This window comes from Pseudoalteromonas sp. P1-30 (assembly GCF_001400005.1).
Taxonomy (GTDB): domain Bacteria; phylum Pseudomonadota; class Gammaproteobacteria; order Enterobacterales; family Alteromonadaceae; genus Pseudoalteromonas; species Pseudoalteromonas atlantica.
In genome coordinates this window covers 115,343-230,685 of record NZ_LKBC01000003.1, presented here as the reverse complement: position 1 = coordinate 230,685, position 115,343 = coordinate 115,343, and the positions used below count along the sequence as shown (strand labels likewise).

Sequence of the window (115,343 nt, the reverse complement as noted above, 5' to 3'; positions counted from 1 at the left end):
CTGTTTAAAGAGCGCTTACAAAATACTGCTGGTGTTAATGGCATAGACGATAATTTAAACCCAGGTCAGCCACAGCTTAAATTTACCTTAAACGCACAAGGGCGCGCTTTAGGTATGGATACGGCAAGCCTATCAGAGCAGGTTTTACAAGCTTTTGGTGGAGCAATTGTACAGCGTTACCAGCGCGATAAAGACGAAGTAAAAGTACGTGTACGTTACCCAGAAAACGCCCGTAAAACACCAGCCGATATAATGCAATCGCGTATTAGGTTACCCGATGGCACCGTAGTACCTTTGGTTAACGTAGCCAATATAAGTAGCGAATATCAGCAAGATGAAATAACCCGCATTGATGGCCTACGTGCAATTTACTTAAGCGCACAAGTAGATAAAAACATTGTGGCATCTAACGAATTAGTTGCTAACTTAAGCCGCGATTTAGTACCTGAGCTTAACGCGCAATTTCCTAACTTAAGTATTCACTTTGCCGGAGAAGCCGAAGAGCAAGATGAAACAACAGGCTCAATGGCCACTATGTTTATAGCCGCGTTATTAGTTATTTACGTATTGCTGGCGATTCCGCTTAAATCGTACATTCAACCTATGTTGATTATGGTGGCGATTCCCTTTGGTATTGTGGGGGCTATTTTAGGCCATTGGTGGAACGACTTAACCATCAGCATACTTTCTTTAAATGGTATTTTGGCGCTCAGTGGGGTGGTTGTAAACGACAGCCTATTATTGGTATCGCGCTTTAACGAGCTGGTAAAAGATGAAGGCATGAGCACGCACGATGCCATTGTAGAGTCGTGTACAAGCCGCCTGCGCGCGGTAATGCTTACCTCAATTACAACCTATGCGGGCTTAGTGCCGTTATTAAGCGAAACCTCAATGCAGGCACAGTTTTTAATCCCTGCTGCGGCATCACTTGGTTATGGTATTTTGTTTGCCACGGTTATTACATTAATCCTTATTCCGGCATTATTAATGATTCAAATAGACATTAAGCGCTTACTTGCCAATGTGTTAGACTTTTTAAGTGGTAAACGCACCCAAGGAGCTGCCTCTTAATGATAAACGTACTACTGGTGGAAGACGACATAGACCTGGCAACAACAATTGTTGATTACCTCGATATAGAAGACATTGAGTGTGACCATGCAAGCAACGGCGTTTTGGGCTTAAACTTACTGCAAATTAATGATTATCAGATGATTATTTTAGATGTAAACATGCCCAAAATGGACGGCTTAACAATGTGCAAAACATTGCGTGAACAAGGTAAAGATATTCCGGTATTAATGTTGACCGCACGCGATAGCCTCGATAATAAACTTGAGGGCTTTGCCGCCGGTAGCGACGACTATTTAGTAAAACCCTTTGCCATGAAAGAGCTAGTAGCGAGGGTACAAGTACTGGCAAAGCGCAAAAGTGGTGAGGCAAAACGCCTCACCTTAGCTAATTTAAATTTAGATTTAGCAAAGCGCAGTGCCGATGTAGAGGGGCAAACATTAAAGTTATCGCCCATTGCATTTAAATTGCTAGAAACCTTAGTACGCCATGCGCCGCAGCCTGTTACGCGCAGTAGCATTATGCAAGCTATATGGGGCGAAGAGCAGCCCGACAGCAACAGTTTAAAAGTGCATGTGCATCATTTGCGCAAGCAATTAGAAGCAACCACACACCAAGTTACACTTGAAACCATTCCTAGTGTGGGCTTTGCAATAACAGCAAACGAAGGGCAACCACAATGAAAATAAGGCCTAGTTTAAGGCTCTACTTTTTTGCCAGTATGGTAGTGCTTAGCTCTGCTATGGCCATTGGCTTTTCGTTTTTAAGTGTAAATTACTTTATTGATGGGCTAGATAAAGGCTTAAACGGAGTTATGTTAAAGCTTTCGCAAACCACTGAAGTAAAGCCTGGGGAAACAAAAGAGCTGGTGGGCTTTAATATAGCAAGTCGCTGGGAAGACATGCCTGCGTCAATTCAGCAGCGTTTTAAAAAACCAACAGAGGTGGGGCTTTTACATAAAACAAAAGACAGGCCATCGATGTTTTCTATGCCGCAAAATTTATTTTTTGTGGTGTATTATCCAAACCCCGAAGGCGAGCCGCGTTATATATCGCGCATTATGCTCGAAAAAGACAAACCAAAATTGCTCGCTAATATAGAGCCCGAACAACGCATGCTATGGATTGCCATTACAGGCATTGCTGCCATTGTATTATTTGCGTTTTTTTTGTTTATGGTAATGAAAAAAATAGCCAAGCCAGTGGAGTCGTTAAGGGGTTGGGCTAAATCGTTAAACCAAACTAATCTGCAGCAAACACCGCCCGATTTTACATATAACGAACTAAACACTTTAGCCACATTAATACGCAGCAGCTTACTTTCGGCAAATGAAAGCGTAGAGCGCGAGCAACGCTTTTTAAGCTATGCCAGCCACGAGCTGCGTACGCCAATTTCGGTTATTCGCAGTAACGTTGAGCTACTCAATCGGCTGAGCGAAAAAGCCCCGTTAAGTGATAAACAACAGCTTACACTTGAGCGTATAGAGCGCGCCGGTTTAACCATGAGCGATTTAACCGATACGTTATTATGGCTAAGCCGCAACGAAGATCAGCAAAGTAGTCCAGAACCTGTAAACCTTAGTGATAAAATAACGACCCTGAGTAATGAGCTTAATTACCTGCTTAATGCTAAGCACGTTGAGGTGGTTTTAAACACCCAGCAAGAGAGCGTTATTACCACCGATGCTACTGCGTGCCACATTGTACTGACTAATTTAATTCGTAATGCCTACCAACATACCCAATTTGGCCAAGTACACATTACGCAGCAAGGCGGTAAAGTGACTATTGTTAATTGTAGTAAGCAAGACTATGCCCCTAAAGGGATCTCGCCTTCAGCAAAACACGCCAGCATAGGGTACGGACTAGGCCTGCAATTAAGCGAAAAAATAATAAAACGCCACGGCTGGATTTACGATGTAAACGACAAGCCAGGGCGCTATGAAGTGGTGGTCGATTTTAGTTAGTTATTTGGTTAATTAGGTTTCAAGTATTAATAACCGCGCTAAGGCTTTTTATAAAGTGTTAGCGCGGTTTTTTATGTGAAATTAAACATTTGATTGAATAGTATGCGATAGTGGAGTGTGAAACTGGGAATGGGAAATTGCTCTATAGTAATCAGGGCAATCCAGTACAAACTAGTTGCGATTATTGAATGTTTTATTTTAGGAGATGTATGCAGATACTTTTAGTTTTTATATTACTTTGCCCATTTTGGGTATGTAGTGCTGAAAACACATCGCTTGTTATTGCTGAAAATGTACTGAGCTCAGATGAAGCAAAAAAATTACACATTCATCGACTAGTTGATGGAAATAGTGAAAATTTGGACGATAGCTGGATAATACTAATGTATCCCGAAGTTGATCAGCAAGGCCAACCAATATCTGAGTTATGCATAAGTATTAATAGTGGTCCAAAGAAGTTAGCTTCGTTGTGTGCTGCTATAAACAAGTCTGAAATTAGCGGGTTTAATCGTTCTGATTTTGAAATAGGGGAAAGTGTTTCTGTTTCAGCTGATTTTACATATGGTGCGGCTAGTTATACTTTACAAAATGTTTTATTACTTGAAAGCGAAGACTATGAGTCATTCAAAGAGCGATATAACAAACGCGGCGACCCAGAGAATGATTAATAGTCATATATTTAGCAAACAATACAAAAAACGATACCAACATATTTAGTGTTGGATAACATGGAGTGTTTATTTTTATGTTCAAAATTATAATTATTTTAATATCAATTATTTCTTTTAATGCCTTGGCAGCAGAAGAAGTGAAGCTTGGAGTTGTAGGGAACGTTGGAGCGGATGGCTTTTTTAGCCCAAAAGTAATGTCATTTATTATTGAAAACGTAAAGCCTAATTCACCCGCTGAAAAAGCAGGGATTGTTGCAGGGCAAAAAATTATTTCTATAGAAGGCTGTAAAATTCCGGGCTGCCCTGCCAGTAAAGCAAAAAAATTAATGCGAAAGGAGTCAGGGGACATCTTACAGTTAGTTTTAGAAAATGAGGATGGTAGCCAAGTTCCTTTAGAGGTTCCTATGAATGCTTGGTAAGACTAATGAGCTTTAAGCGCCGTTAATTGTCGGACGGTGCTGCGCTTCCGACCTACGTTTTAAAACGGTTTAAAAGTCTATTAAAAAAGCGGCTTAACGTAGTAAACGTTAAGCCGCTTTTTTGTGATTGCTGATAGGATAATACTTGTAAATGATTATTCGGGGGCAGCTTGTTTGGTTTTTCTAAACATAAACTCAAGCGGAATGTGTAAGCGTTTTGCCCACGCGTTTTCGGTGTGATCTTCACCCGGAAAAAACTGGCTTTGCCATAGCTTTGCTGGGTAGTGTTGCGCCATAAATAAATCATCAATTTGCGCTTGTAGCTTAGGGTACATGGCATCTAAAGTGCTGTCGCCGTAATCAAAATACACTTTTTGGTTACTCAGCTTTTCGATGTTGTTGGCAATGTAATTTTTAAACTCGGCAAATACTTCGTCGTCGTGGCTAAAAATACCTGGCCAGTGGGTCGACATACAAATAGCGCCTGCAAATTCGCTAGGATAATTAAGTAGTGTATACCACGATATAAGCCCACCCATGCTAGAGCCACCAATATAGCGATGCTGCGCGCCTTTATTTACGTTGTAGTTAGACTCTATATAAGGAATAACTTCTTTAACTAAAAAGCGTGAGTAGTTGTCTGAGTACACCTTAGAGGCAAATAATTTGTGGCCTGGGTATTTTTCTAACTGGTATAGGGCATTTTGCTTTTGTTTGCTCAAGGCCTCAAACGGTTGTTGTGGGTAGTATTCGCTGTGGCGGTTTTCAACGGCGTTTGGAATGCCTACCACAATAAATGGGCGTACTTTGCCTTGCTCTATTAATGAGCCGGCTACTTCATCTACGCGCCATTCTTGTTTGTTCCATGTGCTATTGGCGTCAAACAGCATGCGGCCATCGTGCATGTAAAGTACATCGTAGGTGGTGTTTTTGTTGTAACCTGGCGGTAGCCATACATTTAAAAAACGGTTTTTTACAAACTGTGATTCTATATTGTCGATCACCTCAATGTGGCCCTTGCTTACTTGCACTTTGGGCGTATTTGCATAGCTGGTATGCACTACAAATATTGATAAGCTAAACAGTAAAGCAACTAATTTCATGGTGGCGCCTTAGCATACAAAAAGTGCACTATCACAAGCTTGCGTTGTTAATTCAATGTGAATACGTATGCACTTGTATTTAAGCTATAAATGCATACACATACAATTTATAAATCGCTGCGCCAGCCCATGCCCGACTCTTCCATAAGGCGCTCGTATACGCCCTCAATATTAAGTGGCAGCCATGCTTTATATTGCTTTAAATCTGAAAATTCATCGAGCTTAACGTTTTGTTTTATTTGCTCTAGGCTTTGCCCTGCAAGTGCGCCTGCGGTTACTTGGCTGTAAAGCTTCTCTATATAGCGTAAGTAACGTGCTACATCGGCTTTATTACCCATATCGGCATGGCCGCCCACAAAGGTATTAAAGTCGTAATTTAATACCGCTTGGGTTGAATTAATCATACCTTGAATATCGTAGCTCCACAGTTTTTGCCATGGCATTCTGCCAATGACTATCCAGTCGACCACAAAGAGTGTTTTTTGTTTTTCGAACAGCATACTTACTGAGCCTCGGCCATCGTTAGGGCCGTGGTAGTTAAGTTTTAAAGTTGAGCCGCCAAGGCTAAGTATTAGTTCATCATCAAAAGTAAGGTTAGGCATAACCGTTTTTATTTTCGTGTTTTTAATATCTTGCGCGGTAAGTTTGTGCGCAACAAAGGTTGTGTACGGGCTTTTAAATACCTCTGCGCCGTAAATATGGTCGCTGTGATTATGGCTATATACAACGTATTTAACGGGTACGTTATAGCGAGTTTTAATTTGCTCCTTTAACCACGTGGCAGCTTTTTTATTAAGTGGGTCGGTAACTATTGCACCTTGTGGGGTGATTAAAAATACCGAGCGGTGTCTGTCGTCAATAAAGCGGTGGAGGCCATCGCCTAAATCTTCAATTTCGTAACTTTGCGCCATAAAACCTGTAAATAGTAGGCTGGTGGCAAGTAGTGTTTGTAATAAGCGAAGCATGCACAATCCTGTTTAATGTTCTAAGGGTCTGTTGACCTTTGCGGATTAAAATTTGTTCAAACTAGGGGCTATTTAATCGCGGCGCGAGGTTTGTAACCTAGTGGGCTAAGTAAAAGCCGAGCAAAGCTTCCGCGTCCTGCTCACGCCCTTTACCTACATCCATGTAGGCAACAAAGAGTAAATAGCCCCTAGGAAGAACCCTTTGAGCAGCGCCTGTTTGGCATTAATGCTACGTTATCGCCTATTTGTGGGGAACAACCACACTATATAGGCTCTGCCTTGCCTAAATACCAAACAGACAGCTGCAAATTTAACCTTAAAAGATCAACAGACCCTAGCATTAAGTAAGAAAGTGCTAATGAGTATAAAATTTCAGTCAAAGTAAAAGCCATTTTATTTTAAATATAAAATGGCTTTGTTAGGTTGGATTTAACGCAGGGTGAGCTGCTGGTTTATTTCTTCAAAAATACCAGCATCATCTATGGTTGAAGGAATTTGTAGTTCGTCGCCATCGACCAATTGGCGTAAATTTTTGCGTAGTATTTTACCTGAGCGAGTTTTTGGTAATCGCTCTACGCTTACTATCGTTTTAAGGCACGCTATAGCGCCTATTTGGTTGCGTACTGTTTGCACAAGCTCTTGCTCTACATCGGTAGGGGAGCCGGTAAAGTCGTTTTTAAGTACGATCATGGCCATCGGTAATTGGCCTTTTAGTGTATCGGTAACCCCAAACACCGCGCACTCTGCAACGGCAGGGTGGGATGCGACTATTTCTTCCATTTCGCCAGTTGAAAGCCTATGGCCTGCTACGTTTATAACATCGTCTGTGCGGCCCATTATAAATAGGTAACCATCGTCATCTATGTAACCACCATCACCGGAAAGATAATACCCCGGGTACTGAGTTAAATAACCGGTTTTAAAGCGCGCTGTGTTTTGCCAAATGGTGGGTAAGCAACCTGGCGGCAGCGGCAATTTTATAGCCACCACGCCTTGCTCGTTTGGTGCGCATTGCTCGCCTTGCATATTCAATATTTGCACATCAAACCCAGGGGTTGGCACGGTAGAGCTACCTGGTTTTGTTACTAATTCTTCTATGCCTACGGGGTTACAGGCAATGGCCCAGCCGGTTTCTGTTTGCCACCAGTGATCGAGTATTGGCAGGTTGGTTTTTTCTTTTAGCCAGTTGTACGTTGGCGGGTCGAGCCGCTCGCCAGCTAAAAATAGTCGTTTTAAACTACTGGTGTTGTACTGCTTAAAGCCCTCTGCATTTGGGTCTTCTTTTTTGATGGCTCTAAACGCAGTGGGCGCTGTAAATAATGCAGTTACTTGGTACTGCTCTACTACTCGCCAAAATGCACTGGCATCAGGTGTGCGAACTGGTTTGCCTTCAAACAACACTGTTGTACAGCGATAAATTAGCGGGGCATACACTATGTAGGAGTGCCCAACGACCCAGCCTATATCTGAGGCAGCCCAAAATACGTCGCCGGGCTGCATGCCGTAAACGGTTTCCATGCTGTAGTGCATAGCAACACCATGGCCGCCGTTTTCACGCACTACGCCTTTAGGCGTGCCTGTAGTGCCTGAGGTATATAAAATATAAAGAGGATCACGCCCACTTACAGGTACTGGCTCTACTGCAGTGGCTGTTTGCATTGCCTCATCCCAGTTAATATCTCTTGTGGGGATAAGCGTGGCAGCTACTTGTTCGCGCTGGTAAATAACGCAGTGATCTATTTTATGATTGGCAAGATCTATGGCGTGATCAATCAGCGGTTTATATTCTATTACGCTATCTACCTCTACACCGCACGAAGCGCTCAGTATGAGTTTAGGTTTAGCATCGTCTATACGTACGGCGAGTTCATGCGCTGCAAAGCCACCAAATACCACAGAGTGTATAGCGCCTAATCTGGCGCAGGCCAGCATGCCTATTACAGCTTGGGGGATCATGGGCATATAAATAACAACGCGGTCACCTTTACTAACGCCTAACGATTGCATTACACCGGCAAATTTAGCTACCTCTTGCTGTAACTGGTAGTAGCTATACTTCTGCTGCGTGTTGGTAACGGGGGAGTCGTAAATAAGCGCGGTTTGCTCGCCAAAACCGGCAATAACGTGTTGGTCGAGCGCTAAAAAACTGGTGTTTAGTTGGCCATCATCAAACCAATGGTAAAGGCCGTCAGTGTCTTGTGTGTAGGCGTGTTCAGGATTTTTATACCAAGGTAGGCGCTTTGCTTGTTCAAGCCAAAATTGTGCTGGGTTTTGTTTAAAGCTTTCGTATTGTTGTTTATATGGGCCTAACATAATGGGCTCCTAATACTAAATGTGTGTGAGAGACCTTACAAAAGGTAGGCTTTTTTTTAACCGATAGGTATTCGACTATGGTCGGCTAAAAGTTAAACAACACTTTGGGTTTTAAAATACAAAATTGACAATACAAAGCGTGTGGCTCAGCATGGCGAGCAATTAAAATAAGAGAAAACGCAATATGAGTAACGTAGTAAGAGTAGGGGTTGCGGTTATTATAATGCGCCAAAACACTATTTTATTAGGTGAGCGAATAGGGTCGCATGGTGCAAATACATGGGCAACGCCTGGTGGACATTTAGAATTTGGTGAAAGTGTTGAGCAGTGCGCAATACGCGAGGTATTTGAGGAAACAGGGCTAAATGTGAGCAAAATTACTAAGCTTGATTTTACTAACGATATTTTTAGTGCTGACAATAAACACTACATTACCTTATACGTAAAAGCCGATTACGAGGGCGGCGAGCCTGTGCTAAACGAGCCAAATAAATGTATGCAGTGGCGCTGGTGCGACATTAATAATTTACCATCGCCACTGTTTACATCACTTAAAAACTACTTAACTACAACAACGCTTACGGCTTAGTTGATGGGCTTAATACTAATTTTTTAAAGCTCACTTGGGCGTAATCACCATTTTGCTTGTCGGTGGCCCAATCGCCAGTGCCTAAACAACCTGGGTACCAAATGCCTTTAGCGCTTTTGGTGCTACATTGGTTATAAGCACCCGCTTTAAAATAATGCCAATCGGCAGCATAGCCATTAGGGTGATCTTTTTCATCTACCTTGCCATAGGCATCGATGTTATTGCCTAAGTTAATTGCGTAATTAACGTCTTTTTTGCCTTGGGCGCTAAAGGTTAAGTACATCATGTTTTTATGCACGTTTACTGTGTAACTAAAGTCTTCGCCAAGCGCTATGCCCGCCACACCGGGATCGTCTGAGTTTTCCCAGGTATTCCCCCACACAGGGTATGTAATGTCGGTACGGTTAGGATCTTTTTTTGGTAAGTTACGTTCGTAGTTCCAAAAAACAGATCCGGTTTTATGGCCAGGCCATTTTTTATAATAAATTTTAAGTGGTTCGTTACCCCAGCCAAAACCCAGTTTTGTATCTATTAGGGCTTGATCTTTACCTGCGTGAATTTGCCCTACCACCACAGAATAAGCGGCTTTTTTATTAGGGTCGTTAGCGCGTAGTGCAACATGATCCACCTTTAGGGTGGCTTCCATTTTTCCGCCTACCGAGCCAAAACGCTCCGATAGCGGGTGTACAGCTAGGGCAAAATTATTCTTTGAATTTTTAGTTTTTATTTTGGTATTGGTGCCGCGGATCATTTGTCTTAGTTCACTGCGGGTATTGGTTGAATTTGCACTGGTAAGCGCTTTATTTGGCGAGGTAAATACCATATAACCTTGATCATCAAGGTAGAAAAAATCAGGGTGCGCATAGGTTTGGATCTCTTCTACGTCTACGGTATCTATTTTTCCATCGTTATTGAGATCTACAGGTACGTTTATTTTCCATTGCGATAAATCAAATTTTGACGCAGGTACTACGACATTACTATCAACAGGTGTACTTGTGCTGGCACACCCCATAAATAGCAAAGGGGTAACAGCAGCCAGTGCTGTGAGTTTAAAAGTAGATGTTAGATTTTTCATTGTTGTCTCTGTGTGATGATATTAAAAATGAGCGATATTAACTTCGCTTAACTTTAATCTAACATACCAATTTAAAATATCAACATTACCAATTTTTTGTTTTCGTAGTTTTTTTGTTGTCTTTTTGGTTATACCAATGTGGTTTTTTGTTGCTGTTGTTTTTTGCGTTTTTTATTTAGGTGTTTGCGCTGCGCTTTTTTTACATGCTTAACTATCCACTTTGTCATAATGGGCATAAGTTCTGGCGCAAAGTTATGGCCCATCCCAGGGACTACTCTTAGCTTGGCTTTTTTTATAAGGCTTGCCGTTTTTTTCCCTGCACTTACGGGTATTACCACATCGTCGCTGCCATGAATTACTAAAGTAGGCGTTTTAATTTTACGAATTAAATGTTGCCTGTCTTTACTCGCGGCCATAGCAATAAGCTGGCGTTTGTAGCCACTTGGATTATGCGAGCGCTCTACAATTTGCGTTGCATGATGGCGAAGTGCGTCTTCTGATTGAGGGTAAGCGGGGCTGCCAATAAGTTGGTTAAGTTTAATGTTGTAGTTTATTGCCTCATCACGGCTGGATGTTTTGGGCTTTAATTTGGCAAGCTTTATAAATACGCCAATGCTTTTGGCACTCAGCCTTGGCAGGCTAGAGCTTGACATAATAGTGGTTAAACTTAGCACCTTTTTTTTATGTTGAGCTGCAATTAGCTGAGCAATCATACCGCCCATAGAAGCACCTACAAAATGCGCTTTTTTTATTTTAAGCGCCGCCATAAGCGCCAATACATCGTTTGCCATATCATCAAGTAAATAGGGGGTTTGCGTGCGTATGGGTAGGCGTTTACTTAACCACGATTTAAATAAACTCGGGCTAGGGTGATGCTCTAAATGGGTAGATAGGCCAGTGTCGCGGTTATCAAAGCGTATAACCCTAAAGCCTTTTTTTACTAAGGTGTAGTAAAGCGAGTCCGGCCACACGGTCATTTGTGCGCCTAAACCCATAATAAGTATGATTGCAGGGGCTTTTTTATCGCCTTCGTCTTGGTAACTGAGTGTTATACCCTGAGGTGTTTTAATTGTTCGCATAGCCAACTAGCAGTGTTTGCGTTGCTAAAATTATAGACCCTGTTTATTACAACTTGTTGGCAGTAGCTGGAAGCGGTAGTTGCCACTTGGTTAAAATAGCCTGATATTCGCCGTTTTCTTTTAGTGTGTTAAGTGCATGGCTAATAGCGCTTGCGGTGTGTTTATCTAGGGTTTTGTTGGCACTAAAATATAATTTTGAAGGGTAGTCGGTTAAATGAATTCGCTTAGTTATTAAATTGGGATTTAGGCCTGAGCGCTTTAGCTCGTTATTTAACGTAAGTGTGTTGGTTAGTACAAAGTCGATGCGTTTTTTATAAAGCATTTGCCACAGTTGCTGATAGTAGCTTACAAGAACTAGGTTTTTGTCTTCGGTAAAACCGGCGTTTTTTAAATAGGTGGCACTTGAATAGCCACGTATTGTGGCCACTTGGTAAAATTTTGCGTGATTAAGGTGGGTAACTTCATCAGTACGGTTTTTTAAGCTAACTAAATAAGCATCGGCAAAGTATGACTCACCTAGCCAGGTGTATTGCCTTGCTCTAAGGGGGGTTTTTAAAAGAGACAACGCAATTGCATTTGGGTTGTTTTTAAGCATTGTAAAAATACGCGCCATAGGAATTATTTCAAACTTGGCGGATAGCTTTGTATGTTTAATGGTGGCTTTGGCTAAATCGACTAATGCGCCGTCGGGTTCGTTATTTTCATTTATAAAATGATAAGGCGGGAGATCTTCTGCTACAAAGGTAATGGTCTGTGCGTTGCACATGGCGCTATAAAGCATAAACACACAAATACTTAATACTACACGCACAAATTTAACCCACATTTTTAATTATTATGCGCTCTAGTTTAAAGAGTGTTGATTAAAAGGTATACCATAAATGTTTATTTAATGTGAATAACACTGCGGTTCATTTACGTTTTAAAAATTGTGTGGGTGTGCAATGGTGCCATCGTAAAAAAGCACGATTAAACGAGCTCTGATCTTTAAAGCCTAACAGGTTAGCTAGTTCGCTAAGTGGGAGCGTACCAATTAACGTGCGGGAGCGGTTTTTTCTTTCTTGTTCGAGCAATTGCGCAAAGGTTACATGTTGTTTTTTTAAATGTCGCTGTAGCGTGCGCGGTGTTACGTTTAGTGCGCTTGCAACTGCAATAAGCTGGCAATTTTGTAATGTTGTTTTTGCTATAAGTAGCTGTTTAACTTTTTCTGTTAGGCACTGCTGACTTTTAAAACGCGATAGCTGCTGTTGTGAAAGCTGCTTAAATGTAGCATTTACAATGGCGTTGTCGGTTTTAAAGGCAAGGTTTAAATAACTGCTCGGAAAGTTTATTTGGTTATGCGCTGCGCCGCTTATAACGGGGCATTTAAACCACGCCTCTAACTGTTGTGTGTGCCTTTTAGGCCAATTATGTATAAAGCTGATACTGCTTGGGCAAAGTGATGCGTTTATCAATTGGCGAATAACGCTTACCCAAGCAGTCATGTTTCGTAATACTACTTGTTCATTACAATGAGGATGAGCATGCCAGCGCACCGTAGCGGTGTCTGCAGTTTGTAAAAACTGCGCTTTACCAATATCTGCCACTAAGCTGTCGTAATTTAACAGTGCCTTTATAGCGCTACTTAGGGTATCGCTCGATTCTATTAAATAGCCCAATATACCGTAATCTGCGGGGCGAATGTGCATACCTAAAGTAAAACCAAACAGCGGATCGTTTAGCGCTTTTTGACCATACACAAGCAGCACATTGTAACTTTGTAAACTAATACGGGGTGCTAATTGCTGACTATGCTGGCGACTAAATTCAGTAAACCCGATTGCCTTAAGAGCCGTATTAGAATCAATACCTTGGGTTTGCAAGTAATCTAAAATGCTCGAAAAGTAATGATCAGCCAGTGTATGCATTTGTCGTCTAAAGCTAAAAAATGGTCGTGTATGAGCAAGCTTGCCATGTTCAATTTTTATATGCTAGTTACATGAGTAATTATCTTCGCTGTAAACAATGATCTTTATATCAATAAAGCAAACGCTTAATGCAGATCCTTTGCAAATAATAACCACCTTGTTGGATCATCAACAGTTAGATCGCTTTTTTAATGCCAAGTTTGAGCTAATAAAAACAGCAAATAGCGGTGAGCTAAAAGGCGGGAAAGGCGCTATTAGGCAAGTGAAAATGGCAAATGCTACGTTTAATGAGCGTATAATAATGGCTAACCCCAGCCACATTTGCTACCAAATAGAAGGTAATAAGCCTGTGGCAAACCATCAAGGTGATATTTATTTAGTTGCTAATACAGGCGCTAAAAGTAACACTACCGAGCTTAATTATTGTATACGCTGCAAAGCGCCGTGGTGGCTGCCAAATGCTTTGCTAAAACACCTAATTAGTAAAGATATAACCCAGGCATTAAATAAACTGCAGCATTACTTTATGGTGGGCAAAGTATGAACTCAGAAATTATTTTACTTGCCCTAAGCCCTGTTTTTTTAGTGTTTGTATGCTTTGAATTTGTAAAATTTAAGCGCTATTACAATATAAAAGACAGCCTAGCAAACACCGTTTTAGCCTTGTTGCACCAAGGCGCAGATGCAATGGCACTGCTGCTACTTATGCCATTTTTTTACATGCTTTACGAGTACCGCTTATTTGATATAAAGCTGAGTGTATTAAGCGTTGCTTTTGCATTTTTACTGCAAGATTTTTTGTACTATTGGTTTCATCGTGCGTCGCATCATATTCATTGGTTGTGGGCTGCGCATGTGGTTCACCACAGCTCCACTAAAATGAATTTTACCACTGCGTTTAGGCAAAGCATAATGTACCCAGTAGCCGGCATGTGGGTATTTTGGCTACCTATGATACTACTAGGCTTTGACCCTTTAACCGTATTTAGTGTAGTAGCACTTAATTTGGCGTATCAATTTTTTGTGCACACGCAAATAGTGGCTAAGTTAGGCTGGTTTGAAAGCGTATTTAATACGCCATCGCACCACAGGGTTCATCATGCAATTAATAAACGCTACCTTGATAAAAACTTTGCTGGTGTGCTTATTATTTGGGATAAATTATTTGGCACATTTGTAGAAGAAGACAAAAATCAGCCCTGTAAATACGGCATAGTAGGGCAGCTAAATAGTAATAACCCACTAATAATAACGTTTCATCAGTGGGCTTATTTATTAAAAAGTACCTATACGGCGAAAGGGTTAATAGCTAAATGCAAAGTGCTATTTGGCTACCCAACCAGTAGTGTTAAAGTTAAAAACGAGTGATTTAGCCAAGTGGCTTTTTACTTCTTGGCGCTCCGAGTAAAATAAACATGTGGCAAATACAAATAGATAAAAACGCACTCACACCTAAGGCACCGCCATAACCATCAAGCTTTGGTACTAGGTATTCAAATAAAAACGAAAATAAAATAGATGAGCTGGCAACGGTATAAATACCAAATCGATGTGGGGCGCTCATGCCTATAAATGTGCCGCCAAAAAACACGACTGAGTATAAGTCGGGGTTTAGGTTTAAAGCACTTAATAGTAAATAAGCAATAATAGAAAGCGAGGCCGATGCACGTATGCCGTCAAAACGATTATGTTTGGCTAAGTAAAACGTTAAAAACGCACCTAGTAAGGCTATAAATGGGTATTCTAAATTCATAAAACCATTCCTTTGGCCAACATAAATAAAGCCACGCTTGCAAAGGCAACACTACCTAGCTTACCGCCAAAACCGGTAAACATATTTATGGTAAGCACATATAAACTGGCGCCAATAACAGAAATTATGGCTATTTCCCAATAACTTGTAATTAAGTGTGTAGAGCACATACCGGCAAAACTACCTGCGTAAATAGCCGCATAGGGATGATTTTTAAACCGAGTAGGAAAAGGAATAAACGAGCCAATTAGCCCTGTAAGCGCCGCCGAAATAACTAAAGGCAATGCAAAAGTTGTGTGCATGGCAAAGCAGGCTACAAAGCCTAAAAAGAAGGTTATAAACTTTAAAAATAAGAATTTAATCATAGCAGCGCATTTTAAACTAATCCTTTTACGCTTTCTAACTATCTCTAATAAATAAAATGTGGGTGTTAGCGTTAAATGTTATTAAGGCTACTTTTTAAGCTGGGTTGGTATTAACTATGCTTATTTGTGGCTGTTAATGTTTCATAAATTATATTTTATGTATAATAGAGGTTATTAATATACAAATTTAAAAGATTAAAGGTAATTTATGTCTAACTGTTTGCACTTGGCTATACCCGCTGGCGATTTAAAAGTAGCGAAAACGTTTTACTGTGATGTGCTTGGCTGTAAAACAGGGAACAGCGAAGAAGGGCGCTGGGTAGACATAGACTTTTGGGGTAATGAGCTCACCTTACACCAAAGCGAAGAGCGCTTACCCACTGTTCGCCACGATGTAGATATGGGCGCAGTGGCGGTACCGCATTTTGGTATTCATTTATCAGAAGATGAATTTAACGGTTTAAAAAAACGTATAGAAGATGCGGGGCTTGAATACCTAGATAAACCGTATCGCCGTTTTGTTGGTGATGAGTTTGAACAAGAAACCTTTTTTATTGAAGATCCAAACGGCAACGTGCTTGAAATGAAAACCATGGTAAACCCTGAGGTTTTATTTAAAAAAGCGTAAGCAATATTTATTAAAGAATAGGCCACTTTTGTAGTGGCCTTTTTTGTACCTATAGATGAAAATAATTACACCGTATGAGTGATATTTATTCACTCTACAGTACGGAATTTTAAACGTAGACTAACGCGCAACTCTCATACTTTATAGTTATTTATGTTGCTGTTAAAACTCACCATTGCGCCATTACTTTTATTATTTATTCACTTTGCTCAAAAACGCTTTGGCAGTTTTGTGAGCGGTATTATTCCGGGCTTGCCTATTACATCGGGCCCTATTTCGTATTTTATTGCGCTTGAGCAAGGTAAGTTATTTGCTAGTAACTCGGCTGTGGCGTCGTTGTATGGCATGAGCGGTATAGGCTTATTTTGTTTTTGTTATGCTGCCATGCTTGCAAAATATGGGGTAGTTAAAGCGCTCTTTGCTGCATTAACACTATGGTGCGCTTTTAGTGCATTTACTTTGTTATTGCCGGTGAATATTGCCTTTGCATCGGTGCTCTCGCTTAGTACTTTATTGGTGCTTGCGCTGGCATCGAGTAAGTTAAAATTTGCGCCCGATGCCAAACCTTTTACCGCTGCGTGGGAGCTGCCGCTAAAAATGTTATTGGTCAGCTGCTTTATTATGTTAGTTACGTTTATATCGGCAAAAATAGGGTCAATGTGGAGCGGGTTACTTTCTACTTTTCCGGTAATTTTGGCGGTTATGGGCAGTATTGCGCATGCAAGTGATAAAAAATACTCGGCGTATAAGGTGCTTAACGGCGGCATTATTGGCTCGTTAGGGGGCTGTGTGTTTTTTGCTGTGATTGCACTCGCGCTTAAGTTTGAATTTGTGATTTGGCAGGTATATGCAGCGGCTGCAGTGTGCTCAACTTTATTTACCATTATTATGAGCCACTATGTAAACCGTAAACAATTTGCCAAACCGGCTACGGTTTAATAGCAATAAGCAGTCTTGCTAAAATTTAGCCATCTACTAACGTGAGCGGTTTAACCTTTCGTTGTATTTTTTCGTGGTACATGGCGGTGTCGCCCGCTTTTAAAATTTCATCAATAGAGTGGGGCGGTTCACTAAATACGGTAGTACCCATACTCGCTTTAATGGCTATAGGGTCGTTGTTGTGATTTATTGTGAGCCTATTTAAGGCGGTTTTTAAATGATGAGTTTTAGGATTTACCTGCGCATTAGTATAAAAATGTGCAAGTACGACAAATTCATCACCGCCTAAGCGCCCTACAGCATCGCTGCTGCGAACACTGCTTTTTAAGCAACGGGCAACGTTGCATAAAGCGTCATCGCCTACAGCATGGCCGTAGCTGTCGTTTATTTGTTTAAAGTCGTCTAAATCTATATACATCAAACATAATACGCCGCCTTTTTTGGCGTGCATATTGATAAGCGCGGATGATTTTTTAGCCCAGCCCCTGCGGTTTAAAATACCACAAAGGGGGTCGTAGTCGGCTTCGGTTTCGGCGCGCTTTTGTGCAATTCGCATTCGGCTTATACGCCTTGAAACCGCAACAGCTAATAAAAATGATTCAACCGCAAACGCTAACACAAACCCATAACGCTGCATAAACGGGCTTTGGTTAATAAGCAGCACCCTAAAAATCATACTTACTAATACAAAGCTAAGCGCTACAAATACGAGTGTTGCCTCGCGTACACCTTTGAGGGCTTGCATGGCTGCTAAAGTAAAAATAACAGCCACAATAAACAGCGAAGAATAAGCCATAATATGCCCTGCTATTGTCCAAAATAACAGGTCGGTAACGAGCATTTTAAGTACCGCGCATAGCATTACAGTACAGGCCAATGTTTTGAGCAGCTTAGTTAATTTAGGCCAGCGTTTATTAGTCTCGAGTAACGCAAGCATAAACCACGTGGCACTTAGTACGGTTAAGCCAATGCTAAGTAGGTATAAGTTAAAAATAACGCCAGATACATGCTGCGTTACAAATAAATACAGTTGCCCTTCTTGGAGTAAAATAAAGCTGCCAATACAAAAAATGTAAATGCTGTAGAGCTTAAATACACTTTCGTTAAGTCTATGTCCCATTATTAATACATAAAAAATAAGTGTAATGCACAACCCATAAAATGAGCCCATAATCAGCGAATGTTGCTGTGCTTTTTTAAAATAAATATGAGTTGGCTGCCATTTAAACCGCGGTGTGTAATTAAGCTTTGATTCTAATGTTATTGTGGCTGTAAAAGCCCCCGAGTCCATTAAGTAGGCTACTTGCCCTGCTTTTAAGGGCGCTTTTACAGTGTTGTTTTGCTGCCAAGTAAAGCTATCTAGCCCCGGGCGTAAAAAGCTTAGTACGCCACCATTTTTAACAGAGCAACTTATTTGATATTGATTAACACCGCGTTGAGCAGTGAGTTCAGAAGGAGTATTTACCTTTAGCACAGAGGCAGGTGTGGGTGAGTTTAAGTGCTTTATTTTACATGTATCGGCAGCATGAGAATCAAAAGTAATAAATAACGCGAGCAAAGTAATGAAAACAAAAAAGAGCGCCCCCTTATTTTTAGGTGGGAAAAACGTCAACCTGTTACCTATATAGCTCATAAGCGGATCCAATTTTTACTACTTTTTTTATACTAGCAGAGCCGGACTATTTAGCTATTAGTTTACTGTTTAATAACGCTTAAAAGTGCGCTATTAAACTAGCTCTTGAGGTGTTTATGCCCGCTAAGTACAAAATAGCCGCAACTTAGTTAAACAATTAAAAACACCATGTTGATAATTTGACAATAATGTTCGTATTAATTGTTTTAAATGATGATAGTAAACTGTACTCATTGGTTACTAGCCTTATTAACAATAAAACAGGATCACACTATGAAATACTTACACTCATTATTAAGCTCTAACGCAGGCATGGCAGCACTTATTTTACGTGTACCCGTTGGTTTAATTTTAGCAGCGCACGGTGCACAAAAATTATTTGCTTGGTTTGGCGGCTACGGCCTTGAAGGCACAGGGCAGTGGATGGCAAGCATTGGCCTTGAGCCTGGCTACTGGCTTGCAATGATGGCAGGCAGCGCTGAATTTTTTGGCGGTATTGCTTTAGCCATTGGTTTATTAACGCGCCCAGCGGCTGTAGTTACGGCGTTTACTATGCTGATTGCGATATTTAGCGTGCACATTAGTCATGGTTTATTTGTAGCAAACAACGGCTATGAGTTCGCACTTACTTTGTTAGTTGCCACGGCTGCACTGGCTATACAAGGTGCAGGTAGCTTATCGGTTGATAACGTAATTGCTAAAAAGTTAGCGAATAAATCGCTGCCTCAGTAGTAGTAAATAACAATTCAGTATTAAAAAATAGCGGCTAAATTAGCCGCTATTTTTGTATGGGTTAAGCGCTGTTTTATTTAGCACTAAATTTTAAAGAGTAGTTGTATTGCTTTTGCTCTAGTAAATACTCTTTATGGGTACTTGGGCTCCACGAGTCATCGCCGCCAACCCCCATATGTTGATGGTCAATATGTACATGTAAGCAATCATCAGCGACTAGCTCATTGGTGTGCTTTGCTTGCGTTAACATGCTTTGTGAGTACTCACTGGCGGCGAATAAAAACGTACCAGTCACGTTTAAGTTATTAATGCTTAGTAATTGGCAATCACTACGTACGCCATTATCGGTTGGGAATATATACGGAGTATGTAGCTCATTATATTGTGCGCTGTAATACCCTAAGCGCGCAGCCGCTTTACGATCTGGGTAGTTTTCAAATGGGCCTAAACCAAGCCAATTTACTTGTGTATCGCTTGGTTTATTAAGCGTTGTGCTTAACCCTATGCGTGGCATGGGCGGGAGAGTATCGTTTAGTTGTACATCAACTTTTAAGTTAATTTCACCGGTATTATTAAGTGTATAAAGCCAAGTTGTTTTTGCTTGTACTGCGCCATTAAATTCATAACTAAATACACAGGTAATACGTATATCTACTTTTGATTGCACTACTTCAAACGAGCGGCATGTACGCTGCCACTGCCCAATACCCGCTCTTAACCAGCGTGCTTCCCATGCGTTAGGGTCTAGGTTGTCTACTTCGCTTACGCCTATGTCGTTATCAAGCGGGGCGCGGTAAAAATTATCAACCAATGGGCTTTTAATAACTTGGGTTTGATTGTGTAACCATTGCTCAATAAGGCCTGATTGGCTATTAAACACAAGTTTAAAGCTATCGCCTTCAATATTTAGCTGTGTGTTGGTTTCGCTAATATTTAGTGCGCCGTGCGTTGAGGCGTCTGCTAAAGCAGGCGAAAATGTATCAGCGCTTAAACTTTGGCTATTTATAAGCTTAAATTGCTCGGTGTTTAATACATGTTCGGCACTTGCAAAGCTTGAGTCGTTAATCAGTGCAACATCTAAATTAAGGTGGTATTGCGCACCTGCTTTAAACACCGTTTTTGTATTAATAGTTAGCGTTTGCGTACTTTGCGGAGCAATATTAATAACTTGCTCGCCTTGCTCTACACATTGGCCATTTTCTATTAACTGCCAAATAAGCTTTTCGTTATCGGTTGCTCTAAATACATAATCGCTAAATACATCAACGGTGTATTGGTTTTGAGTTTGCTCTCGCAGCGTAAATTGTAAATATTGCTGACTGTATTTAGCTTCAAACAGGCTTGGGTGCGGTGTACGGTCTGGAAATAATAAGCCGTTAATACAAAATTGGCGGTCGTTTAGCTCATCACCAAAGTCGCCACCGTAAGCCCAGTAATGCTTACCGTTTTTATCTGTTTTAGATAAACCTTGGTCTACCCAATCCCAAATAAAGCCGCCTTGCAAACGCGGGTATTCTCTAAATGCTTGCCAGTAATCGTCAAAGCTACCTAGGCTGTTACCCATTGCATGGGCGTACTCACATAAAATAAGTGGGCGCGTTTCACCCGGTAGGCTTAACCACTTTTTAATAGAGTATTTAGGTACGGCGTCGTCGGCAACATGGGTATCTACACGGGCATACATAGGGCAAATAATATCGGTTGCGGTGGTATTTGCGCCGCCACCTTCGTATTGCACTGGGCGCGATGGGTCAAAGCTTTTAGACCAGCCGTACATCGCATCGTGGTTGGCACCGTGCCCGCATTCGTTACCCAGTGACCAAATAATAATAGAGGGGTGGTTTTTATCGCGCTCAACCATTTGCGTATAGCGCGACATAAATGCGCCAGCCCATTGCGGATCGCTGGCAAGCCTACCCATAGGAAACATACCGTGAGTTTCTATATTGGCTTCGTCTACTACGTATAAACCTAGCTCGTCACACAGCTCGTAAAAACGAGGGTGGTTAGGGTAGTGAGCGGTACGTACAGCATTAAAGTTATTTTGCTTCATCAGCTTAATATCTTCAATCATATCGGCGGTAGTAACTGCATGACCGTTTTCTGGGTGGTGCTCGTGGCGGTTAACACCGCGAATAAGCAGGGGCTTGCCGTTTAAGCAAAGCTGCCCGTTGAGCATTTCTACTTTTCTAAAGCCAATGTTGTAGGCTTCTACATCTACTGTGTTGCCTTGCTCATCTAACAGGCTTACAACACAGCGGTATAAGGTCGGGGTTTCAGCGGTCCACTTTTTAGGGTTTTGTATATCAATTGTTTGAAATACGACATCGCTCCAACCGCCTTTTTCATCAACGCGTTTATTGTTAGTGCTTTGTATGTGTGGCTCACACAGTGCTTGTTCACCATCAAAAACCTGTACGGCTACTTGGTAGTTATTTGGCGCATCTATTGCGGTTTTTATATGTAGCGCTGCATCGCGGTAGCAGGCGTCTAAATCTGGGGTTATAAATACATCACGTATTTGGTGTTGCGGTTTAGTAAGTAAATTAACATCGCGGAATATACCGCTTAGCCACCACATGTCTTGATCTTCTAGGTAACTGCCATCGCTCCAGCGAATAACCATAACCGCAATGCGATTAGTACCTGCAACTAACAGCTCGCTTAAATCAAATTCGCTGGGTAAGCGGCTATCTTGCGAGTAGCCCACCCATTGACCGTTACACCAAAGATGAAACGCCGAGTTTACGCCTTCAAAAATAATATGGTTACGCTGAGCTAATTGATCCGCCGTAACAGTAAACTCAGTGCGGTAGCAACCTGTTGGGTTATCGCTTGGTACAAATGGCGGGTTTACTGCAAAGGGGTATTTAACATTACAGTAAATAGGTTTATCAAAGCCGTGTAGTTGCCAGTTAGAAGGCACTGGAATACTTTGCCAGTCGCTGGCGAGTGTTTCACTTAGCAATGACTCATCAACCGCTTCGGGTTTATCAAATAATTTAAAATCCCACTGGCCGTTTAAACTTTGTTTTTGTGATTGTGTGTTGGTACGGGCATGGTCAACGCTTTTAAAACCATTAAGTGGGCTGTGCGCTTTTACTTGATTAACTTGCACCGAAATTGGGTTTTCCCAATCGCGGCGGTTAATTATGTGCTGTAGTGAGTTCATTCGTGTCCTATTGCATGTGTGGCAATTATAATGGCTTAAATATAGCTAAAATAGCGCGTTGCGGTTATGCTTAAAGCTCTCTTTTATTTATCCAAAACTATCATTTTAAATTATGCGCAACACCATTGTAGATGTACTCGATATTGGCCCAGAGTGTACAGAGCGGTTTATTGATTTAGCCACGCTTTCGCAAATGCCAAGCCTTGAAATAGAGCTGGCAGGTTGCTCAAATTTATTGGGTGATTATTGTGTTGCGCGTACTAACCCGCTTGAACACACTCTTTTTTATACCTTGGCTGGCCAGGGCACGCTAAAAACCATTAATAACCAATATACACTTGCCGAAAATAGCTTAGCTATATTGCCTGCAAGGCAAAGTTTTGAGGTTAAAATAGCGAGCGAAAAATGGGATGTGATTTGGCTAAACCTTGCAAACACCAAGCGTTGGCAACATTTAAATTTAGCGCAGGCTAAAGTATTAACTAATCAGCAGTTAGCGCCATTACATTTAGCGATGGAGCTTTTATACAGCGAGGCAAACGCTACTTTGCGCGAAGGCGTAATGCCTATTTTAAGCCACTACTTAAATACTACGCTTCAAAGCGAGCCGCAAATAGGCGGGCAAAATAGATTAACCAGCTTGTTTTTAGAGGTAGAAGAACGCCTGCAGTTTGATTGGACAATAGAGGCTATGTGCGAACAAGTACATTACTCAGCACCGCATTTACATAGGTTATGCCAAGCGCAATTTGGTAAAAGCCCAATGCAGCAGCTTATTTACTTACGTATTAAACGGGCTAAAAACTTGCTACTAAATACCCGCTGGCCTGTTGCCTATATTGCTGCTTATGTGGGGTATCCTAATATATTTAATTTTTCTAAACGGTTTAAAAAATCAGTGGGCGTGTCACCCACTGAGTTTAGAAAAATGAGCATTTAAAAAATAGCTTGGTATAAAAAGCCTGCACCAATAGCCATAGTAATAATGACAAACAAAAAGGCGGCTATCATTTGGTTTTTAAAAATTGATTTAAGCAAAATAACTTCTGTTAAGCTTGCGCCCGCGCTGCCAATTATTAATGCCATTACCGAGCCAAGCGCCATGCCTTTTTTGACCAATGCGGCACTTAGCGGAATAACGGCTTCGGCTCTAATATAAAGTGGAATACCAATAATGGCTGCAATAGGAATGGCATACCACATACCATCGCCCGCATATTTAGCAATTAGCTCGGTAGGAATAAAGCCATAAATAAACGAGCCTATAGCTACCCCTAGCATTAAGTACGGAAACACCTGTTTAAAGTCTTTAAAGGTTGCATGCCACACTTTTACCCAGCGATTAGGCTGCGCTTTTTTAGTAGGCTCTATTGCTTTAGGTTCGCCGCAGCTTGTGGTTGCACAGCTTGGCTCAACTTCTTTAGGCTCACTACAGCTTGGTTTTGCGCAGCTACTAGTAGATTCTGTGCTGTAAGCTTCTGGTTTTACATACCTTTCAAAGCCTAGCTTTTCAAGGGTATAGCCTGCTACAACCGACACCACCATAGCCACTAAAAAGTAAAATAAAGCGACCTGCCAGCCAAAGGTAATTACAAATAACCCAATGATCACCGGGTTAAGTAGCGGGCTGCCAAATAAAAATACCATCATAGGGCCAAAGCCCGCTCTCGCTCTTAATAATCCTTTTAAAAACGGAATGGTTGAGCACGAACAAAATGGTGTAATAGCCCCCAATAAAGCAGCAACAACGTAACCCTTACCGTTTTTTGAACTTAAAATGGATTGAATTTTTTCGGGTGTTATAAATAGCTGTAAAACACCTACTAAATAACTAATAACAATAAATAAAATAGTTAACTCTGTGGCTAAAAAGGCAAACATGCCTAACGCCTCTTTTGCCATTGCTAGCATTTCATTACTCATAACGCACTCCAAAGTACACAAGGTATAACTTACGTTAAGTAAGTTATATTTCGAATTTTATAGAAGTATATTGATGAGCAATAGCATCGTCAATACTTTATTTCTAGATATATAGAAATGATTTTTATACCCTTGTTTTTAAATGTTTTATTTTTAACTTTTAAGGTAACTTGCTAATAAAGCTGTATTTAAAGATTCAAATTGTTATTATTTCTAATAATTTAGAAATTACGAGGTTGTAATGGAAATTATCGACGTTGCAAAAGCATTAAAAGAATTAGGCCATCCTACGCGTTTAACTATATATAAGCGTGTAGTTAAAGCTGGGCACACTGGAATTAGTGTTGGCAATATACAAGAAGAGCTAAGCATGGCGGGCTCTACACTTTCGCACCATATATCGGGCTTAGTTAACGCTGGGCTAATTAGCCAAAGGCGCGAAGGGCGCACGCTTTATTGCGTGGCTATGTACCAGCGCTTAGACGATGTAATTGGTTTTTTACAAAACGAATGTTGTGTAGACGAAGGGCAGTAAACTTTTATCAACGGTTTTGCGCGTTGTTTATTGACCTCAAGACGCGTGCGGGTTTAATATGCCGCTGTTCCTAGTTTGTAAAATAGGAACCTACTTTAAATTTAATTAGGTAATGGATGCGCTCAAACTACTTTTTAGTCGTGATACTTCTTGTGCTTGTACACAGCTTTATTAGCTGTGATGCTGCCGCGTATCATTTACAAGAAGAAGTCGATCATGCTTCGCACATTCAGTCTGTGGCCGATACAAACGATGAAGACGCGCAACCACCTACTGAAATTCATGCCCATCAACATTGCCACTGTGGTTACTACAGTACACTAAATCACTCTATAAACCCTGAAAAAAGCCAAGCAGCTCAGCCTGCTTGCTACAATGGTTTAAATTACCCACCAGATGTTCCGCCACCCAATTTTTATAGCTAGTTTTTAATTTTAAACACTTTGTATATAACTGCCTGCGCCTGTTCGCTACAAGGCTAGTTATGTACATATTTAGGTTGCTTAATCGCGCTTGTTTTTAAAATAGGCATAGTGATTAAGCCAACTCTGTTTGTTAAAACGGATATGCTATATGAACAAAAAACTACTTATGCTGGTGGCGCTACTGTGTGCATTACCAACATTGAGCGCTTTGGCAAAAAGCGAGCCTCAAAACGTATTAACGCTAAAGCAAGCGCTTAAAAATACCGAGCAGCAAAACTTACAGCTTAAACGCTACCCTTACCATCAAAAAATATTAACCGCGCTTAAAAGCCAAGCCGCGCTTTCACCTAACCCTGAGCTGAGCTTTGAAGCTGAAAACATTTTAGGAACTCATGGCTCTCATGCGTTTTCGGGGGCGCAGTACACGCTGGCTTTGAGCCATTTAATTGAGCTTGGCGATAAACGCCAAAATCGTATTAATTACGCTACTGCAAATATAAAAGCGCAAACAATTGAGTATAAAAATACTCGGTTAGCACTTTTAGCAACCACCGCTGAGCGTTATTACCAAGTGCTAAAATTTCAGGCGTTAATTGCACTAAACAGTGAGCGTAAAAACACTGTTAAGCAGGCACTCAACGCAATTGAAAAACGCGCTAAAGCCGGTGCGGTCTCAAGTGCTGATGTAACCCGCATGCGTTATGCATTAAGCCAAGTAGATTTAAACACGGCCATGCTACAAAGTGAATTTGAGCGCTCTCGCTTAGCACTCAATGAGCTTTGGCAAGAGGAGCAAGTGAGTGATTACTATGCGGGCGATTTATCACAAATAGCTGCTATTAAAAGTGAAGCCGCGCTACTTGATATGGTAAATGCAGCACCAGAATTTGCACTGCTACAGCAGCAATACATGCAACAAACGGCTAATTTAGCACTGCAAAAATCAACGGGTCAAAGTGATTTAACCCTTGGTGGTGGTGTGCGTTACAACCAGCAAACTGATGCCAGCTCGTTAGTGTTTTCGTTTTCAATGCCGCTGCAATTAAGTAACGCTAATAGCGGGAATATTGAGGCGGCGAAGCATCAACTTACGCTACTTAATGAGCAACAAGGGCAATTACGTATTCAGTTACGTAAGCAAATACGCACGCTCTATGCGTATTACCAAGGCAAAGCGGTGCAAGCACAGCTTTTAACACAGCAGGTTATTCCACAAGCGCAAACGCTCATAAAACAAAGTTTAAAAAGCTATCAACAAGGGCAAATATCGGTATTGCAATTACTCGACGCACAGCAAGCTTTATTTGATTCTAAACGCGCACTTATCATAACGCATAGCGAGCTATACCAAGTGCTCCTTACCCTTGAGCGTTTAACTGGCCAACCTTTAATTGAGACTCATCAATCATGAATAAAACTCTTATTGCATTATTAATTACGCAATTACTTACACTCCCATTTTTGAGTAGCATGGCTATGGCGTCGGCTAATCATCACGTAGAAGGTCACGAAGAAGGCCATAAAGACGAACACACACAAAAAGGCCCACACGGCGGCTTTTTACTAACCAATAACGCCCTTGATTTAGAGCTTAAATTAACCCAGTTTGCCGGTAATACCGAGCTGCGAATATATGGGTTTAAGAACAATAAAACCTTTGATATAAACCAGTTGGACGTAACCATAAACGTGCAGCGTTTAAGTGAAGCGCCACAGCTAATTCGCTTTAAAGCTGAAGATGACTATTTAGTAAGTACCGTGAGCGTAAACGAGCCGCATTCTTTTAAGCTTGATGTAATGGCTCGCTATAAAGACGCTGAAATAAATTATCATTATGAGCAAGAAGAAGGGCGCACAACGCTAAGCGAGAAAGCAATTGAACGCGCTGGTATTAAAACTGACATTGCGAAAGCAGGTAGCGTTGAGCTAACCGATACTTTATTTGGTGTTATAGCACCCACTGCGCAGAGCACCGTTGAAGTAATGGCGCCTTATACCGGCTTAGTTAACGATATTTTTGTAAGCATTGGTCAAAACGTTAAAAAAGGCGATAAGCTTGCCAGCATAACCAACCGCGAAACCCTACAAAATTACACCATAAAAAGTCCAATTACAGGCGTTATTACCGAGCAATATTTAAAGCGCGGCGAGCTTGCCAGTAGCGCTTTAATGCAAATAGTAAACCTTGAAACCGTATGGGTTGAGCTGTCGGCCTTTCCCGATAACATTGAAAAGCTCGCCATAGGGCAAAGCGCTACAGTGTACGACTTACATCATCATTTAAATGCCCAAGGTGAGGTGTTTTACATAGCCCCAATGATGAGTGGCGGGCACATTGCACGTGCGCGAATCGAGCTTAAAAACCCTGATGGCCATTGGCGACCAGGTATGCATGTTAATAGCGACATTAGTACTGCAAAAGTAGATGCGGCTGTACGCGTCAAAGCGATTGCTGTTCAAGAGTTTAACGGCAAACCTAGCGTGTTTATAAAAAGTGGCAATGTGTTTGAAGTACGCCCAGTAAAACTCGGTGCTAAAAACAGCGAATGGGTAGAAGTGCTTGAAGGGCTTTCGCCAACCAGTGAGTACGTAACTGAGAACAGTTATGTAATTAAAGCCGATATTTTAAAAAGCGGCGCAAGCCATTCACATTAGGAGGCAGCATGATTAACTGGATAGTTTCGTTTGCGGTTAAGCGCCGCATGATGGTGCTTGCACTCACACTTTTATTTGCTGGGTTTGGCGTCTACAACACACAAAATTTAGCCGTTGATGCCGTACCCGATATAACTAATGTGCAAGTGCAAATAAATACCAAAGCGCCGGGCTTTACCCCGCTTGAAGCCGAGCAGCGTATTACGTATTTAATTGAAACTGCAATGGCGGGTATTCCAAAGCTTGATTATACCCGCTCAATTTCGCGTTATGGGCTTTCGCAAGTTACCGTTATTTTTAATGAAGGGACCGATATTTACTGGGCGCGTCAGCAAATATCAGAGCGCATTCAAAGTATTCGTTCAGACCTACCAGCCAATATTGAACCAAACTTAGGGCCAATTGCCAGCGGGTTAGGGGAGATTTTTACTTATTCTGTGCATGTAAATAACGGTGCATTAAAAGATGATGGTACGCCATTTAATGCAGAAGATTTACGCACCCTGCAAGATTGGGTTATTCGCCCGCAGCTATTAAAAGTAAAAGGCGTTACCGAAATAAACAGCCAAGGAGGTTTTGAGCGCCAATATCAAGTAGCGCCCATGCCAGAAAAACTACTCGCTTATAAGCTCACGCTAAGTGATGTTATTACAGCACTTAAATTAAATAACAGTAACCAAGGTGCAGGGTTTATAGAGCGTTTTGACGGGCAATATTTAGTGCGCTCACCAGGGCAATTAAAAACCATTGATGATATAGCCAATACCGTGGTTGCTAAGCGCGATGATGCACCAGTACGCATTAAAGATGTAGCAAATGTGCGTTTAGGCAAAGAGCTCAGAACCGGCGCCGCTACTTATAATGGTAAAGAAACCGTGCTTGGCACCGCCATGATGCTCATTGGTGAAAACAGCCGCGTAGTGGCAAAAGCCATGGCTGAAAAACTTAAAGATGTACAACTTAGCTTACCAGCTGGTGTAGTGGTTGAGCCCGTGTACGACAGAACAACCCTTGTTGATAAAACCATAGACACTGTAAAAACGAACCTGTTTGAAGGTGCGGTGTTGGTGGTTGTTATTTTACTGCTACTACTGGGTAACGTAACTGGCGCATTGATTACGGCCATGGTTATTCCGCTTAGTATGTTATTTGCCATTACCGGTATGGTAGGTAATAGAGTGTCGGGTAACTTAATGAGCTTAGGCGCAATCGATTTTGGTTTAATTGTTGATGGCGCAGTAATTGTGGTTGAAAACTGTTTAAGGCAACTTGGCCTTGCGCAGCATAAACATGGCAGGCTACTTACACTAAGCGAGCGTTTAAGTGTTGTAACCGCCGCCACTAAAGAAGTGTTCAGCCCAGCAGTATTTGGCATTTTAATTATTATGCTGGTGTATTTACCGCTGTTTGCACTAAGCGGGGTTGAAGGGAAAATGTTTCAGCCAATGGCGTTTACAGTGGTTGCTGCACTAGTTGGCGCACTTATTTTTGCCGTTACCTTTGTACCTGCCGCTATTGCGGTATTCGTACGTGGCAAGGTGAGTGAAAGCGAAAATGCAGTTATGCGCGGTATTAAAAAAGGCTATAAACCGCTACTTGGTCTATCGCTTAAGTTACCGTGGGTGATGGTTAGTATTGCGGGTGTGCTTGTACTTGCGCTTGGCTTTAAAGTTAAAAATATGGGCGCTGAATTTTTACCGCAGCTTGATGAGGGCGATATCGCTATGCATGCGCTGCGCATTACCGGCACCGGTATTGAGCAATCGGTAAAAATGCAAAAAGAGCTAGAGCAAGCCATTTTAGCTAAGCCGGAGGTGGCAAAAGTATTTTCAAAAATAGGTACTCCCGATGTAGCAAACGATCCTATGCCACCTAACGTTGCCGACACCTTTTTAATGTTAAAACCTCGCGATCAATGGCCAAATCCTGCTTTACCTAAAGAAGAACTGGTTAAGCAAATTCGTCATTTAGTCAATGAAGTACCCGGTAATAACTATGAGTTTACCCAACCTATAGAAATGCGCTTTAACGAGCTAATTGCAGGCGTGCGCGCCGATGTGGCTGTGCGTATTTATGGCGATGATTTATCAACATTAAAACAGTTCGGTGAAAAAGCCACAGCCTTGGTACAAAATATTACTGGCGCAACCGATGTACGCCTTGAGCAAATGGAAGGCCTGCCTACGCTTTCGGTTACGCCGCTTCGCGATCATATGGCGCTGCTAGGTTTAACCGTGACCGATATACAGCAAAGTGTAAGTGCTGCTATAGGTGGTGTACAAACCGGGCTAATTTATGAAGGCGACAAACGTTTTTCGTTATTAGTGCGTTTAGATGAGCGTTGGTCGAGGGATATAACACAGCTTGCACGTTTACCTGTTGCTGTGCCAAAAAGTGCTAATCCCGACCTTGCATTTGTACCGCTTGGCGAAGTTGCAAATATTAGTATTGAAAAAGGGCCTAATCAAATAAACCGCGAAAGCGGTAAGCGTAATGTTGTAGTAACTGCAAACGTAGAGGGGCGCGATTTAGCAAGCTTTGTAAGCGATGCGCAAACAGCTTTAAATTCAGACCTTAATTTACCTAGTGGTTATTGGATTGAATATGGCGGCACGTTTGAGCAGTTAGAATCAGCAAGTAAGCGGCTATCGCTGGTGGTACCGGTTACTTTATTACTTATATTTGGCCTGCTTTATAGCGCGTTTAATTCACTGCATGATTCGTTTATTATATTTAGTGGCGTACCACTTGCGCTTAGTGGTGGTGTGCTTGCGTTGCTTTTACGTGATATGCCGTTATCAATATCGGCAGGTGTGGGGTTTATCGCGCTAAGTGGTGTAGCGGTATTAAATGGTGTGGTTATGCTGTCGTTTATTAAACAGTTAAGAGCTGATGGGCTTAGTTTGATAGATGCAATACAAACCGGTGCGCTTTCGCGCTTGCGACCAGTACTTATGACGGCTTTAGTGGCGAGTTTAGGGTTTATTCCTATGGCGCTAAATACAGGCACCGGCGCTGAGCTACAAAGGCCGCTGGCAACGGTTGTGGTTGGCGGAATTATTTCATCAACTCTACTTACGCTATTAATATTGCCTGCACTTTATAAATTAGTGCATGCAAAATTTAACAAGCAACTTAGTTAGTTGCAGCTCAAAATACAACGTAAAAAGCAGCTGAAGTTTCAGCTGCTTTTTGTTGTTAAGTAAACCATGCAGGTTAATTATATTGAAAAAGATTATCCCAGCGCTCATCCAAAATAGTTTTTGCATGATCTAAATTTATTGCGCTATACACATTGTTAGTGCAGGTTACTAAACGCATCCGGGTGAGTTTTTCAAGCGCATCGCTAATTTCAAAGTCGAGTTCGCATTTATACTTTGTTTTAAACCACGCCTCTATTTGCTCATCAAGCGCCTGTGCGCTTAGGCCACTTTCTGATTTTAGTAAAAATGTATAGGCCAGCAGAGCTTCTTTTATGTCTTCTTCTTCGGCTGCGTCTATAAGGGTATGAAAAACACCGGCGTTGTTATCAAGGTTTTTAAAGTAAAGGTTATCGCTTAGCGCTTTCATAAATTTAATTTTACGGTTTTTAAATTTACTCCATTCTTTAAAAATAAAGCTGCCAAAAACCCCCATTCCAATAGCAAAGGTAATAAAGTGTTGTTGGGTCATTTCTACGGCTTCACTTCTAAAGCCACCCCAAAAAGCAAATAAAGCAAATAACAATAAAATAGATGCGCCAAGCTTAGTGATTAATACCACAGCACCGCCTACTAAAGCCGATGAGCCAATAATCACTTTATCTATAGGGCGCATACGTACTTCGCTATTTGGAAATAGCATTTCAAGGTCGGCTTTGGGTACATTTTGAAACAGCTTAACTATGGTAGAGCTTGGTTCAAACCCTAAAGGCGTTTTATTTTTAGCCTCAAAGTAGGCTTTATCTTTAAAGCGAATAAACACTGCAACGCGGTCGTAATTGGTAAAGTGCAGGGGCTTTTTACGCAAACCCCAAAAGCTGGTTATGGTTTCAGTGAGTTGTGATTCGCCACGGCGGTAAAAAACCACTTCTTCAAAGTCGTCAAACTCTACCTCAAGGCGTACTTTAAAAAGGGATTCTTCGTTGAGTGCATCTTGCAGGTCTTGATGGGTGATCACTTCAAAGTTAGCTGCATTAAGTACCTTAGCAAAATCTTTAGCAAATTCGCGTTGGCACTGCGCTTTTTGATCAGCTGATACTGGCGCTAAAGATCGCGTATCGCTATTGGGATCAAAGGGCGCGTAGTTATTTTTGAGCGACTCAAGTGTTGAATGGTAATCGTAATGGATAAGGCTTGCTAATAAATCGCAAAATTGTTTAAACGATGTTTGCTCTGAGTTGTTTGTGAGCTCAGCGCTACACATATCAACAATATCTTGTTTTCTAAAGGGAATAAAACGTGCACTTTGCATAAATTTTAACTGCTTTGGTAGGTATTTAACTGCATTGGCACATAATAAAATATTCTTATAAATATTGCTAATTTGTTAACAGTTATGTGGCTGTTAAATCTTTAAATGTTTTCAGCGTGTATTAACGTAAATATGTAAGAATTAACCCATTGAGCAACGGCTTATCCTCACAAGCAAAAAGGGATTTACATGGCTATTCAAAAAAAACTAAAAGAAAAAACACGGCACTTTATAGATTCTAAACATATGCTAACAGGCATTACCGTAGCGTCGTTTTTAGAATCTACGATAGTCCCTATTCCGCTTGAAGCAGTGCTTGTGCCTCTTATGCAAGCACGTCGTGAAAAGCTTTGGTTAATAGCGCTTATGGCAACAGTTGGGTGCGTGATTGGTGCTTTATTTGGTTATGCGCTGGGTTATTACCTATTTGACGCTATAGGTGACTGGGTTATTGAAATGTTTTCAAGCCAAGAGCAATTTGAAAATGTTAAGCAGCAAATGCAAAGCCAAGGTTTTTGGTTTGTAATGACGCTGGGAATTGTGCCCATTCCGTTTCAAATTGCGATGCTTGCCGCTGGGGCTACAAAATACTCTATTGGTTTGTTTTTATTAGCCTCAGGTATTGCTCGTTCAATTCGCTATTTTAGTTTAGCCGTTGTTGTATATTACGCAGGTAATAAAGCCGAGCAAATAATCAGTAAACACAAAACTAAAGCAATGATTGCTATTACTATTTTAATATTAGCTTTATGGGGCCTTAGCACTTTAATATAGTTTTATACTTAGTTGTTATAAGTAAGCTGCTCAGCGCGACTAAAACTGTGTGGACACTAATGCAAATGTGGGTTTTTAGCTTTGCATTGTATTTGTGTCTGCTTTGCTCAACTCTTGTATTCAAGGTGGTGAAATAACCCTGCAAGTACAGGGTAAGTTAACCTTTTATAGCGGTTTTTTCTGGTGTGCTATAGTTGGTTAATAACGCATTAAAAAGCGCCACCCTATGATTGAAACTGTAAAACTTACCGTTAGGCTGTCTAACTTTTATAAAATGAGTTGGATAAATAAGGCGGTAAGTATAGCGTTACTTCTCTACATTATTGTTTTTTCACTTTATGCTTTAAATACTTTCCCCCCTTTAAACGTGCAAAACAATGTGTATGGTTTTACTACCGATTTTTGCAATCTCATCGTGCTCGTATTTTTATTTTGGATAGTGCAATGCTCTGAGCTTTCAAAACAAGCGTACGTGTTTTCTACTTTAGGTTTATTGCTATGGAGTATGGGTACAACGGCTGATGTAATAGATGAATTAGTTGTGCAGCCTTATTGGATGAGTGTTTATTTTGAAGACTTATGCAGAACCATGGGAATGCTTTTTACCGCCTATGGGTTATTTAAGACCATGCGTTTTGTACAAAGTATACATAACCGTTTAGCGCACGAGTTGATAACGGACGATCTTACACAAGTACATAATAGACGCTATTTTTATCGGCATGTTAAAACTGCCCCTAGTACGCCTTACGTTATTTTAATTATAGATATTGATCATTTTAAGGCTATTAATGATGAGTTTGGCCATGATGAGGGTGACTTAGTACTACAGCAGTTAGCTACTAAGTATAATAGTGCATTTGTTAATAATGCAGTATTTGCTCGTTTAGGCGGTGAGGAGTTTGGCGGCTATTTGCCTACCGGTAATATAAGCCAAGCGGCTGAATTTTGTGGGCAACTAATAGACATTGCACACAATATTAAAGTTAAACAGGTCAAACAGCTTACCGTAAGTATTGGTATGGCGCTGCAAAGCGCTAACGAGCCCCCCGACAAGGTAATGAAGCGGGCAGACATGGCTTTATACGTTGCTAAAAATAATGGCCGAGATCAATATAAAATAGCCCCTTAAGCTTTCTACGCAAATATCCTTATTATTTGCACATTTATTACACTTTTAAACGTTTTCGTAAAGAACTGTCAGCGAGGGTAATACTTTGTAAACTATGAAATTAAAATGCAGCAAAGAAGTCATAATAGTGATTTTAATAATAAGGAAACTTTAATGACCAACTCTCTGTTGAAAGCTGCTTTACCTCTAAGTTTAATGTCTATTTTAGTTGGTTGTGGCGGCAGCGACGGCTCAAGTGATACAGGCTACGTACAATTATATAACGGTTCATATAACAGCCCATATACGCGTTTATTTGTAGACGAAACTGAGCGCTCAGGCACTGATTTTGCTGATGTAACCACGCGTCATAATTACAGCACCGGCACTTACGATTTAAGCTTTGAATACTTAGATGCAAACGACAGCTACATTACAATTAGCGAACAAGAAGTATCAATCAAAGGTGACAAAACCGAACTAATTGTAATGAGCGGTAACTTTGACGAACCTACGTTCACAGAGCTAAGCGTGCCCATTTCAAGTGATACAGATGAGTTTAACTTAGGTTTTTACAATATCACCAGTGAAGACACTAGCTACGATATTTACCTAGCAACCGATGATGGCGTATTTGAAAGTGCTGAACTATTTACATCAACACAGTATTTAAGTGAACTAGATTTACAAACCCTTGATGAGGGTTACTACACAATTTATATCACTGAGGCAGGTAGCACTGATGTAGTGTATGAGTCGGAGTCGGTTTATTTTTACGATGAAGAAAGCTACGTAGCCATGATCCGCCCAAGCTATGCAACAGAAGAAAACGGTATCACGCTCGATATTGTGACTGACAATAACTATGTTACAGCGCTAAAGCACCAATCAGCGTTAGGCCAATTGCGCTTTATAAATACCGTTGACGATTACTCGCCAGTTAGCTTTAGCACGACCCGTGGCACCACAGTTAACGATACCAATACGGTCGCAAGCGATACCTACACCGATTACGTTGAGCTTTCGCCAAATAGTTACAGCGTTGCAATGTACGACGAAGAGGGCACTAAGCTTGCCGATAACTTTTTAATGACCCTAGAGCGCGAGCAAAGTGCGGTAGGCGTTTTTTACAACGATGTCGATAATGGTTTACGCATGATGAGTGTTGAGGAAAACCTAACACCGAGCAGCTACAGCCATACTATTTCGGTTGTTAACCTAATTGAAAGCTACGCAGGGCAAACAGTAAGCGAAGTTGACGTGTACTTTACCTTAAATGGTGAAACTGTTGATGACGCCACCAATGTAATTGATGGCTTAGATAGATACGATCAAGAAGAAATTGATGTAGATGATGAAGCTTACACTGTGTATGCCGTATACGAAGATAACGGCCAACAAATAGTGTTAATTCAACAAAGCGATATAGATTTTACCGAAGAAGGTAACTATATCTTAATTTTAGAGCACGATGAGACAACCAGTTCAGGCTTTAAAATGAGTGTAACGCGCACAATTACAGACAGCGTAGAATAAGTAACATGTAACACGTTCTAGAAAGTAAAAGCCCTAAGCATTATTGTTTGGGGCTTTTTTTTTCCTAGCTGTAGCGTGATTTTGTTTACATTAAATAAACCCATATATAAGCAGATTGCTATAACTTTTAAAAATTTTAGGTACACTCATAACATAATAAATAAAAAGAGCGTGCCATGGATGAGTTTTTAGGAATAGTGGGTTTATTTGCATTTGCAATAATGGCCGGTGCTATTTGCGGTATTGTCGCAATTGCACAGCTTAGTAATTTAAAGCAAGAAATTACCCAATTAAAAGCAAAAGTACTTAGTTTAGAACTAGCTAACAACGCACAAAGGCACGCTGGAGACGCCGATAAAAGCACCGATAAAAGCACCGCTTGCTCCACAGCTGAACATGCATACACGGCCCAAGCAAATAGTAATGAGGCGACTTTTAATCAAGTTAGTCCTAATCAATCCAATCAGCCAAGTCAGCCTCGTGGGCAGGTAAAAACGCCAGCTTCAGCAATAAAGCCTCCCGCTAATGCTTCTGCCAGTAAACATAAGCAAGGCAGTAAAAATCTCAAACCCACACTATTTACTTCTTTTTTTGAAAAACTGCGTAGCGACTTTGAACAAAACTGGATGACCTGGATAGGCGCAATCGCATTGGCGCTAGGCGGTATATTTTTAGCAAAGTACAGTTTAGAAGCCGGGTTGCTCTCTCCTGCAATGCGATTAACTCTAGGCGGTTTATTTGGTGGTGGCTTAATTGCAGCCGCAGCTTATATGCATTACAAAAATAGTGTATTTGAAGGGTTTAATAACTATATACCTGCAGCGCTTGCCAGTGGGGGTTTTATTACGTGCTTTGCACTGACCTTATTAGCGTATAGCAGCTATAACATGATCAGCCCTTTAACAGCATTTGTTGTACTTGGGGTTATTGCCATCAGTGCGAGCGCTATGGCAATAATGCTTGGCCCAGTATTAGCCGTACTAGGTATTATTGGTGCTTATTGTGTCCCCGTGCTGATTAATACCGGCAGCAATAATTTATTTGCGCTTTATATGTACATTGGGTTTGTGAGCTTATCTGCTGCGCTGGTCGCGCATAAAGTACAGCGTGCATGGCTGTGGTATTTACTTTGGGCGGGGCATTTGAGCTGGTATGTTGTTGGCTTTACTTTAGCTAACAGCAGCACCATTTGGCTTATGGGCACGTATGGGCTATTAAGTATTATTGGTTTAATTGCCGTGCCACGCTTGGGGTTAAAACTTGCGGTGGTTGAAACTCGCCCACATAGTTTAAAGCGCCTAATAAGCGCACTCCCTAGTAACCCTTTAATGCTTGCCTGTATTGTCCCTTTGTTACTGGCTATGCTTTTTGATAGTACTAACTACTTACAGTGGCAAATAATAAATGCGTTAAGCATATTAACACTGCTGTTTTTAGTGCTTAAAAATAGCCGCTGGGATTTATGGCAAGGGGTGGCGATGTTAATAGCTGTACTCTGGCTATTAAGCACGCCTTCTTATTATGCTGATTATTCTGACTCGCTATTTATATTTAGGCACCAATATGGTGGCGCTATATTTTTAGGGTTAGCGCTCAGCGTATATGGGCTTTATTTTGGTATAAAGTGGCAACCTAAACGATTGGCTTTTCATATTACTGCCTCGTTTAGCGTATTTATAATGATTGCCACCTTATACGCTATAATCCCAAACCATGCGTTGGCCACAGTCTATCCATTGTGGGCAGTGATACTACTTACAAGTAGCGCCATTTTAATTAAGTGCGCAATAGGTGGCGCAACGCTTTTTCAGCGCTTCACATATTGGGTGGGGGCAAATGCCAACATCACGCTTGCTATTACTATGTTATTAAATGACAGCGGGCTAACCATTGCACTGGCTATTCAAGTTTTACTTATTAGCGTGTTAATAAACCGCTATCGGGTGCCTATGCCACATTGGCCAATTAAAGCGCTGGTGGCTGCATTACTACTTCGCCTTACATTGTCACCGTGGACCCCAAGTTACGAGGCGCTTAGTGTGTTGGGTGTGCACTGGAGCTTAGTAGTTTATCCTTTGTGTGTGGTGTTATTTTACACTGCAGCCAAATGCTTTAACGCATCGCAGTTAAAAGTTTGGCTTGAAGGCGCAGCGCTGCATTGCTTGGCGTTATTTATTACCACCGAAACCAGCTATCAACTGGTAGGGCACTATCCGCAGTTTGATTCTTTGAGCTTTTACGAACAAGCTTTACTCACCTGTAATTGGCTTGCGCTGGGTTGTGTATATTTACACCGTGCTCGTATTGCCGGTAGCTTAGCTAAATTATACCAAGTGGCAGGCATAGCATTAGCAGGTGCTGCGGGTGTTACTGCACTGAGCACCTTACTAAACGCTAATCCATTTTTAAGCTCTATTTATATTGGCGAATATTTTGTATTTAATTGGCTATTTTTGCTTTGGTTAGTGCCTGCGGGTCTCGTGCTTTGGCTTTATACGTTAATTAAACCGCTGTATACAAAAGCTGCGCCATTTATACTCACAGTAGCGGGTGTATTGAGTGTGTTGGCAATTAATGGCTTTATACGCCAATACTGGCAAGGCCCTTATATTTACTTATCAACAGGTGCAAGCAACGCAGAGCTTTATAGCTACTCGGTTATTTGGCTTGTGTTAGGGGCTATTACTGTGGTGCTAGGGCATTTAAAAAATCAGCTATTAATCCAAAAAATAGGGTTAGGATTATTGGCAGCGGTTATTTTAAAAGTATTCTTAGTGGACATGGCTAATTTAACGGGGCTTTTAAAAGCGCTGTCGTTTATCGGCTTAGGCTTGTCGTTAGTGGGGCTTAGTTGGTTATTTCAAAAACTGCGAAGCCAAGCCAAACCAGCCTAATAATTTAGGGTTCCAACGCTTTGTTAAGCACATAAATAAGCCCAGCTAACGCTGGGCTTATTTTTTGCTGCTAATTGGCAATTACGTGCTGTGATTAAGTAAAGCTTTAAGCTTACCCGGCTTAATCGGCTTACTTAAATAATGAATATTAGCCGCTTTAGTTTCTTGTTTAAGCTCGGTGTCGCGTACGGCGGTTATAAGTATGGCGGGCACTTCGCTTTGCCATGTATCACGCAGTGTTTTTATAAGCGAAATACCATCGCAATCATTACCTAATTGGTAATCCATTAAAATTACATCGGGCGCTGTGTGCTGTTTAGCGTGCGCGAGTACTTTATTTACATCGTCAAACAAGGTGTAATTGGCTTGCCACTTTTTAAGTAAACTGGCCATTGCTGCTAGGTTTTCGGGGTCATCGTCTACCGCGACTATGTTAATCGCGGCGCGGTTTTCTACTAAGCTGCTGGCCGTTGCTTTTTGCTGTACAAACTGCGCATCTCCATAGGGTACTTCAATACTAAAGCGGCTGCCTTTACCGGGCTCTGAGTGCACATCAAGCTCTAAGCTAAGTAAATCGGCCATACGTTTTACAACGCCAAGCCCTAAACCAACGCCTTTGTTATCACCGGCTTCTATACGGTAAAAGTCGTTAAATATTTTAGCTTGTTCTATTTGGCTAATACCTGGGCCGGTGTCCCATACTTCTATACGTAAATTATGTTTACGGTTTCTGCACGCTATTAATACTCGCCCTGTTTCGGTGTATTTAACCGCATTAGACACCAAGTTTTGTATAATTCGGCGCAAGTAGGTGATGTCGCTATGCACAATTTGTGCGTTTGAACGCACGGTTAGTTTTAAGCCTTTATCGCTTGATAAAATAGCGTACTCGCTTTGCAGTGGCATAAGTATATCGTTTATACAAAAGTGGCGTGGGGTAGGGGTCATTGCGCCTTGCTCTAACTTGGCAATTTCTAGTAAGGCCGACATTAAATGCACGGTTGAGTCTAAACTGTGGCCAAGCTTATTAAAGCTATTTTGGTTAGTTGTATCAAGCTGCTTTTCATCAATGGCTGCAAGGTATAAACGTGCCGCGTTAAGGGGCTGTAAAATATCGTGGCTAGCCAGTGCTAAAAATCGCGTTTTACTGTCATTGGCTTGCTCTGCTTCGCGCTTGGCTAAAGTAAGTGCTTGCTCTGTTTTTACTCGGCTATCTATTTGTGCTTGTAAGTCTTTATTAATGGTTTGCACTTCTTGGGTTCGCGCTTCAATGCGGTTTTCAAGATCCATGTTAATTTCTTCAAGCGCATTTTGCGTACTTATATGGTTTGTAATGTCTGAAAAACTCGTTACAAAGCCGCCATCGGGTAGGGGGTTACCTATCATTTCGTACACTTGGCCATTACGGCGGTGACGAATAAAGTGATGCGAGCTACCATTTTTTAAATGCTGAACGCGTTTTTCTACTTGGCGCTCTATTTCGCCTGGGCCACATTCACCGCGTACTGCGTTGTACCTTATTATATCTTCTATGGGTTGCCCCACTTCTAAAAAGCCGTCGGGGTAGCCAAACATTTGGCTGTAGCGCTTATTCCATGCCACCAGTTTTAAGTCTTTATCGACCACCGAAATACCATGGCTTAAGTTTTCGAGCGAGGTATACAGCAAGTTTTGGTTAAACTGCAGTGCTTGTGTGGTTTCGTCAAAAAAGTTAACCACCTCTTCAAAGGCCATACGTTTACCCGATGAAACCGTACGTATTAGCGCCTGCGCCGAAGACGCCCCTAATACCCCAGTTAACGCACGCTCGCAGTAGGCTATAAATTCGGGCTCGGGGTGGGCATTATTGTCACTTAGCTGGTGCGAAAGTGAAAAGTGCGCCAGTACTTGTTGGCTGCGCTGAATACCTAAAAAGGTTTGCAGCAGTATTTTAAAGTCGTAAACCGTGGCTTTAACATTTTTGTTTAAGCGGCGCGATAAAATAGCCTGATCTTTAGGGTTAACAAATGCAGCGGCCTGGATTTTATCTATCAAGCGCTCTTCTGCCCCTAACGAAAAACTAATATAACAACCAATGTTAGCAAATAAGGCTATCAGAGTGCCGCGTGTAATAAGGGTTTGCTGAAGCTCGCTATCAAGAGCGCTACCGGCATCTAAAATTGGCATCATTAAAAATAATACCCAACAAATAAAACCCGCTAATAGCCCCGCATATACACCATAAGCATGGCCTTTTCGCCAGTAAAGCCCACCCACAATAGCCGGGAGCAGCTGCGTTACTAACGAAAACGCCACCAGCCCCATACTGGCCAGCGCACTACCATGGCCAAACCATTGCTGATAAAAATAAGCCAATATAAGTATGCCGGCTATGGTAAAGCGCCTGACTAATAAAATTTGCGATTTATAACTGCTGGTAATTAAGTTGCGCTTAAATTTACGGCGTAGCATAAGCGGCAGCACTACATCGTTAGAGATCATGGTGCTAAGCGTAAGTGTGGCCACCACGATCATGGCGGTGGCTGCAGAAAGCCCGCCAATAAATACAAAGGTACTTAAAAAAGCTTGGTCGTGAATAAGCGGTAACGCTAATACAAAGCTGTCGGGTGAAAAACTGCTACCAATACTTGGGTGAATTGCGGCAGTAGCAATAGGAATTATCATCGCGGCGGTGAGTAATAAATACAGCGGAAAAGCCCAGCGAGCAGTAAATAAATGGCGTTTGTCTTGGTTATCTACCACGGTGACATGAAATTGTCGTGGTAAACAAATTATTGCCGCGGCAGCCATAAGTGACTGGCCAATAAAGTTAAAACTAAAAAAGTTAAAGTTGCCCCAGTGTTGCCAAATCGACTCTGTGACTTTGTCGCCGCTAAGGGTGGGTAAATTAAATAAGGTGTACAAGGCTAAGCCAGCGACGGCAATAAGCGCAATGAGCTTTATCATTGACTCAAAGGCGACTGCTAGCATAAGCCCAGAGCGGTACTCGGTAACATCTACCTTACGGGTACCAAAAAATATTGCAAACAGCGCCATAATTAACGTGGCGGTGAGGGTAAGCATTTCGCCAGATATTTGATTGCTGTTTTGCAAAAGCAAAAAGCTGGTACTGAGTGCTTTTAACTGCAGCGCAATATAGGGAATGGTAGCAAGTAGGGCAATAACAGTGACCAGTATTGCACTGGTTTGACGTTTACCATAGCGGGCAGAAATAAAGTCGGCAATGGTGGTAATGTTTTGTTTTTTACTTACTAATACCAGTTTGCGTAAAAAGCCTTGGCCAAAAAAGAACAACAAGGAAGGCCCCAATAAAATGGGTAAATAGCTCCAACTACTGGTGGCGGCGGTACCAACCGAACCATAGTACGTCCACGAGGTACAATAAATCCCTAACGATAACGAATACACAAAAGGATGATGGCTAATCCGTTTAGCAAGTGGTGTTGTTTTATCGCCCCAATTAGCGAGCCAAAACAGCACCCCAATATAGCCTAATGCTACAAAAATCAGTACAGCAGTCATGTTGTTATTAAACCTTATTATTTATACCCACACACAATACCAGAGATAACTTTAAGTGTGCGTGCACAATTTTATGCAAAATATTAACGTTGTTTTTATTGTATTGATTTTAAATGATTATTTATATTGTTGATGATTTATTAGACTAATGTCGCATTTTTACACAAAGCCACTTAAATTTTGCCGTTAACGCGCTTAGGCAAAAGCTAACCTACTGAAAATTATGTGTAATTGTATTTTTAAATACAATTGCATTTGCAGTTTACGTAAACGTTAACAGGCTGTTACGACTATGGTCTCACTTCACTCTTCACGCCGCGTTGCTAAATTAATAACCGACTATAAAAAAACCACTCATTGCAATTATGCAATGCTTAAAGGGGAAAATAAAAATGGCTTTTAAAGATGAAGAACAAGCAAAAGCTTATTGGGCAGAAAACATTTCACTACTGTTTAAGTTACTAGCAGTGTGGTTTGTGGTCTCATTTGGCTTTGGCATATTACTGGTAGATGTACTGAATGAAGTACGTTTTTTTGGGTTTAAACTTGGCTTCTGGTTTTCACAACAGGGCGCTATTTACACCTTTGTAGCTTTGATTTTTGTTTACGTTTTCAAAATGAACACGTTAGATAAAAAATACGGCGTAGACGAATAGGAGCTAGGTAATGGATGTTCAAACACTCACATTTATAATTGTTGGTTTAAGTTTTGCGCTTTATATCGGCATTGCAATTTGGGCGCGTGCAGGCTCTACAAATGAGTTTTACGTGGCAGGGGGCGGCGTACCTCCGCTTGCCAATGGTATGGCAACCGCAGCCGATTGGATGAGCGCAGCGTCGTTTATTTCAATGGCGGGTATTATTTCGTTTGCAGGTTACGATGGCGGTGTTTACTTAATGGGGTGGACTGGCGGCTATGTATTACTCGCTATGTGTTTAGCGCCTTACTTACGTAAATTTGGCAAATTCACTGTACCTGACTTTATAGGCGATCGTTACTACTCACAAACAGCACGTGTTGTTGCTATTTTGTGTGCAATCTTTATTTGTTTTACTTACATTGCTGGACAAATGCGTGGCGTAGGCGTGGTATTTTCGCGCTTTTTAGAAGTAGAAATTGAAACCGGTGTTTACATTGGAATGGTGATTGTATTCTTTTATGCGGTACTTGGCGGCATGAAAGGCATTACCTACACGCAAGTAGCGCAGTACTGTGTGCTTGTGTTTGCCTATCTTGTGCCCGCTATCTTTATTTCAATGATGATGACAGGCCACTTCTTCCCGCAAACCGGCTTTGGTGCCACATTGAGTGATGGCTCAGGCATGTATGTACTTGATAAGCTAGACGGGTTAAGCGCAGAGCTGGGCTTTGCACAATACACCGAAGGCTCTAAAAGCATGATTGACGTATTTGCTATTACCGGCGCTTTAATGGTGGGTACTGCAGGTTTACCGCATGTAATTGTTCGCTTTTTCACTGTACCACGCGTTAAAGATACCCGTATTTCAGCAGCGTGGACACTGGTATTTATTGCTATTGTTTACACTACTGCACCGGCGGTTGCCTCGTTTGCACGTGTAAACATGATTGACACCATTAACGGTAAAGATGGTAGCGGTACAGAGTACGCTCAAGCACCAGCGTGGATCAAAAACTGGGAACGCACGGGCTTAATTACCTTTAATGATAAAAACGGCGACGGCAAAATGTTTTACACCGCCGGCAAGGTAGAAGACCCAACAAGCGCAAACGAAGTAAAAGTAGACCGCGATATTATGGTACTGGCTAACCCTGAAATTGCTGATTTACCAGCATGGGTAATCGCATTAGTTGCGGCCGGTGGTATTGCTGCTGCGCTTTCAACCACAGCGGGGTTATTGCTGGTTATTTCAACCTCAGTGTCGCACGATTTACTTAAACGCACCCTTAAACCCGACATAAGCGATAAACAAGAGCTACTAGCTGCTCGCTTAGCTGCGATGATTGCCATTGTTATATCGGCTTACTTTGGGATTAACCCGCCTGGGTTTGTTGCATCGGTGGTCGCCTTTGCCTTTGGTTTAGCGGCGGCGAGTTTCTTCCCAGCAATTATTATGGGGATATTCTCTAAAACAATGAATAAAGAAGGCGCAATTGCTGGCATGGTGACCGGTATAGGCTTTACCGCTGCGTATATTATCTTCTTTAAATTTGTAAGCCCTGAGCTTAATAGCCCAGAAAATTGGTTCTTAGGTATTTCACCCGAAGGAATTGGCTTAGTGGGAATGATAATTAACTTTGTGGTTGCTGCAACCGTACTTAAATTAACAAAATCGACACCGCTTGAAATACAACAAATGGTGGAAGGTATTCGTAATCCTAAAGGGTCAGGTGAAGCACACGCACATTAATGCGCTAAGCCTACTTAAAAATAAAGCACCAAAAGCCCGACTTTAGTCGGGCTTTTTATTTGTTCAAATAATGAGTACATTAGGTTTTGTGTATACTTTTTAAGAGTACAGCAATGAGTGTAGAGCAGCAGGAAGTTGCCCAGTTTGTGTGTATGCAGGCGCCATTTAGCATGCTACACGACAGTGCGTGTGAGTATTTTGTAAGCCATATTGATAGTATTTATTTAACCCGAGAAAACCAAGCGCAGTGGCTGCAAACGCAAACCCCAAAGCTTTTTTTAATTCGCTCTGGTTTATACGACCTAGTGGATGCAAAAGGCGATGTAGTGAAGCGTTTAGCGCAGGGGGATTACTTTGGCTATCCTTCTTTGTTAACAGGAGAGGCGATTCAAAATAGGTTACAGGTACAAAAAGAGGGCATAGTGTATATGCTTGCGCAAACGCATTTTGATTTTTTACGTCATCAATACAAACCGTTTGAGCAATATTTTGTACGCGCGCACGCCAATCGTTTACTTTCATCACATTATAAAAGTAAAAACGATAGCTGGTCTGAGCGTAGAATATCTGAGCTGATGACCCGCACCGCCATAACCTTAGCCCCCGATGCCAGTATTAGGCAAACCGCTAAAAAAATGAAAAAACACGGTGTATCGTCAATTATGATCACCGAACACGCCATTTTAGTTGGCGTAGTGACCGACCGCGACTTACGTAACCGTGTACTGGCCGACGAAGTCGACCCGCAAGATGCGGTTAGCAGCATAATGAGTGCAAAGCCTAAATTTATATTTGAAAACAATCGGGTGTTTTCTGCTTTGCATTTAATGCTTAAATACAATATTCATCATTTACCTGTACTTGATGAAAACCACAAGCCTTTGGGTATGCTTACCAGTACCGATTTACTGCGCCAGCAAAAAAGTGACCCTGTGCAGCTTATTGGTCGCATTTATAAAGCCCACAGCATTGCCGATTTAAAACGTTATGCAGGCGAAATCCCTGAGTTACTGCGAAGTTTTTCATACAACATAGAAGACATATCGCTAATTGGTAAATTGCTCAGCGGCTTAACCGATGCACTCACCTCGCGTCTTATTCATTTATTTCAAGAAGAAAATGGCGCAGCGCCCACCAGTTTTTGCTTTATATGTTTTGGCTCGCAAGCACGCGAAGAGCAAACCCTACATTCAGATCAAGACAACGGCTTATTACTCCCAGATGATTTAAGCGAGCAACACCAAGCTTACTTTAAACACATGGGGGAGTTTGTTTGTGAGCAGCTAGTAGAGTGCGGCATTAGGCGTTGCCCCGGAAATATTATGGCCAGCAGTGATGAGTGCAGAATGAGTGTAAGCCAGTGGTGCGAGCGCTTTTTTAAATGGATAAAAAGCCCAACCCCAAGTGCCATGCTTAACTGCAAAATATTTTTTGATTTGCGCTTTATAGAAGGCTCCAATGCCCTATACAGCGGCTTTTGCGAGCAGCTAAACAGAATATCGCGCGATGAGTTGTTTTATGCTGCTATGGCAACCGACATAAGAGCCAGCTCAGTGCCTATTGGCTTGTTTAATAAGCTTAAAACGCAAAAAAATGATAACAACCATAAGTACATTGATTTAAAAAAGCGTGGTGTGGTGATCATTAACGATATAGTGCGTTTATATGCGTTAAAAGCAGGTATAAAACGCGCCAATACCCAAGAGCGTTTAGATGCTTTACTTAAGCATTCACTGCTAAATAAAGACGATATTTATAATTTAAAAGATTGCTGGCGATTTTTAACTCAGTTGCGTTTTAGTACGCAAATAAACGAAGAAGGTTTGCCAAGTAACTGCATAAACCCCGATAAATTAAGTTCATTAGAGCGCCATCAGCTTAAAGAGGCTTTTTATTTAGTAAAACAAGCGCAACAAGCCGCGGCGTTTAAATTTGCCCGTGGCAGTTTGTAACAAGAGGTAAGCGCTGTGGTAAAGAAATGGCTCAGTAAGTATATAAAAAGGCGTAATTTATTAAGTCAAAATGCGTTAACGCAACGCTATTTAGTGATTGATTTAGAGCTTACTGGGCTTGATGTAAACCAGCATGAAATTGTCTCAGTAGCCTGGGTAAAAATAGATAACCAATGTATAAAAATGAGTGAGTCTCAGCATTTAATTAATAAAAACGTTAAACGCTTAGACCAAAGCCCTGTTTTTCACGGCATTATTGACGACACTGTGGCTAAAGGACAAAGCCTGCACACTATATTAACGCAGCTAAGCCGTGATTTTAGTGACCATATTTTGGTTTTTCATAACGCCATACTGGATTGGGGGTTTTTAAAAGCAGCCCTTAAAAACGCTAATATAAGTGCGCAACCTAAGTTAATACTCGACACCCTCCACATAGAAAAAAAGCGCCTTATTTGCCAAGGTGCAGAAATAAAACAAGATGATTTAACCCTAAGTGCGTGTCGCAAACGTTATGAGTTACCAAGCTATCATTGCCATAACGCACTTACAGACGCACAGGCCACCGCCGAATTATTATTAGCCCAGTGCTACCAAATAAACCGTGGTAAAGAGCTAAAAGTGGGTGAGTTAACCTAGGTTGGCTGTAGGCGCGGCTTTATGCCGCGCGAGCTAAACTCTGCTTATAATAAAGCGCAGTTTACTAATTATTTTGTTAAGATAAGAATTTTAAAAGGATTTATTATGGTAATTGAAGCCGCCAGTAAGTATTACAACCAGTTAAACAATGACCTTAAAGCAGTTAAAAAGTACATTCACAATAATTTTGGTGTGTTTCTTACTATTCTTTACTTACTGGGTAGTTTATCAGGCGTTGTGTATCTTTACGTTTTACTTAATAACTTCTCGGTTGATATATTCAATTTCATTGAAATAAGTGACTTTTTACTGGCACTGATTTCAAATTTTTTACTTATTACTCTTTATACTACGATCATCGTTTTAACAGCTATTTATTTAAATTGGCGCTCAGGACACATGCCAGATCCTAGTAAAACAACCGTGTTAAAAAAACTTTATTATGGCTTTGGTTACCCGTTCTATTTATTAAAACCTAGTTACTCATTAATGTTATTTTTAGCACTTATAATATCTACATACCCTACTATGTTGGCGCATTCACACAGTAAAGATATAATAAATGAAAGAACAATGAATTATCACTTGTCATTAAATTATCCAATTGCTCAGAGTAAAGTAACTCAACTTCAAAATGTTCAAATAGTAGCCTCAACAATGCGGAATTTATTTGTTTATGATAATAAACAAGATGAGTTACTTATTATTTCACAAGAAAATATCTCAGCTTTGATACCTAATCTACACCAAGAAAAAACGATTAAGCCAAAGTCAAAAGCTGCATCAAGCACACAGTAATTAAACATTCGCTGAAACACGATTGGCTGCTATTTATTAGTATGGACGCATAACCAAGCATGGCACTTATTCAGGACAAATTATGAGACTCATTACCACTATTCTTCTAACCTTATTCCCTGTGATCGCTTGTGCTAATTCGAGCTTACCTGCCAATCGTCATATCTCAGTGCAAGGCACTGCTGAGGTATTAGTTGAGCCTGACATGGCTAAAATACTATTTAAGGTGAATAGTGTTAAAAATGAGCCAAAAGCCGCCAATAACGCGCTTGAGAATAAAGTGAAGTTATTAATAGATGGGCTCAATCAATTTGAAATAAGCGCCGATGACGTAGTTGCCTCAAACGTTAAAATTGAAAAAACAGGAATGGATTATATTGAAACAGGGCATCAGGCACTTAGCGAATACGCAGCGATAAGAACGTTTGAAGTAACGCTAAACAGTATTGAGCGTGTGAGCGATTTAACCGATTTTTTATTGAACCAAGAAGTAAATGCGATTCAAAATATTGCGTTTTTATCTTCAAAATTTGAGCAATTACAAGCGCAAGCCACACAGTTAGCAATTGAAGATGCAAAAATAAAAGCGGATTTACTTGCTGATTCATTCAATGCAAAAGTAGGTGAAGTACGCACTATTCGCTCAACTAAAAACAACTATGACAGTGGTTTTAGTACAGCCATAACCAAGATGCACAGGGCGCAGCATGATAATAACTCTTTTCCTCAAATACGTAGTAACGATTTACAGGCAACAATAAGCTTTAAATCATCCATAAACGTGGTGTTTGATTTAGAGATAACTGATTAAATTAATAATTTCATTTCAAATACATGTTCGTACTGTAAGCTAGTTTTATGTTTTTGATTAATTTGAAGGTAGCAATACTATGAGCGATGAAAGCAACACATTAAAAGCACAAACCGAAGCAAAAATAGCAGCAGGGCGAAAAGGTAATCCTGATTTTATGAAAGGCGTTGATGAAACCATTGCTCAGGCAAAAGCGTTTCAAGAAGGGGCAAATGCACTTAATTTAGATCAAAATGCCCCACGCTTTGAACTGCCTAACCAGCACGCTGAGCAAGTTTTATTAGATGAGCTACTTGCAAAAGGGCCTGTGGTTATAGCTTTTTATCGTGGTAGTTGGTGCCCTTATTGTAATTTACAGCTAAAAGCGTTGCAGTCACGCCTAGCTGAAATTTACGCATTAGGCGCACAGCTGGTGGCTATTAGCCCACAAGCGCCCGATGGCTCAATGAGCGAAAACGACATACGTAATATGGATTTTGTTGTGCTGAGTGACCAAAATGCAGATGTAGCAGCAAGCTATGGCGTAGCGTGGCAAGTACCTGCATTTTTATTAGAGCATATGCGTGAAGACCGCGGCCTTGATTTAGAGTCGCTTAATAACGGCAACGGCAGTATTTTACCTATTCCTGCCACGTTTGTTTTAGATAGCCAAGGTAAAGTGACGTGGCGCTATGTTGATGTTGATTACCGCACCCGCTCAGAGCCACAAGATATAATTAATGCTTTAAAAGCACTACAGTAAGCACTCAAGCAAGCTCGCTTTATGCCCAAAAGTAGCCAAGTAAATTAGCTACTTTTGGGTTAATTTAAAGTTTCTAATCGCTCCCTCTTATAAAAATGTTCAAGGTCGATTACAATACAGCCATCTAAAAGGCATCGATGCCTTTGTCTGCACGTAAAGAGAGTGGATTTTATATTTCATGGCAATCAAACTTGCAATTAATGGTTTTGGTCGTATTGGTCGAAATATTGTCCGCGCGTTGTACGAGTCAGGTTTGAGCGACGAGATAAAAATTGTTGCGATTAACGAACTTGCTGACCCTGAAGCTATTGCTCATTTATTAAAATACGACACGTCCCACGGTCGTTTTTCTTTTCCTGTAAAACTTGGTGAAGACACCATTAGCGTTGCAGGCGATACCATTGCACTATTTTGTGAAGAAAACCCAGTAGAATTACCTTGGCAAACCCTTGATGTAGATGTAGTACTTGAATGTACCGGTGTTTATCACTCGCGCGAGCATGCACAATTACACATTACTGCGGGTGCTAAAAAGGTGTTGTTTTCGCACCCAGCTGATAACGATGTAGATGCCACCATTGTGTATGGCATTAACGACGATGAGCTCAAACGCGAGCACACTATAGTATCTAACGGCTCATGTACTACAAACTGTGTGGTGCCTGTTATTAAAGTGCTAGATGATGCGTTTGGCATTGAATCGGGCGCTATTACCACTATTCACGCGTCGATGAACGATCAACAAGTGATTGATGCGTACCATCATGATTTACGTCGTACCCGCGCTGCGAGTCAGTCTATTATTCCGGTTGATACAAAATTAGCACGAGGAATAGACCGCATTTTACCCAAATTTGAAGGGCGCTTTGAAGCCATTGCGGTTCGCGTGCCGACAATTAACGTAACGGCAATGGATTTAAGTGTTACAGTAAATGCCGATGTAGATTTAAAGGCGGTAAATACGGCACTTAAAGCCCAAGCAAAAGACCGCTTAGAAGGTATTTTAAGTTACACCGAAGAGCCATTGGTATCGGTTGATTTTAATCACGACCCACATTCTTGTATTATTGATGGCACGCAGACACGTGTTAGTCACAAACGCCTGATAAAGTTACTTGTTTGGTGTGATAACGAATGGGGTTTTGCCAATCGCATGCTAGATACAGCACGTGCGATGATGGCTAAGTAAGCATTTTATAATAATTTTAAAATTTATTTTTCAGGTTCAAGTATCGTTAACTAAGGAGATGTTATGTCGGTCATAAAAATGGCAGATTTAGATTTAAACGGCAAGCGCGTATTAATTCGTGAAGATTTAAATGTACCAGTTAAAGCAGGTAAAGTGACCTCAGATGCACGTATTCGTGCTGCACTGCCTACTATTAAGCTAGCTCTTGAAAAAGGCGCTAAAGTAATGGTTATGTCGCACCTTGGCCGCCCAACAGAAGGCGAGTACGATGACGAATTTTCACTTGCCCCTGTAGCCGATTACCTAAACGATGCACTTGAGCAAAATGTACGCCTTGAAAAAGACTACTTAAACGGCGTTGAAGTTGCCGATAACGAAGTGGTTGTATTTGAAAACGTACGATTTAATAAAGGCGAGAAGAAAAACGACGAAGCCTTATCAAAACAACTTGCTGCACTGTGTGATGTGTATGTAATGGATGCATTTGGCACCGCTCACCGCGCACAAGCGTCTACTCATGGCGTTGGCTTATTTGCAGATGTTGCCTGTGCTGGCCCGTTATTATCAGCAGAACTTGAAGCACTAGGTAAAGCACTAGATAACCCAGCACGCCCATTAGTGGCAATTGTAGGTGGTTCTAAAGTATCAACTAAATTAACTGTTTTAGACTCGCTTTCAACGATTGTAGATCAGCTTGTAACAGGTGGCGGTATTGCTAATACCTTTATTGCAGCTGCGGGTCATCCGGTTGGTAAATCACTTTATGAAGCTGATTTAATGGATGAAGCAAATCGTTTATGTGCAGCAGCTAAAGCAAACGATGGTGAAATTCCGGTACCGACTGATGTTGTGGTAGGTAATGAATTTTCAGACTCTGCAGTCGCTACGCTTAAAGATGTAAGCGAAGTAACAAGCGATGACATGATTTTTGATATTGGCCCTGATACAGCCAGCCAGCTTGCAAAAATTATTGCAAACGCCGGTACTGTTGTATGGAATGGCCCAGTTGGCGTATTTGAGTTTGATCAGTTTGGTAATGGTACACGTGCTATTGCTCAGGCAATTGCTAACTCTAATGCGTTTTCGATTGCAGGCGGTGGTGACACTTTAGCGGCAATTGATAAATACGGCATTGCCGATAAAGTATCTTACATTTCTACCGGTGGTGGTGCGTTCTTAGAGTTTTTAGAAGGCAAAAAACTTCCTGCAGTAGAAATGCTAGAGTCGCGCGCTAAATAATAATTTTTAGCCGCATTAGGTGAGGGGAAACCCTCACCAACGATTAATTATTAAATACCTCTCACCCTTATTTAATAGTTAATTAAGACAAAACTGAGCAGTGTAAATTGCTTTATTTTGTGGCGCAGTGATTGCGTCAAACTAACATATCCGTTCAAACTAGATGGCAGGAGACTGCTGTCGATAAATTGGAGAATACCCAATGGCTTTAATCAGTATGCGACAACTTTTAGATCATGCAGCTGAACACGGTTACGGCGTTCCAGCCTTTAACGTGAATAACCAAGAGCAAATGCGCGCAATAATGGAAGCGGCTGATAAAACAAACAGCCCAGTAATTGTTCAAGGATCAGCAGGCGCACGTGCTTATGCTGGTGCTCCATTTATCCGCCACATGATTTTAGCAGCCGTTGAAGAATGGCCGCACATTCCAGTAGTAATGCACCAAGATCACGGTACCTCACCCGGTGTTTGCCAACGCTCAATTCAACTTGGCTTTTCATCAGTTATGATGGATGGCTCATTAATGACTGACGGAAAAACCCCATCAAGCTACGAATATAATGTAGAAGTAACACGCGAAACCGTGGCTATGGCACATGCATGTGGTGTATCGGTAGAGGGCGAGCTAGGTGTACTTGGCTCACTTGAAACCGGTGAAGCGGGCGAAGAAGATGGTGTAGGCGCAGAAGGTAAACTAACTACCGATCAAATGCTTACTGACCCAGAAGAAGCCGCTGATTTTGTAAATAAAACCCATGTTGATGCCTTAGCAATTGCTTGTGGAACATCGCACGGTGCGTACAAATTTACGCGCCCACCCACAGATGACATTTTAGCGATTGATCGTATTAAAGAAATTCACGCACGTATCCCGAACACGCACTTAGTTATGCACGGATCGTCGTCTGTACCACAAGAATGGTTAGAGATCATAAATCAATACGGTGGCGAAATTCCTGAAACGTACGGCGTACCTGTTGAGCAAATTGTAGAAGGGATCAAATACGGTGTACGTAAAGTAAATATTGATACCGATTTACGCCTGGCCTCTACCGGTGCTATTCGCCGTCATATGGCGCTTAACCCATCTAACTTCGATCCGCGTAAATACCTAGCAGAAGCAACTAAAGCAATGACAGAGATTTGTGTTGCGCGTTACAACGCGTTTGGTACAGCTGGTCAAGCAGGTAAAATTAAGCCAATTTCACTTGATGACATGCACCTTAAATATTTAAGTGGTGAGTTAGACCCACAAATTAAATAATGATCTTTGATTAATAAAATACCGTTATAAAAACCAGCTGGCGTAATCCAGCTGGTTTTTTTATACCGCAAGGCACTGGGATCACTGTTGTACCAACTTAATAAAATGGGATCACTGATTTACTAACCGCCCCGTATTCGGATCATTTATTTACCAACTAGCGCATAAATTTACGCCACGTTAGGCGCTCAATCAATCAGATCGTTTTTTATTTGTACAATAGATCAGGTGCTTAGTTGTTTGACTAAGTATAACCGTGATCCCAAACCCGATCGGCTTAGTAAAAATCTGATCTTTTTATAGGCTGCTTAGTAAAAAACAGATCTATTTTTAACCACGTAATCACATCTTTCAGTGCAAACTCAGTTTCGTATCTGGTTTTTTTACTGTGTTAGTAAAGTAATGATCCCGCCATGAATATCTACTCAGAAATAAAACTGTCATCTTTTTGTAAATATGTTTTGATTAACCGTAATTTGCAAAATAGTTTTAAAAATATGACGTTAATGAGGTTTTTTGTCACTATTTTGTGTTTTTTTTACCAGGATTTTAATTTACACGTTACACTTTCATAAAAATGTCATACTTAGTCATAATAATGAAAACTAATTCGATAGCGTAAGAGATAATTTGGAATGTCACGTAAAGTACTAGTCGTAGATGATGAAGCTCCTATCAGAGAGATGTTAGTTTTTGTTTTAGAGCAAAATGGATTTCAAGCAATTGAAGCAGAAGATTACGATTCTGCAATTGCAGCTATGGTTGAACCATACCCAGATATGGTTTTACTCGATTGGATGTTACCAGGCGGTAGCGGTATTCAAATTGCTAAGCAATTTAAGCAAAGTGAATACACACGCCAAATTCCAATCATTATGCTTACAGCCCGCGGCGAAGAAGAAGACAAAGTACGCGGCCTAGAAGTAGGGGCAGATGACTACGTCACTAAACCTTTTTCTCCTAAAGAGTTAATGGCTCGTATTAAAGCGGTTATTCGCCGTGTATCGCCTACCTCATTAGAAGAAGCCATAGAAGTACATGGCTTGCGTTTAGACCCAATATCGCACCGCGTTACCTCTGAGGGAAGCGAGCTTGATATGGGCCCAACCGAATTTAGATTATTACATTTTTTTATGACTCACCCAGAGCGTGTTTATAGCCGTGAACAACTGCTTGACCATGTTTGGGGAACTAATGTGTACGTAGAAGACCGTACAGTTGATGTGCACATACGTCGTTTACGCAAAGCGATTGCACCGCTGGGGCATGATCGCTTAGTACAAACAGTACGTGGTGCAGGTTATCGTTTTTCTAGTAAATTATAAGGTACCGCAGCTAGGGTGTGAGTACGCATAAATTACTACTCAAAGGTAAAGTGAGTGTATGTATCGAGTTATTAATAAACAGGCGTTAGTAAAACGTCTGTTTATCTATTTTTTACCCCTGTTATTAGTTGGTGTGCTTATTGGTGCACCTTTTTTGCTTTTATTTTTAGGCACTTCTTCTCTTTTAGTCTGGCATTATCATCAACTTTATCGCTTAAGCGATTGGCTTTTAAATCAACGTAGCTTTAACCCACCAGAGGGCGAGGGTGCCTGGGAACAAGTATTTGAAGGCATTTATCATTTACAGCACCGTAATCGTAAAAAACGCAATGAACTGGCCGATTTAATTCGTCGCTTTCGCGATGGAGCTGAAGCCGTACCCGATGCCGTAGTGGTGTTGCAAAGTGATTTAAGCATTGTTTGGTGTAACCAACTTGCACTTAAAGTATTGGGGCTACAATGGCCGACCGATCATGGCCAGCGCCTAGATAACCTAATACGCGAACCTAAATTTGCCAAGTACATGCTGCGGGGTGAATTTGAAGAGCCATTAGAGCTTGATAACGGGCATATTGTTGACCAAGTGCTTGAATTTAGGGTAATGCCGTATGCCAACACGCAGCTTATGGTGGTAGTACGTGATGTAACACGCCTAAAGCAACTAGAGCAAATGCGCAAAGACTTTGTTGCCAATGTATCGCATGAGCTGCGTACGCCGCTTACGGTTGTTACTGGCTACCTTGAAATGATGGATGGCGATATGATGCCACCGCCTGCAATGTGGAATAAAGCGCAAAATACCATGCTTGAGCAATGTAAGCGTATGGACAGCTTAGTTAATCAGCTTTTATCTCTTTCGCGTATTGAAGGGGCGCGTAGGCAAGACAACGACAAAGCCATTAATGTGCCGCAAATGCTCAACTACATTAAAACCGAAGCGCAGTCTATAAACCAAGACAAAGGCCATGAGCTTATTTTTGATATAGATAATGAGCTTGATATTAAAGGCTCTGAAGATGAGCTACGCAGTGCATTTTCTAATTTAGTGTTTAACGCTATACATTACACTAAAGCGGGCGGAAAAATTGTTGTTACCTGGCAGCGTAAAGAGGGGCTTGCGCACTTTAGCGTAAATGATAATGGCGATGGTATTGCACCAGAGCATATAAATCGTTTAACTGAGCGCTTTTACCGCGTAGATAAAGCAAGGAGTCGCACAACCGGTGGCTCAGGTTTAGGCTTAGCAATTACTAAACATGTACTTACACGTCACGATAGTAAATTAAATATAAGCAGTGAGCTTGGTAAAGGCTCGTGTTTTTCTTTCGACTTTTCAAAGGATAAGCTTGTTAACTTAGCAAGTTAAAGGCAATAAAAAGCAAAGTCATAAAAGTGTCATTTAAGAGTAATGTAACTGTCATCTACTCACTTTACAGTAGACGACAGTTAGGAAATGGGACGAACAAATCGGAGAACCCCGCATGAAATTTAAAAACTTAGTTGCCGCAATGGGTGTGGCTGTTACAACATTAGTATCTGCACAGGCTGTTGCTCTTGACGACGCAATTCCTGAATATCAAAAAATTAACGGCGTTTCAGGTAACTTTTCATCTGTAGGCTCTGATACTTTAGCTAACATGATGACTTTTTGGGCTGAAGAGTACAAACGTATTTACCCAAATGTGAATATTCAAATTCAAGCGGCAGGTTCGTCTACTGCTCCACCAGCGCTTACCGAAGGCACCTCTAACATGGGTCCTATGAGCCGTAAAATGAAATCAAAAGAAATCGAAGCGTTTGAAAAACGCTACGGTTACAAGCCTACAGAAGTGCGTGTAGCGATTGATGCATTAGCGGTATTTGTACACAAAGATAACCCAATTGAAGGCTTACGTATTGACCAAGTAGATGCTATTTTTTCATCTACTCGTAAATGTGGTGCGTCTGAGCAAGTTAACCGCTGGAGCGATGTTGGCCTAACGGGCGACTGGGCTGCAAAAGACATTCAATTATACGGACGTAACTCTGTATCAGGGACTTACGGTTACTTTAAAAAGAAAGCACTGTGTAAAGGTGACTTCCGTAACAACGTAAATGAGCAACCAGGTTCAGCCTCTGTTGTACAGTCAATCTCATCTTCATTAAACGCGATTGGTTACTCAGGCATTGGTTACAAAACGTCGGGTGTACGTACGGTTCCTTTATCTAAAAAAGGCACTAACTACGTAGATGCAACGCTTGATAATGTTGCTAAAGGTAAATACCCACTTTCTCGTTTCTTATACGTTTACGTGAACAAGCACCCTAATAAGCCGCTTTCACCAATTGAAGCTGAGTTCTTAAAAATGGTACTTTCTAAAGACGGTCAAAAAATCGTTGAAAAAGATGGTTACGTACCACTATCTGCTAAGTTAGTAGAAGCAGAGCTTAAAAAGTTAGGTTTATAATTTAAACCCAACCAATAAAAAAACCGCTCAATGAGCGGTTTTTTTGTGTGTAAAATTTTAAAGCGTAAAACAGATTAACTTACTAAAAAGCGATTACAGATCAGTCAGCTTTTGCGCTTGTGCTTTACACTGATTATAGCTCTCTACACACTTAGCAGAGCACACTTGCTGTTTTAACCCTTTGTCAATTGATTGCTGATCGCAACTATTTTCGCACTGATAGTTTTGTTGTGCGCATTGGTTTAACTCAGGGTTTTTCACTTGATTTTGGCAAGCTGCTAACAATGAAAATGAAAGGGCGAGGGCGCTCGTTTTAATAAATGTTTGCATGCTTATCCTTAACGTTGAACTGCGCTTTTGTTAAATCTCAACTTGTAAGTTGTCGATTAATCTAACATTGCCTAAAAAGGCGGCAGCTAAAATAACAAGTTGTGTATCATCAAGTGTAGCAGCTTTTAATGTATCTCGTTGAGCTATCTCAAAATAATCTGGCTTTAAGCCGGCTTGCTCTAAACTAAGCTGTGCGCTTTGCTCAAGTGCTTTGTAATCGGTATTACCTGCTTTGAGCTGCTCAGCGCAGCTGTTTAGTGTTTTAAATAATGCGGTAGCCGTGGCTTTTTGCTCTGCAGATAAATAGCCATTTCGCGAGCTCATAGCTAGGCCTGAAACTTCACGCATGGTCGGTACACCAACAATTTCAACCGGAATTGATAAATCGCGTACCATGGTTTTAATCACTTGCAGCTGCTGAAAGTCTTTTTCGCCAAAGCATGCGTAATCTGGTTGTACTAAGTTAAATAACTTAGTCACTACCGTGGCAACGCCTCTAAAGTGTCCTGGGCGCGTGCCGCCACAATACCCCATAGATACGCCTGGTACATCTACAAAGCTTTGCTCACCAAGTCCATTTGGGTAAATGGTGTCTACGCTTGGGGTAAACACAATATCGGTGTTTAAGTCGGCTAAGCCTTGTTTGTCTTCGTTTAATGTACGCGGGTAGCTATCTAAATCTTCGTTGGCACCAAATTGCATTGGGTTGACAAAAATACTCACAACCACCTTATCGGCCATTGTTTTTGCCTTTTCAACCAATGAAAAGTGGCCGCGGTGTAAGTTGCCCATGGTTGGCACTAAAGCCACGCTTAAACCTGCTTGGCGCCAAGCTTTAATTTGACTACGTAATGATTTAATTTCAGTAATTGACTGCATTATTTAAACTCATGTTCGGCGCTTGGAAATGCACCACTTTTAACGTCTGAACAATATTTTTTAACTGCATCTGGCATGTTGCCAGTTTCCAGTAAAAAGTTTTTAGAAAATTTAGGAATGTATCCTGCCGAAATACCGACTAAGTCGTGCATTACCAGTATTTGGCCATCCGTTACATTACCTGCGCCAATACCTATGGTAGGAATGGTGACGGCATCGGTAATGCGTTTAGCGAGCGCACTTGGGATACACTCAAGCACTAATAATTGGGCACCTGCGGCTTCTAGCGCTTTTGCATCATCAATCATTTTTTGCGCTTTGTCGTCTTCGCGGCCTTGAATTTTAAAGCCACCAAATACGTGTACTGATTGCGGCGTTAATCCTAAATGGCCACAAACAGGAATCCCTTGCTGCGTTAAACTTTTAATGCTGTCGTAAAGCCATTCACCGCCTTCAAGTTTTACCATATTAGCGCCTGCACGCATTAACTCTGCTGCATTTTTACAGGTGTCGCTAACGTTTGAATAGCTCATAAAGGGCATATCGGCTATTACAAAAAGCTCACGGCTGCCACCGCGTACACAGCGGGTATGATAGGCTATATCTTGATTGGTTACGCCTAGGGTATCGTCGCCACCTTGCAGCACCATGCCCAAAGAGTCGCCCACTAAAATAACGTCCACACCGTTATCATGAAATAACTTAGCAAAACTGGCATCGTAAGCGGTTAATGCGGTGATTTTGTTATTTTCTGCTTTCATTTTATTTAAAGTAGAAACGGTTATTTTAGACATAATATCCTCGCAGGCATAAGCCTTGGTTAATTACAGAGGTAATTGTTGTAAGTCGTTGAGCGGTAAGTCTTGCGCAATGGTTTTTAATGCAATGCCGCTTGGTAAAATCAGTTCTGGGGCAAGCTCAAGTAAAGGGTAAACTACAAACTCACGTTCGCACAGGCCATAATGTGGCACAGTTAAGCGCTGGGTATTAATCACTTGCTGACCAAACAGTAAGGTATCTATATCGAGCGTACGCGGCCCCCAACGTTCGGCTTTTCTTACCCGTCCATGTTCAAGCTCTATGGCTTGAGTTAAATCAAGTAATTGCTCAGGTTCAAGCGCGGTTTTAATACACGCTACGGCATTTACATAGTCGGGTTGATCTTGTGGGCCCATTGGTTTGCTTGCATAGTAATGCGATACACTTATAAATTCACAATGAGGCAGCTTTTTAAGCGCACAAACGGCGTTATCAAGCTGCTCTTTGGGTGAGTTTAGGTTGGCACCTAAACCCAAATATACACACTGCATGCAATTACTCGGCTGGCTTTTTAGTGGTGCGGCGGCGCGGACGTTTACGTGGTTTAGGCCCACCTTGGTGGCCTAGGTTTTTTACCATTTCTTTTTGGCCATTAATATCTAGGCTCAAGTATTGTGTCCACCACTGGGCAAGCTCACTATGTTGGTGCTCACCGGCATCCACTCGCAATAATAAAAAGTCATAAGCGGCTTTAAATCGTGGCTGCTGGGTAAGTCTGTAAGCGCGTTGGCCGGCACGTTTATCTAAACGTTGCTGTATATGCCAAATGTCGCGCGCGCCTAAGGTAAAGCGTTTAGGTACTGCTATATGCTGGGCATTTTCGCTCAGTACTTTATTCATGGCTTGAGCAAAGGCATCAAAGTAAGACAGCTGTTCTTGTTGTTTAATTTTAGTTGTGCGCTCAAGCAGCGGAAACCACATTAAAGCAGCAAATATAAACGCAGGCGTTACTTTTTTATCTGCATTAATGCGTTTATCGGTGTTTTGAAACATTTGCTGAATAAACGCCGCTTCTAAGCCGTCAGGGTTTTTATCTAAAATTTTATCAAGCACCGGAAATAACGACTTAAACAAGCCGTATTGGCGTAGCATTAAATAGTTAGCTTCGGCTTTACCGTTTAAAAACAGCTTTAGAACTTCTTCAAATAAACGCGCTGGCGGTATGTTATCAAGTAGGCTGGCAAGCGCAGTAATTGGCTTTTCACTCTTTGGCGCTATGCTCATATCAAGCTTGGTTGCAAAGCGTACCGCACGTAGCATACGTACAGGGTCTTCGCGGTAGCGTGTTTCTGGGTCGCCAATTAACTCAATTTGTTTTGCTTGTATGGCCGCTAAGCCATTGGCGTAATCGTATATACAAAAATCGTTAATAGAGTAATACAGCGCGTTGATAGAAAAATCACGGCGCTCGGCGTCTTCTTCAATGCTACCAAACACGTTATCGCGCAGTAACTGCCCGTGCTCGCTTGATTGGCTAATTTGGTTTTTGTCTTCTTGCGCTTCGTGGTGCCCGCGCATGGTGGCTACTTCTATAATTTCGCGACCAAAAACAATATGTGCTAATCGAAAACGACGACCAATTAGGCGGCAATTTCTAAATAGTTTTTTAACTTGCTCTGGGGTGGCATTGGTAACAACGTCAAAGTCTTTTGGTTGTTGACCTAACAATATATCGCGAATACAACCACCTACAAGGTAAGCGTCGTAACCACCGTCTTTTAAACGGTAAAGTACTTTGATTGCATTTGGGCTAAATTGTTTACGTGAAATACCATGTTCGCCGCGTGTTACAACAACCGGTTCATCACTTGTTTGAGTGCTTTGCACATCGGCATTTGGGCCGATTATTTGCCTGCAAAATTGAAAAAGCTTGGAAATAATAATCTGTCTCCTACAGAAATGATGATTGGCTGGTCATCGCAATCAAAAAGCACATAAATTAGGTATTATAGTGCGGTGCTTTGTATTTATTGTAAATAGCCTCTATTTAGGCGGCTATCATATACCAGCGCGGTATAAAAATTAAGTTGATGGACTGAAATTAAGCCGTTTTTAAGTTTTTTATTTGCTTAAATGCGTAAATTTAGTGCTGTTTGGATGCTGACCTTGCGAAATTTGAATTTCGGGTATGTTTGGCACCGCTGTTAAGCTAAATTCGTTAATAGCCCACACCATTAATTGCTCTACAGACAAATCATTCAATTGGCTATGCACAGGTAAGTTTAAAAATTCAAACGCATCAATAAGCGCGGGCTTTGGGTTGTCTGTGCTAATAGCGGGCGCATAATTTTGTTTAGAGAGTTTAAAACCAGGCTCGGCCACCGCAAGGGGGAAATGTGCGTATTGGGGAATGGGCGCATTAAGCTGTTTAAATAAACTGATTTGCCGTGCTGTAGGCTCGATTAAATCGGCGCCACGTACCACACGATTAATACCTTGCTCAATGTCATCAATAACCACCACTAGTTGGTAGGCAAATAATCCGTCACTGCGCTTTATTATGTAATCTTCATGGGCTAATGCACTATTTACAGTAATATCGCCTTGAATCAAATCGTTAAAATGGCATGTTGGGTGCTGTTGGCTAAGACGAAGTGCGCCTTGCTCTGTTGATAAGTTAAGTGTTTTGCAGTGACCTTGGTAAATGCCACCCATGGCTTTTATTTGTTTGCGAGAACAGCGACAACCATACACACATTGTTGGTGGATCAGCTTGTTTGTTACCTCTTGATAAAGAGGTAGGCGCTGAGTTTGATAAACAACGGATTCGTCCCAGTAAAGGCCGTAGGCTTGTAAGGTATTTAGAATATGGGTGTCGGCATTTTTAACCACGCGGGTGGTGTCTATATCTTCAATGCGCACTAACCATTTTCCCTGATTTACTTTAGCATCAAGGTAGCTGCCCACAGCCGCCACAAGTGAGCCAAAATGAAGTGGCCCAGAAGGAGACGGTGCAAATCGACCGCGATAGTCACGCTTTGGCGTGGTAACGGCTGTAGGAGACATAGTTAACTAATTTAAATTAACCGCGCCCAGCTTGTTTTTCTTTAATTTCTGCAAGGGTTTTACAGTCTACGCATAAATCTGCAGTTGGACGCGCCTCTAAACGACGAATACCAATTTCGATTCCGCATGACTCACAAAAGCCAAAATCATCTTCTTTAATTAAGATAATTGTTTTTTCAATTTTTTTGATCAGTTTACGTTCGCGGTCGCGAGTACGAAGTTCTAAAGAGAACTCTTCTTCTTGCGCAGCGCGGTCAACTGGATCAGGAAAGTTGGCAGCTTCGTCTTGCATATGCGATTTTGTGCGGTCAACTTCATTACGTAAGTCGTTACGCCACGCTTCTAAAATCGCTTTAAAATGAGCACGTTGTGCTTCATTCATATACTCTTCGCCCGGCTTTTCTTGGTATGGTTCTAAACCGGCTTGAGCCAATAAACCATGTCTTTGTTGGTCTGGCATAACTCTCTCCTAAATCCTTAATTTAATGCCTCAGCATTAGCCGGCGGTATAAATAGCAGAATCTTATACCCTAGGCAAATTTATTTTTTAATTAATCGAATTAGCTTCAACCAGTGTGTTGACTAAAAAGGCTCATATTTTAATTTTGATGCTTTATTAATCGTTATTTCGGTATTTAAACTTGCCTAGTTATATGGGCATAAAGTTTAAAAGCAAGTTAAATTTTTTATTTAAAGGCCACTTTCTCACTAAGCGTTACTTCATTTGGTGAAATAGATGCCTTATAAGCGTATACCTCCACGCCTTTTTTAATCGCGTGGTTTAATAAGTCGCTGTATTTTTTATCTATGTGGCTTGCTGCACTCACCGTATTAATACCTTGGTGCAAAACAGCGAACAGTAATACTGCGCGGTGGCCTTGTTCGATCATTTCTATTAATTCGCGAATGTGTTTTTGCCCACGCACGGTTTGCGCATCCGGAAAGTAGCCTTGCCCACTTTGTGGTGCGGTTTCGCTTAACAAAGTGACTGACTTTACCTCTACATAGCAAGCGGGTTTATTGTCGCCGGTGAGTAGAAAGTCGATACGGCTGTTTTCGCTGCCGTATTTTACTTCACTTTGAAGCTGCTGATAGCCGTTAAGCTCTGTAATAACCTGGTTGTTGATAGCCTCTTCGACCACTTTATTTGCCACGGCGGTATTAACACATATTAACTGCGAGAGGGAGTTTTGAGTGAGCTCTAACGACTGAGGGTATTTTCGTTTACTGTTATCGCTGGTTGAATAAAAAGCGCTAAAGCCAGGCTCTGCGCAACCTGTCATTTTACCGGTGTTGGCGCAATGGGCGGTAAATTCAGTTCCATCGTTAAGTTGGAGGTCGGCTAAAAAGCGTTTATAGCGTTTTAATAACGTGGCGGGCTGTAAAGCTGGGATGTATTTCATTTAAATTCCAATGCTAAACGCTGCAGATGCGTTGGTTTATGTTATTTATCTCAAGCTGTTGGGAACTTGTACTCACTATAGTAAACTCGGTGGCACATTTAAGTGTAAGGGTATTCTAACATGAGTGAAAAATTTGTTGTTCAACTAAGCGAGCAAGCAGCACCAAGCCATTGGGGCGAAAACGCGGCGTTGTCTTTTAACGAGCAAGGCGCAACGGTTCATTTATCTGAGCAAGAAACATTAAAAAATGTTCAAAAAGCGGCGCGAACAATTGCAAGCCAAGGTGTTAAACAGGTTGAGCTTGCGGGCGATACATGGTGCACAGAAAGCCAATGGGCTTTTTACCAAGGGTTTGTAACACCTAAATCATTACATGGTGTTGAATTTGTTGATAACGCACAATCAGATCTAAACGAGCTGGCGCATTTAAAAGCCTCAGCTACGTGGGCACGAGAAATGGTAAACGGCACAGCGGATGACATTTACCCTGAAAGCCTTGCTGAAAAAGCCGCCGAATTTATTCAATCGTTAGCGCCTGAACACGTAAGCTACCAAATTATTAAAGGCGATGCGTTATTAGAGCAACAGTGGATTGGTATTCATGCTGTGGGCCGTGGCTCTGAGCGTCCACCTGTTTTACTTGAGCTTGATTACAACCCAACAGGCGATGAAAACGCACCGGTAAGCGCAGCGCTTGTAGGTAAAGGTATTACGTTTGACTCTGGCGGTTACTCAATTAAATCTAGCGAAGGTATGCTAGGAATGAAGTGCGACATGGGTGGCGCGGCAACGGTAACAGCGGGCTTAGCACTGGCTATTAACCGCGGTATAGAAAAACGCATTAAGCTATTTTTATGCTGTGCAGAGAACTTAATTTCGGGCCACGCTTACAAACTAGGTGATATTTTAACCTACAAAAATGGCACAACCGTTGAAATTGTAAACACCGATGCTGAAGGGCGTTTAGTGCTTGCCGATGGCCTAATGGCTGCAGGCGAAACAGGCGCAGAGCTAATTATAGATGCGGCAACACTAACCGGTGCTGCACTCGTTGCTGTAGGGCAAGAGTACAACGCATTATTTGCCCTTGATAAAGAGCTGGTACGCGAAGTAGAAGACTTTGCATCGCAAGAAATGGAAGCTGCATGGCCTCTTCCGCTTGAAAAATGGCACCAGCAAAACTGCCCATCTCCATATGCTGATACGGCAAATAGCCGCGCTCAAAAAGGTGGCGGTTACGGCGGCGCATCAAATGCAGCAGGCTTTTTATCTCGCTTTGTACCAAACGATGGTAAAGGTTGGGTACACATTGATTTAGCTGCGGCATTTAATATGGGTAGCACTAGCCAATGGGCTGCAGGTGCAACTACGCAAGGTATGCGCACAGTGGCACGTACATTGTTAGAAAAAGCTTAATAGTACGTAACTAGGCGTTTAATACATAAAATAGGCACCAATTGGTGCCTATTTTGCTATTTGCAGGCAAGCAATTTATTTTTATTTACGGTAAAATCCTTCGCCAATACCTGTTTGGGTGTTTAATTATTGGCTAAAGTGCCTTCACTCAAATGTTATACTCACCACTGGGGTTCTAAACTATGTCAGATAAGTGCTACATCACAGCTCAACAGCTACTTGAAGATTCATTCCGCGTAGCGGCACAAGTTTATAAAGATGGCTTTCGTCCAGACTTTATAATTGGTATTTGGCGAGGTGGTGCACCTATTGGTATTGCTGTGCAAGAATACTACGACTACAAAGGCATTGAGACTGATCACATTGCGGTGCGTACGTCGTCTTATTACGGTATTGGCAAGCAATCTAAAGAAATAAAAGTACACGGCCTACACTACATTGTAGAAAACGCTAATGCTGGTGACTCACTGCTTATTGTTGATGATGTGTTTGATTCTGGCCGCAGTATATTTGCACTAAAAGAAAAGCTTTCTGAGCTTATGCGCTTAAACTTACCACGCGATATTCGTGTGGCATGTCCGTACTATAAGCCTAAAAACTCAAAAGTAGAGATGGTGCCAGATTACTTTATTCATGAGTCAGAAGAGTGGTTAGTGTTCCCGCATGAGTTATCGGGTTTAACGCCAGATGAAATAATTGAAGGTAAATCTGATTTAGTAAATATTCAAGATATTTTATTAGATAAGTAATTGCCTAAGCGTTAAGTAGGAGTTTATTTGCGCGGGGGCATGTTTGTGTACTCGTTTTAAATAAATGACTGCTATAGCGCAGTGCTAATAAATACCACAAAAACTAAAAAAGGCCATTACGGCCTTTTTTTGTGTCTGATTTTTTACAGCTGCGCAAAACTGTCTACGTAATCACTTAAACTTTGTGTATCGACCGCTTTTAGCCCATGGGAGCTGCGCTGCACTAAGCCTTTTTCAACAAGCTCGGTTACTACGCGGCGATAAGCTCGCTCAGTGGTTGCAAAGCGCTCTGCTTCGGCATTAACGGTTGGGTATGCGCGCAGTAGCGTTGGGTTATTGTTCTCGGCTCGTAGTAAGCAGTCTTTAGCTATGTTGTAGCTTAAAGGCAGCAGTAACTTATCTAAATTAATTTTTTGGTTTTCTTGAAACTTAGCCGCAATGGTTTGCGCGGTATATAAGCTCAGCTCTGGCTTTTCGAGTAGTAATGCTCGCCAATGGCGAAGCTCTATTAAATTATAGGTTACATCGCTAAAACAGGTGACCGTATAAATACATGGGTTATTGTTTAATGCTTCTATTTCACCAATTAGGGTGTTGTTGCAATCTAATTGGCCTAATAATAGGCGGCGTCCGTTTCCTACGTCATAACTAAATGAAATAGTACCGCTGCGCACCAGCACAAGTTTACTAAGTGGTTGATCTTGGTGGATCAGCACTTCTTTTTTTGATTGTTGATAGCTACTCCCTGCAAAAGTGAGTAATTGTTCAACAAGGTAACTAGAAAAATGGTATTGAAACATCAATATGCTCTTCGGACAATTGTCCTATTTATTACACCTTAATGACGATATTATTAAGGCTCTAAGAATTTACGCTAACTTGCTACTGTATTTAGCCTTGCTAAGTACGTAATACCTTCATTTCCCGTGTAATGATTTAGGAAGCTATTGGCTACAACCAATATACTTTTTAAGGTTTTTTAAGCAAGTTAGTTTTTTTATTTTATACCAATCAGCCTAATGAAGTGATCAATTTTAAGGCTAGGAAAACGTGTTGATAGCTAGGCAAAAAATCGCTATTTAGTCGTTCTCGGCAATTGCTCCTGCATTGCTCTACCTTCTGCATTCATGCAGTCGTAAATGAGCATTTTTTAACACAGGTAGCGACTCATTTAGCCCCGCAAAATGATTGAGTATTATTGCGCATTGGTATTAAACGTTGTAACACTGACAAGTGCCACACGTTAGCATTAGCGTAATGCTAACCTAAAGGGTAGGAGAGAACAATTGAGTTGGGAATATTTAGGTTATATTGCATCAGCTTTCTTGGTTGCATCGTTAACAATGACCGATGTAGTAAAACTGCGTTGGTATAATATGTTTGGTTGTATTGTATTTACTATTTACGGTGTGGCTATTGGTGCAGTGCCTGTTGCGTTTACTAATGGCTTATTAGCGCTGGTAAATGTGTACCATATTATAAAGCTCTACCGACAGCCTAAAGTCAAAGAAGCGTGAAGCTAAAAATTCAAAAAAAGGGTTAACATTTAAGTTAACCCTTTTTTGTTTTAAAGCACCGCGTCTAAAACAATGCCATCAGTTCTACGAGTTGGATAAAGTGACTCAACAACAAAGCTTGGGATAAATCCTTTAGCCGATGAGACCACTACTTTAGACTTTGCCCCAATAATACGAGCGTTAACTATTACACCACGATTCGTGTAAGTTAGGGTGCCTGATAGAGTGTAATCAATATGCGGGTAACCTTTAATTTCTTTACCATTACGACTAAACGAGAAATCACCTAACGGGGTTACATGCACAGCGCCCGTGTGTTTGTAATCAACTACCGATAAGCCAAACTCCTGCATTTCAGTAATAAAGCTTTCAGCCAAGTGATTACCAAATATATTCGTGGTTTGTAAATTGTCATCTAAATTCACAAACGAAGTAATTGCAACAGGCGTTCCACTGTTGATGTAGTTCATATTCTCAATCAGCTTCATTGCTAATTGTTCTGTATAGTTACTTAATAATTTACTGCTGTTAATAGGGCGGTAGTTATTTTCTGGGAACTGCCAGTTATTTACGCGTGGCTGATGAACGTCTGTGTAACGATTATGGTTATTGTGATGGCCAATATTATTATGCGAAGCGTGACCATTATAAACCGGGTGAGTAGAGCATGCACTAAGTGATAAAGTAAAAAGAGCCGATAAAGTAAGAGATAGTTTTTTAGAAAACATGTTTTCTTCCTGAAACATAAGAGATTTTTAAATTCCCTCACTTATCGACACACTTTTTAATTACTTTAGTAAATATCCATAATTACTTTGTTTATTTTTAAGTTTGTATACTTTGTAAGCTATTCTTTTTTAAAGCGTAATTCTCCAGCTACCCAAGTCTGTAAAACCTGTGTTTTATAAATCTCATCGACAGGGGCTTTAAAATAGTCTTTGTCTATTAAAATAAAGTCTGCCCATTTTCCGTTTTCTAAGCTGCCTATTTTAAACTCTTGGTGTGCTGCATACGCGCCGCCGAGGGTAAACGCTCTTAGGGCTTGTTCGCGGCTTAGCACTTCGCTTGCGCGCCAGCCGTTCTCAGGCAGCATATTATGATCCATACGGGTAATGGCTGAATACAGGCCATCAAAAGGGTTTGCCAGCTCTACAGGGTAGTCAGAGCCTGCTGCAATCACAGAGCCTTGCTTTAAAAATGTTTGCCATGCATATGCGCCTTGTAATTGGCTATCGGTTAAGCGCTGCTGAGCCATATGCATATCTGAAGTGGCATGCACAGGCTGCATAGATGGAATGATTTTAAGAGCTTTAAAACGCGGAATGTCATCAGGGGTGACTATTTGCGCGTGTTCAATACGGTTACGCAGTAACATACCGCCCGTTTGCTTAAACACGTTTTGATACGCATCAAGTACCACTTTATTTGCCTTATCACCAATTGCATGAGTGTTGGCGCTAAAGCCATTTTTGAAGCTTAAAGTAAATAATTCTTCAAGCTTGGCTTGGGTTTCTAGCATTAGGCCGTGGTGGTTTTTTCTATCTGCGTAGTCATCAATTAGCGCAGCCCCGCGCGAGCCTAATGCGCCATCGGCATATACTTTTACACTGCGGATAGACATAAACGATGCTGCATCTTGATAGCGCCCTGCCTTAAGCATGTGCTTTAAATCGGGGCTAGCAGCACTTAGCATGGCGACTATTCTTAGTGGCAAATTACCTTGCTCGCTGCGCTCTTTGTAAACTTCCCAGGTGGTTTTATCAATACCGGCATCGTGAGTAGAGGTAATGCCTAAGCTTAATAAGTGCGCGCCTGCGGCATCTAACGAGTCGCTTATAGCTTGTTTTGAAGGAGCGCTCATATGCTGGGTAATTAACGACTCGGCCTTATCAACAAAAATACCGGTTGGATTACCAAATTCATCTTTAATAATTTCGCCGCCGTCAGGGGCTTGAGTGGCTGCGGTAATACCGGCCAGCTCTAAGGCTTTGCTGTTAACCCAAATTGCATGGCTGTCAACGCGCGAAAGTACCACTGGGCGGTCATTGACTACTTTGTCTAAGTCTTTGGCGGTAGGAAAGCGCGTGTCGCTCCACAGCTCTTGGTTCCAGCCTCGCCCTAGTATCCAGCCTTGTTTATTTTTCGCAAATTGTTCTAGCTTTGTGGTTATTTCAGCGACCGATTTAGCGCCGCGGACATCAAGTTGCGATAAGTTATCGCCAAGGCCAATTACATGCCCGTGAGCGTCAATCAACCCTGGCAGTAACGTATTACCTTTGGCATCAATAAGTGTGGCATCAGGAAAAGTGTTTTTAAGCGTATCATCTCCAGTTTTAACAACTTTACCGTTTTTAATCACTAAAGTAGAAAACGTTTGAATACCACCTTGGTATAAGGGAGTGTAACCATTAGCGTTGTAAATGACCTGCGTTTGCGCAATCGCAGTGCTGCTTACAAATAAGCCGGCAAGCAGTAGTGAGTTAAATAGTTTTTTGAGTTGCATAAGTTGGTTATTTTTTATTGTTAGTAAAATAACACTAGCAAACTCACTTTTAGAATACCAATATGTTGAGGTAGATAGCTTAAAAGCGTAAGGGCTGTTAAAAATTTAGCGCTTACGCTTATAAAAAAGAGTTACTTACTGGCGTATATGCCATATTCCGAAAGGGTAAGTCTGCCGTCTTTATCTTTATCATAGCTTGAAAAACGCGACCAAAGGGCGGGGTCAATGGCGGTTTCTGAACGGGTTAAAAAGCCATCGTGATTACGGTCAAACTTTTCAAATTTATCAGCAACTTCTGTACTTTGGCCAAGGCTTACATCGCTAAAAAGGCCCAGCGCAACAAGCGCTAAATAGCTTACGGTCTTCATACTTATACTCAGTAAAGGTTATTGGTTAAATAGTCTTTAAACTCAAGAAGCGAGATTTGTTTGTCTTGGTTTTTATCCCAGCGAGTAAAGGTGCTGAGTAGCTGAGGCTGTGGCTCTAATTCGTCTTCTGTTAAGAAGCCGCTTTTATTGGCATCAAGGTGATCAAAACGTTGTTTAACATCTAACGCAACAGCATTAAAGCTGATCATAGTAATAGCGATAACACTAAAAAAAACACACTTCATGGTTTTCCTTCCAACATACAGTGTTTGTAGATTAATAAAAAAAGCACTTGCCATAATTTAACTTCCCAACATTAAATCCGTTTACACATTCCCTCAGGGATTATGGCAAATGCTTTTGAAACCTACCTTACTAGGTAAAAGCTTAAGTAAAACTTAATTAACTTCAGCTGTGGATAATAAATCTATTTTAAGCAGCTCGTTTTAGCGCTAACGGCTTAAAATTTCTAGCCACAGAAAAAGACTTAAACATCGTTACTATTGAGTTTGTTATTAAAGCGCTTAATCACAATTAAGGTTTAAAATTTTGAAACTCTTCTTTAGAAATTTTCTTGTCTTGGTTTTCGTCTAAATCGGCAAATTGCCTCATTACTTCTTTATCTTGTTTGGCTTCTACAAGCGATACTGCTCCATCCATATCTTTGTCTAAATGAGCAAAGCGAATGTTGACAGAAGAGGCTAAAGCCGTGGCGCTAATGGCTAAAAACATTAATGCAAATGCTGCGATAAGTTGTTTCATAATCATGTTCCCTAATTAAATGAATTTACTGAATAAACTTTTTGAATTCACTTAGCGACAACTGGCCATCTTGGTTAGTGTCTATTTGTGAAAAGTTTTCGTGTAGTACGGCATCTTCACCCGCTTCTGATTCGCTAAGCGTGCCGTTACTGTCTTTATCTAGCTCATTAAATGTAGCTTGAACGTCCATAGCTATTGCATCTGTGCCCATAAACCCAAAAGCCAGCATGGGTAAAATTACTAAAAAGCGGTTGTTCATTTAATTTCCTTATTGATTAAAGTTGCACTCACTATTACAAAAATGGTGCCAATTTAAATAAGTGTTTAAAATCAATGGTTTATATTGTTTGAGGGGCGCTGGTCGGAATTTTTTACTTAAATGTGTGTTATTTTTGCAACAGGCGGTACGTACTATTAGTAGTTAATAGAGTTATCAATAGCTTAGTGTGTTGCTAAATGGCAACAGGTGGATATATTGGGTTAAATATAGAAGTTGATTCAGCGAGAGTATAAGGTAAGTAACTAAAATAGGGCGCTTAAAATAATAAAAGGAAATGATAATGCCTGTAACGTTGGCTAAAAAGTATCGTGCAATGCTTAATTGGCGGCCTAACTTAATAGGTCAGTTTATAATTAGTATGTTGCTGTCGTTACTGCCGCTTAGTTTAGTGGTTATTGTTTTTTTAAATGCGTTAAACAAACAGCTCGCTGTTACCCAGCTTATCGTCAGTAATAATTACCAAGTTACTAAGTCGTTTAATTTTTTAAAGCAAGAGCTTAATAGCCTAGAGCGGGCAACGCGACAAAACTGGGTGTTAAAAAGCGAGTCGCTCGACACGTTAATAAACGAAAAGTGGCAATCCTCCTTACAAACAATCGACACGCTCAGCCAAGCTAGTGCCACACAGCAATACACTATGCAGTGGCGCCGCTTAGCAACAACATTGCGTAGTACTCATCAAGCTTTAATTGAAAATAACCAACAAGATGCTGCATTGTTTGTGCCTATTAGCGATTTAGTGGCTGAGCTTACTGTGTGGTTGCGCGATACGAATGCAGCACAAATTCAAAACAACCAAAGTGAATTAAGTACTTTACAAAGCTCGTTTATTAACTGGTTAGTGGCGCTTATTCCGCTTACTTTACTAGTGGGCGGGGGCTTTTTATGGCGCATAAGTCAGCGTTTAAAAGGGCTTACGTCGGTAATAGATAAACTAGGACAAGGCCACTGGCAGCAAAAAATTGCAGTGCAAGGCTCAAGTGAGCTGGTGGAATTAGGCGAAAAACTACAATGGGTGCAAGAGCAGCTACATATGCTTGAGCAACAAAAAGATACCTTTTTACGCCATGTAACCCACGAGCTTAAAACGCCGTTGGCTTCAATGGTCGAGGGCACCGATTTACTGAGCGATGAAATAGTCGGCCCCATTACAAAAGAGCAGCAAGCCGTACTTGAGCTTATTAGCCAATCTATGGTGCGTCTGCGCACTATGATTGACAGCCTACTTAGTTATAACGCTATCAGAACCAGTAAAGACAGCGTTAGCGAAGTCGAATTTGGCAATTTAATAAATAAAATAAACAGCCATTTTGAGCACCGCTTAACGGCTAAGCAGCAACGCTTAAATTGGCATAACAGCATAACAAAACAGCCACTTGCATTACCCGCAGAGCTGATAGAAATGACCCTCATTCAGCTCATTTCTAATGCGTTAAAATTTTCAAATACAGGGCAAAGTGTTGATGTAACCTTAGCGCTTGAGCAAAAGCTATTAATAATGCAAGTGCGCGACGAAGGCTGTGGTATTAAAGAGCAAGAAAAAACCCAGATATTCAGCGCATTTTACCAAGGCAAGCATAATAAAGATGTTACGCTGCAAGGCAGTGGCTTAGGTTTAACCATAGTAAAAGATTCGGTTGAGCAGTTACAAGGCCAGCTTAGTGTTGAGCATAACCAGCCCCAAGGCTGCTTATTTACAATAAAAATACCTTTAAATAATCAAGGAGTTTAATAGCATGCGTACGCGTTTAATAGCTATTTTATGTGTGCTCAGTAGTACGGTTGTTTTAGCTGGGTGTGAAACAAATAACATACAAACAGCAGCAGTGTCGCAGGAGGTAGAGCCTGCAAAAAATGCGGTGCCAAATCCTAAAAAGCGCCCTAAAAGTGACCCCGTTTACCCCAGCGCAGAACGTGTTGTTGCATGGCATGCTAATCAATGTGGCGGTTTTAAAGTAAAACCAAGCCTACATACTTATTTAGGTGAAAAAGAGCTAAAACGTTTTTTTAAATTCATGTGTGTTAACACCTCAAGTGCACCAGAGGAGGTAATGACACGATTACAAAAACTCGATTTAGCCTACTTTTGGCCTGAGCCAATAAAACAATATTTATGGCTTCAAAAGCAGCATGTTACTCGGCAAATAAATGCCCTAAAAGAGCAGCAGGCGTTAAATGACAAAATGCAGCAAACGTTATCGTCTTTAGCCACCATAGAGCAGCAGCTGTTACTACGCGAAGACACTAAGGAGCAGTAATTATGGCAACACACACACCACAAGGTGCAAAAGTATTACTCGTTGATGACGATGCAAGTTTACTTAAATTACTCGCGCTAAGAATCGAGTCTAAAGGGTATGAAGTAACAACCTGTGAAAGCGGCATACTTGCATTACAAATTCTTAAAAACCAAGTGTTTGATGCAGTTATAACAGACCTGCGTATGGACGAAATGGACGGCATGGCCTTACATCGCCAATTACAAAGCCGCTACCCAGCACTGCCGGTTATAATGATGACAGCGCATGGCTCTATACCCGATGCGGTGGAGGCGACAAAACAAGGCATTTTTGCGTTTATTACAAAACCGGTAGATAAAGACGAGCTGTTTGACAGCCTAGCCAAAGCCATTGAAATACATGGCGTAAACGCAGAAGAATCGCCCCAAAAAAGCAATATAGTAACGCGCAGTGGCGCTATGTTACACCTCCTTGAGCAAGTAAAATTACTGGGGCCAACCCAAGTAAATGTACTTATTTCTGGCGCCAGCGGTACCGGTAAGGAGCTGCTGGCTCAGGCGATTCATCAACACAGCCATGTAAGCGAAGGACCTTTTGTGGCCATTAACTGTGGCGCAGTGCCTGGGGAGCTTTTAGAGTCAGAATTATTTGGCCATAAAAAAGGCGCCTTTACAGGGGCGGTGAAAGATCACCAAGGTTTATTTCAGCAAGCTCAAGGCGGCACCTTATTTTTAGATGAAATTGGCGATATGCCGCTTAATTTACAAGTTAAGTTACTGCGTGTACTGCAAGAAAAAACCATACGCCCGGTGGGCTTTCAAGAAGAGATTCCTATTGATGTGCGCATTGTATCGGCCACTCACAAAAATTTACCCGATGCGATTAGTAATCAACAATTTAGGGAAGATTTATACTACCGGCTAAATGTTGTTAATTTAAAATTACCGCCGCTGTGTGAGCGCCGAGAAGACATAAGCCTGCTCGCCCAGCACTTTAGCGCAAGTATTGCTAAACGTATGAACCAAAAAGAAAAGCGCTTTGCAAACGATGCCATGCATGCACTAGTACGTTACGACTGGCCTGGGAATATACGCCAGTTACAAAATGTTGTAGAGCAAGTGGTCGCATTGAGCGCCAGCGAGGTAATTTCTGCACACTTAGTGTTAAACGCACTTAACTCAAACCAAGCCAGTGCAGAGCCGCTTTCTCTAAATGATGCCAAAAAAGAGTTTGAGCGCGATTATGTAATAAACACCCTAAAAATGGCCGGTGGTAACGTAGCTGAAGGTGCAAAGCTTGCCAAACGTAATCGTTCGGATTTTTATAAGTTAATAAAAAAACACAATATTGATGTCGATAATTTAGTGTAATTTAAGAGTAAGGTTATTAAATGCAGTTATTTATGGTGTATCTGGGCGGGCGAATTCAAGGCTGCCACATAGAAATGCACGATATTCGCTTTGTCGTAGGGCAAAGCATTGAGCAAACTTATTCAAAGCTAAAAAGCCAATGGGTGGGCGATAAAAACAATGTGCATATGGACAGCTACATGGCAATTAACCATATCGACGGTTATAAAGTAGAAGTTGTTGATACCTACGTTGAGCAAAATAAGCAGCTGTATTTTGTTAATTTAGGCGCTTACAGAAGCGACTCTATGGCTGAGCAACACGACTTTGCATTGTATGTTGCCAGTAGTGCTGCAGAGGCCAAGCAGCGCGCTAAAAGCGATTTGCTTGCAGGCCTTAGCCATATTCATAAAGATGATTTACATGATGTAGATGACTGCTTTGCTATAGACCTGCTCGACAGCCAACTAAATATTAAGCTTACGCCAAGTGGGCATGCTCAACCAATAAAACCAGATTGGTTTGGGTATTATATTCTTTAACAGTAAAATTAAGAGTCTTGCTCGCTTTGCTCATTGGCTTCGCTTTTAGCTGCCATTTTAAATGCCACAATAACTAGGCCAAACATCGCAAAGGGCAGCGCTGCCAACATGTATTCAACCATGTTGCTATCTTGAAAGTTAGCCTGTAGTAAAAAGTGACCCGCCACGCACATTACAATAACCACAAGTAATATAGGCAGTAGCATAAGTTCTTTTTTTGATGAATGATTTTTCATTGAATGTAAGGCTATGGCTTAAAATAAAGCGCTATTGTAATGAGCTTATTTAAGCTTGGCAAACTAGGGTGATTTTAATGGTATGATCGACATCAAATAACCACCCAGTGTGATTAGGATAAACAGTGAAACACAACCTTAAGCAAGTTTACCTTGTTGGTGGCGCGGTACGCGACCAGCTACTTAATATAGCATCAAAAGATAACGACTATGTTGTTATAGGCGAAACACCCCAAACTATGGAGTCGCTTGGTTTTGTGCCTATAGGAAGTGATTTTCCGGTTTATTTACACCCAAAAACAAAAGAAGAATACGCCTTGGGTCGCACCGAGCGAAAAAGCGGTAAAGGCTATACCGGCTTTGTGGTAGATGCCAGCCCTAATGTCACCCTTGAAGAAGATTTAGCACGGCGCGATTTAACCATAAACTCAATGGCACTTGATGAAAACGGCACCGTTATTGACCCTTTCAATGGCCAAAGCGATTTACACAATAAAATACTGCGCCACACCACAGAAGCCTTTGTAGAGGATCCGGTAAGGGTATTACGCATAGCGCGTTTTTTAGCGCGCTACGGAAGTGAATGGCGTATTCACCCAAGTACTTATGCATTAATGCGCGAGCTTAAAAACAAAGGTGAGCTTAATCATTTAGTGCCCGAGCGCGTATGGCTCGAAACCGAAAAAGCGCTGGGTGAAAAACACCCTGAACTGTATTTTCAAGCATTACATGGCTTAGGTATTTTCCCTGAAATAGAGAGTATGCAAGGGGTGCCGCAACCTGCAAACCACCACCCTGAAGGCGATGTGTTTGTTCATACTATGTTGGTACTTAGGCGCGCTGCCGATTTAAACTTTAATTTAGAAACACGGTTTGCGGCATTAACTCATGATTTTGGTAAGGCCTTGAGCTTTAAAAAACGCGGTAATTTACGCGGTCATGAACGCGAAGGGGTAGCCGTAGTAGAAAAGTTTTGTGAGCGTTTAAAAGTGCCTAATCGTTTTCGCGATATTGGCGTACTCACCAGCGATAATCACACCTTATGCCATACGCTTGAGCAATTAAGGCCACAAACGATTCATAAATTAATTGTTACTAATTTAAATGCTTTAGTGCACCCAGAGCGATTTATTGCGTTTACCCAAGCATGCCAATGTGATGCGCAAGGGCGCGGAGAAACGCTCGTAAATAAGCCCTATCCGCAAGGGGCTAAGCTGCGTGCAATTTTTAATGAATTACAAAAAATGGATAAAAAACAGGTAGTGCAAACTGCACTTAAAAATGGCAAAAAAGGCCCAGAAATAGGCGAAGAGGTAAAACTGGCAGAAATAAACTGCATCAAAGCATTTTTACAAAACGAGCAAGCAACGCAATAGGCAATACCCTAGCTAAGGTATTCAGACACGCCTTCGTTTTTAACTTGTTCTGGCTGTCGTAAGTTTTTATATGTAGAGGTGGCAGGCTCTGAAGGCAAGCTAGGTGCTTGCTCTTGGGGCCTGTATAGATCAAAAATAAATTCGATCTCTTCACGCTCAAGTGGGTTGTTCATGATCTATTCTCCTTAATTAGCGTTCAGGGTATGGCCGTTTGACTGAATTAAAAGTGAATAGTTACATTTTAAGTTGTACTAATTTGTAATCGATGTGCAAAAAATAAGGGCGGCTCAGCAAGGCACCACTTTATGCACAGTCTAGCTTTGCAAAGGTAGCGTTACTTTAAATACCACGCCATTACCGCGTTGGTTATTTTGTGCAGTGACGCTGCCTTTATGGTAATCACATACTAGCCTTACAATATAAAGCCCTAACCCTAAGTGCGGTTGTTGCTGCATTTGCTGGCTACGCACCGACACCATAGAATCAAAAATATGCTCAGTTAGCCCTTCGGGCAGGGCGGGGCCAGTATTACTCACTGTTAATATTGCTTTATTTTCGCTCTGCTTAAGACCTAGATTAATAGCCGTATTTGCTTCACTAAATTCCAGCGCATTATTAATAAGCTTATCAAGTAGCTGAGCTATAAATTCGGGGGCTCCTTGCATAGGTAAAGGATTTTGGCATACATCAAGTTCAAATAACTGTTCAGGGTAAGTAAGCTGGTAGCCTTGCATGCAGCCATTAATAACCTTTTGTAAGTCAAACGGCTCGCTCTCGTTGCTTTGAATACTTTGCTCAAGGCGCGTGGCTTCGCTCATGGTGGTTATTATTTTACCTAAGCGCTCAACCCCTTCACTGGCGCGCTCTAAGTATTTTTGGCTTAGCTCGTTTTGTGGCAGGCTTTGTAAGTTTTCTAAAGAAGAGCGAACCACAGCCACAGGTGTGCGTAGCTCATGAGATAACCGCGATGACATATTTTCTAAATAGTTAGTGTATCCACCCAATCGGCCAACAATATTGGCAAAGCTTCGTGAAAGGTCGCCAATTTCATCGTTTGAGTCGCTGTAATCAATACTGCCGGTAATGCGCCCTTGGGCATCAATGGCTTGCTCTGCGGTGTCGCGCAATCGCCTAATACGGCTCGAAATACGCGAAGCAAAAAAGAACAACGTAACGGTACCAATTAGCATCACCGCTAAAATAACGTTAAAGAGCTTTTCGAGCGATTTATTACGCAGTGTGCGTACACCATTAGTAGTTTCCTCGGCGATGACTGCGCCAATGACTTTGTCGTCAATCCAAATAGGGTAAGCCGCCGATAAAATAACGGCTTTACTGTCGGGCGTTAATCGCCAAGATGACGCTGGTTGCCCTTTGAGTGCTTTAGCTAAATGTGTGCCCTGCATTGAGGCAACATCGTGCAGGGTATCTAAAAATTCGTTTTCGGGGCGAGTTAAAATTTTATAATAAAGCGGGTGCAAATACGTTTGCTCAAAGCGTTGCCAGGCATTTTTAGGCGGCTGGTTTTTAAGGCCGTCGGCCCATACGCCATCGGCATTTTGAATTGTGCCCGACTGCGCTAATACGCGATGATGATTATCAACCACCCAAATACGGCTACCACTGTGACCCATACCTTTTAAAATTCGGTTAATTTCTGGTGAGGGCACCAATACCGAGCCTAAATCGCTTGGGTTATTTAAATTAGAGGTCGACATTGTTTTAAAATCGAGCGGCGCTTTTTTTGTGTCAATATCGATCACGGCAAAGCCTAGCTTGTTACCAAGCATATTTATAGGAAAGCGCAGCTCTACGTTGTATCCCGATTCAGTGCGTATAAAATAGCCCTGAATTTTTGTAAACGGTGTTTTGGTATTAGCATCAAACGCATTTACCCAGCCATCTTGGCGTGGGGCAATAATGTACGTATTAAAATCTCCGGCTGGGCTTTTTAGGCCAATTATTAAATGGTCGTTATTAGTAATGCTTAAACTATTTTTAGCACGATATACAAGGTGATCGTCAGTTACTTTAAACACGGCATATAAATAGTTATCAAACTTGCCAACCATATGATCAAACGATAAATCCTCAGCTTTATGCTTCTTGTCTGCTTTTTGTAAATAGCGTTTATCGTAATGCCAAAGGAGTGGTTGATAGCTTTGCCAGTCGCTCAGTTTGCCATCGAGTTGAATGGCATTTTTAAGATTGTACGCATATAAGTCGCGCCCTTTTACTACCTGGTCTAAAAAGTTGGTTTGCTCATCAAAAAGGGCTGGGCGTTCATGCAGGGCGGTGGCGAGCGCCCGTGTGGTGCCTACGAGGGTTTTTTCTTGGCCTTGGCGTAAAAACTTTTCCATTTCCCACACGTACTCGTAGCCAAGCCAAGGCAGTAAAAACAAAAAACACGACAGTAATATAAATTTACTGCGCAGGCCAAATCGTAACATTAGCGTTGTTCCCACCTGTAGCCCATGCCGTACACCGTATCTATGCAGTCAAAGTTGTTATCAAGGGCGATAAACTTTTTACGAATGCGTTTTACATGCGAGGTGATAGTGCTGTCGTCAACGTAAATTTTTGCATCGCTCATTAAATCGTTACGGCTTTTTACATGGCCTGGGCGCTGCGCAAGTGAGTGCAACATCCAAAATTCGGTCACGGTTAAATCAACCAATTGCTGCTGCCAAAATACTTGCATGCGCTGGGTGTCGAGCGTTAACTGGCCACGTGTAATTAATGCATTGGCATCGGCGGGTTGCTCAAGCGCTTCCATGCGTCTAAATAGCGCGCCTATTCTGGCAGCCAAGTGGGCTAAACTAATATCTTTTGTTAGGTAGTCATCGGCGCCCATACGCAGGCCACACACGGTATCTATTTCGCTATCGCGGGCGGTTAAAAAAATAATAGGCAGTGTTTTAGAAAGCGTACGCAAGGTTTGGCAGAGCAAAAAACCGCCGTCTATTTCGTGGCCTAAACCAATATCAACAATGGCTAAATCGGGTAGGGCGTCTTTAAATGCAATCTCTGCGCTGACGCGATCAGCAAAACCACTTACTTGGTAACCTTGGGCGCTAAGCATTTCAATATAGTTTTCGCGGATGGCGGTTTCATCTTCAATGATGGCTATTTTTTTCATTCTACTCACCCTTATTTATTTTAAAACGCACTATATCGAAGTTTTTCAGTTATGTACGCTTAAAAAGGCAATTGCCATTTTTTTGCCACAATTGCTCAGCGGTTTGCCATTTTTGCTCCCCTTTGTTGCCATTTGCAGCTGTTTTAATACAACCATCAAAACAAAACATCACAAATTAAAACAAGTTTAAGGATTACATTATGAAGAAGACATTAATCGCATTAACCCTAGTAGCCACAGTGTGTACACCTGCATTTGCAGCAGCCGCTAACACCCCTTCTAAAGAAGCACATAAAGAAACCGCCATCGGCTTAGGTACTGGCGCCATTATTGGTGGTGTCGTTGGTGGGCCAATTGGTGCTTTTATTGGCGCATTTGCCGGGGGCTTAATTGGTGATTCAAAAGTAGCTGATGACAAAATTGCCCAGCAGCAGAGAGCAATAACAGTGATGCAGCAAAAAACCAGTGACTACCAACAGGTACTTAATCAAAACAATAGGCTAGAGCAGCAGTTAGATGTACTGACTAATCAAAATGAGCAGTTAACACAATCACAAATAAATAACTTACTTGCCATGACAGTACAATTTAAAACAGGCTCAAGTGCTATTGCCCCGCACTTTGCTACGCAGTTAGACCAGCTTGTGGTGCTGTTAAAAAATCAGCCGCAACTAGCATTAGATTTAAGTGGCTTTGCTGATCAGCGCGGTGATGAGCAAGCGAATCTTTTATTGTCTAAAAAACGTGTAAACGCAGTGCAAAGTTACCTTATAAAGCACGGCATTAGCCATACACGTTTAAGTGCGCAGGCATTTGGCGAGCAACAAACATTAGCGCGCAGCAATACCGTAGAAGATAACTTTTTTGATCGACGCGTAACACTTACTACCCGCTCAATAAACCCAGTAAATGGCCAAACGGCAAGTAACTAAAGCCACTTTTATTTGTGTAAAGTTAAGCGTTCGATGGAGTGATTTTATGTTGAGTAACCCAACCAAAATGCTTACTAAAGTAAGCATTTTTATTTTCTTAGTGGCTGTGCTTCTACTTAGTTTTAATAGCCGTGCACAGTCGCCCAAGCTTGAACTTTTTGACAGCAGCGGTACACCTGTCGCGCCGGCAATTATATTAAAAAGCGATGCTAACATGACCCTAACCGGGCTGATAAATCACGTGGTCGTTAAGCAAACTTATCAAAACGATAATCCGTTTGCGGTAAATGCGCGTTATGTGTTTCCGTTACCTGATGAAAGCGCCGTACATGCGATGACGATGCACATAGGTGAGCGAGTCATAAAAGGCCAAATAGATAAAAAAGTAGAGGCCGAAAAAAAGTATCAGGCAGCTAAAAATGCTGGCAAGCAAGCCGCACTTGTACGCCAGCAGCGCGCTAATATGTTTATTACTAACGTGGCAAATATAGGCCCTGGCGAGCAAATTGTGATAGAGCTTGAATACCAAGAGATCATTGATTACAGCAATGGCACATTTGCTATTCGCTTCCCAAGTACCATTACGCCGCGCTATCACACAATAAGCGCAAATATTGAAGCTGAGCAAACTAGCCTAACCCATGCTCCTCAGGGGTGGTTAAGCCCTGTGTATAGCAAAACGCAGCACAGTGAGGCGCCAAACAGCCAATTTAGTTTAAATATTGATATAGATGTAGGCTTAGAGCTTGTAGATATAACGTCTAAATTTCATCGTGTAGAAGTACAAAACCCGGCCTTTGGGCAATATACGGTTGCTTTAAATGAGCAAGCGGGGGCCAATCGCGACTTTGTACTTGAGTTTAAACCGCTGCAAAAAGAAAGCGCACAAGCAGCATTTTTTACCCAGCAGTTTGAAAATGGCGACCGATACGGGCTTGCTATGCTAATGCCGCCAGCAGATCACTTTACACAAACGCAGCGCCTACCACGCGAAATGGTGTTTGTTGTAGATACCTCTGGCTCTATGCACGGGCAATCTATGGAGCAAGCTAAAAAGGCCCTGTTTTATGCGCTGTCTTTGCTTGATAGCGACGACAGCTTTAACATTATTGGCTTTGATAACGTGGTTACCCCCATGAGCGATAAACCCCTTATTGCTAGTGACTTTAACTTACGCCGCGCTGAGCGCTTTATTTATAGCCTAGAGGCCGACGGTGGTACCGAAATACAAGGTGCGCTTGATGCGGTACTTGATGGCAGCAGCTTTGAAGGCTTTGTACGCCAAGTGGTGTTTTTAACGGATGGCAGTGTAAGTAACGAAGATGCCTTATTTAAAAATATTCAGCGTAAATTGGGTGATAGCCGATTATTTACTGTAGGCATTGGCAGTGCACCCAATAGCTTTTTTATGCGCCGCGCAGCTGATATAGGTAAAGGGTCATTTACGTTTATTGGCAGCACCCATGAGGTGCAGCCTAAAATGCAGCAGTTATTTGATAAGCTTGCTCATCCCGCTATCACTAATTTAGCACTGCGCGATGAAAGCACTCATAGTTTAGATTTTTGGCCATCTCCTTTGCCCGATTTATATTTTGGCGAGCCAATAATGGTGGCTATAAAACTAAATGATACGAATCAAATTACGCTTAGTGGGCAAACCGCTCAAGGCCCTTTAAATATAAAACTAAGCGCACAAAATAGCGCCAACGCAAAAGGGATTGATAAGCTGTGGGCGCGCCAAAAAATTAAATCGTTGCTTTTATATAATGACCGACAGTCAGTTAAAAATGAGGTGCAAGGGCTTGCGCTCACACATCAACTACTGAGCCCGTTTACTGCTTTTATAGCTATTGAGCATACTCAAATTAACGAGCCTGCAAAGCAAACGGCACTGGCTAAGAACGCAGCGCCACAAGGACTGGCTATGCGTTTACCACAAACCGATGGGCAAAGCCGACTGTACATATTGCTGGGCTGCATTTTATTACTTGGCTATGGCGCGTTTAAAATAAACCGAGGGCTTAAATGAAAAAGTGGCTAAGTGCGGGCTTATTAATCGCCGGGCTGGGGCTGTTTTCTCATGGTGCTTATATGCAAGCCAAGGCATGGCTTGCCCAAGTATTAATAGAGCAGGCCTGGCAAGAGGCGCTTATTACGCCACACGCTCGCGTTAAACCGTGGTTTTACGCCGACAGCTTTGTAACCGCGCAGCTTAACTGGCCTGTGCATAATAAAGTGCTTAGCGTTTTAGCTGGGGCAAGTGGTCGTAATTTAGCATTTGCACCAAGCCACTTTTTGCCAGGGGCAAAGCTTGGAGATAAACATGGCGGTGCGTTAATAGCGGGTCACAACGATACCCACTTTGCATTTTTAAAACACACCAAAGTGGGTGAAACGTTTACGCTGCAGCTGCAAAGCGGCGTAATACAGCATTATAAAGTGAAGGGGATTGAGGTTATTCATCAATCCCAGCAGGCGTTTTTACAAACCCCAGGCCTTTATTTATTAACCTGTTACCCTTTTGACTCGCTGGCATCGGGTACTGATTTAAGATGGCTTGTATCGGCTGAGTTGATAGGGTCATCGCCAGCTTCATTAAGCGGTATATCTACCACCAGCTCTTGATGTCGTTGGCTTATCATCACCCCTGCAAAAACAACAAATATACTCACCCATTGCCAAAAATCGAGTACCTCACCCAGAATAATGGCCGATAAAATAAGTGTAAAAATAGGAATTAAATTTGAATAAGCCGCAGCCGTTAATACCGACACTTTGCCAATTGCATAGTTATACATACCATAGCCACCTAAGGTGACAAACGAGCCTAAATACAAAATGCTCATAAGGGCGGTTAGGTCATGCTGGTTTTCGCTGGGTAAGTCGATAAAAAACAAAAACGGTGCAAAAAACACACTGCCGCTTATGCCTTGTAAAGCGATTAGCGTTAACGGCGAGTAGCGATTGGCCAAGTGCTTAATGCTAATGGTGTAAAACGCCGCGCATACCATGGCCATAAGCTCTAAAAAGTTACCCAATAATGGATTAGGGGCCTGATCGGTATTTGGTGAAAGCAAAGTAAGTAAAATACTGCCGCCAATACACAGGGTAAACCCAATCACAATGGCTTTACTTATATACTCTTTAAGCATAAAAAACGCCATCAACGCCACAATAATAGGCAAACACGAAACAATAACTCCCGCCTGAGAGGCCGAGGTGTATTCCATTGCGTGGCCTTCAAATAAAAAGTACAAGCATGGCTCTGCGAGCGACATACCTAATAAGTACTTCCAATCGCCTTTTAAATACTCAAACCTAATTACGTAACGCCATAAACACAGCGATAAAACTAAGGTGGTTAGCATGCGTAAAAATATAACTAGTGCTGGGTCGTAAACGGCAATAGCATACTTAAGTGCAATAAAGGAGCTACCCCATAAAAAGGTGGCAATAATTAGGCATAAACTGGCTGGCATAAATGAAATTTTATCAAATTAAATTAACGCCGATCCTAGCATGAATAATTTTAACTTGTTCAAAAATACCGAGCTGGTATAAGTTTATTTATCTTTCATTTTAATAGTAAATAATAATGCGTAGGGAACAGGTAATTGTTGTTAAGCTTGGTACAAGTGTACTGACCGGCGGCACCGATAAGTTAGATAAAGCCCATATGGTTGAGCTGGTTCGCCAATGTAGCGAACTTAAAAAGCAAGGCCACCAAGTTATATTAGTATCAAGTGGCGCGGTTGCTGCGGGTCGCGAACAACTTATTAAACCCTGTGGCCGCGGCCTAATAGATAAACAAATGTTGGCAGCCGTTGGGCAAGGTCAGCTTATACATATTTGGCAAAGCTTATTTGCCTTGTATGGCATAAACGTAGGGCAAATGCTGCTTACCCGTGCCGACGTAGATGACCGCGAACGCTATTTAAATGCGCGCGACACCTTAAATGCGTTATTAAGCCACGAGGTGGTGCCTATTATTAATGAAAACGACGCGGTAGCAACCGCCGAAATAAAAGTAGGCGATAACGATAATTTATCAGCGCTGGTGGCTATTTTGGCTAATGCCAACAAGCTATTACTACTTACCGATCAAGAAGGTTTATTTACCAGCGATCCGCGCACAAATACCGACGCAAAACTGATTGACGAAGTCACTCATATAAACGATGAGTTACGCCAACTGGCTGGTGGTAGCGGTACAAGTTTAGGCACCGGCGGTATGGCCACAAAACTACAAGCCGCCGACGTAGCAAGGCGCGCAGGGGTAGAGGTTATTATTGCAAAAGGCGCTGGCAACAACGTTATTTTAAAATGCATGAGTGAGCAATTACCCGGTACGCGGTTTTTAAAACTTACTGCGCCAAAAGATGGCCGTAAAAAATGGCTAATGGCTGGGCCTAAAAGTACCGGCCAAATAATGATTGATAAAGGGGCTATTTCGGCGCTACAAAACAAAGGGGCGAGCCTGCTGGCAAAAGGCATAACTAATGCGTTTGGCCGTTTTGAGCGGGGCGACTTAATAGATTTAATAGACGCCAACAACCAAGTTATTGCACGAGGGTTAACACGTTTTAATCAAGTTGAAGTAAATAAAATTAAAGGTGCTCATTCAGAGCAGATAGGCGAGCTACTCGACTTTGATAGTGGCGCTGTGGTGCTACACAGAGACGACTTAGTTTTGCTTTAGTTTTATTTAGCTTTTTTAAATAGCGCGTGTTGCGTATTGGTTATTAGTATTGCGGCTGTAGTTAGGTATTTAAGCAAGGCAGGGCCTATGTTGTGTTTAGTATAACTGGTTGTACAAAAACATAAATACAAAGCATAGGCTGTTTTAGGCTCTGCTGTATGTAAGTTATTAAATAATACCGCAGTAGTTATTGAGCTCACTAAGTTACTAAGCTCGCGCTACGATTTAATAGCGCTTAGCTAAAACAAACTTTAATCCACATAGCTCAATGCGACCTAATTCAAAAGTATTGGTTAATTAATTAGCAAAGTTGATGATTTTGTCTAAACTGATTGAAGTTAAAACAGTTTAGGCAAACTAATGAAGGCAAACAATTGCGGGCACGAATGGATAATCAGTCTAACTCAGCAAGAAGAAGAAAGTGATTTAGATGCATCATTAGTGCAGATTATTGGCGACCTACTCGAAGTTGAAAATTTTGCTATTTATATTAATAAGCACTTTAGTGCGCAATTACCGCCTACGCTTATAAACACCCACACCCGCCTTGAAGTATTAGAGTCTAACGAAGCCCTAGCGCTGCTTAATAAAGTAACCCAAAACAAAATAAGAGTAAGCCGTGCCTTAGGTGTAGTAACAACGTATGTGCCAGTGTATTACTTTGGTAAAGTAATTGGCATATTACTAATAGAAACCACTAAAGAGTTAGCGCAAACCACCACAATGCTCGCCGTGCATATTTTAAATATTTATGCCAACCAGCTAGGGCTATTACATAAATCGCGGTTAGACCCTTTAACCGAGCTTTTAAATAGACAAACCTTTGATAAAAAAGTGATCGAAATTGTCTCAGGCAAAGGCTTTTTATTACCCCGTGATGATACAAACGAAAAGCGACGATGGTATTTAGCCATTGCAGATATCGATCACTTTAAACGCGTAAACGACAGCTACGGCCATGTAATAGGCGATGAAGTTATTTTACTTGTGGCGCGGTTGTTAAAAAATAACTTTAGGCTAGAAGACTACGTATTCAGATATGGAGGCGAAGAGTTTGCAGTGTTATTTCAAACCAAAACCGAGGCACAAGCACATATAGCACTTAACCGTTTACGCTCAAATATTGCTGAGTATCCTTTTCCGCAAGTTGGGCAGCTTACAATAAGTATTGGCTTTTTAGAGCTGGCAAGTATTGATACTGTATCTAGTATCGTAAACCAAGCCGATATGGCGCTGTATCATTCTAAAAATAGCGGCCGTAATAAAGTGACTGCTTATAGCGAGCTTGAGGTAAATGAAGAAGTGACCACCGATAATAGTATTGAGCTTTTTTGATTGTAAATTTGTGCTAAAATCTGGCTCCTTAAATTGTTGTAGGCAGGCACAAAACATGAAATTCGTTCGTTGGTTTTTAGGTTGTATAATTTTATTCTTTAATTTTGTATTTACTCCTCGCAGTAAAAAGCGTGCAAGCGATGTGCAAGCGCAGCTTGATCAGCAAACCTCACAATTTAAACTTTATCAATTTAAAGCATGCCCGTTTTGCGTAAAAGTACGCCGTGCAATTAAGCGCGAAGGCTTAAAAATAGAAACGCGTGATGCAAAAAATAATCAACAATTTCGTCAAGAGCTGTTAGAGCAAGGCGGCAAAATTAAAGTGCCATGCCTTCGTATAGAAAAAAATGGCCAAGTAGAGTGGCTATACGAATCTAACGATATTATTGCTTACTTAAACAAAGTAGCGGCTTAAACGACCCCCTTAATTTTTATCTCACTTATTAAAAGAGACATTATCATGACAATCCGTACTCGTGTTGCCCCATCTCCAACAGGTGACCCGCATCTTGGCACCGCTTATATTGCTTTATTTAACTACTGTTTTGCTAAACAACAAGGCGGCGAGTTTGTGCTTCGTATTGAAGATACAGACCAAGTTCGTAGCACGCCAGAGTCAGAACAAGCGATTATGGATAGCTTACGTTGGTTAGGTCTTGAGTGGGATCATGGCCCTGACGTAGGTGGCGAATTTGGCCCTTACCGTCAATCAGAGCGTAGCGATTTATACAAAAAATACGCACACCAATTAGTTGAGCAAGGTAAAGCATTTTACTGTTTTGCAACCAGCGAAGAGCTTGACCAAATGCGTGAAGAGCAAATGGCAGAAGGTCTGCGCCCTAAATACGACGGCCGTGGCTTAAACCTCACCGAAGATGAAATTAAAGCAAACCTAGCCGCAGGCAAGCCTTACGTTATTCGTATGAAAATACCAAGCGAAGGCACTTTTAAATTTAACGACTACCTACGCGACGAAATTGAGATCCCGTGGGAAAACGTAGACATGCAAGTGCTATTAAAAGCCGATGGTTTCCCTACGTACTTTTTAGCAAACGTAGTGGATGACCACCACATGCAAATAAGCCATATTTTCCGTGGCGAAGAGTGGATTAACTCAGCACCTAAACTATTAAAACTTTACGAAGATTTAGGTTGGGAAGCACCCGTACTAGGGCATTTACCACTACTGCGTAATCCTGATAAATCAAAGCTTTCTAAGCGTAAAAACCCAACGTCTATTAATTACTATAAAGAAATGGGTTACCTACCAGAGGCCGTGCTTAACTACTTAGGCCGTATGGGTTGGTCAATGCCAGATGAGCGTGAAAAATTCACTCTTAACGAGATGATTGAACACTTCGATATGAAGCGTGTATCACTTGGTGGCCCAGTATTTGATGTTGATAAGCTAAGCTGGTTAAACGGCATGTGGATCCGCGAAAACCTAACAGACGAAGAGCTTGTGCAGCGCTTTGTTGATTGGAAGTTTAATGGCGAAATGCTAGCTAAAGTATTACCAGAAGCTAAAACGCGCATTAATACGCTTTCGGACATGGTTGATTTAGCAGGGCATTTTGTAGGCGGCATTCCAACTTACGACCCAGCACTGTTAACGGCGGGCAAAGCTGACGAAAATGTAATACGCCAAGCGTTACAGTTTTTTGTATGGCAGCTTGAAGGTTTACGTAGTTTTGATAAGCCAGCTATTTTTGCCATTGCAAAAGAAGTTGCTACATTCCACGAGCTTAAAATTAAAGACTTTTTAGAGCCAATATTTGTAGCAATCACGGGTAAAACGTCTTCAACGTCAGTACTTGATGCAATGGAAATTTTAGGCTCAGACTTATCACGTGCGCGTTTACGTGTAGCGCTTGCTCATTTAGGCATTTCTAAAAAGCAGGCTAAAAATATTGAGCGTGCGTACCGCACATACCCAAGTGCATAATCTTTAGTCATACTTTATAAAAAGCCGAGCTTATTAATTAAGCTCGGCTTTTTTGTTTCAGGCCGTTTGGCTATATGTCATCGCGTTTTGATATTGTTTAGCGCAAGCCGTGGCGCCTTAGCAAATGCTACAATGCTGCATGTAAATTAAAAGGAGGCAGCATGATTGCACCTGTAAAAAACAAAGCTTTATTTAGCAGTAATGCCTTTTCAATAAACCTAGTTACTTACCCTACACATCACAGTGTGATGAACCATATAGATCCAGTACAGCAAGGGCGCTACTACAAACTTAATTTTGTACTAGTAAAACCTAAAGCTGGTGGGGTTTTTAAATGCTCAAAATGCATTATTAATTGGTTTAACCGCGTGTATTTATTTAGACCCGACAAATACGAGCATAGCGTTTCTAAAATTGAGTCGGGAAAGCGCGTACTACTTAGCTTTGCGCTTAATATATAATTTATTAATAGTCGTAGGCCTGTCCGCTGCATAAAACAGACAGGTCACAATACGATACAGAGATTTCGCTACAAGAATTTATAGTAAAGGCGTTACCGCCTCTGCGCATTGCATCTGCTTTAAGTAAATCTATAGCATTTGATTTTAAGCGATTGTAGCTTATATTATTGTCGCCTCTACCGTCGCCATTGCAGCTTTCGCCTTCAATTCGGCCTAAAAGTGTGGCGCCACTTTCGTGTGCTTCTTGGTCGCTATAAAACTGTTGTAAATCTCGTTTTTTAACGTACGTACCAATTTCCTCAGATAAAACATCGTTATCTATATCGGTATGAAAAGTCACGCTAGAACATCCAGCCAAAGTAGTGAGTACGCTTATTACTGCAAAAACACGTAACATAATAATTAGTCCCTTATTTAGTTTGGTACCTAAATTACTAACTAAAACAGGTGTGCGCAACATTTACTCTTAAGTTAATTGTATGAATTTGTAAGTGATTCGACCTCTCTTTAAATTTTTTCTGGTAGTATGGGCAGGTTATAAGCAGTTTAAGCAGTGAACAATCTATGTTAAGTCCTTACTTTCAGCAGCATGCTGATTATGTTTCTATCTCTCGTGAGCAAGGGTGTCGTTTCGCAAAGTGCGTTGCCGATGATTACAACCCACTTCATGACAAAGATGCCAAAAAGTTTTGCGCGCCAGGAGACTTACTTTTTTCTTTAGTGTTAGACCGCTACGGTATAAGTGAGCGAATGGAATTTACCTTTGCCGGTATGGTTGATGAAAACACCAAACTTAATTTCCCAGAAGGGGATGATGAGTTTGATGTAACCAACGGCGACAAAGTAATTTTAAAGGTAAAACGCGAAGGTAAAACCAGCAAATGCCCAACACTTACTAATAGCTTAATAAAAAACTATGTTGAGTTTTCTGGTGCTGCATTTCCGCACGTAATTATTCCGCTAATGGGTAAGCAAAATGTAATGATTAACCCAGCGCGCCCTATGGTTATTTACGAGTCGATGATCATTAACCTTGATAACATTAATATTCAAACGCCAACGCTTGAGTTTGCTGAGCCAAGTTTTGAGTACACGGGTAAGCGCGGCAAAATTACCTTGCGCTTTAATTTACTAGAAAACGGCGAAAAAGTGGGTTTTGGTGAAAAGCACATGGTGGTGTCGGGTATTCGTGAATACTGCCAAGCAACGGTTGATGACTTAATCGCGTTTTATAATGAGCGAAAAGCCACGTTAAAACCGGCCTAACGTCATTAAATTATAATACCAATCCGCAATAATACTTAATCACTATCTGCGTTAAAAAATTCTCATTTAGAACAACTAAATAGCGAATTTATTGCCTAGCTATCAACACGTTTATCTGTCCTCAAAATAGACCACTTAATTAAGCGGATTGGTATAAAAAGGGCGCTAAATACATTGTTATTTTGCGCCTTTTTTATTGGTTTAGAGAATGCAGCTAGGCTGAATACTTTTCTGAGCTGGTTAATTTACGCAGTACCGTAATATGCGTACAATAGCGCTCTTTGTTATTTTAAAGCTAAGCCTATGTCTGTCACATCGTTCTCATCTCTTAAACTCGATTCGTTATTACTAACCGCAATTGAGCAAAATAATTACAACACGCCTACCGCAATTCAGGTTAAAACTATTCCGCACATATTAGCGGGCAGCGATGTAATGGGCAGCGCGCAAACAGGCACAGGTAAAACAGCCGCCTTTGTATTACCACTACTACATAAGCTTTTAAATACACCAAAAAAAGATGAGCCAGGCATAGCCCGAGTGGTTATTTTAACGCCCACGCGTGAGCTTGCTCAGCAAGTGTTTGCAAGCTTTGAAAAATACGCCCAAGGCACAAATATTCAAGGCGCTTTAGCGTATGGCGGTGCAAGTATTGGCCCGCAAATTAAAGCGCTTAAAACGGCGCAAGTGATAGTCGCAACGCCTGGGCGTTTACTTGATCATATTGTTAAAGGCAGTGTGGTGCTTTCAAGTATTGATTCGTTAGTATTTGATGAAGCCGACCGCATGCTGGATATGGGCTTTATTGATGAAATAAAACGTATTTTGCGCCACATTCCAGGCGATCGCCAAACCTTATTGTTCTCAGCCACATTCGATGACAGCGTGTTTGAGCTGAGTAAAAAACTACTTAAAAACCCCGAGCTGATTGAAGTTGATAAACGTAACTCAGCCGCCGTTGAAGTAGAGCAAGTTATTTACGCAGTTGATGAAGAGCGAAAGCGTGAGCTTGTATCGCACATGATTGGCATGAAAAACTGGCGCCAAGTACTTATATTTACACGTACCAAACAAATGGCCGATAAACTTGCCAAAGAAATGTGTAAAGACGGCTTAAAAACAGAGTCTATCCATGGCGATAAATCACAAGGTGCGCGCGACCGTGCATTACAAAACTTTAAAGAAGGCACAACGCGGGTTTTAGTTGCCACCGATGTAGCTGCCCGCGGTTTAGATATTCCGGCGCTTAAATATGTAATAAACTTTGAGCTACCTTACATAGCAGAAGATTACGTACACCGAATTGGCCGTACGGGGCGCGCTGGCGAGCAAGGCCTTGCCATGTCGCTGGTAAGTATTGACGAGCAGTGGTTACTGGAAGAAATTGAAGTACTACTGGATACCCGTTTAGCACCACAATGGCTAGAAGGTTACGAGCCAGATTTAAACAAGCCACCTAAAGATAACCGTAAAAACACCAACAAAGCGCGTAAAGATCGCGATAAAAAGCGCATTACCGGGCAAAGAGCACCAAGTAAACGCCGCAGAAAGTAGCCTTAGACATATTTATTTGGCTATACTAAGGCCACTAAATAGCTGAGGTATAGTTATGTTTGAAACAGATCAGTGGGCGTTTTCTGGTATCGATGGCCAAATATCATTACATAAATGGCAAAAAACCATTGATCTTATTACTGGGCTTTTTTCGGCCCCCTCTGGTTATATAGTTCAGGCTACTAGTAAAGGTTATCGTGTAGTTATTAGAGCTAATGAAGGTGGCTCACACTTTGAAACCAACCCTATACTCCCTCCCGAAACTCCCTTATTTTGTAAATATGTAGCCGAAAACAACAACACTTTGTATGTTAGCGATACCCGCAGCGATACGCAGTGGAATACCATGCCCGAGGTTATTGAAGATGGCGTTGAATCCTACCTAGGCTTGCCAATTCACTGGCCTGAAGGTGAAGTATTTGGCACCTTGTGTTTAAAAGATTCAAAAAAAACCAGCTACACCGATGAATATTTTGAGCTAATAGAGCAGCTTCGTGATTTAATTGAAGACGATTTAGCCCTTATTTATAGCTTTGAGCAAATGCGCGAAATAGCCATGCTTGACCCGCTTACCAATATTTATAATCGCCGTGCACTTAGCTTACTTGCCCAACACAAACTTAATTTAGCGCTGCGTTTAGGTTTTGATGTGTGTTGCTTGTTTATTGATGTAAACGACTTTAAAAAACTAAACGACACTTATGGCCATGAAATAGGCGATCAAGCGTTAATCCTCTTAGCAAATACCTTAAAAACACATTTAAGAGAGGCTGATATAGTAGGGCGTTTAGGCGGCGATGAATTTGTAGCTGTGATGCAAATTAGTGATAGAAGTAAGCTTAGCCATATTATTGATAAAATAAAAATTGAGTATAAAAACGCACTATTAGAAAACAACGTGTGCGCGCTGACACTTAGCATAGGCGAAAGTTTTACTAACAAACAAAAGCAACCTTTTGATACGTTATTAAATTTGGCCGATCACCAAATGTATAAAAATAAACAAGCGTACAAATTGGCTAAAAAAGCATAATAATAAAAGTAATACACTTAAACATAGCAACAAAAAAGCAAGCCATTAGGCTTGCTATAAACGGTGTGAATTAGGCGTTAAGCGATTTGTTTTTCGGCTAGGTTTAATTCCATAATGGCTTTTAATAAACGGTATAAGTTTATTGATGCGTCAATTTCTTCTTTACGGTTTGTTAAGCTTTCAATATTTAAGCCCAGTGGCACATCTAGGTGCGCACAGCTTTTGAGTATTAGGTCGAGATTTTCTCGGCAAATACGTACAGATTCACTTAAGGTATTGTCTGCATCAAGCATGCGCCATTTAGTGGCCTCTGGCACTGAGATACCCAACCATTGCATAAACTCTAAGGTTTTATCGCCACCGCATGGCGTAAACGTTAAAATAATCCGTTTTGGTGTAATACCTTGTGCTTTACAGGTACGTGCGTAACTTGTGATTAGCTCTATAGTTGCTTGCGCGTCGTAAACCGCTTGCGATATAAAAAACTGACAACCTTGTGCTGTTTTTTCTATAAGGCGCTCGTGTTCATTTCGCTTACTTGAATGTCGCTCAGCAATGGTAACGCCCCCTAAAAAGAAGTCATCACTTTGCTCTGCAAGCGTTTTATAGGCATCGGGCAAGCTTAGTTTTATATCACCTACCGATGAGGGGCTACCCACTAAAACGACATTTTTTAAATCGTAGTCGTTTTTAGTTTCATCCAACCAGCCTTTAAACTCCTCTACACCACGTTGTGCCACACTTTTGTAAGTAATGACATCTGGAGCAGATAAATTACGTAGTAAGTGGCTGTATTCACGTGGGTCTACAGTTTGTTTAAACGGAAATGGTCGTGCTTTATCTGTACGGCTACTTTCATCTTGAATGTCGTAAATTATCACGCCGTCGTATTCAATTTCGTGTAAACGAGCAAGTAGTTTTTCTGCAATGATTTTTAGTTGCGCTTTATCAGTACCAATTTTAGGTGGAGTAGTACCAATAAGATAAACACCTTGATTGGTGTCTTCTATTTTTTCTTGTAGTGATAAAGCCATAATCCTCATTCCAGCTTAGTCCAATGTATGTAATTTAATATAGCAGCCATTTAGACGTCTAGATAGATTTATTTAGTGAAAGTTTTTCAATCAACTTGAGCTTTTTTCATGCTTAAATGTTTTTAAAATGGGGAATTGACACAGTTGTTTACATTATAAATAGCCGATGGGCTCTTATATTTAGTGGCTTTGGGGCATAATCTAAGCGAGTTAGTATTAAACCTAATAACAAATTTGCTCAATTTAAAAAGGGACAACAATGAAATTTAAATTACTAGCAACAAGCTTAGCGGTATCGCTGGCGCTAACAGGCTGCGCAACACAGCAAAGCGAAAACACCCAAACGGCACAACAACAGCAAACAATAAAAGCTGACGAACGTGTATTTTCGCAAGAGTACTTAATCGAAGAGCTTGATAACGGCTTACGCGTAATGGTTGTTAAAACTGATTACCCCGATGTCGTCTCGCTGCAAATTCCGGTCTCGGTTGGCTCGCGTAATGAAGTAAAAGCAGGTAAAACCGGTTTTGCTCACTTTTTTGAGCACATGATGTTTAAAGGCTCTAAAAAATTTCCGCAAGACGAATACACTGCCATATTTAAAAATGCAGGGGTCGATAACCGTGCTTACACCACTAACGATTACACAAACTACCATTTAAACTTTTCAAAGCAGCACCTTGATAAAGTACTTGAAATTGAAGCCGATATTTTTCAAAACTTAACCTACACCGAAGAGCAATTTAGAACCGAAGCGCTAACGGTTAAAGGGGAATATTTAAAAAATAACGCCAGCCCAATTCGTAAGTTATTGAGCGCAGTACGCGAAGAAGCGTTTGATACGCACACTTATAAACATACCACCATGGGCTTTTTTGAAGATATAGAAGCCATGCCAGATCAAATGGCTTACGGTAAAGAATTTTTTGATAAGTTTTATAAGCCTGAATATGTATCGCTAGTGATTGTGGGCGATGTTGACCCTAAAGCCACAATGGCTATGGTTAAAAAACATTGGGGTGGCTGGGAAAAAGGCGATTACGTTGCCGATATTAAAGCTGAGCCAAAGCAGCAAGCACCTAAATATGTACATGAGAAAAACGAAGGTTTGCCTGGTCATTGGTTGCTTGTATCTTACAAAGGTGCTGCATGGGAGCCTGCTAAAAAGGACAGAGCCGCACTTGATTTAATCTCACAGCTTTATTTTTCTAATAACTCCGATTTATACCAAGAGCTAGTTGTTGATAAACAAATAGCGAGTCAAATGTTTACCTACAATCCAGAGACAAAAGATCCTGGCTTACTGCATGTGTTTGTAAAAGTAGAAAACGAAGATGATTTAGCAAAAGCACGCGATGCTATTAACCGCACTTATGCAAAAGCACGTACCGAACTTGTTGATGAGCAAAAACTAAGTGATTTAAAGTCTAACCTTAAATACAGCTTTATTAACGGCTTAGACTCATCGCAAGCGATTGCATCAACCCTTGCAAGTTATATGCATTTTGAGCGCGACCCAGAGGTTATTAACCAGCTTTATAAATCGGCCGACAACATCACAGCACAAGATATTAAAGCCGTGGCTAATAAGTATTTTGTAGATGACGCGCGTACTACCGTAACTATGTCGGCACTTGATAAAGCGCCAGGGTTTGAACAAGAAACAAGCTTAAATGCATTAGTAGCTAAGCGTGATAAAGCGCCAGAGGCACCAGTATTTAAAGTACTTGATAAAACGAATAGCTCGCCGCTGATTGATGTAAACTTTTTATTCAATACAGGGGCTGCTGCAGACCCGCAAGGTAAAAAAGGGGTTGCTGCGCTCACCGCCGCTATGCTTGCTCAAGGTGGCTCGCAAAGTACGAGTTACAAAGACATACAAAAAGCGCTTTATCCGCTTGCTGGCAGCTTTGGTTATCAAATAGATAAAGAAATGCTGTCATTCCAAGGGCGTATTCATAAAGATAACGCTGCCACATGGTATGCGCTTGTAAGCGATCAGTTACTTAACCCAGGCTTTAGAGACGATGACTTTAAGCGCCTTAAAAAAGAAATGATCGACGGTATTAAATCGGGCTTAAAAGCCTCTAATGATGAAGAGCTAGGTAAAGAAGTGCTTTACAGCGCACTTTACAAAGGTCACCCATACGAAAGCTACAATTACGGGGATATTTCGGATTTAGAAGCATTAACGCTTGATGATGTAAAAGCCTTTTACAACACAGAGCTTACCCAATCTAAACTAACACTGGGTTTAATTGGCGCTGTGCCAAAAGCGCTTAAAGCAGAAATCATGAGCGACTTAGCAACCTTACCTAAAGGCGAGCAAAGCCGTTTAAGTATTCCTGATGCGCCAGAGCTTAAAGGTCACCATGCCACGATTGTAGAAAAGTCGGCGCAATCTACTGCGGTATCGTTTGGTTTCCCAATTGATACTATTCGCAGTAGTGAAGATTGGACAGCCCTTTGGCTGGTGCGTTCGTACTTTGGTGAGCACCGCAGTTCTAATTCATACCTGTATGAGCGAATTCGTCAAACACGTGGTATGAACTACGGCGATTACGCCTACATTGAGTACTTCCCACGTGGCATGTTTCAAACTAAGCCTGATGCCAACTTAGGACGCTCTGAGCAAATATTCCAAATTTGGTTACGCCCGCTGCGCTCTAATAACGATGCACACTTTGCAACACGTACCGCGTTGTTTGAGCTGGATAAGCTTATTAAAAATGGCTTAACCGAAAAAGACTTTGAAGCAACACGTAACTTTTTAATTAACTACGTACCGCAGCTTGTCGCAAGTCAAAACCGCCAATTAGGTTATGCACTTGATAGTGAGTTTTATAACACAGAGTCGTTTGTAAAATACGTGACAAGTAAACTTGAAAAGCTAACGCTTGCTGATGTTAATCGCGTAATTAAAGATAATCTACAAACAGATAACGTACAGTACGTGTTTATTACCGGTGACGGCGAAGACATGAAAAAACGTTTAGTGTCAGAGCAAACATCGCCAATGGTTTACAACACAGAAAAACCAGCAGCGCTTGTTGCTGAGGATAAAGTCATTGCCGATTATAAATTAGCTATTCCAGCTAACAACATTGAAGTAATGGCTGTTGAAAAAGTGTTTCAGTAATTAATCTCTTTTTCTAACATATAAAAAATGCCCCAGTGCTTATAGCCTGGGGCATTTTTATTTAATTAGTGCTATTAAAGCGTAATATTAGTTAGTCGCTAAAAGCACTGAGCCAGCGCCTAGAGCAAAGCTTATTAAGGAACTAATAACCACTCCCGCTAAAAAGCTTTTAGTTGGCGTACTTTTAACGTCATTATTTATAGGCTCATCAAGTTTAATTAGCTCGCCTTGGCGTACTTCAAGTACCGCGCAAAGCGCCATAGTGGTTTCTTTAGAAGCGGCGCCTTCTTTTTCTACCCGTTGAATGGTCCGCAAACTTACATCGCAGGCATCTGCGAGCTGTTGCTGCGTCCAATCTAACTTACTTCTAAGCGATTTAACTGTTGTAGGATTTAATTGCACGTTAAAGCTTCCCTACAAATAGTTCAACAATAGTTGCCGTTGTATAGCCAAACACCGCCCCACCTAATGTACAGCCAGCAAGAAAAAATGCTGCTTTTTTAGGATCGTCTGAAAGACTACTTTGAACTTGTTTGGCTATCACACTGCTATTTTTATAAAGAGTGCACTCCAGACGCCCTGTAAGTATATTAAGCATGTCAAATTTTACTTGGTACTGTGAGCCCTCAAAAGCAAAAGAGTGCGTGCTTGCACAGTAGATATTTCGTTTTTTACTAAATAGGTCATCGTTTACAAATACTTCTTCTTTACCCGTAAAGTAGCTTCCAAAACAGGCTATTTGATTGTCGCCATCTTGAAAGTAAAATTTATAACCAAGCTTTTTTGTATTCAATATATCGTTTTTCATCATCGTTATCCTTGTTGAGTTGATGATGCTAATTTAGCGTTTGTTTTTATTTTTTACGCCGTCAGTAGTATGCCAGTAGCTAGTTTGGCATATGACAGTAACCCTGTCATGCTGCTTTAGTATCTGATTTTTAATGTAAAAGTAAAATTTTTATATTTTTTATAGACTACTTAGCTGTCATACGGAGTATTACTTCACATTAATAAATTATGCAACTAGCGTGAAGTAAAGTAACAATATTGTGTTAAAAAATTGTTATTGATTATACTGATTAACAACAAAGCTAAAATGGAAAGCTCGTGATTGACGATAAAGCGTTTTTTAAATTGGTACTAGATACCACGCCCGACCAAGTAGTGGTTATTAATTCTAACGGCGACATAGTCTATATAAACCGAAGCTGGCAAAACTTTGGTGAGCAAAACGACTGTGCCTGCTGTGATATGTGGGAGCAGCAAAATTACTTAGCAGAGTGTGAAAAAGCTGCTAAAAAAGGAGATAGCTTTGGTTTAAAGGCATTTAACGGCATTAAATCAGTTATTTCAGGGGCTAATGACGACTTCTATTTAGAATATCCATGCCATAGTGAAGATGAAAAACGTTGGTTTATGATGCGAGTAGTGTCGTTTAGCCATACCGATAAAGCGTATTACGCTATTAGCCATCAAAATATTACCGAGCGTAAACTGGCTGAAGAGCAAGTACAAAAACTTGCCGCTATTGATGGCTTAACGGATATTGCTAACCGAGGCTTTTTTGATACTTTTTTAGAGCAAGAGTGGAATCGTTGTCAGCGTTTAGGTATGCCGCTTTCGTTGGCTATTATTGATATAGATGATTTTAAATTACTCAATGATACTTACGGCCACCAACAAGGCGATACATGCTTAAAAAGGGTGGCTAAAGTACTTAATGAATTTACTAAACGCCCAGGTGATTTATGTGCCCGTTTTGGTGGTGAAGAATTTGTTTTAGTGTATGGAAATACAAACTCAGATCAGGCCTTGTTAGTATTGAACGATATTTTAGAAAAATTAAAACAGTTAAACATTGAAAATAAACATTCATTACCAAGCAGAACCCTTACAGTGAGTGTAGGCCTCACTACTATTACACCCAGTAGTGACTTTACCTGTGCGTATTTAATCAAAGAAGCAGACGATTTACTTTATAAAGCAAAGGATAAAGGAAAAGATGCTTTGTGTGTGAGTGATTTAGCACTCATATAATTTTTTTACTCTTAGTTATACCTAATAACCAGAACAAATAACTAAGGCGTTAACACCTTAGGCTTTAAATCCGTTAAACTTAGGAAAAGGCTCTTTTTATATCAATTTAAGGCAGTGTAGTATTATGCGTCATGAAATTTGGCAACAGCTTCGTAGTGAAGCTAATGAAGTTGTAACTCGCGAACCACTTTTAGCAAGTCATGTGTATTCATGCATTTTAAATCATGAGTGTTTAGGTTCGGCGTTAAGCTTTATTGTTGCTAATAAGTTGGCAGATGCTGTTGTATCGGCTTTTACAATACGTGAGTTGTTCGACCAAGCGTTTGTAAAGTGCGACCGTATGCTTACCTATGTGGCCGAAGATATTAAAGCCGTTAAAGACAGAGACCCGGCAGCCGAAACCTACCTTACGGTTATTTTAAACTTAAAAGGGTTTCATGCTATTCAAGCGCATCGTTTAGCTAACTGCTTGTGGCAGCAAAACCGTAAAGAGCTTGCTCGTTTTATTCAAAGCCGAACCTCAGAAGTGTTTGGGGTTGATATTCACCCTGCGTGTCAGGTTGGTAAAGGGATAATGTTTGACCACGCCACCGGTATTGTTATTGGTGAAACTGCAGTAATTGAAGATAACGTATCAATACTGCAATCGGTCACGCTTGGTGGTACGGGTAACGAGCAGGGCGACCGTCATCCTAAAATTAGAGCCGGTGTGCTTATTGGTGCAGGCGCTAAAGTGCTGGGTAATATTGAAGTAGGCGAGGGCGCACGTATTGGCGCAGGTTCAGTTGTTTTAACTGCGGTACCGCCACATACCACCGCTGTAGGCGTACCGGCTAAAATTATTGGCAGACCGGATTGTCCGTGTCCGGCGCAAAGTATGAACCAAAACTTTTTAACCACTCCAGAGCCTGAAAACGAATCACACACCAGCGCCATGCTGTAATAGCAGCCTGTATAAATAAAAATAATTTTAAAAGGAATTAAAATGAACAAAAATAGCTTATTAACACTAGGGATAGGATTTATTGCGGGTGTAGGTTTAACGTGGAGCTACTTTAATTTATCTTCAAGTGACGCAAACCCCGCAAAGTTACAACATGCTGATACAAAGCAGCAGGCACCTTTTGTTCAGCCAGTTAAAAGCAGTGAAGCAACAGCAAAGCGTGTTATACCAGCAGCCCCTGAGCAAAGCGCTCGTATAGAGCAAAAAGATAATCCCCCTAAACCAGAACCACAACCGCTAGATGAGCTTCCTTTAGAAGAGCAAGTATCGCAGCTTAAACAGCAATTAGCAGCGCAAAAAGCCTTGATGAAAAACGCAGCGCAACAGCTGCGTGACCCCTCTGATGCACAAGCAGTTTTACAAGCGCAATTTGATGAGCAAATACGTAATGAAGAGTGGGCTTATCAAACAGAAATAGCTTTACAAGATTTTTTACTTACCTCTGATCTAAGCTCTATCCCAGAGATTGTTAGTGCAGCGTGTAAAACCACCGTATGTAAATTTGAACTTGCTGCACCTACTGATAACGACTCGTTTGATCATACCCAATGGCGAGAGCTAAACGATAAGTTAATGAAGCAAGAGTTTTGGTTGCAATTTAAAAGAACAACCTCAACGTCAAGCGACACCGAACTAACCTTACTAATGGCCACAGAGCTTTAACTGAAAGGGCTTTACAAGACCGTTGATTTTATAGCGCCATCGGCCAGCTCTGTAATTAGCACGTCACCCGTTTTAATGTGGTCTACCGATTTAACCACTTTGCCTTGCGGGGTTTTGGTTATGCTGTAACCGCGCGCTAAAACATTAAGTGGGCTTACCGAGTCAAGCCTACTCGCTTGCAGCGCTAAGCTATTTTGCGCGTGTTGCAACTTGTGCTGCATTGCTTGTTCAAGCCGAGTTTGTATCTGCATAAGCTGATGGCTGGCTTGTGATAACTTTTTATCAGGCGATTGACGCATTAAACGCGGGGTTAAATTATTAAGCGTGCGCTCTTGTTGGTAAAGACGATTGCGCATGCCCTGTTGTAAGGCAATAGTTAGCTCATCTAATCGCTGCGCTTTTTGATTAAGTTGATTGCGCGGATGACACAAGTTAAGCCGGTGCTGTAACTGTGTTGCTAGTGCGCGCTTATCGGCCATATCGTGTTTAAAGGCATTATTTAACCGGTTAATGAGCTCAATAACCTTACTATGCAGCTCTTGCGTGTTAGGGCTGACAAGCTCAGCAGCTGCTGAAGGCGTTGCTGCGCGTACATCGGCTACGTAGTCACTGATGGTTGTGTCTATTTCGTGGCCTACCGCACTGACTATGGGTAATTCACTTTGATAAATCGCGCGCGCAAGCTGCTCATGGTTAAAGCACCATAAATCTTCTAACGAGCCACCGCCTCGCCCTACAATAAGTACGTCTACCTCATTGCGTGCATTGGCTAACTGTATTTGGTTAATTAAGTGCACATGGGCGTCTTTGCCTTGCACCATGGCTGGGTAAATAATGACTTCTAATTGCGGTGCGCGGCGTTTAAGTACGGTTAATATATCTTTTATAGCAGCGCCCGTTGCTGAGGTTATTACACCTACACGGTTTATATTTTGCGGCAGTGGTTTTTTATAGGCTGAACTAAACAAGCCCTCTGCGGCTAGGCGCATTTTTAATGCATCAAACTCTTGTTTAAGCTGGCCTTCACCGGCAGGTTCCATATGCTCAACAATAAGCTGATAATCACCGCGTGGTTCGTAAAGTGAAACACGGGCTCTTACTGTTACTTGTGCGCCGTTTTCGGGGCGGTAACTTTGAGAGCGGTTATTGCCGCGCCACATAGCCGCTTTAATTTGTGCTTTTTCATCTTTTAATGAAAAGTACCAGTGCCCAGAAGCAGGGGTAATGAAGTTAGAAATTTCGCCTGTTAAAATTAGCGATGCAAAGCCCTGCTCAAGAACTGTACGAATCTCTCTGTTAAGGCGCGATACGGTGTAAACCGTTTGCGAAGGCTTCGAAAACATAAAAAACAACCTAAAACTATTATGAGGCAAGTTATAAGGCAAGTTTATCATAAATATTTGCGAAATATTATTTACGAATGCCCACAACGCTGTTAAAATTTGGCCGCAATTCCTTATCTTAGATCCACATGTGAGAAGTTGCCAAAATGCTTAGAATCGCTAAAGAAGCTCTTACCTTTGATGACGTACTTTTAGTACCTGGTCATTCTACTGTTTTGCCACACACGGCAAATATTTCAACTCGCTTAACGCGTGGTATCAAACTTAACTTGCCGCTTATTTCAGCATCTATGGATACTGTTACAGAAGCTCGTTTAGCTATTGCCCTCGCGCAGGAAGGTGGTCTTGGTTTTATCCATAAAAACATGACCATTGAAGAACAAGCGAGAAACGTACGTAAAGTTAAAACCTACGAAGCAGGTATTGTGTCATTCCCTGTTACTGTGTCTGCCGATTTAACCATTGCAGATGCGACGCTTCTTTCGCAAGAAAAAGGGTTCTCGGGTTTCCCGGTTACTGATAGCGAAAATAACCTACTAGGTATTGTTACTGGTCGTGACATGCGTTTTGAAACGAAGCTTGAACAGCCTGTTTCTAGCGTTATGACTAAAAAAGACAAACTGGTAACGGTTCAAGAAGGCGCCTCGCGCGAAGAAATTTTAGGTTTAATGCACGAACACCGCATTGAAAAAATCTTAGTGGTTGATGATGCGTTTAAACTAAAAGGCATGATCACCGTAAAAGATTACCAAAAAGCGCAAGACAAACCACATGCATGTAAAGACGAGCTAGGTCGTTTACGTGTAGGTGCTGCAGTTGGTGTTGGCGCAGGTACTGATGAGCGAATTGCTGCATTAGTAGAGGCGGGTGTTGATGTTTTACTTATCGATACTTCACACGGCCACTCGCAAGGTGTTATTGACCGTGTTTCTCAAACTCGTGAAACTTACCCAGATTTACAAATTATTGCAGGTAACGTTGCTACAGCCGAAGGCGCAATTGCCCTTGCTGATGCAGGTGTGGATGCGGTTAAAGTAGGTATTGGCCCAGGTTCTATTTGTACTACGCGTATTGTTACAGGTTGTGGTGTGCCACAAATTACGGCTATTTCTGATGCGGTAGATGGCTTACAAGGGCGTGACATTCCAGTTATTGCTGATGGCGGTATTCGCTTTTCTGGCGATATTGTTAAAGCATTGGTTGCGGGTGCATCGTGTGTAATGGTGGGCTCAATGCTTGCTGGTACAGAAGAAGCGCCAGGCGAAGTTGAACTTTACCAAGGCCGTTACTACAAATCTTACCGTGGTATGGGCTCATTAGGTGCGATGGATCAAAAAGAAGGTTCGTCGGATCGTTACTTCCAAAAATCTAACCAAGCTGACAAATTAGTACCTGAAGGTATTGAAGGTCGCGTCGCTTATAAAGGCCCAATTGCAACGATTATTCATCAGCAAGTGGGTGGCCTTCGTAGCGCAATGGGATTAACGGGTTGTGCCACCATTGAAGAGCTAAATACTAAACCGCAGTTTGTACGTGTTACATCTGCAGGTATGGGTGAGTCGCACGTCCACGATGTGCAAATTACCAAAGAAGCGCCTAACTACCGCTTAGGTTAAACAACACGTTTAAATTACGGGGCTGGAATTACCAGCCCTCTTTTATAGCCACTAAGCAAATTAGTGGAATCTAGCATCTACTTTACGAGATCCTTCATGAGCAAAGATATTCACGATTCACGAATTCTAATTTTAGATTTTGGTTCGCAATACACTCAATTAATCGCGCGTCGTATCCGCGAAATTGGCGTTTACTGTGAGCTGTGGGCATGGGATGTGACCGAAGAGCAAATTCGCGAATTTAATCCACAAGGTATTATTTTATCTGGTGGCCCTGAGTCAACCACACTAGAGAACAGCCCGCGTGCACCTGAATACGTGTTTAACGCTGGCGTGCCAGTGCTGGGTATTTGTTACGGCATGCAAACCATGGCAGCTCAACTTGGCGGCAGTGTGCACAGCTCAGATAAAAAAGAGTTTGGTTATGCACAAGTAGAAAAAGTGGGTAACTGTGCATTATTCGATGCAATTGAAGATCATATTACCGATGGCGGCAACGGCGTTTTAGACGTGTGGATGAGCCACGGCGACAAAGTAATGGAAGTGCCGGCAAGCTTTAGCACCACAGCTAAAACACCAACGTGTCCGCACGCTGCTATGTCTAACGAAGAAAAACGTTTTTACGGCGTACAATTTCACCCAGAAGTAACGCACACTCATCAAGGGCAACGTTTATTAGAGCGTTTTGCAATTGATATTTGTGGATGTGAAAAGCTATGGACACCTGCCAAAATTATTGATGATGCTATTGAGCGCATTAAAGAAACCGTTGGCGATGACGAAGTTATTTTAGGCTTATCAGGAGGTGTTGATTCATCTGTTGTAGCAATGCTGATCCACCGTGCAATTGGCGAAAACCTAACATGTGTATTTGTTGATAATGGCTTACTTCGCTTAAACGAAGGCCAGCAAGTTATGGACATGTTTGGCAATAAATTTGGGTTAAACATTGTTAAAGTAGACGCTGAGGAGCAATTTTTAGCTGACCTTGCGGGCAAATCAGATCCAGAAGAAAAACGTAAAGCCATTGGCCATACGTTTATTAATGTATTTGATGAGCAAGCTAAAAAGCTTAAAAATGCGAAGTGGTTAGGTCAAGGGACTATTTACCCAGACGTAATAGAATCAGCCGCTTCAGCCACAGGTAAAGCACACGTAATTAAATCTCACCACAACGTGGGCGGCTTACCAGATGATATGAAAATGGGCTTAGTTGAGCCATTACGTGAATTATTTAAAGATGAAGTACGTAAAATTGGTTTAGAGCTTGGTTTACCGTACGACATGCTTTATCGCCACCCGTTCCCAGGGCCAGGTTTAGGTGTACGTGTACTTGGCGAAATTAAAAAAGAGTACTGTGATTTACTACGTCGTGCTGATGCTATCTTTATTGAAGAGCTACACAAAGCTGAGCTTTATCATAAAGTAAGCCAAGCGTTTACTGTATTCTTACCTGTTAAGTCGGTAGGGGTTATGGGCGATGCACGTAAATATGATTGGGTTGTATCACTACGTTGTGTTGAAACTATCGACTTTATGACGGCGCGTTGGTCACATTTACCGTATGAGTTTTTAGGTGTGGTTTCTAACCGTATTATTAACGAAATTGACGGTATCTCACGTGTTGTTTACGATATTTCTGGTAAACCACCGGCCACTATTGAGTGGGAATAACACCCGTTTTTACTAATGGTTAATGCCTTTTAGATAGCAAACATAGTTTTGTTATCTAAATAATAAAAAGTCCGCTTACACGGACTTTTTTTATGCCTAAAAACCGTTAGCTCTTGCCCACTAAACTCATTAAGTGAAGTGGGCTAGGTGGGTTTATTTTGCAGGGATTGGTGTAAGTTGCTCGGTTTCTGTAAGTAGCCCTTTAACTAGGCTAATACAGCCTAAAATTAAAATAATAGTAAAGGGCAGGGCGGCAATAATAGTAATGTATTGCAATGCTTGAATTGAATCGGTGCCACCAATCCACAGCATTAACATAGCAATAATACTGGCAATAACGGCCCATACTAGCTTTTGCTTTATAGGTACTTCTAGTTTTCCGCCTGATGTAAGGCTATCTATTACAATAGAGCCGGAGTCGAGGGTGGTAACAAAAAAGATAATTATTAGCGCCACAGCTAAAAGAGAAAGCAGCGTACCGAATGCATAAGCATCTAGCATATAAAACAAGCTAAGCGTTACATCTGTAATACCTTGGTTTGCGCCAAGTACACCAACTTCATTTATAATTTGATCAATCGCAACACCACCAAAAACCGACATCCAAGCAGTAGTCACAAGAGTAGGAATGAGTAATACATACACTAAAAATTCGCGTATGGTGCGCCCTTTTGAAATACGCGCTACAAACATACCAAAGCAAGGTGCGTATGCAACCCACCACGCCCAATAAAACACAGTCCAGCCATGTAGCCACTGCGTATCTTCTCGGCCTGTGCTTGAGCTTAGAGGAATGATATTTTTAACATAACCTATTACGGCTGTGTATGCAGAATCAAGTACCGTGGTAAAGTTTAAAATAAACACTAACCCCAGAAACACAAAGGCTATGCCCATATTTATATTACTTAGGAGTTTAACGCCGCCATCCATACCGCGTACAATAGAGAGGATAGCCAAGCTCATAATTAATAAAATAATGCCTTGTTGTAATAATAAAGAGCTTTTAAAGCCGAGCACGTGGCTAATACCACTGGCAGCTTGTGCCCCGCCTAGGCCTAACGACGTAGCAAGACCAAAAAGGGTTACTAATACCGCCATTACATCAATAACATCACCTAACTTGCCCCATACTCTATCTCCTAAAAGCGGATAAAATATTGAGCGCATAGAAAGCGGTAAGCCTTTGTTATAAACAAAATAGGCTAGGCACAAAGCGGTCATACCGTAAATTGCCCACGCGTGCAGACCCCAATGGAAAACAGTAGCCCCTAAAGCCATTTCTCGGCCTTGCTCACTAAAGGCTTCAGCGTTAAGCGGTGTGCCAAACCAGTCGGTGTAAAAGGCGGTGGGCTCTGCCACGCCCCAAAAAATAAGGCCAATACCCATGCCTGCAGCAAAGAGCATAGATACCCACGATAAGGTTGAATAGTCTGTAGTTGCTTTATCGCCGCCAAGGCGAATTTTACCCAGCGGTGAAGCGGCAATACCCACTGCAAACAGCAGTAATATATTGGCGCCCCACATAAATACGTAGTCAAAATTAGTTAGCGCTGCATTTTTTATTGAGTTAATCGCCTCTTTAGCTTCGTTAGGCGAGAGTGCAAGTAGAGTAATTATAAAAAGTAGAGATAGGCCAATAGAAACAGAAAATACATTAGTATGAATATCCATGCCCCATTTGCTAACGTTATCTTGTCCTACTTGGTAATCGGTTGAATCGATACTGTATTTTTTTGATTTAAACTTCATATAACACGGCGTGAACTACCAGCAACTGCTAATAGTAAAGCTCCTCCATATTTGCATTGTGAATGACCCGCGTAAGTAAGATACATGATGAAATATGCAATTAGGTGGTAATACCAATCGACTTAAATACTTAGTCTTTCTAGCGAGCTAAATAAAGCGCTAACAGCGTTATAAATTCCTCAGGTAGAGCAACTACATGTAAAAATTAATGCCTTGTAACCGCTCTATTTATCTGTCGCTATAAGCGACTAATAACTTAACACGATTGGTATAACGCGGATCCCCTAGACGCTAAACTGTATCATAAATGCTGCCAATGTTATTGATTTGTTTATGTATACAGCAACTCAACCAAGCTAAATCGCTATAAAAATAACTAGCAGCAAGTGTAAATACACCATGCTAGCTAAAGTATTTAACACTTAAGAAGGAATTTACAGCATAGCGTTTGGGCTAAGCGTAGGTAAAACAGTACCGCGGTTATTAAGCTCGTACGGTTTTAAAGCACATACTGCAGTTTTAATTACGCTAAGCTGAGCAGCATTTATTTTTTTAAAGGTGAGTGCTGCTAAAGCTAAAGTGGCTTTACAGCGCTATTTAGCTTGCTAATTCAGCGTTTTGTATAATTAAAAAGCAGTTAAACTAAAAAGTTAATTTTTTACTTTACCTTTTCTAAAAGGTCTCTATAATTCGTCGACATTGCAGGGGCGTAGTTCCAATCTCCAAAACCGACGGTTGGGAGTTCGAATCTCTCCGCCCCTGCCATTTCTTCTTTACATCGTTTTTATTACTTCATATATTGTTCTAGTGTTTAATCTACTGAGTTGTTATGCATCCACATTACGCAGCTATTTTTGGTATAGAAAACCTTGAACTAAATCAGCATTATCGTCCTAAAAATACTGATCCTACTTTAGCCGTTTCACAAAGCACTCCAGCTGAGTCTTTAGCGCTGAGCAAACAGTTATTAAGTGATATACGTTTAAGTGCACCTTCTTTAACAATTAATCATGTTTTAAAAGGGCCAGACATACAGTTAACCGACGATAAACTTACACTACCAACCTCACAGCTCAGTGCTTCTGATAAGCGCGCTTTATGGGCTTTAATGAGCACACACCTTGATAAATTTTAAACCTGTAAACGAAAGCGCAATAGCACAATTAATGGCTATTGAAACTGCCTGCCACTCTCACCCTTGGTCTCTTAAAACAATGAGCTCTTGCATGGGCGGCCGTTACTTTAATTTAGCGGCGTTTGATGAAAACACCCTAGTAGGTTTTTATATAGGTGAAAAGGCAGGGCCTGACTTTACTCTTATGGATATATGTGTAACGCCCAGTGAGCAAGGTAAAGGCATTGCAAGGCAGTTACTTAGCCAGTTTATTGAATATGGCGAGCAGCAAAATGCTGAAAATCTTTTTTTAGAAGTACGCGAATCAAACGCGCGTGCAATAACGCTTTACGAACATGCTGGCTTTACGCAAATGTCGGTACGTAAAAACTATTACCCAAGCGATGAGCCCTCTAAGAATGGCTATGAAGACGCCATACTAATGGGTATGGCGCTTAACTTAGGGTTTAGTTAAAGGGTTAAATTAAGCGCTAAATAAACGTTTAAAGTAAAACACGCGCTTTTAGGCTGTTTCTTTACTTTTAGCTATGGTTTGCTCAATAGCATTAATTAAATTTACAATTAAGGTGGGACGCTGCGCTTGGTCATTACTAAGCAGGTTTTCTTCTAGTAGCGCTGCACTGTGGTAAATATCGTCAAAATTAAAGCAACCCGCACTGCCTTTTAGGCTATGAGCTACGCTTCGAAGTGCCTCTGCATCGTTACTGGCTTTTAAGCTGTTTACCTTTTGTAAGTAACTTGGCAGGTTAGCCACATAGTTATCGTTAATTTGCTGAAACTTTTCACTTTTTAGTAAACTATCCCACTTGTTCTGATTATCTTTTTCAAGGTTTAAGTAACTAACTAGCACGTTTTCAAGCGCGTCTTTATCAATGGGTTTTGCCAGCGCTTTATCGCAACCTGCCTCAATGTATGTGTCTATATCATGGTTCATTACATTGGCAGTAAGCGCGATAATGGGCCCATCGTAGGCTGCATGACGTAGCATTTTAGTTGCCTCAAGGCCGCCCATTACAGGCATTTGCATATCCATAATAATTAGCTGGTAGTCGTTTACTAACGCCATTTCTACTGCTTGTGCACCATTGTTAGCCATATCTGGCTCTAGGCCCCAGGTTTGTAAAAGCAGTTTTATAAGTAGCTGGTTATCGGGGTTATCTTCGGCAACTAATATGTTGGCATCAAAACTAGAAGTGGCAAACGACAAGAAAGGGTCTTTTTCTGGAATAAGCTGTGCTTGCTCAGTTAAAAGCTCTAGTGACTGTTTAGGCTCGTTAATATGGCAATCAACGGTAATAGCAAAGCGACTGCCTATGCCAATTTCGCTTTTTAAAGTAACATCGCCACCCAATAATTGCGCTAAGTTTTTAGAAATACATAAGCCTAATCCTGTGCCTCCAAAGCGGCGCGTGGTGGTGGCATCGGCTTGTTCAAAAGGTTTAAATATACGCTCTATTTGGTGCTCAGACATACCAATACCGGTGTCTTTAACCACAAATTCAAGCTGCTGCTTACTTTGCAAATAGTGCACACAAATTGACACCTTGCCTTGCTCGGTAAACTTTACGGCATTGCTGGCTATGTTTATCAAAATTTGTTTTAAGCGCGTCATATCACTATAAATAGTGCGCGGTAATGGCAGCTCGTAATGAATGCTAAACCCGAGTTGTTTTTCGTGTGCTAGCGGTTCAATAATTGATTCTATATCGTGAACCAGCTGCACTACATTAAGGGGGGCTTGCTCTACAGCGAGCTTTTCTGCTTCTATTTTAGATAAATCGAGTATGTTGTTTATTAGCTCTAATAAGTGTTTAGAGTTTCGTAAAATGGTATTTAAATGCTGTTTGTCGTTAACCACTTTATCGTTAATTAATAACTGCTCGGTAAAGCCCATAATGGCCGTAAGTGGGGTGCGAATCTCGTGACTCATATTTGCTAAAAAACGGCTTTTAAGCTGGTTAGCTTGCTCTGCTTGAGCTATGGCAAGTTCAAGCTGGCTGTTCATCGCTTCGAGCGCTTTAGTACGGCTTTCTACTTTGTCTTCTAGGTGGTGCTTATATTCTTCTAGCTGCTCTTGGTAGTGTCTAATTTGGTTGATCATGTGGTTAAAATCGTTAAACAACACCCCAACTTCATCATTTGTATGAGCAGGTAAATTTACCGATAAATCACCATCACCTACACGGTGGCTGGCGGCCCCTAAAAGCTCAATTGGGTTTAGCAGTAAATTGCGCACAACCACAAAAATAAGGATAGGCAGGGTGATCACCGAAATTATCACAATTAAGCCTGTGATTAAGCTAATTGCCTTACCCGATTGATAAAGCACGCCTTTTGGAATGGTTGATACAAAGTAATAACCGCCGCTCATTTGTACAGCAAATATCATTCTTTCTATTTTATCTATGCTCGAAAGCTCAATCGTCGAAAGGGTGCCTACATCGGCTAAATCGTGAACCTGCTCAAGCTCGTGCTCGGTAATATATTGCCCGCGTAAGCTGTAGTCTGAGCTAAATAAAATTTGCCCGTCGTTGGTTAGCAGTAAATTTAGGGTGTTGTTATAAGGCGCTTCTAAAATACTGGTGTTTAATATAGAAGGCTCAACTTGCAATACTATAAAGCCAAGTTGTTGTGGGCGTTTTAAATAGTAATCAACACTTTGTACGCGCTGTACAAAAAATAAGTTGGTGGTGCCGTCGTTGTTTTGCACCATAAATTGTTGTTGGCGCAAATTACTTTGCAGTACTTGCTTAAAAAATGGGTATGACTGCGGTGCGGTTGTTAAATTATTAGAATAATACGCGTCACTTTTACCACTGGCCGAGACTAAGTTAATACTAATTATATCTGGGTAGGCTTCGCTATAACTGGCAAAAACATCCATTAGCGCCCCTAAGCGGCGGGTATAGCTGCCATCAGCATGAATGTCGTTTGATAAAAAATCGTTTAAAACAGGCGAGGTAGACAGTAGTTTTGCTGTTGAATGAAACGAGTCTATGTAGTTGAAAACCTTTTGCTGTTGCTGCTCAACAAAGCGACTCATTATAAGATCAGCCTGCTTTTGTGTTGAGTTGGTTACGTTAGTTAATGTAAAACCACCTAAAAACAACAAGGGTAATATAACAAGCGGGGTTATATACCATAATAATCGAATACTTAACTTACTGGTTTTCATGACCAAACTACTTATCCTCCGTGCAATCTAGCAATGATATGCGTTACGACTTTATTACACAAGAAGCGTAAGCTGATTTGGGTTAATTTAGCGTAAAAAAAGTGTGTATATAATTGGTTTAAATACGGCTAGTGAGCACCGAAAGCGAGATTATCTTTTAAGGCGCTATATTTAGCTTTGTTTTAAATAAGTTAGCGGCTGCGCTGCTTGGTTTTTTAATTATATAGCTAACAGTGCAGTATCAATGCCTGTCATAAATTGAGCGCAAGGGGTAAACCCGTAGCGCTATTTTTATATTTATTAGTGTTTAGCACAATGCATTAAAATATGCGTTGTTAGGGCATTGGCATTGAGGGTAATTTAGCCACGCTTAAAATTAATGCGTGGCTTTAAAATGCTATTTATTTACAGTATTACACATTTAAAAATTAGTTCTTTTGAGTGTGGGCCGTACCGTAAGAGCGCACTAAAAAGTTTATTGCTACTTCTACCCAGCGGTCTATATCTTTTTTAAGCACAGGCTGATCGGGGTGAGTTAAGTACATTAAATGTAGCTCACTGCGCATTAAGGCAACAAATAGGTTAGTGGCTTCTTCAATGTTTAATTCTTCAAAATCCAGCTCTTTAGATTCCACTGCCGCTTTTAAATAATTAGAGACCTTGTCTTTTACCACCCGCGGGCCAGAGTTATAAAACATATGACCTAGGGCGGGTAAGCGGGGGGCTTCAGCAACAACAATTCGGTATAAAGCCATGGCCGTCTCTGATAGAGCGATTTGTAAATAAGCATGCCCAAGGCGGCTTAAGTTTTCTGTTAAGTTGCCTGGCTTAAACGTTATATTATCGATTGATGCTGTAAATATTTCGCATTCGCTTTTAATGACCGCTAAAAATAAAATTTCTTTATTTGCAAAGTGAGCGTAAACCGTCGATTTTGATACGCCTGCCTCACGTTGGATCATGTCGGTGGTTGCACCATTAAAACCATGAATTAAAAATATTTTACGTGCAGCGTGTAATACCGTTCGTGCTTTTGCACCAAGCTCTAATTCACTTGGAGGCAGAGTGTTTTGGGCATTAGTAAGCGTTTTTGTCATTACATATCACCTTGACATAATGTTAAATTACGCCTAGCATATCAAACCGAGCGGTACAGTTCAATTTGAGCTTTAAGTTAAGGGTGTTTTTAGCAGCTGTTAACTATCGGTATTACCCTGTTTAAATGTATTTAAGGTGTGACTAGGCAGCAATTAGCGTGCTTAGCTTTTTTTTGCTTATCACTCGAACCGAGCGGTACAGTACATAAATAATTGTGTTATTAATTTAGGATTTAAAAATGGCTAATCAGTGTCTTAATAAAAGACTTTTTAATTATTCGCGGCATCCAGCTATTGCGCTTACATTAGCTGTGGCTTTGTCGGGTTGTGTAGTGGGTCCTAACTTTGAAGAGCCTAATACAAATATAAACAACGATGCTATAAAGCCAACTCCCGAATTTACTCAGCTACAACGCGGTAATGCTGAATTGGCGTGGAATTGGTGGACAATTTTAAACGATCCTATTTTAACGGAGCTAGAGCGCAAAGCACAGTTAGGTAATCTTGACTTACAGCTAGCATCAAGCCGAATTGCCCAAAGCCGCGCGGCATTGGGTATTGCATCGGCAGACCGCTTACCCAGTGTATCTGCTGGGTTTGACTACAAGCGCGAAGGGCTGAGCGAAAATGGTAAGTTTGTTGCACTCGGTGCGCCCTCAGACCCTGATAACTTTTGGCAGCTTGGTTTTGATGCCAGCTGGGAACTTGATTTATGGGGCCGTAATAAACGTGTTGAAGAAGGGGCCGTTGCTATGCTGCAGGCCTCTTTGTATGCGCGTGAAGCCGCCCGTGTTAGCTTAGCTGGCGAGGTGGCTAAAACGTATTTGTTACTGCGCAGTGCACAAACGCAGCTAAACATAACACACGAAAACAAAACTATTGCAGAGCGTGTGTTAAAGCTTGCACAAAGCCGCGAAAAAAACGGTGTAAGTACACGTTTTGAAACAATTAGTGCAAAAGCAGAGCTGGCAACAATTAACGCTGCGCTACCAGAGCAAACGCAGCGTCGTAACGTGTTAATGAACGCGCTTGCGTTGCTAGTAGGTGAAAAACCACGTGCCTTAAATACTTTGTTAGCCGAGCGTATTGCTGCGCCTGTTATGCCAAGCGAAATCCCTTCGGCTATTCCATCAGAGTTTGTGAAACGCCGCCCAGATATTTTACAAGCGCAAGCAAACTTACACAGCGCTGTTGCCGCTATTGGCGCGGCCGAAGCGAATTTTTACCCACGCATTACTTTAACGGGCTCATTAGGAGTTGAAGGGTATGCGCAGAGTGATTTATCAACCTGGGATTCACGTGTTTTTTCAGTGGGACCAAATGTTTATTTGCCTATTTTTCAGGGTGGGCGCTTAAAGTCACAGCTTAAGCTTACTAAAGAGCGCGAGAAAAACGCGGCATTAACGTATCGTCAAACTGTACTAAAAGCGTGGCACGAAGTTGATAACGCAGTAGATGGCTGGGCTGCGCAGCAAAATCACCATCACAAAGTTGAAATTGCTCACGACTTTAATAAGCAGGCTTTACAAACCGTTGAAAGAGCCTACCAGCAAGGGGCAGCCGACTACCTTAGTGTTTTAACGGCGCAACGTAATTTATTAGCAAGCCAAACTAAGTTAAATAACAGTGCAACCAATGCCTCGATTGCGGTTGTAAATTTGTATAAATCTCTCGGCGGTGGCTGGAACCCAGACGCGTTACCTGAAAGTGCGCTTGCGCCAATGTCAGCCAAGGCGGAGGGCGAGTAATGAATGCAGTCACGATTAATGTGCCTTTACAAAATGCAGCACCTGTTGCTAAGCCCGCAGGGCCATCAAAACAAGCACTGGCTGGGTTATTAGGCATTTTTATTGCCGCTATGATGGCGGGTTTAAATAACCGAGTAGGGGCACTTGGATTAGCAGATGTGAGGGGCGTAATGGGGGCAAGTTTAGATGATGCCTCTTGGCTTTCAAGCGCCTATACCGTTGGGGAGCTAATCGCTATGCCTTTTGCTTCTTGGTTTGCCATTACGTTATCGGTTAGACGCTTTCATATTTTTATGGTGACTATATGTGGCGTTATTGCGGCAATTTTGCCTTTTATTCATGATTTAAACTTATTAATTGCACTGCGTTTTGTGCAAGGAGTAAGTAGTGGCGCACTCATACCTATATTAATGATGGCTGCACTTAAATTTTTACCCCCTAACATACGTTTACACGGTTTAGCGCTTTACGCCATGACCGCTACATTCGCTCCAAATTTAGCTATTTGGCTAAGCGGGCAGTGGGCTGATGTGTTATCGGACTGGCGCTGGATTTACTGGCAAGTTATTCCGCTTTGTATTATTGCAGGCTCACTAACTGCGTGGGGGCTCCCAAAAGAGGGCGTTAAATATGCGCGCTTTAAAGAAGGAAACTGGTTAGGCCTAGTATGCGGCGTATCGTCTTTGACGTTAATTGCCATCGCGCTTGATCAAGGTGTGCGTTTAGATTGGTTTAATTCATCGCTTATTAGTGTGTGTTTTTTTGGTGGGCTAATTTT

The 115,343-nt window shown here is 41.4% G+C and carries 105 protein-coding genes and 1 tRNA gene (2 of these 106 running past the window's edge); 64 read left to right on the top strand and 42 right to left on the bottom strand.

The genetic code is table 11. From position 1 onward, the window contains the following. The 5 genes from AN395_RS09260 to AN395_RS09240 form a co-directional block, all read left to right on the top strand. On the top strand, nucleotides 1-1,071 hold the end of the coding sequence (locus AN395_RS09260) for an efflux RND transporter permease subunit (protein WP_054982797.1). The gene continues 2,115 nt to the left of window position 1, outside the view; 1,071 of the gene's 3,186 nt are visible here — the last part of the coding sequence; its start codon lies off the left edge, out of view; it ends in the stop codon at nucleotides 1,069-1,071. Then, nucleotides 1,071-1,754, top strand: a complete 684-nt coding sequence (locus AN395_RS09255) for a response regulator transcription factor (protein ID WP_029772931.1) — start codon at nucleotides 1,071-1,073, stop codon at nucleotides 1,752-1,754. Before AN395_RS09260 ends, AN395_RS09255 begins: the two co-directional genes overlap by 1 nt. Next, nucleotides 1,751-3,037: a HAMP domain-containing sensor histidine kinase gene (locus AN395_RS09250; RefSeq protein WP_054982796.1), complete on the top strand. Its 1,287-nt coding sequence runs from the start codon at nucleotides 1,751-1,753 to the stop codon at nucleotides 3,035-3,037. The genes AN395_RS09255 and AN395_RS09250 overlap by 4 nt, the downstream gene beginning before the upstream one ends. A 209-nt stretch (nucleotides 3,038-3,246) precedes the next feature. After that, nucleotides 3,247-3,705 (top strand): hypothetical protein, encoded by a 459-nt coding sequence (locus AN395_RS09245; protein ID WP_054982795.1) that lies wholly within the window; start codon nucleotides 3,247-3,249, stop codon nucleotides 3,703-3,705. 77 nt (nucleotides 3,706-3,782) lie between these two features. Beyond that, entirely contained in the window at nucleotides 3,783-4,127 is a 345-nt protein-coding gene (locus AN395_RS09240) for a PDZ domain-containing protein (RefSeq protein WP_024033228.1), read from the top strand. A gap of 155 nt (nucleotides 4,128-4,282) precedes the next feature. Here AN395_RS09240 and AN395_RS09235 read toward each other — a convergent pair whose 3' ends face one another. From AN395_RS09235 to AN395_RS09225, 3 genes are all read right to left on the bottom strand, one after another. After that, entirely contained in the window at nucleotides 4,283-5,230 is a 948-nt protein-coding gene (locus AN395_RS09235; protein WP_054982794.1) for an alpha/beta hydrolase, read from the bottom strand. A 107-nt stretch (nucleotides 5,231-5,337) separates the two neighbouring features. Then, nucleotides 5,338-6,195 carry an MBL fold metallo-hydrolase gene (locus AN395_RS09230; protein ID WP_054982793.1) on the bottom strand — a complete coding sequence of 286 codons (858 nt, stop codon included), beginning with the start codon at nucleotides 6,193-6,195 and terminating at the stop codon, nucleotides 5,338-5,340. A 429-nt stretch (nucleotides 6,196-6,624) separates the two neighbouring features. Continuing rightward, nucleotides 6,625-8,508: an AMP-binding protein gene (locus AN395_RS09225; protein WP_054982792.1), complete on the bottom strand. Its 1,884-nt coding sequence runs from the start codon at nucleotides 8,506-8,508 to the stop codon at nucleotides 6,625-6,627. A 184-nt stretch (nucleotides 8,509-8,692) separates the two neighbouring features. On the opposite strand from AN395_RS09225, the gene AN395_RS09220 reads away from it, so the two are divergent. After that, nucleotides 8,693-9,097: an NUDIX hydrolase gene (locus AN395_RS09220; protein ID WP_054982791.1), complete on the top strand. Its 405-nt coding sequence runs from the start codon at nucleotides 8,693-8,695 to the stop codon at nucleotides 9,095-9,097. On the opposite strand, the gene AN395_RS09215 is transcribed toward AN395_RS09220, so the two are convergent. The 4 genes from AN395_RS09215 to AN395_RS09200 all read right to left on the bottom strand — a co-directional run bounded on the left by AN395_RS09215 (nucleotide 9,087) and on the right by AN395_RS09200 (nucleotide 13,161). Then, entirely contained in the window at nucleotides 9,087-10,175 is a 1,089-nt protein-coding gene (locus tag AN395_RS09215; RefSeq protein ID WP_054982790.1) for a polysaccharide lyase family 7 protein, read from the bottom strand. The two genes, AN395_RS09220 and AN395_RS09215, sit on opposite strands and share 11 nt — an antisense overlap. 128 nt (nucleotides 10,176-10,303) lie before the next feature. Then, nucleotides 10,304-11,254 (bottom strand): alpha/beta fold hydrolase, encoded by a 951-nt coding sequence (locus tag AN395_RS09210; RefSeq protein ID WP_054982789.1) that lies wholly within the window; start codon nucleotides 11,252-11,254, stop codon nucleotides 10,304-10,306. A gap of 46 nt (nucleotides 11,255-11,300) precedes the next feature. Next, the gene (locus AN395_RS09205) at nucleotides 11,301-12,080 is read right to left on the bottom strand and encodes an ABC transporter substrate-binding protein (protein WP_054982788.1); all 780 of its coding nucleotides are present in this window, start codon (nucleotides 12,078-12,080) and stop codon (nucleotides 11,301-11,303) included. 85 nt (nucleotides 12,081-12,165) lie between these two features. Further along, nucleotides 12,166-13,161 (bottom strand): AraC family transcriptional regulator, encoded by a 996-nt coding sequence (locus AN395_RS09200; RefSeq protein ID WP_054982787.1) that lies wholly within the window; start codon nucleotides 13,159-13,161, stop codon nucleotides 12,166-12,168. Between the two features lie 97 nt (nucleotides 13,162-13,258). Here AN395_RS09200 and AN395_RS09195 point away from each other — a divergent pair, with 97 nt between their 5' ends. Next, nucleotides 13,259-13,705 (top strand): SRPBCC family protein, encoded by a 447-nt coding sequence (locus AN395_RS09195; RefSeq protein WP_024033219.1) that lies wholly within the window; start codon nucleotides 13,259-13,261, stop codon nucleotides 13,703-13,705. Continuing rightward, nucleotides 13,702-14,529: a sterol desaturase family protein gene (locus AN395_RS09190; protein ID WP_054982786.1), complete on the top strand. Its 828-nt coding sequence runs from the start codon at nucleotides 13,702-13,704 to the stop codon at nucleotides 14,527-14,529. Before AN395_RS09195 ends, AN395_RS09190 begins: the two co-directional genes overlap by 4 nt. 1 nt (nucleotide 14,530) lies before the next feature. Here the strand turns inward: AN395_RS09190 and AN395_RS09185 are convergent, their stop codons facing one another. Continuing rightward, nucleotides 14,531-14,914, bottom strand: a complete 384-nt coding sequence (locus AN395_RS09185) for a hypothetical protein (protein WP_004586056.1) — start codon at nucleotides 14,912-14,914, stop codon at nucleotides 14,531-14,533. Beyond that, nucleotides 14,911-15,216 (bottom strand): hypothetical protein, encoded by a 306-nt coding sequence (locus AN395_RS09180; protein WP_054982840.1) that lies wholly within the window; start codon nucleotides 15,214-15,216, stop codon nucleotides 14,911-14,913. Before AN395_RS09180 ends, AN395_RS09185 begins: the two co-directional genes overlap by 4 nt. Nucleotides 15,217-15,487: 271 nt before the next feature. On the opposite strand from AN395_RS09180, the gene AN395_RS09175 reads away from it, so the two are divergent. Then, the gene (locus tag AN395_RS09175) at nucleotides 15,488-15,907 is read left to right on the top strand and encodes a VOC family protein (protein ID WP_024033213.1); all 420 of its coding nucleotides are present in this window, start codon (nucleotides 15,488-15,490) and stop codon (nucleotides 15,905-15,907) included. A 153-nt stretch (nucleotides 15,908-16,060) separates the two neighbouring features. Beyond that, nucleotides 16,061-16,846: a hypothetical protein gene (locus tag AN395_RS09170; protein WP_235576562.1), complete on the top strand. Its 786-nt coding sequence runs from the start codon at nucleotides 16,061-16,063 to the stop codon at nucleotides 16,844-16,846. A gap of 25 nt (nucleotides 16,847-16,871) precedes the next feature. Here AN395_RS09170 and AN395_RS09165 read toward each other — a convergent pair whose 3' ends face one another. Then, nucleotides 16,872-18,458 carry a diguanylate cyclase gene (locus AN395_RS09165; protein WP_036963828.1) on the bottom strand — a complete coding sequence of 529 codons (1,587 nt, stop codon included), beginning with the start codon at nucleotides 18,456-18,458 and terminating at the stop codon, nucleotides 16,872-16,874. Between the two features lie 294 nt (nucleotides 18,459-18,752). Here AN395_RS09165 and AN395_RS09160 point away from each other — a divergent pair, with 294 nt between their 5' ends. Next, nucleotides 18,753-19,211 (top strand): DoxX family protein, encoded by a 459-nt coding sequence (locus tag AN395_RS09160; protein WP_004586061.1) that lies wholly within the window; start codon nucleotides 18,753-18,755, stop codon nucleotides 19,209-19,211. 73 nt (nucleotides 19,212-19,284) lie between these two features. Here AN395_RS09160 and AN395_RS09155 read toward each other — a convergent pair whose 3' ends face one another. Then, nucleotides 19,285-22,383, bottom strand: a complete 3,099-nt coding sequence (locus AN395_RS09155) for a beta-galactosidase (RefSeq protein ID WP_054982784.1) — start codon at nucleotides 22,381-22,383, stop codon at nucleotides 19,285-19,287. 112 nt (nucleotides 22,384-22,495) lie between these two features. Between AN395_RS09155 and AN395_RS09150 the strand changes: the two genes are divergently transcribed. After that, nucleotides 22,496-23,323: an AraC family transcriptional regulator gene (locus tag AN395_RS09150; RefSeq protein ID WP_054982783.1), complete on the top strand. Its 828-nt coding sequence runs from the start codon at nucleotides 22,496-22,498 to the stop codon at nucleotides 23,321-23,323. Here the strand turns inward: AN395_RS09150 and AN395_RS09145 are convergent. Further along, entirely contained in the window at nucleotides 23,320-24,306 is a 987-nt protein-coding gene (locus AN395_RS09145) for a permease (RefSeq protein WP_054982782.1), read from the bottom strand. The genes AN395_RS09150 and AN395_RS09145 overlap by 4 nt on opposite strands. A gap of 241 nt (nucleotides 24,307-24,547) precedes the next feature. On the opposite strand from AN395_RS09145, the gene AN395_RS09140 reads away from it, so the two are divergent. From AN395_RS09140 to AN395_RS09120, 5 genes are all read left to right on the top strand, one after another. Next, nucleotides 24,548-24,841 carry a helix-turn-helix transcriptional regulator gene (locus AN395_RS09140; RefSeq protein ID WP_024033207.1) on the top strand — a complete coding sequence of 98 codons (294 nt, stop codon included), beginning with the start codon at nucleotides 24,548-24,550 and terminating at the stop codon, nucleotides 24,839-24,841. A gap of 116 nt (nucleotides 24,842-24,957) precedes the next feature. Continuing rightward, the gene (locus tag AN395_RS09135; RefSeq protein WP_054982781.1) at nucleotides 24,958-25,266 is read left to right on the top strand and encodes a hypothetical protein; all 309 of its coding nucleotides are present in this window, start codon (nucleotides 24,958-24,960) and stop codon (nucleotides 25,264-25,266) included. 148 nt (nucleotides 25,267-25,414) lie between these two features. Beyond that, nucleotides 25,415-26,677 carry a TolC family protein gene (locus AN395_RS09130; RefSeq protein ID WP_054982780.1) on the top strand — a complete coding sequence of 421 codons (1,263 nt, stop codon included), beginning with the start codon at nucleotides 25,415-25,417 and terminating at the stop codon, nucleotides 26,675-26,677. Further along, complete coding sequence (locus AN395_RS09125; protein WP_054982779.1) at nucleotides 26,674-27,921, top strand: efflux RND transporter periplasmic adaptor subunit; 1,248 nt, start codon at nucleotides 26,674-26,676, stop codon at nucleotides 27,919-27,921. The genes AN395_RS09130 and AN395_RS09125 overlap by 4 nt, the downstream gene beginning before the upstream one ends. Nucleotides 27,922-27,929: 8 nt before the next feature. Next, nucleotides 27,930-31,064: an efflux RND transporter permease subunit gene (locus AN395_RS09120; protein WP_054982778.1), complete on the top strand. Its 3,135-nt coding sequence runs from the start codon at nucleotides 27,930-27,932 to the stop codon at nucleotides 31,062-31,064. A gap of 73 nt (nucleotides 31,065-31,137) precedes the next feature. On the opposite strand, the gene AN395_RS09115 is transcribed toward AN395_RS09120, so the two are convergent. Then, on the bottom strand, nucleotides 31,138-32,373 hold the full coding sequence (locus AN395_RS09115) for a TMEM143 family protein (protein ID WP_054982777.1): 1,236 nt from the start codon (nucleotides 32,371-32,373) through the stop codon (nucleotides 31,138-31,140). Nucleotides 32,374-32,562: 189 nt separating this feature from the next. Between AN395_RS09115 and AN395_RS09110 the strand changes: the two genes are divergently transcribed. From AN395_RS09110 to AN395_RS09095, 4 genes are all read left to right on the top strand, one after another. Further along, a complete protein-coding gene (locus AN395_RS09110; protein ID WP_029772950.1) occupies nucleotides 32,563-33,147 on the top strand; it encodes a YqaA family protein in 585 nt (194 codons plus the stop codon). A 226-nt stretch (nucleotides 33,148-33,373) separates the two neighbouring features. Then, nucleotides 33,374-34,279 carry a GGDEF domain-containing protein gene (locus AN395_RS09105; protein ID WP_095206635.1) on the top strand — a complete coding sequence of 302 codons (906 nt, stop codon included), beginning with the start codon at nucleotides 33,374-33,376 and terminating at the stop codon, nucleotides 34,277-34,279. A gap of 153 nt (nucleotides 34,280-34,432) precedes the next feature. After that, nucleotides 34,433-35,794 carry a DUF4397 domain-containing protein gene (locus tag AN395_RS09100; RefSeq protein WP_024033201.1) on the top strand — a complete coding sequence of 454 codons (1,362 nt, stop codon included), beginning with the start codon at nucleotides 34,433-34,435 and terminating at the stop codon, nucleotides 35,792-35,794. Between the two features lie 176 nt (nucleotides 35,795-35,970). Further along, nucleotides 35,971-38,688, top strand: coding sequence for a DUF2339 domain-containing protein (locus AN395_RS09095; protein WP_054982776.1), 2,718 nt, complete (start codon nucleotides 35,971-35,973; stop codon nucleotides 38,686-38,688). Nucleotides 38,689-38,769: 81 nt separating this feature from the next. On the opposite strand, the gene AN395_RS09090 is transcribed toward AN395_RS09095, so the two are convergent. Next, nucleotides 38,770-42,210 carry a PAS-domain containing protein gene (locus AN395_RS09090; protein WP_054982775.1) on the bottom strand — a complete coding sequence of 1,147 codons (3,441 nt, stop codon included), beginning with the start codon at nucleotides 42,208-42,210 and terminating at the stop codon, nucleotides 38,770-38,772. A 392-nt stretch (nucleotides 42,211-42,602) separates the two neighbouring features. On the opposite strand from AN395_RS09090, the gene AN395_RS09085 reads away from it, so the two are divergent. From AN395_RS09085 to AN395_RS09025, 13 genes are all read left to right on the top strand, one after another. Continuing rightward, the gene (locus AN395_RS09085) at nucleotides 42,603-42,866 is read left to right on the top strand and encodes a DUF4212 domain-containing protein (protein ID WP_004586074.1); all 264 of its coding nucleotides are present in this window, start codon (nucleotides 42,603-42,605) and stop codon (nucleotides 42,864-42,866) included. A gap of 10 nt (nucleotides 42,867-42,876) precedes the next feature. Next, a complete protein-coding gene (locus AN395_RS09080; protein ID WP_004586075.1) occupies nucleotides 42,877-44,601 on the top strand; it encodes a sodium:solute symporter family protein in 1,725 nt (574 codons plus the stop codon). Between the two features lie 113 nt (nucleotides 44,602-44,714). After that, nucleotides 44,715-46,553, top strand: coding sequence for a DUF294 nucleotidyltransferase-like domain-containing protein (locus AN395_RS09075; RefSeq protein WP_054982774.1), 1,839 nt, complete (start codon nucleotides 44,715-44,717; stop codon nucleotides 46,551-46,553). Nucleotides 46,554-46,568: 15 nt separating this feature from the next. After that, complete coding sequence (locus AN395_RS09070; protein ID WP_024033196.1) at nucleotides 46,569-47,192, top strand: 3'-5' exonuclease; 624 nt, start codon at nucleotides 46,569-46,571, stop codon at nucleotides 47,190-47,192. A gap of 21 nt (nucleotides 47,193-47,213) precedes the next feature. After that, the gene (locus AN395_RS09065; RefSeq protein ID WP_235576561.1) at nucleotides 47,214-47,990 is read left to right on the top strand and encodes a hypothetical protein; all 777 of its coding nucleotides are present in this window, start codon (nucleotides 47,214-47,216) and stop codon (nucleotides 47,988-47,990) included. 82 nt (nucleotides 47,991-48,072) lie between these two features. Continuing rightward, on the top strand, nucleotides 48,073-48,801 hold the full coding sequence (locus AN395_RS09060; RefSeq protein ID WP_054982773.1) for an SIMPL domain-containing protein: 729 nt from the start codon (nucleotides 48,073-48,075) through the stop codon (nucleotides 48,799-48,801). A 79-nt stretch (nucleotides 48,802-48,880) separates the two neighbouring features. After that, the gene (locus AN395_RS09055) at nucleotides 48,881-49,543 is read left to right on the top strand and encodes a peroxiredoxin-like family protein (protein ID WP_054982772.1); all 663 of its coding nucleotides are present in this window, start codon (nucleotides 48,881-48,883) and stop codon (nucleotides 49,541-49,543) included. A gap of 178 nt (nucleotides 49,544-49,721) precedes the next feature. Then, nucleotides 49,722-50,732, top strand: coding sequence for an erythrose-4-phosphate dehydrogenase (epd, locus tag AN395_RS09050; RefSeq protein ID WP_004586080.1), 1,011 nt, complete (start codon nucleotides 49,722-49,724; stop codon nucleotides 50,730-50,732). 63 nt (nucleotides 50,733-50,795) lie between these two features. Beyond that, nucleotides 50,796-51,971 (top strand): phosphoglycerate kinase, encoded by a 1,176-nt coding sequence (locus AN395_RS09045; protein ID WP_004586081.1) that lies wholly within the window; start codon nucleotides 50,796-50,798, stop codon nucleotides 51,969-51,971. 202 nt (nucleotides 51,972-52,173) lie between these two features. Continuing rightward, nucleotides 52,174-53,238, top strand: coding sequence for a class II fructose-bisphosphate aldolase (gene fba / locus AN395_RS09040; RefSeq protein ID WP_004586082.1), 1,065 nt, complete (start codon nucleotides 52,174-52,176; stop codon nucleotides 53,236-53,238). Nucleotides 53,239-53,873: 635 nt separating this feature from the next. Beyond that, a complete protein-coding gene (gene phoB / locus AN395_RS09035; protein ID WP_004586083.1) occupies nucleotides 53,874-54,563 on the top strand; it encodes a phosphate regulon transcriptional regulator PhoB in 690 nt (229 codons plus the stop codon). A 58-nt stretch (nucleotides 54,564-54,621) separates the two neighbouring features. Further along, the gene (gene phoR, locus AN395_RS09030; RefSeq protein ID WP_004586084.1) at nucleotides 54,622-55,929 is read left to right on the top strand and encodes a phosphate regulon sensor histidine kinase PhoR; all 1,308 of its coding nucleotides are present in this window, start codon (nucleotides 54,622-54,624) and stop codon (nucleotides 55,927-55,929) included. 115 nt (nucleotides 55,930-56,044) lie between these two features. After that, complete coding sequence (locus AN395_RS09025) at nucleotides 56,045-57,010, top strand: PstS family phosphate ABC transporter substrate-binding protein (RefSeq protein WP_004586085.1); 966 nt, start codon at nucleotides 56,045-56,047, stop codon at nucleotides 57,008-57,010. A gap of 93 nt (nucleotides 57,011-57,103) precedes the next feature. Here the strand turns inward: AN395_RS09025 and AN395_RS09020 are convergent, their stop codons facing one another. The 8 genes from AN395_RS09020 to sfsA form a co-directional block, all read right to left on the bottom strand. Then, nucleotides 57,104-57,340: a hypothetical protein gene (locus AN395_RS09020; RefSeq protein WP_024033192.1), complete on the bottom strand. Its 237-nt coding sequence runs from the start codon at nucleotides 57,338-57,340 to the stop codon at nucleotides 57,104-57,106. A gap of 30 nt (nucleotides 57,341-57,370) precedes the next feature. Then, the gene (panC, locus tag AN395_RS09015; RefSeq protein ID WP_004586087.1) at nucleotides 57,371-58,219 is read right to left on the bottom strand and encodes a pantoate--beta-alanine ligase; all 849 of its coding nucleotides are present in this window, start codon (nucleotides 58,217-58,219) and stop codon (nucleotides 57,371-57,373) included. Beyond that, entirely contained in the window at nucleotides 58,219-59,013 is a 795-nt protein-coding gene (gene panB, locus AN395_RS09010; RefSeq protein ID WP_054982771.1) for a 3-methyl-2-oxobutanoate hydroxymethyltransferase, read from the bottom strand. Before panB ends, panC begins: the two co-directional genes overlap by 1 nt. A gap of 30 nt (nucleotides 59,014-59,043) precedes the next feature. Then, nucleotides 59,044-59,529: a 2-amino-4-hydroxy-6-hydroxymethyldihydropteridine diphosphokinase gene (folK, locus tag AN395_RS09005; RefSeq protein WP_029773910.1), complete on the bottom strand. Its 486-nt coding sequence runs from the start codon at nucleotides 59,527-59,529 to the stop codon at nucleotides 59,044-59,046. A 4-nt stretch (nucleotides 59,530-59,533) separates the two neighbouring features. Then, nucleotides 59,534-60,865: a polynucleotide adenylyltransferase PcnB gene (gene pcnB, locus AN395_RS09000; protein WP_004586090.1), complete on the bottom strand. Its 1,332-nt coding sequence runs from the start codon at nucleotides 60,863-60,865 to the stop codon at nucleotides 59,534-59,536. Nucleotides 60,866-61,099: 234 nt separating this feature from the next. Next, on the bottom strand, nucleotides 61,100-62,044 hold the full coding sequence (gene gluQRS, locus AN395_RS08995) for a tRNA glutamyl-Q(34) synthetase GluQRS (protein WP_054982770.1): 945 nt from the start codon (nucleotides 62,042-62,044) through the stop codon (nucleotides 61,100-61,102). Nucleotides 62,045-62,060: 16 nt separating this feature from the next. After that, nucleotides 62,061-62,504 (bottom strand): RNA polymerase-binding protein DksA, encoded by a 444-nt coding sequence (gene dksA, locus AN395_RS08990; protein WP_004586092.1) that lies wholly within the window; start codon nucleotides 62,502-62,504, stop codon nucleotides 62,061-62,063. Nucleotides 62,505-62,730: 226 nt separating this feature from the next. Beyond that, complete coding sequence (gene sfsA / locus AN395_RS08985; RefSeq protein WP_054982769.1) at nucleotides 62,731-63,447, bottom strand: DNA/RNA nuclease SfsA; 717 nt, start codon at nucleotides 63,445-63,447, stop codon at nucleotides 62,731-62,733. Nucleotides 63,448-63,567: 120 nt separating this feature from the next. Here sfsA and pepB point away from each other — a divergent pair, with 120 nt between their 5' ends. Continuing rightward, nucleotides 63,568-64,863, top strand: a complete 1,296-nt coding sequence (pepB, locus tag AN395_RS08980; RefSeq protein ID WP_054982768.1) for an aminopeptidase PepB — start codon at nucleotides 63,568-63,570, stop codon at nucleotides 64,861-64,863. Between the two features lie 182 nt (nucleotides 64,864-65,045). Beyond that, nucleotides 65,046-65,612 (top strand): phosphoribosyltransferase, encoded by a 567-nt coding sequence (locus AN395_RS08975; protein WP_004586095.1) that lies wholly within the window; start codon nucleotides 65,046-65,048, stop codon nucleotides 65,610-65,612. 143 nt (nucleotides 65,613-65,755) lie between these two features. Here the strand turns inward: AN395_RS08975 and AN395_RS08970 are convergent, their stop codons facing one another. After that, a complete protein-coding gene (locus tag AN395_RS08970) occupies nucleotides 65,756-66,412 on the bottom strand; it encodes a Crp/Fnr family transcriptional regulator (RefSeq protein ID WP_004586096.1) in 657 nt (218 codons plus the stop codon). A 486-nt stretch (nucleotides 66,413-66,898) separates the two neighbouring features. On the opposite strand from AN395_RS08970, the gene AN395_RS08965 reads away from it, so the two are divergent. After that, a complete protein-coding gene (locus AN395_RS08965; protein ID WP_054982767.1) occupies nucleotides 66,899-67,129 on the top strand; it encodes a YgjV family protein in 231 nt (76 codons plus the stop codon). A gap of 50 nt (nucleotides 67,130-67,179) precedes the next feature. On the opposite strand, the gene AN395_RS08960 is transcribed toward AN395_RS08965, so the two are convergent. The 6 genes from AN395_RS08960 to AN395_RS08935 all read right to left on the bottom strand — a co-directional run bounded on the left by AN395_RS08960 (nucleotide 67,180) and on the right by AN395_RS08935 (nucleotide 71,021). Beyond that, entirely contained in the window at nucleotides 67,180-67,857 is a 678-nt protein-coding gene (locus AN395_RS08960) for a FlgO family outer membrane protein (protein WP_054982766.1), read from the bottom strand. A 119-nt stretch (nucleotides 67,858-67,976) separates the two neighbouring features. Further along, nucleotides 67,977-69,632: an amidohydrolase gene (locus tag AN395_RS08955; RefSeq protein WP_054982765.1), complete on the bottom strand. Its 1,656-nt coding sequence runs from the start codon at nucleotides 69,630-69,632 to the stop codon at nucleotides 67,977-67,979. A gap of 131 nt (nucleotides 69,633-69,763) precedes the next feature. Beyond that, entirely contained in the window at nucleotides 69,764-70,000 is a 237-nt protein-coding gene (locus tag AN395_RS08950) for a calcium-binding protein (RefSeq protein ID WP_004586100.1), read from the bottom strand. Between the two features lie 8 nt (nucleotides 70,001-70,008). Then, entirely contained in the window at nucleotides 70,009-70,245 is a 237-nt protein-coding gene (locus AN395_RS08945; RefSeq protein ID WP_024033183.1) for a calcium dependent protein, read from the bottom strand. A gap of 289 nt (nucleotides 70,246-70,534) precedes the next feature. Continuing rightward, nucleotides 70,535-70,762 carry a hypothetical protein gene (locus AN395_RS08940; RefSeq protein ID WP_054982764.1) on the bottom strand — a complete coding sequence of 76 codons (228 nt, stop codon included), beginning with the start codon at nucleotides 70,760-70,762 and terminating at the stop codon, nucleotides 70,535-70,537. A gap of 25 nt (nucleotides 70,763-70,787) precedes the next feature. After that, nucleotides 70,788-71,021: a calcium dependent protein gene (locus tag AN395_RS08935; RefSeq protein ID WP_004586103.1), complete on the bottom strand. Its 234-nt coding sequence runs from the start codon at nucleotides 71,019-71,021 to the stop codon at nucleotides 70,788-70,790. Between the two features lie 301 nt (nucleotides 71,022-71,322). Here AN395_RS08935 and AN395_RS08930 point away from each other — a divergent pair, with 301 nt between their 5' ends. The 4 genes from AN395_RS08930 to AN395_RS08915 are packed head-to-tail and all read left to right on the top strand — an operon-like array spanning nucleotide 71,323 to nucleotide 75,173. Next, nucleotides 71,323-72,774, top strand: coding sequence for a HAMP domain-containing sensor histidine kinase (locus AN395_RS08930; protein ID WP_054982763.1), 1,452 nt, complete (start codon nucleotides 71,323-71,325; stop codon nucleotides 72,772-72,774). Nucleotides 72,775-72,778: 4 nt separating this feature from the next. Beyond that, nucleotides 72,779-73,300, top strand: coding sequence for a hypothetical protein (locus tag AN395_RS08925; RefSeq protein ID WP_054982762.1), 522 nt, complete (start codon nucleotides 72,779-72,781; stop codon nucleotides 73,298-73,300). Between the two features lie 2 nt (nucleotides 73,301-73,302). Further along, the gene (locus tag AN395_RS08920; RefSeq protein WP_004586106.1) at nucleotides 73,303-74,652 is read left to right on the top strand and encodes a sigma 54-interacting transcriptional regulator; all 1,350 of its coding nucleotides are present in this window, start codon (nucleotides 73,303-73,305) and stop codon (nucleotides 74,650-74,652) included. Between the two features lie 20 nt (nucleotides 74,653-74,672). Continuing rightward, nucleotides 74,673-75,173 carry a DUF1543 domain-containing protein gene (locus AN395_RS08915; protein ID WP_024033177.1) on the top strand — a complete coding sequence of 167 codons (501 nt, stop codon included), beginning with the start codon at nucleotides 74,673-74,675 and terminating at the stop codon, nucleotides 75,171-75,173. A gap of 8 nt (nucleotides 75,174-75,181) precedes the next feature. Here AN395_RS08915 and AN395_RS08910 read toward each other — a convergent pair whose 3' ends face one another. Then, nucleotides 75,182-75,409 (bottom strand): hypothetical protein, encoded by a 228-nt coding sequence (locus AN395_RS08910; RefSeq protein ID WP_004586108.1) that lies wholly within the window; start codon nucleotides 75,407-75,409, stop codon nucleotides 75,182-75,184. Between the two features lie 125 nt (nucleotides 75,410-75,534). Here AN395_RS08910 and AN395_RS08905 point away from each other — a divergent pair, with 125 nt between their 5' ends. After that, entirely contained in the window at nucleotides 75,535-76,785 is a 1,251-nt protein-coding gene (locus tag AN395_RS08905; protein WP_029773901.1) for a multifunctional CCA addition/repair protein, read from the top strand. Nucleotides 76,786-76,793: 8 nt separating this feature from the next. Here the strand turns inward: AN395_RS08905 and AN395_RS19520 are convergent, their stop codons facing one another. From AN395_RS19520 to pdsR, 3 genes are all read right to left on the bottom strand, one after another. Further along, nucleotides 76,794-76,958, bottom strand: coding sequence for a hypothetical protein (locus tag AN395_RS19520; protein WP_024033174.1), 165 nt, complete (start codon nucleotides 76,956-76,958; stop codon nucleotides 76,794-76,796). A 141-nt stretch (nucleotides 76,959-77,099) separates the two neighbouring features. After that, nucleotides 77,100-79,235, bottom strand: coding sequence for a proteobacterial dedicated sortase system histidine kinase (gene pdsS, locus AN395_RS08900; RefSeq protein ID WP_054982761.1), 2,136 nt, complete (start codon nucleotides 79,233-79,235; stop codon nucleotides 77,100-77,102). Further along, a complete protein-coding gene (pdsR, locus tag AN395_RS08895) occupies nucleotides 79,235-79,924 on the bottom strand; it encodes a proteobacterial dedicated sortase system response regulator (RefSeq protein ID WP_054982760.1) in 690 nt (229 codons plus the stop codon). Before pdsR ends, pdsS begins: the two co-directional genes overlap by 1 nt. Nucleotides 79,925-80,124: 200 nt before the next feature. Between pdsR and pdsO the strand changes: the two genes are divergently transcribed. From pdsO to AN395_RS08880, 3 genes are read left to right on the top strand one after another with little or no spacing between them, the layout of a single operon-like run. Further along, nucleotides 80,125-80,856 (top strand): sortase-associated OmpA-like protein PdsO, encoded by a 732-nt coding sequence (gene pdsO, locus AN395_RS08890; RefSeq protein WP_054982759.1) that lies wholly within the window; start codon nucleotides 80,125-80,127, stop codon nucleotides 80,854-80,856. 46 nt (nucleotides 80,857-80,902) lie between these two features. After that, entirely contained in the window at nucleotides 80,903-82,885 is a 1,983-nt protein-coding gene (locus AN395_RS08885; protein WP_054982837.1) for a marine proteobacterial sortase target protein, read from the top strand. Beyond that, nucleotides 82,882-83,481, top strand: coding sequence for a class GN sortase (locus AN395_RS08880; protein ID WP_054982758.1), 600 nt, complete (start codon nucleotides 82,882-82,884; stop codon nucleotides 83,479-83,481). The genes AN395_RS08885 and AN395_RS08880 overlap by 4 nt, the downstream gene beginning before the upstream one ends. Here the strand turns inward: AN395_RS08880 and AN395_RS08875 are convergent. Continuing rightward, nucleotides 83,370-84,335, bottom strand: a complete 966-nt coding sequence (locus AN395_RS08875; RefSeq protein WP_054982757.1) for a DMT family transporter — start codon at nucleotides 84,333-84,335, stop codon at nucleotides 83,370-83,372. The two genes, AN395_RS08880 and AN395_RS08875, sit on opposite strands and share 112 nt — an antisense overlap. Before the next feature lie 116 nt (nucleotides 84,336-84,451). Between AN395_RS08875 and proB the strand changes: the two genes are divergently transcribed. From proB to AN395_RS08845, 5 genes are all read left to right on the top strand, one after another. Further along, the gene (gene proB, locus AN395_RS08870; RefSeq protein WP_054982756.1) at nucleotides 84,452-85,555 is read left to right on the top strand and encodes a glutamate 5-kinase; all 1,104 of its coding nucleotides are present in this window, start codon (nucleotides 84,452-84,454) and stop codon (nucleotides 85,553-85,555) included. A gap of 360 nt (nucleotides 85,556-85,915) precedes the next feature. After that, entirely contained in the window at nucleotides 85,916-86,890 is a 975-nt protein-coding gene (locus AN395_RS08860) for a GGDEF domain-containing protein (protein WP_024033165.1), read from the top strand. Nucleotides 86,891-86,945: 55 nt separating this feature from the next. Further along, nucleotides 86,946-87,305 (top strand): glutaredoxin domain-containing protein, encoded by a 360-nt coding sequence (locus tag AN395_RS08855; RefSeq protein WP_004586118.1) that lies wholly within the window; start codon nucleotides 86,946-86,948, stop codon nucleotides 87,303-87,305. Nucleotides 87,306-87,350: 45 nt separating this feature from the next. Then, nucleotides 87,351-88,835 carry a glutamate--tRNA ligase gene (gltX, locus tag AN395_RS08850; RefSeq protein ID WP_024033164.1) on the top strand — a complete coding sequence of 495 codons (1,485 nt, stop codon included), beginning with the start codon at nucleotides 87,351-87,353 and terminating at the stop codon, nucleotides 88,833-88,835. A 161-nt stretch (nucleotides 88,836-88,996) separates the two neighbouring features. Next, nucleotides 88,997-89,296: a hypothetical protein gene (locus tag AN395_RS08845; protein ID WP_024033163.1), complete on the top strand. Its 300-nt coding sequence runs from the start codon at nucleotides 88,997-88,999 to the stop codon at nucleotides 89,294-89,296. Nucleotides 89,297-89,300: 4 nt separating this feature from the next. On the opposite strand, the gene AN395_RS08840 is transcribed toward AN395_RS08845, so the two are convergent. Beyond that, entirely contained in the window at nucleotides 89,301-89,693 is a 393-nt protein-coding gene (locus tag AN395_RS08840; RefSeq protein ID WP_029773896.1) for a hypothetical protein, read from the bottom strand. Nucleotides 89,694-89,860: 167 nt separating this feature from the next. Here AN395_RS08840 and AN395_RS08835 point away from each other — a divergent pair, with 167 nt between their 5' ends. From AN395_RS08835 to AN395_RS08825, 3 genes are all read left to right on the top strand, one after another. Further along, entirely contained in the window at nucleotides 89,861-90,562 is a 702-nt protein-coding gene (locus AN395_RS08835; protein WP_054982754.1) for a DUF3581 domain-containing protein, read from the top strand. 303 nt (nucleotides 90,563-90,865) lie between these two features. Beyond that, entirely contained in the window at nucleotides 90,866-92,116 is a 1,251-nt protein-coding gene (locus AN395_RS08830; RefSeq protein WP_054982753.1) for a DEAD/DEAH box helicase, read from the top strand. 55 nt (nucleotides 92,117-92,171) lie between these two features. Next, nucleotides 92,172-93,149, top strand: a complete 978-nt coding sequence (locus AN395_RS08825) for a sensor domain-containing diguanylate cyclase (protein ID WP_054982752.1) — start codon at nucleotides 92,172-92,174, stop codon at nucleotides 93,147-93,149. 77 nt (nucleotides 93,150-93,226) lie between these two features. Here the strand turns inward: AN395_RS08825 and AN395_RS08820 are convergent, their stop codons facing one another. Then, a complete protein-coding gene (locus AN395_RS08820) occupies nucleotides 93,227-94,183 on the bottom strand; it encodes a methylenetetrahydrofolate reductase (RefSeq protein ID WP_024033159.1) in 957 nt (318 codons plus the stop codon). Nucleotides 94,184-94,442: 259 nt separating this feature from the next. On the opposite strand from AN395_RS08820, the gene AN395_RS08815 reads away from it, so the two are divergent. Beyond that, a complete protein-coding gene (locus AN395_RS08815; RefSeq protein ID WP_054982751.1) occupies nucleotides 94,443-97,322 on the top strand; it encodes a pitrilysin family protein in 2,880 nt (959 codons plus the stop codon). A gap of 87 nt (nucleotides 97,323-97,409) precedes the next feature. Here the strand turns inward: AN395_RS08815 and AN395_RS08810 are convergent, their stop codons facing one another. Further along, nucleotides 97,410-97,724: a helix-turn-helix transcriptional regulator gene (locus AN395_RS08810; protein WP_054982750.1), complete on the bottom strand. Its 315-nt coding sequence runs from the start codon at nucleotides 97,722-97,724 to the stop codon at nucleotides 97,410-97,412. Nucleotide 97,725: 1 nt separating this feature from the next. Beyond that, on the bottom strand, nucleotides 97,726-98,133 hold the full coding sequence (locus AN395_RS08805; protein WP_054982749.1) for a hypothetical protein: 408 nt from the start codon (nucleotides 98,131-98,133) through the stop codon (nucleotides 97,726-97,728). Between the two features lie 296 nt (nucleotides 98,134-98,429). On the opposite strand from AN395_RS08805, the gene AN395_RS08800 reads away from it, so the two are divergent. From AN395_RS08800 to AN395_RS08790, 3 genes are all read left to right on the top strand, one after another. Next, nucleotides 98,430-99,359, top strand: a complete 930-nt coding sequence (locus AN395_RS08800) for a diguanylate cyclase (RefSeq protein ID WP_054982748.1) — start codon at nucleotides 98,430-98,432, stop codon at nucleotides 99,357-99,359. A gap of 124 nt (nucleotides 99,360-99,483) precedes the next feature. Then, complete coding sequence (gene cysE / locus AN395_RS08795; protein WP_004586131.1) at nucleotides 99,484-100,302, top strand: serine O-acetyltransferase; 819 nt, start codon at nucleotides 99,484-99,486, stop codon at nucleotides 100,300-100,302. Between the two features lie 42 nt (nucleotides 100,303-100,344). Continuing rightward, the gene (locus AN395_RS08790) at nucleotides 100,345-101,025 is read left to right on the top strand and encodes a hypothetical protein (RefSeq protein ID WP_054982747.1); all 681 of its coding nucleotides are present in this window, start codon (nucleotides 100,345-100,347) and stop codon (nucleotides 101,023-101,025) included. An 11-nt stretch (nucleotides 101,026-101,036) separates the two neighbouring features. Here AN395_RS08790 and xseA read toward each other — a convergent pair whose 3' ends face one another. Further along, on the bottom strand, nucleotides 101,037-102,368 hold the full coding sequence (xseA, locus tag AN395_RS08785) for an exodeoxyribonuclease VII large subunit (protein ID WP_054982746.1): 1,332 nt from the start codon (nucleotides 102,366-102,368) through the stop codon (nucleotides 101,037-101,039). Between the two features lie 146 nt (nucleotides 102,369-102,514). On the opposite strand from xseA, the gene guaB reads away from it, so the two are divergent. Both guaB and guaA read left to right on the top strand, forming a co-directional pair. After that, nucleotides 102,515-103,984 (top strand): IMP dehydrogenase, encoded by a 1,470-nt coding sequence (gene guaB / locus AN395_RS08780; protein WP_004586134.1) that lies wholly within the window; start codon nucleotides 102,515-102,517, stop codon nucleotides 103,982-103,984. Nucleotides 103,985-104,080: 96 nt separating this feature from the next. Then, the gene (gene guaA, locus AN395_RS08775; RefSeq protein WP_024033152.1) at nucleotides 104,081-105,658 is read left to right on the top strand and encodes a glutamine-hydrolyzing GMP synthase; all 1,578 of its coding nucleotides are present in this window, start codon (nucleotides 104,081-104,083) and stop codon (nucleotides 105,656-105,658) included. A 153-nt stretch (nucleotides 105,659-105,811) separates the two neighbouring features. Here guaA and AN395_RS08770 read toward each other — a convergent pair whose 3' ends face one another. Continuing rightward, on the bottom strand, nucleotides 105,812-107,410 hold the full coding sequence (locus AN395_RS08770) for a BCCT family transporter (protein ID WP_054982745.1): 1,599 nt from the start codon (nucleotides 107,408-107,410) through the stop codon (nucleotides 105,812-105,814). 703 nt (nucleotides 107,411-108,113) lie between these two features. Between AN395_RS08770 and AN395_RS19465 the strand changes: the two genes are divergently transcribed. From AN395_RS19465 to rimI, 3 genes are all read left to right on the top strand, one after another. After that, a tRNA-OTHER gene (locus AN395_RS19465) sits at nucleotides 108,114-108,175 on the top strand. A gap of 64 nt (nucleotides 108,176-108,239) precedes the next feature. Continuing rightward, nucleotides 108,240-108,545 carry a hypothetical protein gene (locus tag AN395_RS08765; RefSeq protein WP_054982744.1) on the top strand — a complete coding sequence of 102 codons (306 nt, stop codon included), beginning with the start codon at nucleotides 108,240-108,242 and terminating at the stop codon, nucleotides 108,543-108,545. Beyond that, complete coding sequence (gene rimI, locus AN395_RS08760; RefSeq protein WP_029772791.1) at nucleotides 108,532-108,999, top strand: ribosomal protein S18-alanine N-acetyltransferase; 468 nt, start codon at nucleotides 108,532-108,534, stop codon at nucleotides 108,997-108,999. The genes AN395_RS08765 and rimI overlap by 14 nt, the downstream gene beginning before the upstream one ends. A gap of 48 nt (nucleotides 109,000-109,047) precedes the next feature. Here rimI and AN395_RS08755 read toward each other — a convergent pair whose 3' ends face one another. Next, nucleotides 109,048-111,720, bottom strand: coding sequence for an ATP-binding protein (locus tag AN395_RS08755; RefSeq protein WP_054982743.1), 2,673 nt, complete (start codon nucleotides 111,718-111,720; stop codon nucleotides 109,048-109,050). Nucleotides 111,721-112,148: 428 nt separating this feature from the next. Continuing rightward, entirely contained in the window at nucleotides 112,149-112,817 is a 669-nt protein-coding gene (locus AN395_RS08750; protein WP_054982742.1) for a TetR/AcrR family transcriptional regulator, read from the bottom strand. 239 nt (nucleotides 112,818-113,056) lie between these two features. Between AN395_RS08750 and AN395_RS08745 the strand changes: the two genes are divergently transcribed. Next, a complete protein-coding gene (locus tag AN395_RS08745) occupies nucleotides 113,057-114,565 on the top strand; it encodes an efflux transporter outer membrane subunit (RefSeq protein ID WP_054982741.1) in 1,509 nt (502 codons plus the stop codon). Further along, nucleotides 114,565-115,343, top strand: the 5' portion of a protein-coding gene (locus AN395_RS08740) for an MFS transporter (RefSeq protein ID WP_054982740.1). Its footprint extends 766 nt past the window's final position; the window shows 779 of its 1,545 coding nt (coding positions 1-779); it begins with the start codon at nucleotides 114,565-114,567; the stop codon falls past the right edge of the window. The genes AN395_RS08745 and AN395_RS08740 overlap by 1 nt, the downstream gene beginning before the upstream one ends.

What these genes read in the sequence shown, in the direction of transcription:
- AN395_RS09255 (WP_029772931.1), top strand. Translation starts at nt 1,071, where the DNA reads ATGATAAACGTACTACTGGTGGAAGACGACATAGACCTGGCAACAACA.
- AN395_RS09250 (WP_054982796.1), top strand. Translation starts at nt 1,751, where the DNA reads ATGAAAATAAGGCCTAGTTTAAGGCTCTACTTTTTTGCCAGTATGGTA.
- AN395_RS09245 (WP_054982795.1), top strand. Translation starts at nt 3,247, where the DNA reads ATGCAGATACTTTTAGTTTTTATATTACTTTGCCCATTTTGGGTATGT.
- AN395_RS09240 (WP_024033228.1), top strand. Translation starts at nt 3,783, where the DNA reads ATGTTCAAAATTATAATTATTTTAATATCAATTATTTCTTTTAATGCC.
- AN395_RS09235 (WP_054982794.1), bottom strand. Translation starts at nt 5,230, where the DNA reads ATGAAATTAGTTGCTTTACTGTTTAGCTTATCAATATTTGTAGTGCAT.
- AN395_RS09230 (WP_054982793.1), bottom strand. Translation starts at nt 6,195, where the DNA reads ATGCTTCGCTTATTACAAACACTACTTGCCACCAGCCTACTATTTACA.
- AN395_RS09225 (WP_054982792.1), bottom strand. Translation starts at nt 8,508, where the DNA reads ATGTTAGGCCCATATAAACAACAATACGAAAGCTTTAAACAAAACCCA.
- AN395_RS09220 (WP_054982791.1), top strand. Translation starts at nt 8,693, where the DNA reads ATGAGTAACGTAGTAAGAGTAGGGGTTGCGGTTATTATAATGCGCCAA.
- AN395_RS09215 (WP_054982790.1), bottom strand. Translation starts at nt 10,175, where the DNA reads ATGAAAAATCTAACATCTACTTTTAAACTCACAGCACTGGCTGCTGTT.
- AN395_RS09210 (WP_054982789.1), bottom strand. Translation starts at nt 11,254, where the DNA reads ATGCGAACAATTAAAACACCTCAGGGTATAACACTCAGTTACCAAGAC.
- AN395_RS09205 (WP_054982788.1), bottom strand. Translation starts at nt 12,080, where the DNA reads ATGTGGGTTAAATTTGTGCGTGTAGTATTAAGTATTTGTGTGTTTATG.
- AN395_RS09200 (WP_054982787.1), bottom strand. Translation starts at nt 13,161, where the DNA reads ATGCATACACTGGCTGATCATTACTTTTCGAGCATTTTAGATTACTTG.
- AN395_RS09195 (WP_024033219.1), top strand. Translation starts at nt 13,259, where the DNA reads ATGATCTTTATATCAATAAAGCAAACGCTTAATGCAGATCCTTTGCAA.
- AN395_RS09190 (WP_054982786.1), top strand. Translation starts at nt 13,702, where the DNA reads ATGAACTCAGAAATTATTTTACTTGCCCTAAGCCCTGTTTTTTTAGTG.
- AN395_RS09185 (WP_004586056.1), bottom strand. Translation starts at nt 14,914, where the DNA reads ATGAATTTAGAATACCCATTTATAGCCTTACTAGGTGCGTTTTTAACG.
- AN395_RS09180 (WP_054982840.1), bottom strand. Translation starts at nt 15,216, where the DNA reads ATGCACACAACTTTTGCATTGCCTTTAGTTATTTCGGCGGCGCTTACA.
- AN395_RS09175 (WP_024033213.1), top strand. Translation starts at nt 15,488, where the DNA reads ATGTCTAACTGTTTGCACTTGGCTATACCCGCTGGCGATTTAAAAGTA.
- AN395_RS09170 (WP_235576562.1), top strand. Translation starts at nt 16,061, where the DNA reads ATGTTGCTGTTAAAACTCACCATTGCGCCATTACTTTTATTATTTATT.
- AN395_RS09160 (WP_004586061.1), top strand. Translation starts at nt 18,753, where the DNA reads ATGAAATACTTACACTCATTATTAAGCTCTAACGCAGGCATGGCAGCA.
- AN395_RS09155 (WP_054982784.1), bottom strand. Translation starts at nt 22,383, where the DNA reads ATGAACTCACTACAGCACATAATTAACCGCCGCGATTGGGAAAACCCA.
- AN395_RS09150 (WP_054982783.1), top strand. Translation starts at nt 22,496, where the DNA reads ATGCGCAACACCATTGTAGATGTACTCGATATTGGCCCAGAGTGTACA.
- AN395_RS09145 (WP_054982782.1), bottom strand. Translation starts at nt 24,306, where the DNA reads ATGAGTAATGAAATGCTAGCAATGGCAAAAGAGGCGTTAGGCATGTTT.
- AN395_RS09140 (WP_024033207.1), top strand. Translation starts at nt 24,548, where the DNA reads ATGGAAATTATCGACGTTGCAAAAGCATTAAAAGAATTAGGCCATCCT.
- AN395_RS09135 (WP_054982781.1), top strand. Translation starts at nt 24,958, where the DNA reads ATGCGCTCAAACTACTTTTTAGTCGTGATACTTCTTGTGCTTGTACAC.
- AN395_RS09130 (WP_054982780.1), top strand. Translation starts at nt 25,415, where the DNA reads ATGAACAAAAAACTACTTATGCTGGTGGCGCTACTGTGTGCATTACCA.
- AN395_RS09125 (WP_054982779.1), top strand. Translation starts at nt 26,674, where the DNA reads ATGAATAAAACTCTTATTGCATTATTAATTACGCAATTACTTACACTC.
- AN395_RS09120 (WP_054982778.1), top strand. Translation starts at nt 27,930, where the DNA reads ATGATTAACTGGATAGTTTCGTTTGCGGTTAAGCGCCGCATGATGGTG.
- AN395_RS09115 (WP_054982777.1), bottom strand. Translation starts at nt 32,373, where the DNA reads ATGCAAAGTGCACGTTTTATTCCCTTTAGAAAACAAGATATTGTTGAT.
- AN395_RS09110 (WP_029772950.1), top strand. Translation starts at nt 32,563, where the DNA reads ATGGCTATTCAAAAAAAACTAAAAGAAAAAACACGGCACTTTATAGAT.
- AN395_RS09105 (WP_095206635.1), top strand. Translation starts at nt 33,374, where the DNA reads ATGATTGAAACTGTAAAACTTACCGTTAGGCTGTCTAACTTTTATAAA.
- AN395_RS09100 (WP_024033201.1), top strand. Translation starts at nt 34,433, where the DNA reads ATGACCAACTCTCTGTTGAAAGCTGCTTTACCTCTAAGTTTAATGTCT.
- AN395_RS09095 (WP_054982776.1), top strand. Translation starts at nt 35,971, where the DNA reads ATGGATGAGTTTTTAGGAATAGTGGGTTTATTTGCATTTGCAATAATG.
- AN395_RS09090 (WP_054982775.1), bottom strand. Translation starts at nt 42,210, where the DNA reads ATGACTGCTGTACTGATTTTTGTAGCATTAGGCTATATTGGGGTGCTG.
- AN395_RS09085 (WP_004586074.1), top strand. Translation starts at nt 42,603, where the DNA reads ATGGCTTTTAAAGATGAAGAACAAGCAAAAGCTTATTGGGCAGAAAAC.
- AN395_RS09080 (WP_004586075.1), top strand. Translation starts at nt 42,877, where the DNA reads ATGGATGTTCAAACACTCACATTTATAATTGTTGGTTTAAGTTTTGCG.
- AN395_RS09075 (WP_054982774.1), top strand. Translation starts at nt 44,715, where the DNA reads ATGAGTGTAGAGCAGCAGGAAGTTGCCCAGTTTGTGTGTATGCAGGCG.
- AN395_RS09065 (WP_235576561.1), top strand. Translation starts at nt 47,214, where the DNA reads ATGCCGCGCGAGCTAAACTCTGCTTATAATAAAGCGCAGTTTACTAAT.
- AN395_RS09060 (WP_054982773.1), top strand. Translation starts at nt 48,073, where the DNA reads ATGAGACTCATTACCACTATTCTTCTAACCTTATTCCCTGTGATCGCT.
- AN395_RS09055 (WP_054982772.1), top strand. Translation starts at nt 48,881, where the DNA reads ATGAGCGATGAAAGCAACACATTAAAAGCACAAACCGAAGCAAAAATA.
- epd (WP_004586080.1), top strand. Translation starts at nt 49,722, where the DNA reads ATGGCAATCAAACTTGCAATTAATGGTTTTGGTCGTATTGGTCGAAAT.
- AN395_RS09045 (WP_004586081.1), top strand. Translation starts at nt 50,796, where the DNA reads ATGTCGGTCATAAAAATGGCAGATTTAGATTTAAACGGCAAGCGCGTA.
- fba (WP_004586082.1), top strand. Translation starts at nt 52,174, where the DNA reads ATGGCTTTAATCAGTATGCGACAACTTTTAGATCATGCAGCTGAACAC.
- phoB (WP_004586083.1), top strand. Translation starts at nt 53,874, where the DNA reads ATGTCACGTAAAGTACTAGTCGTAGATGATGAAGCTCCTATCAGAGAG.
- phoR (WP_004586084.1), top strand. Translation starts at nt 54,622, where the DNA reads ATGTATCGAGTTATTAATAAACAGGCGTTAGTAAAACGTCTGTTTATC.
- AN395_RS09025 (WP_004586085.1), top strand. Translation starts at nt 56,045, where the DNA reads ATGAAATTTAAAAACTTAGTTGCCGCAATGGGTGTGGCTGTTACAACA.
- AN395_RS09020 (WP_024033192.1), bottom strand. Translation starts at nt 57,340, where the DNA reads ATGCAAACATTTATTAAAACGAGCGCCCTCGCCCTTTCATTTTCATTG.
- panC (WP_004586087.1), bottom strand. Translation starts at nt 58,219, where the DNA reads ATGCAGTCAATTACTGAAATTAAATCATTACGTAGTCAAATTAAAGCT.
- panB (WP_054982771.1), bottom strand. Translation starts at nt 59,013, where the DNA reads ATGTCTAAAATAACCGTTTCTACTTTAAATAAAATGAAAGCAGAAAAT.
- folK (WP_029773910.1), bottom strand. Translation starts at nt 59,529, where the DNA reads ATGCAGTGTGTATATTTGGGTTTAGGTGCCAACCTAAACTCACCCAAA.
- gluQRS (WP_054982770.1), bottom strand. Translation starts at nt 62,044, where the DNA reads ATGTCTCCTACAGCCGTTACCACGCCAAAGCGTGACTATCGCGGTCGA.
- dksA (WP_004586092.1), bottom strand. Translation starts at nt 62,504, where the DNA reads ATGCCAGACCAACAAAGACATGGTTTATTGGCTCAAGCCGGTTTAGAA.
- sfsA (WP_054982769.1), bottom strand. Translation starts at nt 63,447, where the DNA reads ATGAAATACATCCCAGCTTTACAGCCCGCCACGTTATTAAAACGCTAT.
- pepB (WP_054982768.1), top strand. Translation starts at nt 63,568, where the DNA reads ATGAGTGAAAAATTTGTTGTTCAACTAAGCGAGCAAGCAGCACCAAGC.
- AN395_RS08975 (WP_004586095.1), top strand. Translation starts at nt 65,046, where the DNA reads ATGTCAGATAAGTGCTACATCACAGCTCAACAGCTACTTGAAGATTCA.
- AN395_RS08970 (WP_004586096.1), bottom strand. Translation starts at nt 66,412, where the DNA reads ATGTTTCAATACCATTTTTCTAGTTACCTTGTTGAACAATTACTCACT.
- AN395_RS08960 (WP_054982766.1), bottom strand. Translation starts at nt 67,857, where the DNA reads ATGTTTTCTAAAAAACTATCTCTTACTTTATCGGCTCTTTTTACTTTA.
- AN395_RS08955 (WP_054982765.1), bottom strand. Translation starts at nt 69,632, where the DNA reads ATGCAACTCAAAAAACTATTTAACTCACTACTGCTTGCCGGCTTATTT.
- AN395_RS08950 (WP_004586100.1), bottom strand. Translation starts at nt 70,000, where the DNA reads ATGAAGACCGTAAGCTATTTAGCGCTTGTTGCGCTGGGCCTTTTTAGC.
- AN395_RS08945 (WP_024033183.1), bottom strand. Translation starts at nt 70,245, where the DNA reads ATGAAGTGTGTTTTTTTTAGTGTTATCGCTATTACTATGATCAGCTTT.
- AN395_RS08940 (WP_054982764.1), bottom strand. Translation starts at nt 70,762, where the DNA reads ATGAAACAACTTATCGCAGCATTTGCATTAATGTTTTTAGCCATTAGC.
- AN395_RS08935 (WP_004586103.1), bottom strand. Translation starts at nt 71,021, where the DNA reads ATGAACAACCGCTTTTTAGTAATTTTACCCATGCTGGCTTTTGGGTTT.
- AN395_RS08930 (WP_054982763.1), top strand. Translation starts at nt 71,323, where the DNA reads ATGCCTGTAACGTTGGCTAAAAAGTATCGTGCAATGCTTAATTGGCGG.
- AN395_RS08925 (WP_054982762.1), top strand. Translation starts at nt 72,779, where the DNA reads ATGCGTACGCGTTTAATAGCTATTTTATGTGTGCTCAGTAGTACGGTT.
- AN395_RS08920 (WP_004586106.1), top strand. Translation starts at nt 73,303, where the DNA reads ATGGCAACACACACACCACAAGGTGCAAAAGTATTACTCGTTGATGAC.
- AN395_RS08915 (WP_024033177.1), top strand. Translation starts at nt 74,673, where the DNA reads ATGCAGTTATTTATGGTGTATCTGGGCGGGCGAATTCAAGGCTGCCAC.
- AN395_RS08910 (WP_004586108.1), bottom strand. Translation starts at nt 75,409, where the DNA reads ATGAAAAATCATTCATCAAAAAAAGAACTTATGCTACTGCCTATATTA.
- AN395_RS19520 (WP_024033174.1), bottom strand. Translation starts at nt 76,958, where the DNA reads ATGAACAACCCACTTGAGCGTGAAGAGATCGAATTTATTTTTGATCTA.
- pdsS (WP_054982761.1), bottom strand. Translation starts at nt 79,235, where the DNA reads ATGTTACGATTTGGCCTGCGCAGTAAATTTATATTACTGTCGTGTTTT.
- pdsR (WP_054982760.1), bottom strand. Translation starts at nt 79,924, where the DNA reads ATGAAAAAAATAGCCATCATTGAAGATGAAACCGCCATCCGCGAAAAC.
- pdsO (WP_054982759.1), top strand. Translation starts at nt 80,125, where the DNA reads ATGAAGAAGACATTAATCGCATTAACCCTAGTAGCCACAGTGTGTACA.
- AN395_RS08885 (WP_054982837.1), top strand. Translation starts at nt 80,903, where the DNA reads ATGTTGAGTAACCCAACCAAAATGCTTACTAAAGTAAGCATTTTTATT.
- AN395_RS08880 (WP_054982758.1), top strand. Translation starts at nt 82,882, where the DNA reads ATGAAAAAGTGGCTAAGTGCGGGCTTATTAATCGCCGGGCTGGGGCTG.
- AN395_RS08875 (WP_054982757.1), bottom strand. Translation starts at nt 84,335, where the DNA reads ATGCCAGCCAGTTTATGCCTAATTATTGCCACCTTTTTATGGGGTAGC.
- proB (WP_054982756.1), top strand. Translation starts at nt 84,452, where the DNA reads ATGCGTAGGGAACAGGTAATTGTTGTTAAGCTTGGTACAAGTGTACTG.
- AN395_RS08860 (WP_024033165.1), top strand. Translation starts at nt 85,916, where the DNA reads ATGAAGGCAAACAATTGCGGGCACGAATGGATAATCAGTCTAACTCAG.
- AN395_RS08855 (WP_004586118.1), top strand. Translation starts at nt 86,946, where the DNA reads ATGAAATTCGTTCGTTGGTTTTTAGGTTGTATAATTTTATTCTTTAAT.
- gltX (WP_024033164.1), top strand. Translation starts at nt 87,351, where the DNA reads ATGACAATCCGTACTCGTGTTGCCCCATCTCCAACAGGTGACCCGCAT.
- AN395_RS08845 (WP_024033163.1), top strand. Translation starts at nt 88,997, where the DNA reads ATGATTGCACCTGTAAAAAACAAAGCTTTATTTAGCAGTAATGCCTTT.
- AN395_RS08840 (WP_029773896.1), bottom strand. Translation starts at nt 89,693, where the DNA reads ATGTTACGTGTTTTTGCAGTAATAAGCGTACTCACTACTTTGGCTGGA.
- AN395_RS08835 (WP_054982754.1), top strand. Translation starts at nt 89,861, where the DNA reads ATGTTAAGTCCTTACTTTCAGCAGCATGCTGATTATGTTTCTATCTCT.
- AN395_RS08830 (WP_054982753.1), top strand. Translation starts at nt 90,866, where the DNA reads ATGTCTGTCACATCGTTCTCATCTCTTAAACTCGATTCGTTATTACTA.
- AN395_RS08825 (WP_054982752.1), top strand. Translation starts at nt 92,172, where the DNA reads ATGTTTGAAACAGATCAGTGGGCGTTTTCTGGTATCGATGGCCAAATA.
- AN395_RS08820 (WP_024033159.1), bottom strand. Translation starts at nt 94,183, where the DNA reads ATGGCTTTATCACTACAAGAAAAAATAGAAGACACCAATCAAGGTGTT.
- AN395_RS08815 (WP_054982751.1), top strand. Translation starts at nt 94,443, where the DNA reads ATGAAATTTAAATTACTAGCAACAAGCTTAGCGGTATCGCTGGCGCTA.
- AN395_RS08805 (WP_054982749.1), bottom strand. Translation starts at nt 98,133, where the DNA reads ATGATGAAAAACGATATATTGAATACAAAAAAGCTTGGTTATAAATTT.
- cysE (WP_004586131.1), top strand. Translation starts at nt 99,484, where the DNA reads ATGCGTCATGAAATTTGGCAACAGCTTCGTAGTGAAGCTAATGAAGTT.
- AN395_RS08790 (WP_054982747.1), top strand. Translation starts at nt 100,345, where the DNA reads ATGAACAAAAATAGCTTATTAACACTAGGGATAGGATTTATTGCGGGT.
- xseA (WP_054982746.1), bottom strand. Translation starts at nt 102,368, where the DNA reads ATGTTTTCGAAGCCTTCGCAAACGGTTTACACCGTATCGCGCCTTAAC.
- guaB (WP_004586134.1), top strand. Translation starts at nt 102,515, where the DNA reads ATGCTTAGAATCGCTAAAGAAGCTCTTACCTTTGATGACGTACTTTTA.
- guaA (WP_024033152.1), top strand. Translation starts at nt 104,081, where the DNA reads ATGAGCAAAGATATTCACGATTCACGAATTCTAATTTTAGATTTTGGT.
- AN395_RS08770 (WP_054982745.1), bottom strand. Translation starts at nt 107,410, where the DNA reads ATGAAGTTTAAATCAAAAAAATACAGTATCGATTCAACCGATTACCAA.
- AN395_RS08765 (WP_054982744.1), top strand. Translation starts at nt 108,240, where the DNA reads ATGCATCCACATTACGCAGCTATTTTTGGTATAGAAAACCTTGAACTA.
- AN395_RS08755 (WP_054982743.1), bottom strand. Translation starts at nt 111,720, where the DNA reads ATGAAAACCAGTAAGTTAAGTATTCGATTATTATGGTATATAACCCCG.
- AN395_RS08750 (WP_054982742.1), bottom strand. Translation starts at nt 112,817, where the DNA reads ATGACAAAAACGCTTACTAATGCCCAAAACACTCTGCCTCCAAGTGAA.
- AN395_RS08745 (WP_054982741.1), top strand. Translation starts at nt 113,057, where the DNA reads ATGGCTAATCAGTGTCTTAATAAAAGACTTTTTAATTATTCGCGGCAT.